93 protein-coding genes, 2 tRNA genes and 1 riboswitch (1 of these 96 running past the window's edge) are annotated in these 115,343 nt (G+C 41.6%); of the genes, 34 read left to right on the top strand and 61 right to left on the bottom strand.

Annotated features, from left to right (window positions below):
- Positions 1-708: the 3' portion of an aspartate kinase gene (locus WKR92_RS11955; RefSeq protein WP_375558067.1), read on the top strand. The gene continues 561 nt to the left of window position 1, outside the view; only the last 708 of its 1,269 coding nucleotides appear in the window; its start codon lies beyond the left edge, outside the window; its stop codon occupies positions 706-708.
- Positions 705-1,892 carry a class I SAM-dependent methyltransferase gene (locus WKR92_RS11950; protein WP_375558066.1) on the top strand — a complete coding sequence of 396 codons (1,188 nt, stop codon included), beginning with the start codon at positions 705-707 and terminating at the stop codon, positions 1,890-1,892. The genes WKR92_RS11955 and WKR92_RS11950 overlap by 4 nt, the downstream gene beginning before the upstream one ends.
- A gap of 25 nt (positions 1,893-1,917) precedes the next feature.
- Here the strand turns inward: WKR92_RS11950 and WKR92_RS11945 are convergent, their stop codons facing one another.
- Together WKR92_RS11945 and WKR92_RS11940 are read right to left on the bottom strand one after the other, a co-directional pair.
- Positions 1,918-2,514, bottom strand: coding sequence for a DUF502 domain-containing protein (locus WKR92_RS11945; protein ID WP_375558065.1), 597 nt, complete (start codon positions 2,512-2,514; stop codon positions 1,918-1,920).
- Between the two features lie 11 nt (positions 2,515-2,525).
- Positions 2,526-4,982 (bottom strand): bifunctional UDP-N-acetylmuramoyl-tripeptide:D-alanyl-D-alanine ligase/alanine racemase, encoded by a 2,457-nt coding sequence (locus tag WKR92_RS11940; protein WP_375558064.1) that lies wholly within the window; start codon positions 4,980-4,982, stop codon positions 2,526-2,528.
- A 272-nt stretch (positions 4,983-5,254) separates the two neighbouring features.
- Between WKR92_RS11940 and WKR92_RS11935 the strand changes: the two genes are divergently transcribed.
- The 7 genes from WKR92_RS11935 to WKR92_RS11905 all read left to right on the top strand — a co-directional run bounded on the left by WKR92_RS11935 (position 5,255) and on the right by WKR92_RS11905 (position 14,706).
- On the top strand, positions 5,255-6,604 hold the full coding sequence (locus tag WKR92_RS11935; protein WP_375558063.1) for an IPT/TIG domain-containing protein: 1,350 nt from the start codon (positions 5,255-5,257) through the stop codon (positions 6,602-6,604).
- Positions 6,605-6,622: 18 nt separating this feature from the next.
- On the top strand, positions 6,623-9,748 hold the full coding sequence (locus WKR92_RS11930; RefSeq protein WP_375558062.1) for a SusC/RagA family TonB-linked outer membrane protein: 3,126 nt from the start codon (positions 6,623-6,625) through the stop codon (positions 9,746-9,748).
- A gap of 21 nt (positions 9,749-9,769) precedes the next feature.
- Entirely contained in the window at positions 9,770-11,791 is a 2,022-nt protein-coding gene (locus WKR92_RS11925) for a RagB/SusD family nutrient uptake outer membrane protein (RefSeq protein ID WP_375558061.1), read from the top strand.
- Between the two features lie 24 nt (positions 11,792-11,815).
- Positions 11,816-12,712 carry a BT_3044 domain-containing protein gene (locus WKR92_RS11920; RefSeq protein WP_375558060.1) on the top strand — a complete coding sequence of 299 codons (897 nt, stop codon included), beginning with the start codon at positions 11,816-11,818 and terminating at the stop codon, positions 12,710-12,712.
- 145 nt (positions 12,713-12,857) lie between these two features.
- Positions 12,858-13,349, top strand: coding sequence for a regulatory protein RecX (locus tag WKR92_RS11915; protein WP_375558059.1), 492 nt, complete (start codon positions 12,858-12,860; stop codon positions 13,347-13,349).
- Between the two features lie 374 nt (positions 13,350-13,723).
- A complete protein-coding gene (locus WKR92_RS11910; RefSeq protein ID WP_375558058.1) occupies positions 13,724-13,966 on the top strand; it encodes a hypothetical protein in 243 nt (80 codons plus the stop codon).
- A 5-nt stretch (positions 13,967-13,971) separates the two neighbouring features.
- Positions 13,972-14,706, top strand: a complete 735-nt coding sequence (locus tag WKR92_RS11905; RefSeq protein ID WP_375558057.1) for a type I restriction-modification enzyme R subunit C-terminal domain-containing protein — start codon at positions 13,972-13,974, stop codon at positions 14,704-14,706.
- Between the two features lie 15 nt (positions 14,707-14,721).
- On the opposite strand, the gene WKR92_RS11900 is transcribed toward WKR92_RS11905, so the two are convergent.
- Together WKR92_RS11900 and WKR92_RS11895 are read right to left on the bottom strand one after the other, a co-directional pair.
- Positions 14,722-16,125, bottom strand: coding sequence for a patatin-like phospholipase family protein (locus WKR92_RS11900; RefSeq protein WP_375558056.1), 1,404 nt, complete (start codon positions 16,123-16,125; stop codon positions 14,722-14,724).
- On the bottom strand, positions 16,109-19,225 hold the full coding sequence (locus WKR92_RS11895; RefSeq protein WP_375558055.1) for a hypothetical protein: 3,117 nt from the start codon (positions 19,223-19,225) through the stop codon (positions 16,109-16,111). The genes WKR92_RS11900 and WKR92_RS11895 overlap by 17 nt, the downstream gene beginning before the upstream one ends.
- A gap of 349 nt (positions 19,226-19,574) precedes the next feature.
- On the opposite strand from WKR92_RS11895, the gene WKR92_RS11890 reads away from it, so the two are divergent.
- Complete coding sequence (locus tag WKR92_RS11890) at positions 19,575-20,195, top strand: hypothetical protein (RefSeq protein WP_375558054.1); 621 nt, start codon at positions 19,575-19,577, stop codon at positions 20,193-20,195.
- A gap of 138 nt (positions 20,196-20,333) precedes the next feature.
- On the opposite strand, the gene WKR92_RS11885 is transcribed toward WKR92_RS11890, so the two are convergent.
- Positions 20,334-20,419: transfer RNA gene (locus WKR92_RS11885), tRNA-Leu, on the bottom strand.
- A 63-nt stretch (positions 20,420-20,482) separates the two neighbouring features.
- Positions 20,483-20,558: transfer RNA gene (locus WKR92_RS11880), tRNA-Gly, on the bottom strand.
- Between the two features lie 177 nt (positions 20,559-20,735).
- Here WKR92_RS11880 and WKR92_RS11875 point away from each other — a divergent pair.
- The gene (locus WKR92_RS11875) at positions 20,736-21,518 is read left to right on the top strand and encodes an alpha/beta hydrolase (protein ID WP_375558053.1); all 783 of its coding nucleotides are present in this window, start codon (positions 20,736-20,738) and stop codon (positions 21,516-21,518) included.
- A 9-nt stretch (positions 21,519-21,527) separates the two neighbouring features.
- On the opposite strand, the gene WKR92_RS11870 is transcribed toward WKR92_RS11875, so the two are convergent.
- The 4 genes from WKR92_RS11870 to WKR92_RS11855 all read right to left on the bottom strand — a co-directional run bounded on the left by WKR92_RS11870 (position 21,528) and on the right by WKR92_RS11855 (position 27,898).
- A complete protein-coding gene (locus WKR92_RS11870; protein ID WP_375558052.1) occupies positions 21,528-22,166 on the bottom strand; it encodes a DUF6266 family protein in 639 nt (212 codons plus the stop codon).
- A gap of 408 nt (positions 22,167-22,574) precedes the next feature.
- Entirely contained in the window at positions 22,575-23,510 is a 936-nt protein-coding gene (locus WKR92_RS11865; protein ID WP_375558051.1) for a lysylphosphatidylglycerol synthase transmembrane domain-containing protein, read from the bottom strand.
- Between the two features lie 73 nt (positions 23,511-23,583).
- Positions 23,584-24,474 (bottom strand): SDR family oxidoreductase, encoded by an 891-nt coding sequence (locus WKR92_RS11860; protein ID WP_375558050.1) that lies wholly within the window; start codon positions 24,472-24,474, stop codon positions 23,584-23,586.
- Between the two features lie 97 nt (positions 24,475-24,571).
- Entirely contained in the window at positions 24,572-27,898 is a 3,327-nt protein-coding gene (locus WKR92_RS11855; protein ID WP_375558049.1) for a TonB-dependent receptor, read from the bottom strand.
- 243 nt (positions 27,899-28,141) lie between these two features.
- Here WKR92_RS11855 and lpdA point away from each other — a divergent pair, with 243 nt between their 5' ends.
- Complete coding sequence (gene lpdA / locus WKR92_RS11850; RefSeq protein ID WP_375558048.1) at positions 28,142-29,530, top strand: dihydrolipoyl dehydrogenase; 1,389 nt, start codon at positions 28,142-28,144, stop codon at positions 29,528-29,530.
- Positions 29,531-29,603: 73 nt separating this feature from the next.
- Here lpdA and WKR92_RS11845 read toward each other — a convergent pair whose 3' ends face one another.
- Complete coding sequence (locus WKR92_RS11845) at positions 29,604-30,485, bottom strand: TIGR02757 family protein (RefSeq protein WP_375558047.1); 882 nt, start codon at positions 30,483-30,485, stop codon at positions 29,604-29,606.
- Between the two features lie 80 nt (positions 30,486-30,565).
- Here WKR92_RS11845 and WKR92_RS11840 point away from each other — a divergent pair, with 80 nt between their 5' ends.
- Positions 30,566-32,647: a TonB-dependent receptor gene (locus WKR92_RS11840; protein ID WP_375558046.1), complete on the top strand. Its 2,082-nt coding sequence runs from the start codon at positions 30,566-30,568 to the stop codon at positions 32,645-32,647.
- A 4-nt stretch (positions 32,648-32,651) separates the two neighbouring features.
- Here the strand turns inward: WKR92_RS11840 and WKR92_RS11835 are convergent, their stop codons facing one another.
- From WKR92_RS11835 to WKR92_RS11810, 6 genes are all read right to left on the bottom strand, one after another.
- Entirely contained in the window at positions 32,652-33,266 is a 615-nt protein-coding gene (locus tag WKR92_RS11835; RefSeq protein ID WP_375558045.1) for an HAD family hydrolase, read from the bottom strand.
- A gap of 96 nt (positions 33,267-33,362) precedes the next feature.
- On the bottom strand, positions 33,363-34,580 hold the full coding sequence (locus WKR92_RS11830) for an MFS transporter (RefSeq protein WP_375558044.1): 1,218 nt from the start codon (positions 34,578-34,580) through the stop codon (positions 33,363-33,365).
- Between the two features lie 47 nt (positions 34,581-34,627).
- Positions 34,628-35,932: a threonine synthase gene (gene thrC, locus WKR92_RS11825; RefSeq protein ID WP_375558043.1), complete on the bottom strand. Its 1,305-nt coding sequence runs from the start codon at positions 35,930-35,932 to the stop codon at positions 34,628-34,630.
- 15 nt (positions 35,933-35,947) lie between these two features.
- On the bottom strand, positions 35,948-36,895 hold the full coding sequence (locus tag WKR92_RS11820; RefSeq protein WP_375558042.1) for a homoserine kinase: 948 nt from the start codon (positions 36,893-36,895) through the stop codon (positions 35,948-35,950).
- A 16-nt stretch (positions 36,896-36,911) separates the two neighbouring features.
- Positions 36,912-39,365: a bifunctional aspartate kinase/homoserine dehydrogenase I gene (thrA, locus tag WKR92_RS11815; RefSeq protein WP_375558041.1), complete on the bottom strand. Its 2,454-nt coding sequence runs from the start codon at positions 39,363-39,365 to the stop codon at positions 36,912-36,914.
- Between the two features lie 260 nt (positions 39,366-39,625).
- Positions 39,626-40,363 carry a YoaK family protein gene (locus tag WKR92_RS11810; protein ID WP_375558040.1) on the bottom strand — a complete coding sequence of 246 codons (738 nt, stop codon included), beginning with the start codon at positions 40,361-40,363 and terminating at the stop codon, positions 39,626-39,628.
- A gap of 78 nt (positions 40,364-40,441) precedes the next feature.
- Here WKR92_RS11810 and nagA point away from each other — a divergent pair, with 78 nt between their 5' ends.
- Both nagA and WKR92_RS11800 read left to right on the top strand, forming a co-directional pair.
- Complete coding sequence (gene nagA / locus WKR92_RS11805; protein ID WP_375558039.1) at positions 40,442-41,551, top strand: N-acetylglucosamine-6-phosphate deacetylase; 1,110 nt, start codon at positions 40,442-40,444, stop codon at positions 41,549-41,551.
- Positions 41,548-42,858 (top strand): DEAD/DEAH box helicase, encoded by a 1,311-nt coding sequence (locus WKR92_RS11800; protein WP_375558038.1) that lies wholly within the window; start codon positions 41,548-41,550, stop codon positions 42,856-42,858. The genes nagA and WKR92_RS11800 overlap by 4 nt, the downstream gene beginning before the upstream one ends.
- Here WKR92_RS11800 and WKR92_RS11795 read toward each other — a convergent pair.
- On the bottom strand, positions 42,833-43,702 hold the full coding sequence (locus WKR92_RS11795) for a DUF72 domain-containing protein (protein WP_375558037.1): 870 nt from the start codon (positions 43,700-43,702) through the stop codon (positions 42,833-42,835). The genes WKR92_RS11800 and WKR92_RS11795 overlap by 26 nt on opposite strands.
- A gap of 7 nt (positions 43,703-43,709) precedes the next feature.
- Positions 43,710-46,145 (bottom strand): ThuA domain-containing protein, encoded by a 2,436-nt coding sequence (locus tag WKR92_RS11790; protein WP_375558036.1) that lies wholly within the window; start codon positions 46,143-46,145, stop codon positions 43,710-43,712.
- A gap of 168 nt (positions 46,146-46,313) precedes the next feature.
- Here WKR92_RS11790 and WKR92_RS11785 point away from each other — a divergent pair, with 168 nt between their 5' ends.
- On the top strand, positions 46,314-47,153 hold the full coding sequence (locus tag WKR92_RS11785; protein WP_375558035.1) for a UDP-2,3-diacylglucosamine diphosphatase: 840 nt from the start codon (positions 46,314-46,316) through the stop codon (positions 47,151-47,153).
- A gap of 22 nt (positions 47,154-47,175) precedes the next feature.
- Here WKR92_RS11785 and WKR92_RS11780 read toward each other — a convergent pair whose 3' ends face one another.
- Both WKR92_RS11780 and WKR92_RS11775 read right to left on the bottom strand, forming a co-directional pair.
- Positions 47,176-48,141: a 3-keto-disaccharide hydrolase gene (locus tag WKR92_RS11780; RefSeq protein ID WP_375558034.1), complete on the bottom strand. Its 966-nt coding sequence runs from the start codon at positions 48,139-48,141 to the stop codon at positions 47,176-47,178.
- Positions 48,142-48,213: 72 nt separating this feature from the next.
- Positions 48,214-49,008 (bottom strand): 3-keto-disaccharide hydrolase, encoded by a 795-nt coding sequence (locus tag WKR92_RS11775; protein WP_375558033.1) that lies wholly within the window; start codon positions 49,006-49,008, stop codon positions 48,214-48,216.
- 115 nt (positions 49,009-49,123) lie between these two features.
- On the opposite strand from WKR92_RS11775, the gene WKR92_RS11770 reads away from it, so the two are divergent.
- Together WKR92_RS11770 and WKR92_RS11765 are read left to right on the top strand one after the other, a co-directional pair.
- Complete coding sequence (locus WKR92_RS11770) at positions 49,124-49,897, top strand: DUF3575 domain-containing protein (RefSeq protein WP_375558032.1); 774 nt, start codon at positions 49,124-49,126, stop codon at positions 49,895-49,897.
- A gap of 79 nt (positions 49,898-49,976) precedes the next feature.
- Positions 49,977-50,708 carry a GDSL-type esterase/lipase family protein gene (locus tag WKR92_RS11765; protein WP_375558031.1) on the top strand — a complete coding sequence of 244 codons (732 nt, stop codon included), beginning with the start codon at positions 49,977-49,979 and terminating at the stop codon, positions 50,706-50,708.
- Between the two features lie 6 nt (positions 50,709-50,714).
- Here the strand turns inward: WKR92_RS11765 and WKR92_RS11760 are convergent, their stop codons facing one another.
- Complete coding sequence (locus WKR92_RS11760) at positions 50,715-53,399, bottom strand: c-type cytochrome (protein WP_375558030.1); 2,685 nt, start codon at positions 53,397-53,399, stop codon at positions 50,715-50,717.
- A 177-nt stretch (positions 53,400-53,576) separates the two neighbouring features.
- Here WKR92_RS11760 and WKR92_RS11755 point away from each other — a divergent pair, with 177 nt between their 5' ends.
- Positions 53,577-54,122, top strand: a complete 546-nt coding sequence (locus WKR92_RS11755; RefSeq protein ID WP_375558029.1) for a type 1 glutamine amidotransferase domain-containing protein — start codon at positions 53,577-53,579, stop codon at positions 54,120-54,122.
- Positions 54,123-54,186: 64 nt separating this feature from the next.
- Here WKR92_RS11755 and WKR92_RS11750 read toward each other — a convergent pair whose 3' ends face one another.
- The 3 genes from WKR92_RS11750 to WKR92_RS11740 are packed head-to-tail and all read right to left on the bottom strand — an operon-like array spanning position 54,187 to position 59,962.
- The gene (locus tag WKR92_RS11750; RefSeq protein WP_375558028.1) at positions 54,187-55,023 is read right to left on the bottom strand and encodes a hypothetical protein; all 837 of its coding nucleotides are present in this window, start codon (positions 55,021-55,023) and stop codon (positions 54,187-54,189) included.
- Positions 55,024-55,043: 20 nt separating this feature from the next.
- Positions 55,044-56,735 carry a RagB/SusD family nutrient uptake outer membrane protein gene (locus WKR92_RS11745; RefSeq protein WP_375558027.1) on the bottom strand — a complete coding sequence of 564 codons (1,692 nt, stop codon included), beginning with the start codon at positions 56,733-56,735 and terminating at the stop codon, positions 55,044-55,046.
- An 11-nt stretch (positions 56,736-56,746) separates the two neighbouring features.
- Positions 56,747-59,962: a SusC/RagA family TonB-linked outer membrane protein gene (locus tag WKR92_RS11740; RefSeq protein ID WP_375558026.1), complete on the bottom strand. Its 3,216-nt coding sequence runs from the start codon at positions 59,960-59,962 to the stop codon at positions 56,747-56,749.
- Positions 59,963-60,152: 190 nt separating this feature from the next.
- Between WKR92_RS11740 and dinB the strand changes: the two genes are divergently transcribed.
- On the top strand, positions 60,153-61,259 hold the full coding sequence (dinB, locus tag WKR92_RS11735) for a DNA polymerase IV (protein ID WP_375558025.1): 1,107 nt from the start codon (positions 60,153-60,155) through the stop codon (positions 61,257-61,259).
- Positions 61,260-61,296: 37 nt separating this feature from the next.
- Here dinB and WKR92_RS11730 read toward each other — a convergent pair whose 3' ends face one another.
- Positions 61,297-61,752: a ferritin-like domain-containing protein gene (locus WKR92_RS11730; RefSeq protein ID WP_375558024.1), complete on the bottom strand. Its 456-nt coding sequence runs from the start codon at positions 61,750-61,752 to the stop codon at positions 61,297-61,299.
- 168 nt (positions 61,753-61,920) lie between these two features.
- Between WKR92_RS11730 and WKR92_RS11725 the strand changes: the two genes are divergently transcribed.
- The 4 genes from WKR92_RS11725 (at position 61,921) to nhaA (ending at position 65,329) form a co-directional block, all read left to right on the top strand.
- Positions 61,921-62,520: a hypothetical protein gene (locus WKR92_RS11725; protein WP_375558023.1), complete on the top strand. Its 600-nt coding sequence runs from the start codon at positions 61,921-61,923 to the stop codon at positions 62,518-62,520.
- Complete coding sequence (locus WKR92_RS11720; RefSeq protein ID WP_375558022.1) at positions 62,517-62,816, top strand: winged helix-turn-helix domain-containing protein; 300 nt, start codon at positions 62,517-62,519, stop codon at positions 62,814-62,816. Before WKR92_RS11725 ends, WKR92_RS11720 begins: the two co-directional genes overlap by 4 nt.
- A 2-nt stretch (positions 62,817-62,818) precedes the next feature.
- Entirely contained in the window at positions 62,819-64,072 is a 1,254-nt protein-coding gene (locus tag WKR92_RS11715; RefSeq protein WP_375558021.1) for a hypothetical protein, read from the top strand.
- A 78-nt stretch (positions 64,073-64,150) separates the two neighbouring features.
- Positions 64,151-65,329, top strand: coding sequence for a Na+/H+ antiporter NhaA (gene nhaA, locus WKR92_RS11710; RefSeq protein ID WP_375558020.1), 1,179 nt, complete (start codon positions 64,151-64,153; stop codon positions 65,327-65,329).
- Here the strand turns inward: nhaA and WKR92_RS11705 are convergent.
- Both WKR92_RS11705 and WKR92_RS11700 read right to left on the bottom strand, forming a co-directional pair.
- Positions 65,317-65,859 (bottom strand): YceI family protein, encoded by a 543-nt coding sequence (locus tag WKR92_RS11705; RefSeq protein ID WP_375558019.1) that lies wholly within the window; start codon positions 65,857-65,859, stop codon positions 65,317-65,319. The genes nhaA and WKR92_RS11705 overlap by 13 nt on opposite strands.
- A 91-nt stretch (positions 65,860-65,950) precedes the next feature.
- Positions 65,951-66,556, bottom strand: a complete 606-nt coding sequence (locus WKR92_RS11700; RefSeq protein ID WP_375558018.1) for a Crp/Fnr family transcriptional regulator — start codon at positions 66,554-66,556, stop codon at positions 65,951-65,953.
- 164 nt (positions 66,557-66,720) lie between these two features.
- Between WKR92_RS11700 and WKR92_RS11695 the strand changes: the two genes are divergently transcribed.
- Together WKR92_RS11695 and WKR92_RS11690 are read left to right on the top strand one after the other, a co-directional pair.
- Positions 66,721-67,725 carry a DNA topoisomerase IB gene (locus WKR92_RS11695; protein WP_375558017.1) on the top strand — a complete coding sequence of 335 codons (1,005 nt, stop codon included), beginning with the start codon at positions 66,721-66,723 and terminating at the stop codon, positions 67,723-67,725.
- Positions 67,710-67,907: a KTSC domain-containing protein gene (locus WKR92_RS11690; RefSeq protein ID WP_375558016.1), complete on the top strand. Its 198-nt coding sequence runs from the start codon at positions 67,710-67,712 to the stop codon at positions 67,905-67,907. Before WKR92_RS11695 ends, WKR92_RS11690 begins: the two co-directional genes overlap by 16 nt.
- Positions 67,908-67,911: 4 nt before the next feature.
- Here WKR92_RS11690 and WKR92_RS11685 read toward each other — a convergent pair whose 3' ends face one another.
- Genes WKR92_RS11685 through WKR92_RS11675 form a run of 3 tightly spaced genes read right to left on the bottom strand, consistent with a single transcriptional unit; the run spans position 67,912 to position 71,742 of the window.
- Positions 67,912-68,457 (bottom strand): DUF1697 domain-containing protein, encoded by a 546-nt coding sequence (locus WKR92_RS11685; RefSeq protein ID WP_375558015.1) that lies wholly within the window; start codon positions 68,455-68,457, stop codon positions 67,912-67,914.
- A 59-nt stretch (positions 68,458-68,516) separates the two neighbouring features.
- Entirely contained in the window at positions 68,517-71,075 is a 2,559-nt protein-coding gene (locus WKR92_RS11680; protein WP_375558014.1) for an ABC transporter permease, read from the bottom strand.
- Positions 71,065-71,742 carry an ABC transporter ATP-binding protein gene (locus WKR92_RS11675; protein WP_375558013.1) on the bottom strand — a complete coding sequence of 226 codons (678 nt, stop codon included), beginning with the start codon at positions 71,740-71,742 and terminating at the stop codon, positions 71,065-71,067. Before WKR92_RS11675 ends, WKR92_RS11680 begins: the two co-directional genes overlap by 11 nt.
- Positions 71,743-71,835: 93 nt before the next feature.
- Here WKR92_RS11675 and WKR92_RS11670 point away from each other — a divergent pair, with 93 nt between their 5' ends.
- Together WKR92_RS11670 and WKR92_RS11665 are read left to right on the top strand one after the other, a co-directional pair.
- Positions 71,836-72,516: an arylesterase gene (locus WKR92_RS11670; RefSeq protein ID WP_375558012.1), complete on the top strand. Its 681-nt coding sequence runs from the start codon at positions 71,836-71,838 to the stop codon at positions 72,514-72,516.
- A gap of 70 nt (positions 72,517-72,586) precedes the next feature.
- Positions 72,587-73,873: a M23 family metallopeptidase gene (locus tag WKR92_RS11665; protein ID WP_375558011.1), complete on the top strand. Its 1,287-nt coding sequence runs from the start codon at positions 72,587-72,589 to the stop codon at positions 73,871-73,873.
- A gap of 155 nt (positions 73,874-74,028) precedes the next feature.
- On the opposite strand, the gene WKR92_RS11660 is transcribed toward WKR92_RS11665, so the two are convergent.
- From WKR92_RS11660 to WKR92_RS11650, 3 genes are all read right to left on the bottom strand, one after another.
- Positions 74,029-74,238, bottom strand: coding sequence for a helix-turn-helix domain-containing protein (locus tag WKR92_RS11660; RefSeq protein ID WP_375558010.1), 210 nt, complete (start codon positions 74,236-74,238; stop codon positions 74,029-74,031).
- A 2-nt stretch (positions 74,239-74,240) separates the two neighbouring features.
- On the bottom strand, positions 74,241-74,762 hold the full coding sequence (locus WKR92_RS11655; RefSeq protein WP_375558009.1) for a DUF2975 domain-containing protein: 522 nt from the start codon (positions 74,760-74,762) through the stop codon (positions 74,241-74,243).
- Positions 74,763-74,864: 102 nt separating this feature from the next.
- Positions 74,865-75,122 (bottom strand): LytR/AlgR family response regulator transcription factor, encoded by a 258-nt coding sequence (locus WKR92_RS11650; protein WP_375558008.1) that lies wholly within the window; start codon positions 75,120-75,122, stop codon positions 74,865-74,867.
- Positions 75,123-75,264: 142 nt separating this feature from the next.
- Here WKR92_RS11650 and WKR92_RS11645 point away from each other — a divergent pair, with 142 nt between their 5' ends.
- Positions 75,265-76,212, top strand: a complete 948-nt coding sequence (locus tag WKR92_RS11645) for a helix-turn-helix transcriptional regulator (protein WP_375558007.1) — start codon at positions 75,265-75,267, stop codon at positions 76,210-76,212.
- Between the two features lie 66 nt (positions 76,213-76,278).
- Here the strand turns inward: WKR92_RS11645 and WKR92_RS11640 are convergent, their stop codons facing one another.
- From WKR92_RS11640 to susR, 7 genes are all read right to left on the bottom strand, one after another.
- Complete coding sequence (locus WKR92_RS11640) at positions 76,279-76,752, bottom strand: DinB family protein (RefSeq protein ID WP_375558006.1); 474 nt, start codon at positions 76,750-76,752, stop codon at positions 76,279-76,281.
- Between the two features lie 137 nt (positions 76,753-76,889).
- On the bottom strand, positions 76,890-77,642 hold the full coding sequence (locus WKR92_RS11635) for a hypothetical protein (protein WP_375558005.1): 753 nt from the start codon (positions 77,640-77,642) through the stop codon (positions 76,890-76,892).
- A gap of 133 nt (positions 77,643-77,775) precedes the next feature.
- Positions 77,776-79,104: a DUF5125 domain-containing protein gene (locus WKR92_RS11630; RefSeq protein ID WP_375558004.1), complete on the bottom strand. Its 1,329-nt coding sequence runs from the start codon at positions 79,102-79,104 to the stop codon at positions 77,776-77,778.
- 6 nt (positions 79,105-79,110) lie between these two features.
- Positions 79,111-80,616 carry an endo-1,6-beta-glucanase gene (locus WKR92_RS11625; RefSeq protein WP_375558003.1) on the bottom strand — a complete coding sequence of 502 codons (1,506 nt, stop codon included), beginning with the start codon at positions 80,614-80,616 and terminating at the stop codon, positions 79,111-79,113.
- Positions 80,617-80,626: 10 nt separating this feature from the next.
- A complete protein-coding gene (locus tag WKR92_RS11620) occupies positions 80,627-82,141 on the bottom strand; it encodes a RagB/SusD family nutrient uptake outer membrane protein (protein WP_375558002.1) in 1,515 nt (504 codons plus the stop codon).
- A gap of 11 nt (positions 82,142-82,152) precedes the next feature.
- The gene (locus tag WKR92_RS11615; protein ID WP_375558001.1) at positions 82,153-85,131 is read right to left on the bottom strand and encodes a SusC/RagA family TonB-linked outer membrane protein; all 2,979 of its coding nucleotides are present in this window, start codon (positions 85,129-85,131) and stop codon (positions 82,153-82,155) included.
- Between the two features lie 149 nt (positions 85,132-85,280).
- A complete protein-coding gene (gene susR, locus WKR92_RS11610; RefSeq protein WP_375558000.1) occupies positions 85,281-86,984 on the bottom strand; it encodes a SusR family glycan utilization regulator in 1,704 nt (567 codons plus the stop codon).
- Here susR and WKR92_RS11605 point away from each other — a divergent pair.
- Positions 86,983-87,513: a DinB family protein gene (locus WKR92_RS11605; protein ID WP_375557999.1), complete on the top strand. Its 531-nt coding sequence runs from the start codon at positions 86,983-86,985 to the stop codon at positions 87,511-87,513. The genes susR and WKR92_RS11605 overlap by 2 nt on opposite strands.
- A 10-nt stretch (positions 87,514-87,523) precedes the next feature.
- Here WKR92_RS11605 and WKR92_RS11600 read toward each other — a convergent pair whose 3' ends face one another.
- The 15 genes from WKR92_RS11600 to WKR92_RS11530 form a co-directional block, all read right to left on the bottom strand.
- Positions 87,524-88,882 carry a sulfatase family protein gene (locus WKR92_RS11600; protein WP_375557998.1) on the bottom strand — a complete coding sequence of 453 codons (1,359 nt, stop codon included), beginning with the start codon at positions 88,880-88,882 and terminating at the stop codon, positions 87,524-87,526.
- Between the two features lie 96 nt (positions 88,883-88,978).
- Positions 88,979-90,457, bottom strand: a complete 1,479-nt coding sequence (putP, locus tag WKR92_RS11595; protein WP_375557997.1) for a sodium/proline symporter PutP — start codon at positions 90,455-90,457, stop codon at positions 88,979-88,981.
- A gap of 218 nt (positions 90,458-90,675) precedes the next feature.
- Positions 90,676-91,713, bottom strand: coding sequence for a threonine aldolase family protein (locus WKR92_RS11590; protein WP_375557996.1), 1,038 nt, complete (start codon positions 91,711-91,713; stop codon positions 90,676-90,678).
- Positions 91,714-91,800: 87 nt separating this feature from the next.
- Positions 91,801-92,214 carry a DoxX family protein gene (locus WKR92_RS11585; RefSeq protein ID WP_375557995.1) on the bottom strand — a complete coding sequence of 138 codons (414 nt, stop codon included), beginning with the start codon at positions 92,212-92,214 and terminating at the stop codon, positions 91,801-91,803.
- 85 nt (positions 92,215-92,299) lie between these two features.
- Positions 92,300-93,472, bottom strand: a complete 1,173-nt coding sequence (locus WKR92_RS11580; protein WP_375557994.1) for an MFS transporter — start codon at positions 93,470-93,472, stop codon at positions 92,300-92,302.
- Between the two features lie 101 nt (positions 93,473-93,573).
- Complete coding sequence (locus WKR92_RS11575) at positions 93,574-94,680, bottom strand: redoxin domain-containing protein (protein ID WP_375557993.1); 1,107 nt, start codon at positions 94,678-94,680, stop codon at positions 93,574-93,576.
- A gap of 29 nt (positions 94,681-94,709) precedes the next feature.
- Entirely contained in the window at positions 94,710-96,818 is a 2,109-nt protein-coding gene (locus tag WKR92_RS11570) for a protein-disulfide reductase DsbD family protein (RefSeq protein ID WP_375557992.1), read from the bottom strand.
- A 1-nt stretch (position 96,819) separates the two neighbouring features.
- Entirely contained in the window at positions 96,820-97,425 is a 606-nt protein-coding gene (locus tag WKR92_RS11565; protein WP_375557991.1) for a TlpA family protein disulfide reductase, read from the bottom strand.
- 654 nt (positions 97,426-98,079) lie between these two features.
- The gene (locus WKR92_RS11560; RefSeq protein ID WP_375557990.1) at positions 98,080-100,350 is read right to left on the bottom strand and encodes a GH92 family glycosyl hydrolase; all 2,271 of its coding nucleotides are present in this window, start codon (positions 100,348-100,350) and stop codon (positions 98,080-98,082) included.
- Between the two features lie 61 nt (positions 100,351-100,411).
- Positions 100,412-101,281: a DUF808 domain-containing protein gene (locus tag WKR92_RS11555; RefSeq protein WP_375557989.1), complete on the bottom strand. Its 870-nt coding sequence runs from the start codon at positions 101,279-101,281 to the stop codon at positions 100,412-100,414.
- 131 nt (positions 101,282-101,412) lie between these two features.
- Positions 101,413-101,802: a hypothetical protein gene (locus WKR92_RS11550; protein WP_375557988.1), complete on the bottom strand. Its 390-nt coding sequence runs from the start codon at positions 101,800-101,802 to the stop codon at positions 101,413-101,415.
- Positions 101,803-101,850: 48 nt separating this feature from the next.
- Entirely contained in the window at positions 101,851-102,465 is a 615-nt protein-coding gene (locus WKR92_RS11545; RefSeq protein WP_375557987.1) for a DUF3267 domain-containing protein, read from the bottom strand.
- A gap of 118 nt (positions 102,466-102,583) precedes the next feature.
- Positions 102,584-104,266, bottom strand: coding sequence for a WG repeat-containing protein (locus WKR92_RS11540; protein ID WP_375557986.1), 1,683 nt, complete (start codon positions 104,264-104,266; stop codon positions 102,584-102,586).
- Positions 104,253-104,942 carry a hypothetical protein gene (locus WKR92_RS11535; RefSeq protein ID WP_375557985.1) on the bottom strand — a complete coding sequence of 230 codons (690 nt, stop codon included), beginning with the start codon at positions 104,940-104,942 and terminating at the stop codon, positions 104,253-104,255. Before WKR92_RS11535 ends, WKR92_RS11540 begins: the two co-directional genes overlap by 14 nt.
- Positions 104,943-105,039: 97 nt before the next feature.
- The gene (locus WKR92_RS11530) at positions 105,040-105,366 is read right to left on the bottom strand and encodes a DUF4870 domain-containing protein (RefSeq protein WP_375557984.1); all 327 of its coding nucleotides are present in this window, start codon (positions 105,364-105,366) and stop codon (positions 105,040-105,042) included.
- Between the two features lie 215 nt (positions 105,367-105,581).
- Here WKR92_RS11530 and WKR92_RS11525 point away from each other — a divergent pair, with 215 nt between their 5' ends.
- Complete coding sequence (locus WKR92_RS11525; RefSeq protein WP_375557983.1) at positions 105,582-107,414, top strand: transcriptional regulator; 1,833 nt, start codon at positions 105,582-105,584, stop codon at positions 107,412-107,414.
- A 43-nt stretch (positions 107,415-107,457) separates the two neighbouring features.
- Here the strand turns inward: WKR92_RS11525 and WKR92_RS11520 are convergent, their stop codons facing one another.
- Positions 107,458-108,036 carry a YdeI/OmpD-associated family protein gene (locus WKR92_RS11520; protein ID WP_375557982.1) on the bottom strand — a complete coding sequence of 193 codons (579 nt, stop codon included), beginning with the start codon at positions 108,034-108,036 and terminating at the stop codon, positions 107,458-107,460.
- Between the two features lie 246 nt (positions 108,037-108,282).
- Here WKR92_RS11520 and WKR92_RS11515 point away from each other — a divergent pair, with 246 nt between their 5' ends.
- Positions 108,283-108,888, top strand: a complete 606-nt coding sequence (locus WKR92_RS11515) for a hypothetical protein (protein ID WP_375557981.1) — start codon at positions 108,283-108,285, stop codon at positions 108,886-108,888.
- Between the two features lie 58 nt (positions 108,889-108,946).
- Here the strand turns inward: WKR92_RS11515 and WKR92_RS11510 are convergent, their stop codons facing one another.
- From WKR92_RS11510 to WKR92_RS11500, 3 genes are all read right to left on the bottom strand, one after another.
- Positions 108,947-109,585 (bottom strand): carboxypeptidase-like regulatory domain-containing protein, encoded by a 639-nt coding sequence (locus WKR92_RS11510; RefSeq protein ID WP_375557980.1) that lies wholly within the window; start codon positions 109,583-109,585, stop codon positions 108,947-108,949.
- A gap of 19 nt (positions 109,586-109,604) precedes the next feature.
- Complete coding sequence (locus tag WKR92_RS11505) at positions 109,605-110,027, bottom strand: glycosyl-4,4'-diaponeurosporenoate acyltransferase CrtO family protein (RefSeq protein ID WP_375558578.1); 423 nt, start codon at positions 110,025-110,027, stop codon at positions 109,605-109,607.
- A gap of 160 nt (positions 110,028-110,187) precedes the next feature.
- Positions 110,188-110,619: a hypothetical protein gene (locus WKR92_RS11500; protein WP_375557979.1), complete on the bottom strand. Its 432-nt coding sequence runs from the start codon at positions 110,617-110,619 to the stop codon at positions 110,188-110,190.
- A 329-nt stretch (positions 110,620-110,948) separates the two neighbouring features.
- Between WKR92_RS11500 and hflK the strand changes: the two genes are divergently transcribed.
- Together hflK and hflC are read left to right on the top strand one after the other, a co-directional pair.
- Positions 110,949-111,980, top strand: a complete 1,032-nt coding sequence (hflK, locus tag WKR92_RS11495) for an FtsH protease activity modulator HflK (protein ID WP_375557978.1) — start codon at positions 110,949-110,951, stop codon at positions 111,978-111,980.
- The gene (gene hflC / locus WKR92_RS11490) at positions 111,980-112,927 is read left to right on the top strand and encodes a protease modulator HflC (RefSeq protein WP_375557977.1); all 948 of its coding nucleotides are present in this window, start codon (positions 111,980-111,982) and stop codon (positions 112,925-112,927) included. Before hflK ends, hflC begins: the two co-directional genes overlap by 1 nt.
- Positions 112,928-112,946: 19 nt before the next feature.
- Here hflC and WKR92_RS11485 read toward each other — a convergent pair whose 3' ends face one another.
- On the bottom strand, positions 112,947-114,773 hold the full coding sequence (locus tag WKR92_RS11485; RefSeq protein ID WP_375558577.1) for a BCCT family transporter: 1,827 nt from the start codon (positions 114,771-114,773) through the stop codon (positions 112,947-112,949).
- A 319-nt stretch (positions 114,774-115,092) separates the two neighbouring features.
- Positions 115,093-115,191: riboswitch (TPP riboswitch) on the top strand.
- Positions 115,192-115,343: the final 152 nt, after the last annotated feature.

Raw genomic sequence — 115,343 nt, 5'->3', positions numbered from 1 at the left:
GGAGGAACATCAGAAAACTTTACCACCACGCTGGGTCGCGAGGGCTCTGATTACACAGCCGCAATTTTTGCTGCATGTTTAAATGCTGCCGGACTTACCATTTGGAAAGACGTCCCCGGCATCCTCAATGCAGACCCCAAATGGTTTAGTTCTACTGAACTCATTCCTGAATTATCCTATTTAGATGCAATCGAGCTTAGCTACTATGGGGCAAATGTAATCCACCCCAAGACCATAAAACCTCTTGAAAATAAAGAAATAACATTATATGTACGTTCATTTATAGACGCCAACGGACAGGGAACACGCATTCACAAAACCACAGAAAGCCTCTCCGTACCTTCCTTTATTTTCAAGGTAAACCAAGCCATGGTTTCCATTTTACCGAAAGATTTTTCTTTTATCGTTGAAGACAACCTAAGTCACATTTTCAAGGTCTTTCATAAGCATAAAGTAAAGATCAATATGATGCACAACAGCGCCGTAAATTTTTCTGTCAGTGTTGATTACGATGAAAAGCAAGTATCAAAGTTAGTTGAAGAGCTTCAGCAAGATTTTAGCGTGTCTCATTTAGCCGACCTGGAACTTGTAACCATACGCTATTACAACCAGCAGACGATCGATCGCGTTCTCATTGACAAGGAAGTTCTTCTGGAAGTCAAAGACTCTTATACCTGTCAAATGTTGATCCGCAACAAAACATCATGAAATTCAATCCGGACATAATAACTCCTGAAGTTCAGGAGTTTATTCTTCGGAATGAAAACGCTAGTCCTAGTAGTATAGCACTAAAACAAAGCCCGTTTTCCGGTGTAAGTGGCAGTGAACTTGCTCAACAGATTGAATCGCGACGAAAAGCGAAGAAGAAACTTCCTACCTGGTTTCAAGCAAAAGGTATTTACTATCCCAAAGCGCTTTCAATAGAACAATCCTCGTCTGAAATCACGGCCAACTTCAAACAACAACTTATCAAGACTGGCACGTCGCTCATCGACCTTACCGGTGGGTTCGGAGTCGACACACATTACATGTCACTTTCTGCAAAGCAGGTATTGCATTGCGAACTCGATCCCCTCCTTTCCGAAATAGCCAAACATAATGCCCGAATTCTGAAACGACCCAACATTGACTTCAATCAAGGCAATGGAATCGATATCGTGTTAAGTCGCCCGAAAGGTTCATTTGACACGATCTACGTCGACCCCGCACGTCGGGTAAATACCAAAAAAGTCTTCCTATTACAAGATTGCGAGCCCAACATACTCGATCACCACAGCTCACTTTTGGAGCGAGCGAAACAAGTCATCGTCAAATCTTCGCCACTCCTGGATATCAGCCAAACCCTGACGCAACTAACATCCATCCAGGAAATCTACATTCTTAGCATTAAAAACGAATGCAAAGAATTACTGATCGTATTGCAGGAAACTCCTGTTCAGCGGCCAAGAATAACCGTCAAACTCTTAAATCGACACGAAGTTAGTTTCTCGTTCTATCCCGATGAAGAACAACGTGCAAGACCGATCTTCGGTGAACCCGAAACCTATCTTTACGATCCCGATGCCGCTCTTTTGAAGGCCGGATGTTTCAAGCTAATTTCCTCTTACTATCAGATCAAGAAATTACATACAAATACACATTTGTATACTTCTAAAGAACTGATAGACGATTTTGCTGGTCGGGTTTGTCGGATCAAAAAAGTAAGCGACTATAAAGATTTTAAAAAAGAAAAGAATCATAAACCGGCAAGTATTGTCAGTAAAAACTTTCCGATCAAAGCCGAAGCATTACGCAAAAAACACAACATTGAAGAAAGCTCAGATCACTTCCTGTACTTCTGTAAAGACGTCAATGAAAAGCTGCAAGTTGTTTCTGCGGAAAGGTTGACTTAATTAATCTATTCTAGGCCTAATTAATCTATTCTAGTCCGCTCACCCCACCAGAAACCACCAGTTTCATCGCATCCGTCGCACTGATATTCATTTTCTTAACCCGTTCGGCCTTAGCAATAGCCACCTGCCCTGCAAAGGAGTATGCATAAGGAAAGTACACCATAACCTCCCCCTCTAAGCCCAATTTAGATAGATCGCGTTGCGTCAAAAAACCAATACGTTTCAACCCACTATCGTTTACCTCAACAATCACAGGTTCATTAAACTTTTTAGCGTCCCCAACAAATGCCTCTGTAAAGTCCTTCAACGATGTGTATAATGTATTAAAAAGTGGAATCCGATTCAATAGTTTACCAAACCAATTATAGATCGGTGCAGTCACCAAGTTTGTTATCAGAAACCCCACAAAAATCAGAATCAACATCACACTGACGATTCCCAAACCCGGCACATAGAGAGGCCTGCCCTGGTCGTCTTTAAAAAGCCAGCTACTCAGATTCAATGCCGAGTCCAGTCCCGAGAAAAGCCAATAGATCAAAAAAACAGCTCCAGCCAAAGGCAAAACGACAATAGTACCTCTAATCAAATAGTTAAAAATCCGACGAAACCCTTTCTTTATCATACTATTATTTTTTATTCATAAAAATACACCCGTTTTACACGCTGAGAGATCCCCGTCATCAACTCATACGGAATCGTATCAATTGCCTGTGCTAAACTCATCAAGGTCGGAGTCTCTCCAAATACTTCAACCGTATCACCCTCATTAACTTCAAGTCCAGTGACATCCAACATACACATATCCATGCAAATATCTCCGACAGTCGGCACCGGTCGCCCACCCACCATCATACGACCGACCCCGTTTCCAAAACGTCTACTATAGCCATCGGCATAACCAATTTTGACCGTGGCGATCGTCCCTCCTCCGACTAATCTTCCACGTCGGTTATAGCCCACCGTATCCTCGTCACTCACTCGTTTTATCTGTGAAATCGTAGTTTTCAATCGCGCAACCGGCTCCAAAACAGAACCTTCCCCTTGCGGTCCAATTCCATATAAGCCGATACCCAAACGGACCATATCAAAGCTCGCCTCCGGCCAACGATCAATTGCCGCGGTATTCGACAAATGGCGTAAAAACGAATAATTCAATCCCTTCTGCAATCGCCCACTTAAGTTTTCAAAACGACCGATTTGCGAGCGCGTAAAATCGTCGTGTTCCGAACTTCCCGATGCTGCTAAATGTGAAAAAACCGAAGCGATTTGTACGAGATCCGTTGCTTCCAACAACTGTACTAAACGATCCATATCCACCTCATCAAAACCTAAACGATGCATTCCTGTTTCCAATTTTATATGGATAGGATAATGTTTCTCCCCACGACCTTCCAAGAAAGCTAGAAACGCATTCAATTGCCTCAATGAAAAGATCTCCGGCTCCAGCTCATGGTCCACCATGGCATCGAACGAAGACAAATCGACGTTCATCACCATAATCGGAAGTTTAATCCCAGCGTTTCTAAGCGTCACACCTTCATCGGGATACGCTACAGCCAAATAGTCCACCTGATTGAATTGCAGTAAATTAGCTATTTCAAAGCTCCCACTTCCATAGGAGAACGCCTTAACCATCACCATTAACTTGGTAGTTGGCTTTAACTTCGACTTATAATGTTTCAGGTTCCGTTCCAGTGCTTTCAGATTAATTTCCAATGCCGTATCATGCGTCTTTTGGGTGAGTATTTTACTAATCCGCTCAAAAGAAAACACCCTCGCGCCCTTTAACAAAATCGACTCGTCACGAAAATCAATACCCGGTGCTGCAGCTAAAAACTCGTCAGTCGACCGATAAAACAAAGAGCCACGTTCAAAAAGACCATCGAAAGCAGAAATATCCTCTCCAATACCAATAAAGCGATCAATTCGATTACTCTTTATCAGTTGCGCTACCCTTGAATACACAGACTCTTTATCACCTTTAATCTCCGGTATATCAGATAGAATAACGGTTTTTTTCCCATGCTGATTCTGTTGTTGTAAAAAATTCAATGCTATCATCAGCGATGCCACATCACAACTATACGAGTCATCGATAATCGAGCAGTTATTGATTCCATTTTTCAACTCCAGACGCATTTCCACTGGAAATAGAGCCATCATTCGCTGCTTGATTACCTCAGATTCATAACCCAAGGTTAAGAGTACCGACCAACAGGAAACGGCATTTTCTACAGAAGCTTCATCACTCGGCACAATCTGAATATCAATCCTTGAACCCTGATATTCAGCAATAATTTGTGTATAATTACCCCTCCGAACGTCGATAATATGTAAATCGCAGTCATCCCGGTAGCCCCAAGTAACAATAGAGGGCTTCAGGGGAAGCATACCTGAACTCGGAATATACTTGGGCGATACAATCAACTGCTTCGCCTTTTCAAACAAACGCAACTTTTCCTTTAGCTTTTCTTCATCACTCTCAAAACCCTCACTATGCGCCGTTCCTATATTCGTCAACACCCCCAAGGTCGGATGAATCATATCTTGTAAACGTTCCATCTCCCCAGGGCGACTGATTCCCGCTTCAATAATGGCCAAAGTATTATCAGAAGACAATTGCCATAAGGACAAAGCCACACCCAGTTGTGAGTTGTAACTCTTCGGACTCCGAGCAATGTTAAACTCCGGATTCAAGAGCTGAAACAACCATTCTTTAACAATCGTCTTCCCGTTACTTCCGGTAATGGCGATGATCGGTATATCAAATTGCGAGCGATGGTACTTCGCCAGTTGCTGTAAGGCCAACAAGGTGTCATCAACAAATAAAAAATTCGCTTCCGGATAGGCACCTTCATCAACCTTTCCATCAAGAACTACAAAATTCTTCACTCCTAGCGTACAAGCATGCCCAATAAATTCATGCCCATCTTGCCCCCCGCTCAAAGCAAAAAACAACGATCTCCCCCCCTCGTTTATCTTTCGTGTATCATAAACCAAATGAAGAATTTCATCGTCATTCCGGACCATTCGATATCGATCAGCTATAATATCCGCAATGCGGTTTATGGTATAAAGTTGACTATCCATTCTGCAACGAATTTCATCATTTTTTGGGTTAACATGAAAAAAATGTCGATTTAGATGTTATGGCACGTCCGGACCTAAAAATCACCCCCCCCGAATGAGTCGCACTCCTCAAATAAAATCCATACAACATACAGCTAACGGCGTAAAGTAACCCATTAGTAACAATGTATTGATCTTGCATTAATATACGCATTCTATTTTCGCCATAATTAAAAAATGCTTTTATAACGTGTAAAAGCAATCATTTTCAATACTTAAACAAACAATTATTTATGAACGTTTCTACTAGCAGTTGTCGAATCAGACTTTTATCGTTCTGTTCGACTATTCTGATTCTTTCGTTTTTATCATGTAAGGACGAAAGCGGGAAAACCGTACCAAAATCACATGACCCAGCACGCCCGATTGTGTTGACATCTTTTTACCCCGTTGAAGGAGGCGCCCGAGACAAAATTCTTCTCGACGGTGAAAACTTCGGAACGGATGCAAGCAAAATCAAGGTATTTTTTAATCGCGCTGAAGCATCCATAATCTCATCCAGCGGAGATCGAATCTATGCTATCATACCCCGATTACCGGGCAAGGATCCCCGCATATCGGTTGTTATCGGAGAAGATTCAGTTGTTTACGAAAACTCTTTCATCTACCATACACAAGCACAAGTCAGTACGGTAACAGGTAACGGTGAAAAAACGTTCACGCCGGGAACACTTTCCCAAGCAGAAGTATATGGCAAATACCTAGAGTTGGACGCCGAAGGGAATATTTTTATGTCATGGCGAGACGGCGGCTCTTGGGGTGTTGCCCGGATTAATGAACAGCAGAACATCGTCACTCCCTTGATTGAAGCAACCAGCACCGGAGAACGCATACTCTATGCAAACGGTTTGACGGTTGATCGTGCCAACGGTATGCTAACCGCCGCTCATGAATCGGTTAAGGAGGTTTTATTCACCTTCGATCCCCGCGAAGCCTGGTATCCACGCCAGCGAAATGTCAAATTCTCTACAGCAGACCTGAACTCTATCGTCGATGGCGACCGGTATAACAACTTCGTAACATTCAGCCCATATGACGGACACCTCTACACTCGATATCGCGATGGAAAGGTTGCTAAAATAAACCCCGAAACATTAGAAGCAACAATTGTCCACGAAGGGCCCTACGGCTCACAATACGGACAAGCCATTAATCCGAAAAAGCCTTGGCTGCTGTACATGACTCTTCATTCCAACGCTCGTCCAACTGAATTCAGACAGGGTATTTCGGTTCTCGACCTCCGCAATCCTGATCAAGGGTTTAAACGCCTCAATGCTCCTGGTGGAAGTGGCTTCCGCGATGGTCCTCTTGAAGATGCTCTTTTCAACTACCCTAAAGATATCAAGTTTGACAACGATGGAAACATGTTTGTTGCTGACTATGGCAACCATTGTATCCGGATGGTATCGGCCGATAATATCGTTACTACGGTCGCCGGACAACCAGGTACCGCTGGCTATAAAGACGGCGGACCGGTTGAGTCACTTTTCAACCACCCTTGGGGAGTAGCAGTAAATGAACAAGGAGATATTTACATCGCCGACTGGGGTAATGCCAGGATTCGCAAATTAGTTATTGAATAATAAACCTATCTATATATAATGAAAATCATACGTATTTTGTGTCTATTATCGCTCAGCCTGTTGTTTACGACTACATATGCACAGCAAGCGAACGAGTTAACAATTACGGGTACCGTCGTCGATGAAGTTGGCGAACCGTTACCCGGTGTTTCTATTTATATCAAAGACAAATCCGTTTCTGGTACATCAAGTGATAATGATGGAAAATTTAGTATTCAAGTGGAATATGGAGATAAATTGGTCTTTAGTTTTATCGGTTATGAACCAGTAGAACACGTTGCCATTGAATCAACCAGTGATTTAACCGTTCCTTTCACTGAAACTACAGAGGCCCTCGATGAAGTTATCGTGGTAGGACTGGGAAATGTACAACGAAAAATAAGCTCCGTTGGGGCCATCACAACCGTTGATGCCAAAGACCTTCGGACTCCAGCTCCATCCATTGCAAACCTACTAGGCGGAAGAGCTGCCGGTGTTATTTCTCTACAAGGAAGTGGCGAACCGGGACAGAACATCGCTGACTTCTGGGTACGTGGTATCGGTACATTTGGTGCTAACAGTAGCGCACTTGTACTTATCGATGGATTAGAAGGTGACCTAAACACCATAGACCCTGCTGATATCGAAAGTTTCTCTATATTAAAGGACGCCTCCGCCACCGCCGTATATGGGGTAAGAGGAGCTAACGGGGTAGTTTTGGTAACAACCAAGAAAGGACTTGTGGATCGGATTCAGATAACCGCTCGCGCAAATGCAACCTTGTCCCACCTTAGTCGATTACCACAGTATCTGCGTGCTTATGACTATGCACAATTAGCAAACGAAGCACACCTTGTTCGTGGCGAAAGTCCATTGTACGACCAAACGGAGATGGGCATCATTCGAGACGGCCTAGATCCCGACATCTACCCTGATGTAAGCTGGCAAGACGAAATCCTAAACAAAACCTTTTGGCGTCAAAGCTATTATGCTAGTGGCCGTGGGGGAAGTGAAGTAGCTCGCTATTTTTTGAGTATAGGCGGAAAAAGTGAAACAGCGGCCTATAAAGTGGACAAAAACAGTGTATACAGCTCCAATGTAGGCTTTAATACCTATAATTACCGTATCAACCTAGATATCAATCTCACTAAAACAACCAAAATATACCTTGGTTCAGACGGCTTTTTATCCAAATTAGACCAACCGGGAGTCGCCAATACGAACTACATATGGAATGCTCAGTCGACACTATCTCCGCTTGCTATTCCTACTCAATATTCCAATGGCCTGTTACCGGGTCGTGGAGGCGAAGATCGATCATCCCCTTACGTGATGATTAACCGCACAGGTAAAGCTTCCGATCAAGAGTACAAAGGCAAATCCACCCTAGCTCTAAACCAGGACCTTTCCGGTGTTCTAGACGGACTTAAATTTCGCGTTCAAGGAGCATATGACATCAATAGTTATTTCAGTGAGCGCAGACGCATACAACCTGCTCTCTATACAGCCTTAGGAAGAAATTACAACGGATCGCTCGTCATGCAAGAAACGGTTCAGGAACAAAAAGCATCTTACTCTAGATCCACCAGACAATATCGCAAATATCACTTAGAGTCTGTCATTAATTACGATCAGATTTTTGGTGATGATCACCGGACATCCGCATTGATCTATTATTATCTCAGTGACGCCAAAGACACCAAAGATGCTACGAGTAATTTGGAAGCTATACCTTTGCGTTATCAAGGAGTATCCAGCCGGCTGACCTATGGTTACCGGGACACATATCTCTTGGATGTCAACTTTGGGTACACTGGTTCTGAAAACTTCCAGCCCGGCAAACAATATGGTTTTTTCCCTTCCGTTGCAGTTGGTTGGGTACCGACGAGTTATAATTTTATGAAAGATGCCGCTCCTTGGCTTAACTACTTCAAAATCAGAGCATCGTATGGTACCGTAGGAAACGACCGAATCACGAGTATTCGTTTCCCTTACCTAACTAAAGTTAACGTCGGTTCAGGAAATATCTGGGGCGTACCCGGCATAGAGACAATCCACGAAACCCGCATTGGAGCAGACAACCTAGCATGGGAAAGAGCGGTCAAATCCAACTTGGGTATTGAAGGAAGACTATTTAATAACAAAGTGGATTTTGTGATCGACTTTTTCAAAGATCAGCGGAACGGTATTTTCCAACAAAGAGTACAAGTTCCTGAATATGTAGGTGTTGTGTCCAACCCATTTGCCAACGTAGGTCAGATGAAAAGTTCCGGAGCCGACGGCAACATTAGCTACACAAGTGATGTTTCCAACGACTTAGGCTTCACGGTACGAGGTAATTTTACATACTCCAAAAACATCGTACAAAACTGGGAACAAGCTTATCTAGAATATCCTTATTTGGAGTACAATGGATTCCCATATAATTCCATACGAGGCTATCAAGCCATCGGGTTGTTTAAAAACGACGAAGACATCAAGTACAGTCCTAAACAAACCTTTGGAGCGGTTATGCCCGGTGATATCAAATATAAAGACATAAACGGCGATGGCATGGTTGACAAATTGGATATGGTGCCATTAACACACAGCAACTTCCCGTTATTGATGTACGGTATGGGCGCTGAATTCCGCTATAAAAATCTGTCCCTAGGCGTATTATTAAAAGGAACTGGAAAAACCTCATTTTTCTATGTAGGACAGGAGATGAAGGTAAATAATGTAACCAAACCTAACGGAATGGGGTATATGCCTTTCTTTGAAGGTAACATGGGTAATGTATTATCGTTAGTAGCTGACCCGAGCAACCGCTGGATCCCGAAAGAGTATGCCGCGGCGCATGGTATAGATCCTGCCCTAGCAGAGAACCCCGACGCTCGTTTCCCGCGCTTACAATATGGAAACAATAGCAACAATAGTCAGATATCTAGCTTCTGGCAAGGAGATTCGCGCTATCTCCGTTTACAAGAGATCACACTGAACTACCATATTAGTCCGGAATTTCTAAAAAGGCTCGGTATTTCATCAATGGATCTTCAACTTGTAGGCACCAATCTGCACACATGGGATAAAGTAAAAATCTTTGACCCTGAACAAGCCGCTTGGAATGGGCGAAAATACCCGATACCGTCCACATATTCCTTTCAAATGTATATCAATCTTTAAAAATAAGACATAATTAATGACATGAGAACGTCAACCATAAAACAAATAATAAAAGCAGTTATTATCATTCAGCTGCTCGCTCTCGGAACATCTTGCAAGGATTATCTGAATATTGACGACTACTTCGATGATGAATTCAACATCGATTCCGCTTTTTCCAACGCTCGCTACATGGAAGCCTATATGTGGGGTGCAGCAGCAATGTTTTCAGATGAAGCACAAACTATTAGGTTCGGTTATACACCTGGTCCCATGGCCACTGATGAAGGCTTCAATGGACTTACCGGCGGCGGTTCAAACAATGTATATTATGGAATGGATTTCGCTACGGGACGCATTTCGCCAGACTTCTTCGGAGACAGCAACCCAAACCTTAATCAATGGGGGAAATATTACAAAATCATCCGGAAATGTAACAGCATCTTGCAAAACCTAGACCGTCCGGAAGATCTTACTACTGCCGACCGACTACGAATAGAAGGATATACACGATTCATACGTGCTTATGCCTATTATAACATATTAGTGGATTATGGTCCGCCAATTTTATTAGGAGATGAAGTGGTTAACACCAACGAAGCTATCGATTACTACGACCGAACCAGAGCCACCTATGACGAGGCAATGGAATACACCTGTGGTGAGTTTGAAAAAGCAGCTCAACTGCTTCCATCAGAAGTTTCCATCTTAGATTTTGGACGCCCTACTCAAGGAGCAGCCCTTAGTTTAGTAGCTAGATTACGATTAATACATGCTAGTCCATTATTCAATGGCGGTCCTGTAGCTAGCTCATATTTCGGCAACTGGACACGTTCAACAGACGGTGTACACTATGTATCACAACAATATGATGAAAGCCGCTGGGCAGTAGCCGCAGCAGCAGCTAAAAGAGTAATGGACTTGGGGACGTATAAGCTTTATACAGCATTAGCGGATGATGCTACGCCAGCTCTTCCTTCAGGTGTCACCTCAGATCCCAATTTCTATAATACCTATCCTGATGGAGCTGCCGGTATTGATCCTCTTAGATCCTATTCCGATATCTTCACTGGAGAAGCTGTAGCAGCAATCAACCCAGAGCTGATCTGGGGTAGAAATACAGGATACATCAATGAATTTATCAGCAAAGGGTCTTTCCCTCCTTCGCTAGGCGGGTGGGGACGCTTCTCGGTCACTCAAAAAGTGGTGGATGCCTATCTCATGGACGATGGTCGTACCAAGGAAGAGGCTTCTGCTGATGGCTACTATTCAGAAACCGGTTTCACTACTGAACCAAAGTATTTTTCAGGATATCCACTCAATTCGGGCGTATATAATATGTACGCTAACCGTGAAATGCGGTTCTATGCTTCCATAGGGTTCAACGAAGCTGTTTGGCAAGCGCTCTCCAGCACAACGCTCAATAACCACACAGCGAAATATTACTATCAAGACGCCGATGGCCGAGGTGGAGTAACTGCCACTTCTCCTAACTATCCCATTACCGGATATGTAATCAAAAAATTCAATCACCCAATGGATGCATGGACGGGTACCGGTGCTCGTCACATGAATAAAGCTTATCCAATTATCCGTTATGCTGAAATCCTGCTATCATATGCAGAGGCACTCAACAATCTGACCGGTAGCCATACCGTGCAAGTGGGTGATAAACAATATACCGTTTCCAGAGATGTAGAAGAGATTAAAAGTGCTTTTAATAGTATTCGCTATCGGGCGGGTTTACCCGGTCTTACCAACACTCAGCTCGGTGATGCAGCTGAAGTACAAAAACAAATCGAACGCGAACGCATGGTTGAGTTTCTATGGGAAAACAGACGTTTCTACGACGTGCGCAGATGGGGTATCTATGAAGAAACAGAGAGAGAACCTATACGAGGAATGAATCCTGACGGAGCCACTAAAGAAACCTATTACCAACGAGTTATTCCAGGCACCTCCTCTTTTCTTGCACGAGTAGTTGACAAAAAGCTTATCTGGGTACCGATACCACGTGCCGAAATGAGAAGGTTGCCCTCTCTTGACCAGAACCCGGGTTATTAGATTACATTAAAATAAAACGAAAAAATGAAACGAAATTATATAGTAATACTTGTCCTTTCGATGATATTCACGTCCTGCAAAGACAATGAATTGTTCGAACATGAGATGTATAAAAACATGGTCGCTCTAATCAGCAGCGACTATCACAATACCTTTGAAGAAATCGTTCCCTTGACAGGCGAGGAGGTCATTGGTTATATTGCTGCTTCTTCAGGCGGCACACATGCTCCCAATAACGATATAGTTATCGGCTTAGAAGAAGATCAAACTCCGCTAGATCTCTACAACTGGTCGCTTTTTGACGCCGACGAAAACTTGTATGCCAAACTACTCCCCAAAGACAAATATGAGATTGTAGAATACAAAATTCAGATTAAAGCCGGAGAACGTACAGGTCGCACCATGGTTAAGTTGCATCCAGATGGTTTATCGCCAGATTCAACCTATTTTATAGGCTTAAAAGCTACCGACATCTCGGGCGTTGAAATCAATGAAAAGAAAAACACCATTCTCTACCAAGTCCTCATTGAAAATAACTATGCATCCCAGGCAACTAATTCAATTTATGCAATGACTGGCTTAGCCGACGAAATGGTGTCTGCTGGCAATAAAAAACTCTTTCCTCTTACTCAAAACAGTGTACGGGTGATAGCAGGTACCGAAACATTCGAATCAAAAGTCAAAGACATCGAAGAAACGGCCATCATACTGGAAATAAATGATGACAACACGGTATCCATTAAACCATATAAGGATATTAAAGTGACCCAATTAGATGGAGATCCAAACTATCCAAATACGTTTACCGTCGAAGAGTCCTTTGGTCGAACATTCAATGTTTTCCTATTGTCATATGAATACACTCTCGATGGTGTTACGCGTATCATGAAGGAGCGACTCGAGATGCAAGTAAATCAGTAAATTGACATCATAAAAATTACACCTTAATATGGAGCAGTTTGGTAAAACTGCTCCATATTAATTTTATGCAGACCCGCCGTCCCACTCTGCAACAAATCTTTACCCTTTTTTGGCTTAAGATGAAAAATTTGTCAATTTTGATAGCATGACTGATCCGAATCAGAAAAAAGCTAAGCGCCTTACCCCCATGCAAGCAAAGAAGCGTGCTGAAGGTTTTTGTGCCTACCAAGAGCGAGCGCAGCAAGAAGTACGAGACAAACTCTACAATTGGGGCTTACATCAATCGGATGTTGAGAACATTATATCCGAATTAGTTACAGAAAACTTTCTCAATGAAGAACGTTTTGCCTATGCCTACGTTTCCGGCAAATTCAAAATGAAACAATGGGGAAAGATCAAAATCAAAAACGGACTGCAACAAAAAAGGATCTCGCCTCGGTTAGTAAAAGAATCCCTAGCAAGCATTGATCCCAGTGAATATATGAGTGCGCTCGAGCAGGTTATCGAAAAAAAATCAAGATCACTCAAAGAGCATCACCCCTACAAGCGAAAAATGAAACTCGCCCAATACGCGGTTAGCAGAGGCTTTGAACAAAATCTCGTTTTTGACGTGTTAAACGAAGATTATCTCGATTAACCAACCCTCTTCTCCTTAGTAGTTCTAATCGGGACGTAACCGTTTTTATCCGACAAATACTATGCATTTCCAGTACCCAAAACCATTATTGATATGATCAAGATCAAGATGTTTGAAAGGGATATACGATAAACTACATATATCTGCCGATTTTATATTTAGCAGGATATAACAGCAAAAACCGAGATTATTTCGAGGGCACTGAAAGGTTTCACAAGTCTTACCCCGAGTTAACAAACGAACTTTATCCGGCGAGACCAACTAAAATCGAAAGCTCACCCACGTATGTCGCTGAACTCATCCAACAGGATATTGATGCGTCAAAAGAAGATTTAAACCTAGCGAAAGAGTATCTCGACAAACTACATTCTATCGTGGTTAACCTAGACACAAAACGCTATGAAGTAAGAAAACATCTGGCCGCTGTGCATCGGTTTTCCGAAAGAGAAAAATGGCACAGCCTCTCTAAATCAGATGTACTACTGTTAGAAACAGAAATAGCACACCTAGTTCCGTATTCGGATGATACCGACGAAATGGCTAAACGGTTTGATCTGAATAGTTATAAGCTGCAATCAGCCATTCTAAAAAACACAACCAATCAACTAAAATCATAGAAAACATGATTGGCATCGGCAATCGGCTCTTAACAAAACGCAATGTGCCAGTCGTCGCAGCAAAAGAGGCGATAATCCGCGAAGTGGCCAGTTCAGAGTTTTGGAGCAATGCTTCCTTGTCTTCAATTGACCATGTTCGAAAAGAAATTCGTGATCTGATTCATCTACTTCGAGAGGAAAATATTATCAACCCCATATATACCGACCTAGATGACATATTAATCGAAAGCGAAGTCGCGGAGTTTGACATTATACGAACTATCCCTACCCACCAAGCTTATCGAGATCGCGTTGAAGCCTTTATCCGTAAGAACAAAAACCACTTGGTGATCGATAAACTCTACCGTAATCTCCCTATTAATTCTTTTGAATTAAATCAACTAGAAGAGTACTTGATCGAAGAAACCTTAGACAGCAAAGAGAAGTTCGTCCAAGAATATGGAGAACAGCCTTTAGGATCATTTATTCGAAGAATTATCGGCCTCGATCAAGAATCAATTAACCAACACTTCGCTGCCTTCATCAACGAAGGAAATTTATCAGCTAAACAGATTAAATTCTTAGATACCGTGATTCGTTACTTTGTTAAGAATGGTTTCCTTGAAACTTTCAATTTAACTGAACCGCCGTTCACGAGTATCGATGATAGTGGTATTATCGGAATATTTGATGACAACGACACCACGAAGCTTATCAATTTAATACGGGAAGTAAACAACAATGCAGATATAGGTGCATAGAGCGATCATCGATCCCTATCTGAAATACCCAATAACTTGTTCATAAGCACGTTCAATCGGGTCTTTTTTTAATTCTTCATTAGGAGCAAAGTTTAAGGTACTCAGTTCTCCATATGGAATTTGTATAATTTGCTCTCGTTCAACCTCTTGCTGGATTTGTCGCTCATTTGGTTCCCAAAGGACATCAACGATTCCTTTTGTAAAATCTAAAATGGGGAGTTCATCAGTCCAGCTTTTCTCAGCCGACTCTTCTCCCGGCAGATAGGGAACCAGTGATAACGCCAAGGTACCCGGATTTAGGTAATCATAATACGTCTTACCATAGCTATTTAAAAGTTCTTTCTTTTCAATATAGTCAAATGCATGAAGCGGGAGATTAAATACTGTCCCTCCGTCAACCCAAAAACCTTCTAAATTCTCCGCTTCTACATAAACCGGTTTGAACACGATGGGAATATTCATCGATATCGCTGCTGCCTCAGCCACAGGAAAATCCGGAGTATGATCCTTCGAGAAATATTGAGGTTGATTTTTACTTACATTAACTCCCGTAAAAAGTAGATTGCATTTGGTGACCTCATAAAAAGTTTCGAAGCTTATAGTACTCCCATCAATATCCTTATTAAAAAAGTTCTTAAATCGTTCTCCAATAATTTGCCCAAAAAAAGCCCTAACAGAGTAACCTGGAAATAAACCCCTATCAAAAAGTAAGTTAAATATATAACCATAAGGGTCTTCCGTCAGTTTTTGTACAATATCGTTTCTATCTTCAGGCTCAGAATTTGGTAAAATCGCCTGAATGATCTGATAGAATAAAAACTCAAATCCCAGATTCTTAAATCCCGCACCTATCAATTTACCTTTAAACGCATCAGTTCGATGACTAGTATCAGACCCTTTAAGCAACATAAATAGCACTTCATGGGCGGGTTGTTTCAACAAGCTGGTATATTGCGCACTACTTTGTAAAAATCCCAACAGAGAAATAGCCAAGGTTCTCACGATTGGATTTTGAGCATCCATATCGCCAGACTTTTTAATAAATGCTTCAACTGTTTCATTCAGATTAATATGAACCGAACGGTCACTTCTTCCAGGGATATTAAATGAGCTTACAGTTCGGTAAGACCCATTGTCAGGTCCATCAAAGAAACTCATAAACAGTTCGGGCTTAGACAAAAACTTTTTATCTATTTCATCTGCTGTGAAACCTAGTGCAATTAAAAGTGCTGTAATAGCACCTGCCGAAGTACCTGCCACTCCCTTTAATTTTGGAGCATCGCCGTCGCTCTTCTGTTTTATAGGGAGAATCCCTTTCTCCTCCAAGGCCTGGATAGCTCCGAGATAAGCTACCCCTTTTCCTCCTCCCCCTTGAAGAACCAAATATTCTACCTTATCAGGATCATGAATTTTCGCCATCGTTTTCGTTTGTATTTATCGGAGGGATTGCTTCAAGATTATTTTTGTCAGATAGTATAATCAGATTGGTCGGAATTCTTGCTCTCCATGGTGAATCAACTTGTTTAACTTCCGGCGCTTCCTCATCGATGAATTCATTGATTTCCGCTACTAGTTCCGGGTCATCATCATAGGTAATTGAAAGTGGTTCATTATGATTCCAAAGCTCTCCATTCTCCATATAATGCATAAACTGACGCTCATAACCACGTTTAATTGGGATGATTGTTTCCACGGCACCTGACCGCATAAAAGCCTCATAATGCGGGTCTGTGTCCTTAAAGAGTTGGCGCTCCTTCCAGCTTTCATACTGGTGCCAATAATAAGGGAACAATCGGTAGCTCATTTTTTTCCAATCGATAGCGTTCTCAAAAAAATCAATATATTTCGAGAACATCTTCATTTGATCTATCTGAATCTCGTAGTCCTCCTGAGTCGAAGAAAAAAATCCTTCAAAAGTCTGATTAGCATTATTTCTCAATACCGTGATTACCTGCCTTTTAAGTTCCTCATGAATTACCTGTTTGTTCTTTTCTGGATTCTGGCCACTGATCACCCCTAACATTTTATCTTCCTTATCGTTCCGTTCGCTTCGTTTAAATTCCTCCTTTTTCTGTAAGTAAGCCTGATAGAGCTTATCATATACATTTTTTTGCCATCGGTAATGTGCATGGCCCTCGTATCCATTTTCTGCAGATAACTTCACTATCACTGTTGCTTGAAAATAATTATTATTCCGCGTCATCACGGTTATTGGAATTTCTTCCAGTCCGACCGTTTCTGCACCGATAAACACATAGCGAATCATGCCTGCGGTATGAGACTTGTTATGTCCACTAGCAAGAACCACGGCGTTAAGGCCTCCGCCGTGAGTAGTGCGTCTATATCCATCTACTTCCACCGTATCAAACCAAAAGTTCGGAAACTCTTCAGGGTCATCACCGCCTTGCGTACTAGCAACGCCATAGTAGGCCTCTAAAACATTTATATTTAACTGCCGACGGTCTCCCCCTGTCGGGTTTTTCCAAGGACATCGGTACTGAACAAAAACTTCATCCACTTTATAACCTTTATATTCATCGTCGCTCGGTATGATTATGCTATCCTTATTCAGTAAGAAACCCGCACTCAGACTCTCGGTATTCTTATCGTTAAATTCGATCGTCGTTGTTATGTACCTTATCCGCGGAGGTGGTGTATCAAAGTCTACAACACCGTACTTTTTACCCACATCAAGCGCAATTTGGTGATGGGTTATTTCCATTGGCGAGTTCAGCGGAAACTCCTCTAAAGGTTGCTTCATGTCGGCCTCTTTCTTCTGATCAAATAGAAGCTTTGCCGGATCAGGCAAAATAACCTTAGCCATCAAATGCCTTCCATAGCTCAACGTTCGAAACTCTTTAACCTGATCAACCCATTGGTAGATCCCGTTGATATGTCCTTCAGAATTATTTTCAAGTTTATGTTCATTTATGATTTCAACTTCATTGATCGATATTTCCGCCCTTTCTTGTTCAATTTTACGGGTCACCTCAATTCTTGCTTCTTCAGTGATGTCTTCGGCAGTTTTCCTGACAGCATGATCTGACTTCTCCTTCTCATCATCGTAATAGGCCATCACATCGACATGGAACCCCGTACCCTTATAACCGGTCTCAACTTCACCTCCTAGTTTTTGCTTTTGGGCTTTTTCAATTTCAGACTGGAAGTTACTGTTCGAGCTCGTAGCAAGATTCAAAGACTGTTTAACCTGCGTAGATTCACTGGTCGTAAGTCGTCTTTCAATACGATCCAAGGTTCTGTGTGTTCTGCTTCTAGATTCCCCCTGCATAGCTGTTTCAATATGAGCAATACTTGAAGCAACGTACCCTACATTCTTCTCTTCTACCAGGATCAGATCACTAACCAATAGCTTCAATAGAGGCTCCTCATCTGTAGGCAACCTACCTGCCGATGAAATAATCCAATCATTAGGCTTCTCAAGATTTGGGATCAGCGAAGGAATATTATTTGAGTTCAAATCCACTGAAAATTTATTTTTAGCAAGTATCTCTAGCTGGTCTGCCTTACCCTCAAGTCTAACCTTTTCTGCCAAAACCTTATTCAGGCCATTACCAGACTTTATTTCTTCTTCGGTCACCACCAATTCAGGCGCGATTATTTGCAAATTATCCTTTAGACCTTTGCTTTTTGAATCAATGATCGCAGCAATACGAGTTCCGATATTTTTCAATGCCACCTTCCTCGTCGACACCCGTGTCAACTTAGATTGTTGTGATTTTACTGACTTAAATACCGGCGCAAAAAGCTTAGAGTCTGGTAAATCTTTTAAAACGCCAATATCCTCCATCTCTTCCTCGTTAATATTCGCATACCTCTCAATAGCTTTCAAGTCGTCTATCATTTCGTTTAGCTGACTCAAGCTATTTCTGAGCCCTTTATATTTTGTCCTCAGGGTTTCGTAATCTTTCCGAAACTCATCGTTCGTATTCATTCTTTGCGAATCTCTTCTATCAATATGCGGCCAGATATCTTTAATAGATGGAATTACAAATGTTCCCGAAAATACATCTATCCATTTCACCGTATCATACTCCTGTGACGACTCATACATGGTCAACATGCTCCAAGCTTTAAGAAGCTTGATAAAAGCCTCCTTGTGTGTTTCCTTCGTTCGGTTTGACCAGAGCTTGATTGCAAAAAGCATATTTGCATAATCATTTCTCGCATACAATCGCTTTTTGTGATCCCAATTTGATTCGACGCCAAATACATTTTTTACAAAATCACTTGATAGAGTAGTACTATTCGTTTGTGCAACCTCATCCATCAGCGTATCGTAACGATACATAAGGTCTTGAAATTCATAATTTCCAATAACCGCCCCAATACGCTCAATCACTTCAGATATCTCATGCTGTATTTCTTTAGGAGTCTTATTAGCCGTTATTGCTGCAAGAATGCTTGATTCATTGCTGTCTTTAATGAGTATCTCGACAGCCGCTCCCTTTTTAGCGTTTCGGATCGTCGTAAACTTAAACAGTATGTTTCCTGTATCCATAATTTTTCGTTTTAGGTAAATAATAATCGAATGAAATTTAACGATCTCCCTAAATTATTGAATTGAAACATGCAGACCTATAGTGATTTAGTATATGACTAGATTGACCTAGTAAACTGTCCGTTTTATTTAGAATTGTCACTCAATCTACTTTATCGAAAATGGATTTACAGTTTGTCAAAACATTTATCACAATAGCAGCCAATATCACAAAAGCTACCAAATAATCGTTCAAATTAAATAAACCCCATTTAGGGGGTGTTTGGATTCATACTAACACAATACTTTTGGTTTAAATAGGAAAAGAAACTATGAAGCTCTATGAACTAAAAAAAAAATGAAAATAAAAATGAGAACAATCGTAAAATTTACAACCTGGTTAGCATGCGTAACTTTCACGGTTACATCTTGTTCCAAAGAAAAGATATCTGATAAAGAAGGTAACGACCAATGCTGGTACAAAATTACTTTGGAGGGCCAAACAACAAACGCGAATCAATTTGGACAAGACCATTTGCTCTTTTCATCATTATCTGGTCCAGACGGAAAATCGAAATTTATTTTGAGTGTCGGACAAGCTAAACCCGACGGCCAACTGTTCCCTGCATTCGACTTAAGTAGCGAACCGTCAGGGCTATTTAACAGCAATACAGCTGCAGGAACATCATATTCTGTCGATTTTGCCACAGCATTAGATTTTAATCGGCCCGATCTAGGCGAATACGCTTATCGTATGGATAGCACACCGGAAGATGGCGTGCTAACCGTTAACGTATTGGAAAACTCAGAACAGCGAATACGGTTCAAAGTATCGGGGACGATAATGAAAACAGAAGGCGGTGTAGAGAATATGACCCGAGTGAAGCTTGTTCCGATAGATGCTGAATTCACTTTTGACCGTTCTTATTATACCGAAATGACATCGAATGGCGTTTTTGTCGCCAGTGCGAATTGCGAATGCGAAGAATAATATGATACTAGAGACCAACAATATAAGTCTATAAGAAAACCGTTTTGTCTCCCTTCGGGTATGGTGTTGTTTTTGGTGCTGGTTTTTTTGGTTAAATAAAAAAGTGGGCCTACGCTCTGTATTCCCACTTTTTTTCAGTACTGAAGGCGGGAATCGAACCCGCACTCGCTTTAGGGCGAACAGGATTTTAAGTCCTGCGTGTCTACCAGTTCCACCACTTCAGCGTTTAAAAGCGTCATACGACACTGGTTTAAACATAAAATCCCTTACATTAAGGGATTTTTATTTGGAGCGAAAGACGAGGTTCGAACTCGCGACCTCAACCTTGGCAAGGTTGCGCTCTACCAACTGAGCTACTTTCGCGTTTGTTTTGGTGAATGCAAATATAGGCAGTTTTACATTCATGTCAAGCCTTTTTTTAAAAAAATTGACAATAGTTATTAAACTGCCTTATTAAGAGGGGCTTAATTTTAACGGAAGTGAAAAGTTAATGCATTTTACCAAAAAAACTCTATCTTCATACTAACCAAATCTTCTGATATGATGACTCCTACCATTCGAAACATCGGTTCCATCACCATGGTTCTGTTCTTAAGCCTGTTGCTATTGTTGCAAGCACCGAAGGCAAATGCTCAATCTACAGGAAAAACCTATGTCATCGTACATGGCGCTTGGGGCGGTTCATGGGCCTTCAAAAATGCTGACTCTATTCTTACTTCCAAAAGAAACCTAGTCTACCGACCGAGCTTAACCGGACAGGGCGAACGAGTACATTTGGCGACACCTGATGTCGATTTAAACACGCATATCAAAGACGTTGTCAATACCATTCTTTTTGAAGACTTAAATGACATCATCCTTGTAGGGCATAGTTACGGCGGCATGGTCATTACTGGCGTAGCTGATAGTCTTCCGAACCGCATAGAGAAATTAATCTACTTAGACGCCTTTGTTCCGAACAATGGGGAAAGTGCATTCACTGCACAAGGGCAGAATAGCAATCCGGGTATTGAGAAGATGACTAAAAACGGCTTTATTGTCCCGCCTTGGGTAAAGGACGAAGACCCACTCCCGAAAGATGTCCCACAGTCTCTAAAGACTTTTACACAGCCCATTGCTATTAAAGGTCGCGCTAAAAACCTACCGACTGCATACATCCTGACCGTCGACGAGGGCAAAAAGCCGGAAGAAGATGATTTTGCACGTTTTGCTGAACGAGCGAAACAACGCGGATGGCCAGTGGAGATCTTGATTTCCGATCACAATCCGCAATGGAGTAAGGTCGCAGAGTTGTGCGACCTCCTCCAAAAGCTCAGTGAATAACGCTTTTCTTTATTCAACAATGATGGAGCCGAGGTATTTGCTGTCTGAAACTCGCTGCCGATCGTCCGAGATAAATGCGATATGAACAAACAATTCAGTCCCGGGCTTTAACCTCCCGATATCAATGGCATCACTGCCGGCACCACGTGAATTCGCACTGTGGTTACCTGTTGGATCTTCAACTCCCGAAAGCATAATCATCGCCTGATCATTGGAGCTTGCATCCTCTTCTATCTCGGTACTCCATGACACTCGTAATCTATCACCCTCTTGGCTCATATGGATGTCCTTTGGCAGTACTAATTCGCCACGCGAGAATACCACCTTACTGAAGTCGACTTGATAGTCTGGATACTCTCCGCTGATGGAATTCTTTAGATTATAGGACATCGCCGCATTGAACGCCGACATCTTGCTCAACTCCGGAGCTAAAGAAAACCCTTTGCGAATAAAATCAACCCGTTCTTGTAGGTAAGCTTGCATTAAACGCAGTCGCGCGCGACTGGCAAGTTGCTTTTCGGTTGATTGTCCCCTTCTTTTAGATTTTGGTCGACTACGCATAACAAATTTACCGCGCCAACGATAACCGATAACATTTCCAACACGACCTTCAAACGGACCTAAAACCCCTTCTTCATAAATCGCCATACTAAAAAATATTAAGTAAAAATTAAATTTTCAATATCGGCAATCCCCCGATCAAAATCAAGGACCCGAGAGCCAACCGCGGCCGATTTTACACGATTATGATATATAGCAAAGACTTAGCTTAGCCGTATATTAGTCGGATATCAGTCGGATCTACTCGTCTAATATCCGTCCAATGTCCGTCGAATGTCCGTCCAATGTCCGTCTGATCTCAAAGCAATTTTGAGGAAAAAAGAGAGGCATCACCTCATCTTATTCCAAATCCGAAAAATAATTTTAGTGGGTTTCTATGGGAATTTGTCGGCCAGCTGTGAATACAGAGAAACTGATTTATAAGATTACGAACATGAAAATTCTACCGGATGGTTTCGTTAAACGAAAATGTACTTTCGAAATTGCTTTTCGAAGTTAATAATCGATTTCTTCGTTAACCTGGTTCTCGTTAACCTGGTTCTTTTTCCCGATGAATAGAAAGTAAAAGGCTGCGGCGATTCCGATCCATACAATCTGGCGGGCTCTTCTTAGAATGGAAGCTGTGATCCAGACTTCGTCACTGTTAACGCCGACGATGGATAGCATAATCTTGTTGCCGTACTCTTCGAAACCGATCTGCCCGGGGATGAATGCTCCGGCAGTCTTGAAGAAAACTACACCTAGGTCGATTACCAATGCCTGGACAATGGAGATATCAATATTCAGAAATTTAAGGATGAAGTAGAATTCCAAAGCACCGAATATCCAGTGTAGGACCGCAAATAATACGGATAATACCATGTACTTCTTATTCTCTCGAATTAAGGGTGGCACCTCACGGAGAAAGGTTTGCATCTTCAGGCGGAGCGACTTGGATCGGCTGGATAGGAAAGGTAAGATTCCGGCAACATGTGCGTTTGAATCTAACAGTCGCAGTGCCGGCATTTGAAACATCAAGGTGATAAAAGAAGAGATAAACAGCGTTAGCTGGCTAGCCATCATCATCAGTCGCGATAGCAAAACTGAAGCCGCTGCCCGCTTTGTATCGATTCCGGACCTACTAAGGATAACGGCCTTGAGCGAATCTCCGCCCACAACGCTTGCGGGGTTGAAAAGTGTGAACGTCTCTCCGATATGCCGAATTACGTATAGTCTTCCTAAAGAGACTTCTTTCCGCTTATCACCCAGACAGTACTGCCAACTAATTGTAGCAAAAAGATAAGCCAGACCGGTCACAAGAATCAAAACAGCAAAGCGATAACCTACACGAGAAACAGACGATAACACACGATTCATGTCGGTCGCCTGTATAAAAAAGTACAAGGAAATGAGGATACAGATCGTAATGATAATGGTTAGCCACTTCTTCATAACGTGCTTACGTAGCCTTCCAATCGTGTAGGTTTATCATCCTACAAAACTAAGAATATTTTTTTAGGAGCCTTTATCCGTTGATAATTTCACCACCATTCGGATGAATAATCTGTCCGGTCATATAACTTGCGTCATCTGAAGCCAGGAAAACATAGGAAGGTGCGACCTCATTAGGCTGACCCGGTCTGCCCAGTGGCACATCTTTTCCGAACTCCGCCACCTGCTTCTTATCAAAACTTGAAGGAATTAAAGGGGTCCAGATAGGCCCAGGGGCCACACCGTTGACACGAATACCTTTTTTTGCCAAGTTGGTTGCCAGTGATCTCGTGAAACCCACAATCGCGCCCTTGGTGGATGCATAATCAATGAGATGTCCACTACCGCGATATGCGGTAACCGATGTGGTATTGATAATACTAACTCCTTTTTTCATATAGGGTAAAGCCGCTCTGGTCAAATAAAAATAAGAAAGGATATTGGTTTTAAATGTTTTTTCGAGTTGCTCATCGGTAATATCCGTGAGTGCCTTTTGTGGGTATTGGACCGCAGCATTGTTGATCAGAATATCAATTTTCTTAAATTTGTCGATTGCGTTTGAGATAATTTTCTCGCATGCTTTTACTTTCGAAACATCGGCTGATATAAGCAAACATTCTCCGCCGGCCTTTTCAACAAGCTCTTTCGTCTCCCGAGCGTCCTTTTTTTCATCGTAGTAAGCAAGTACGACCGACGCGCCCTCTGCTACAAAAGCTAAAGCGACCGCTCGTCCAATTCCGCTATCACCACCAGAGATTACGGCTACCTTTCCTTCTAAACGTCCAACACGAGGGTCATCGGGTGTGGAATCTGGTTGAGGGTTCATTTTGTATTCATCGCCTGGTTGATCTTTCTGTTTCTGTGCTTTGGGGGCTGTTTTTTTAGCACTCTTTTTTGTAGCTTTTAAATTTGACTCTCTTTTCATCGTGCGCTTTTTAAGTCTCGTTTAAAAAAAAACACAGAATCGTCTATTTTTGTTTAAAAAATAGACGATTCCGTGTTTTAATAAGTTGGTTCGGTACTTAGAACGAGTAACGAAGTCCTAATTGCATTTTCCAAGTTGAATTATAGGAAACAACATCACGGAAAGGACTGGTTGGTAATACAACCTGATTTTCTTCTGAAACAGTCATCATATTGAACGTTGGGTTCGTTGCGCTGACGCTAGCAGGAATCAATAGTCGCTGAGCGTTGTTCAAGGTTTGCTGGACGCCCCATTCTTTGTTTAACAAATTACCGAAATTAAGGATATCTAAACTAATTTCCAGCGAATGTTTACGATTACCCAGAGGTGCCATAATCTCTTGCGCAATGCGGATATCAAAACGATTCAGCCAAGGCATTAGGAAGTTATTTCTCTCCAAATACTCGCCCCTGTATTTTTCCAGATCATTTTCAGCGACATAAATATCAAATGCTTCTGCTTGTTCTGCCGCAGTAAATAATACTCCATCATCATTTGTGATATCAACGAAGGTAATATCGGACGTGTTTTGCGGCAAGAAAATCAGATCTGAAGCTGTACCATCACCGTTGAAATCAGAATTATACTGATACGAGAACCGGCCTTGGTGCGATCCGTTATAGAACACCGAGAAGGTTGTTGCCAGATGATTCAGGTACTCAACCGAGTACGATATATTGGCATTGACACGGTGTGGAAGTGCGTAAGCTGAATGGTATAAGAACTGATCGTTCGGATTGTTGATCGACGGGCTATTTTCCCATGCGGACGAAGCATTGGAACCGGGATTACTGGATACTTCTTTAGAACCCGAATGGGTATAGTAAATACCTCCTGCGAAACCACCGATGCGCTGTGGCAATGTTAGACCGATGGTGGCACTATACGAATGTCCTTTTTCATCGGTATTCGTTAGAATAGTAGCGTTACTAGCTCCGAGATCCTCATTGTATGCTACATTTTCGCTCGTATAAAAATCGCGATCATCGCCGGGAGCATAGTTCATTTTTCCAACGTTTCTTGCCCGGTTTGCGCTAAACTGATACACCGCATTAATATCTCGTGTATATAAAAGATCTGCTATAGCCGTCAATGGGGTATTTGGAATCTGATAATCCACACCGAAACTTGTCCGCCATATTTTTGGCATTTTAAATTCATCATCTACCAGGGCAAAAGAACTTGGGTTACCGCCTGAGGGTGTTTTGATAAACACGTCTTCAGAACCCGGAACCGGATTGTTTAGCCAGTGATAAGGATCTGGATTGAAGCGAATTCCTCCTATCCAATCGGCTACTGCATCATAGCTCCTAGGTTCAACATTGTTCTGAATAACCCCAGCATTGGTAGGCATATTGGTTAACCAAACAAAAGGAACACGACCTGTAAAGATTCCTGTTCCCCCGCGTAATATTAAACTACGGTCACCTTCAACGTCATAATTAAATCCGATACGTGGGGATAGCATGATACGCGATTTTGGCCAATTGCCAGAATCGTAGTTTTTGGGGTTGCCGTCTCTATCTAATAATTCCAGACTGTTAATACCCGGATTGGCAGTTAAGTCGTTCAGATAAATCGGCAATTCTGCTCGCAATCCGACAGTAACGTCCAGACGATCATCGACCGTATAGCGATCTTGGACATACAAAGAAGCCTGACCAAAGTTAACGCGACTATAAGGGTCCATTCCTTCATAAGGATACGTTAGTCCAAACATTATGGGTGCTGCTTCATTTGGCCCGCCGGTAGAAAGAAAATCTTCTACTGATTTGTAGCGATAGTATGAAGTTCCCATCCGTACATAGGCATTACCAAATTTTTGCATTTCAAAGGCTGCCCCTCCCGTGATCGTATGATCACCTGTGACGTAGGTCAGGTTGTTTACGAAGGAGTAGTTATCATTAACCACATCGTTGTTATAGGTAAACAACTCATAACCAAAAGTCATATAGTTGGTTCCGGTGGCACTTCCATCCCAAATATCGACCATCGGGAACACATCACTTTTCGATGTTCTTTTGTCTTGGATTTTACTGTAGGTTGCTAAAAATTGGTTTGAAAGGCTCGGAGTAAAGTTACTTGAAAGTTCAGCAGTGATTGACCGAACCGTATTCTCCATTCCGTAGTTTGAATTCTCAAAAGAAATCGAGTTCGAGCTGACGCGACCTGTACTTGAGCGAGGTGACGGACCGGATGATGCATTGGTCAATGAGTTAGAAACTCCCACCACCTGATTGTAGCGCACGGCCAACTTATGAACATCATTGATATTCCAATCGATACGCGCTAACAACTTCGTACTATGCTGTTTTGCGTCATTGGCATAACCCTCGTAACGCCCCGGATCATAACCCCATTGATTGATCAAATGATCTTTTACAGCCGTCAAATCAGCGATGCTTGTACGTGCAATATTGCGGTCAGGATCAGCAACGCCATTCTCTGAAGCCCGCCATAGGTTAACACCAGAAGCATTGGCACCGGTTTCTTCTACACGCTCAGCATTGACAAAGAAAAATAGTTTGTTTTTGATAATGGGACCTCCTAAACGAAAACCATAGTTCTTAGTCGTGGCCTCTTCACTTTCATCCAGTTCGGTATTATTGATCTTGTTTCCTTGGAAATTTTCGTTGTTATAATATCCGTAAACCGATCCGGTAAAGGTGTTGGTACCGCTGCGGGTAACCGCATTGATCCCAGCACCCGTAAATCCGCTCTGACGGATATCAAAAGGTGCAATATTTACCTGTACTTCTTCGATTGCATCCAACGATATAGGCTGTGAGTTACCACCGGGGAGTGGCGCATCGCTCAAGCCAAAGCCGTTATTGAAGTTCGAGCCATCAATCTGCAAATTATTATAACGTCCATCCCTTCCTGCAAAAGATGTTCCCGAAGATTGAGGCGTTAACCTGGTAAAATCGGTCAAACTGCGGCTAATGGTAGGTAAGGTCTCAAGTGCATCGGTACTAATGTTTGTACTGGCCCCTGTACGGTTCGTATTCAATTTAGAACCACCCTGCCCCATAATAACAACTTCTCCTAATTGAGTTCCCCCCTCGTTCAAAGTTGCGTTGACAATGTAAGGCTGACCTAGCAATAGGATAATATTTTCAAAGGTCGACGTTTGAAAACTTACGTGGCTCATTTCAACGGTATAGGGCCCGCCGACACGCATGTTCGGAATGTTAAACCTTCCCGTTTCATTAACAACGGTTGAGTAAGTTGTACCACTGGGCACGTGGGTAGCCTTTATACTGGTCCCGATCGCGCTTTCTCCGGTAGGTTCCTGAACCGTCCCCGAGAGACTGCTTGTTGTTACCTGCGCATGCAGTACAGCACTGGTGAACAACATTAAGAAAAAAAGTAAAGACTTCTTCATAATTAATGGATTAGTAGTTTTTTTGGCAAAGCTAACCCTTCGTCATTTCCATTACATTAGCTCTCTATTATACTAAGGTTAATAATATTATCTTACCGTTAAACAGGTGGTAAATGGCTCATAAGTAGGCTATAAAACTAGTTGTCGTAACTATTAAATCAAAACTAAAAATTTATGTAAGTTTGTAGCAGAAGAGCGAACCTTCATGATGGTTAAATATTAAGAACGTTAACATTTAAAAATATGAATTACGACATCATTGTTATTGGAAGTGGCCCAGGTGGCTATGTAGCAGCAATCAGAGCATCACAACTAGGTTTCAAAACAGCTGTTATCGAACGCGAAGCTTTAGGTGGTATATGCTTAAATTGGGGCTGTATTCCAACCAAAGCTTTGTTAAAAAGTGCGCAAGTTTTCGAATATTTGAATCATGCGGAAGACTATGGTATTAAGGTAGATGGAGGTAAGGTAGATTTTTCCGCCGTAGTTAAACGCAGTCGCGGTGTTGCTGATGGTATGAGTAAGGGAATCCAATTCTTGATGAAGAAAAACAAGATTGACGTAATTATGGGTACGGCAACCGTCAAAAAGGGAGGAAAAATTTCGGTAAAAGACAAAGATGGTGCTGAAAAAGAATATACAGCTAAACATACGATCTTGGCAACAGGAGCACGTTCTAGAGAACTTCCAAACCTGAAACAAGATGGAAAAAATGTTATTGGATACCGCCAGGCGATGAATCTGGAAAAGCAACCAGAATCGATGGTTGTAGTTGGTTCCGGAGCTATCGGTGTTGAGTTTGCCTATTTCTACAATGCGATTGGCACCAAGGTGACCATCGTTGAGTTTATGGACCGTATTGTTCCGGTTGAAGACGAAGAAGTCTCAAAGCAATTGGAAAGAAGTCTGAAAAAAGCCGGTATTAAAATCATGACTGGTTCGGAAGTTACCGCCGTAAAACAATCGGGTTCTACAAACAAGGTATCGGTTAAAAACTCAAAAGGAACGCAAGAGCTGGAGGCTACCGTGGTACTTTCAGCGGTTGGTATTACACCAAATATCGAGAACCTAGGATTAGAAGCTGTAGGTGTAAAAACCGAAAAAGGTCATGTCGTTGTCGATGAATACTATAAAACCAATGTTGATGGCGTTTATGCTATCGGTGATATTGTAAAGGGACAAGCCCTAGCACACGTTGCATCGGCTGAAGGTATAACCTGTGTTGAAAAAATATCCGGTATGGATGTAGACCCAATTAACTATAACAACATTCCTGGATGTACTTACTGCTCACCGGAAGTAGCATCCGTTGGGCTAACAGAAAAAGCTGCAAAAGAAGCGGGTTATGAGCTGAAGATTGGTAAATTCCCATTCTCGGCTTCGGGTAAAGCAAGTGCAGCTGGCGCAAAAGATGGTTTTGTTAAAATGATCTACGACGCCAAGTATGGAGAACTACTAGGTGCTCATATGATTGGCGCTAATGTTACGGAAATGATTGCAGAAGCAGTAGTTGCGCGCAAACTGGAAACGACAGGTCATGAAATACTGAAAGCTGTTCACCCTCACCCAACAATGAGCGAAGCTATTATGGAAGCGACGGCTGATGCTTATGGTGAAGTAATTCACTTGTAATACAATTTATAAATTTAGACAAGGGGGCGATGATATTTAGATCATCGCCCCTTTTTTTGTTTTCATTTAAAGATCACATCGCCTTCTCTACCCCTAAGCCAAAAAGTGCAAAATCATACTTAACTGGATCTTTCGGATCAAAGGCCTTCAAGTTCTCTGTCAGTTCCAATGCAGTCTTCCAATCGGTTTGTTTACGCTCAATTAAACCAAGCTTTCTAGCGACACGGTCGACATGCACATCACATGGACAAATCAGGGCATCGGGTTTAATTTTATTCCAAAGACCAAAATCCACGCCCTTATCGTCATCACGAACCATCCAACGTAGAAACATATTGAGTCGCTTACAAGTAGAATTCTGTAAAGGTGAACTGACATGCTTTTTGGTACGGGCCGGGGAATCTTCCATGTTAAAGAAATAAGCCTTAAAATGGTTCAGCGCATCCTCGACCGACAGAGGTGGGCGCGTAAGCTTATTCAAAAAGCATGCGGATGAGCTCTCGACTACGATCTCATCACCCGACTGAAACTCAATATACTCATCCCTAAACTCGCCGTCGGGAACACGCGGTATAAAGGCTTCTTCAAGCGAGTTATAGTGCGAATAGTGATGCTTGAAAAATCGGATAAAGTGCAGAAGATCGGTATCATTGAATGTACGGTGCTTAAAACCAAGTAGAACCTTTAGATCGCTCTGCTTATGATTCACAACAAAGTCGTACGGCTTCCCATCCATCCGTGCGATTAAGTCCTGGCATTTAGAGATAATGGTTTTACGCAGCCCCCATGCCAAAACAGCTGCAAAAAAACCCATGATTTCAATATCCTGTTGTAATGAAAACTGATGGGGAATAACAATCGGGTCATCTTCAATAAACTGCGGGCGGTTGTATTGTTCAACCTTATCGTCCAAAAAGGTCTTTATATCATTAAAGTTGCGGAACGGTGTGCTCATCCATCTAAGTTAAGAATAAATTGCAAGCAATAATATGTACCTTTAAGCTTCTAATAGAATTGCTAAAAAACATTGTCGTAGTGAATAAAATAGACACCCTTCCATTCCTCATCCTTACATTCATTTTATCTTTTTGTACACTTTCCAGTTCAGCCCAAGTATATTCAGGCGATAGTACGCAGACATTGAAAGCTGTTTCCGTGCGAGCCTATTTGCAAGAACAACCCTTATTCAGATTAACGACCTCTGTCGGACATATTGATAGCCTGCAATTGAACAGGCACGACCAGACAAGCTTGTTACCAAGCCTTAATACGGTTCCAGGAGTGCGGATGGAAGAACGTTCACCCGGAAGCTTTCGTCTATCCATTCGGGGCAGTTTGTTACGCTCGCCTTTCGGGGTAAGAAATGTAAAAGTGTATTATGATGAGATACCACTTACAGATGCTGGCGGGAACACTTATCTAAACCTGATTGATGCGGCAAGCATTTCTGAAATCAATGTATTGAAAGGGCCTGACGGCAGTCTGTTCGGTGCCAATTCCGGTGGCGTTGTCTTACTATCGCCTTACGGTTCTGGCAAACATAAAGATGAAGTAAAGGCCAGTTTAACAGCTGGATCATATGGTTTATTTCAAGAACAGGTTGATATCCGATATCAGCCAGACGACCGCTACCGCTTCAGCTTTAACCATGCCTATGTATCAGCGGACGGCTATCGTGAAAACAGTGCGATGAGTCGCCATTTTTTGCAAACCGTGCACCGCTACAACTACATTCCAACAAATGAGATCCGCCTACTCGGCTTCTACTCTAACATGCATTACCTGACACCGGGAGGATTAAATAAAGAACAGTATGATGAAGACCCCACATCGGCACGAAAAGCTGCAGGTCCAAATCCGGGCGCTGCAGAACAAAAAGCAGGAATATATAACAAAACCTTATTCGGAGGAATCGTTCATGATGCGAAGATCAGCAATCGGCTAAGTCATGTATTAAGCGTTTTTGGAACGTATACCGATTTCGAAAATCCGTTTATTACCAATTATGAATTTAGGATTGAGAAAAATTACGGATTCAGAACCTATTTCAACTTTCAAAATAAACAGAACCAAGATCTCTCTTGGATACTTAGTGCCGGAATGGAATGGCAAAAAAACCATGCTAGCATCAAGAACTATGATAATAATGGCGGCGTACAGGGCGACGAGCAATCGGGCGACGCCTTTCGCTCGGGTCAGTATTTTTACTTTGCTCGGTTTACAGCCGACTGGAAAAAACGTCTTTATGTAGAACTGGCTAACAGTCTCAATTACTATCATTATTCTTTTAAAGGTCTTTATCCGCAGGCTGAAGCCGACTTTTCAAAGATTGATTTTCAGGGAGAATGGATGCCGAGGATTGCGTTGTCCTACGTATTGAACAAAGAGCTCAGTTGGCGCGCTTCAGCAGGGCGCGGATACTCGCCTCCAACAACGGCCGAGGTTAGACCATCTGACCGTATTATCAACACCGACTTGGTGGCAGAAACAGGCTGGAATTATGAAACAGGGCTGCGGTGGTTTAACCAATGGATTCAAGCGGATGCAGGAATATTCTATTATAAGATGGAAGATGGGCTGGTCCGTCAATCGCGCGAGAACGGAGCCGAATATTTCCTGAATGCAGGCTCGGTGAAGCAACGCGGCCTCGAGCTGTCTGTGCATTCAACTTTATGGGAAGCTGATCAACAGCGCTTTCTAAAAGCAATCCAGCTAGGTTCAAGCCTAACCTTGAGTAAGTTCAACTTTGGTGATTATGTAAATGATGGTAATGATTATTCAGGAAATAAACTCACCGGAGTACCTTCTACGATTGTTGTAAATACAGTTTATGCCAAATTACCTAAGAAACTGAGCTTAAACATACAACATACGTATACTTCTACTATTCCTTTAAACGATGCAAACGACGTATTTGCTGACAGCTTCAATCTGCTGCAAGCAAAAATAGATTATACAACAAGGGTCAGCAAAGTAGGACTAAATTTATTTTTCAGTGCAGATAACATCTTGAACGAGAAATACAGTTTGGGTAATGACATCAATGCTTACGGCGGTCGCTATTTTAATGCATCGCCTTTGGTGAATTTCTCGTTCGGTGCGAAGATCAAGATCTAAGCATCTAGATCTGATCGACACGTATCCAGTCCATTCCGGCAGCTTCAGCAGCTTGAACTCCGGGATCACCGTCTTCGAACACGACGCAACGGCCGGGCTCAACGTCCAATAGTTCTGCTGCACGTAAAAAGGGATCAGGGAAAGGCTTGCCTTTTGGGGTCTCTCCTGCACAAACCAAAAGCTCGATATATGGAAGAATTCCTAAGGTAGTCAGCGTTTTCTCAACCGTGCTGCGACTTCCACCGGAGACAACAGCTATTTTTATCTTGCCGACGTGTGCTTTGAGGTGATCGACTACATAGTCGATCGGCTGCGTTTGAGAAATAAATTCGCTTACATACAAATGCGACTTTTCCTTTCCAAAAGTCACCGGATCCAAATTGGACGCATATCGTCGGTTGATTTCCTCCGCCACCTTGACCGTCGGCCATCCAGCCAACTCGTCGATTAAATTCGGGTCCAATGCAATATCATATTTAGAAGCAGCTTTCACATAGGCTGCTTTATGCAAAGGCATATTGTTCGCCAATGTACCATCGCAGTCATATAAAAATGCATCGTATTTACCTTCAGTCTTCTGAGTCAAGATCGCTAATTTCTCTGCCGATTTTAGTGTCATTTTATGCGTTTTTGAGCTATAGATTTTTTCTATGCTATTTTATAATTTATTATTAATCAGTATTCCTATACTATTTATATCTATTTTTAATTGATATCAATTTTTCACTTTATACTTTTTATGGTTCGGCAAGAAAACGGCAATAAAACCGAGCAAAGGAAGGAACGAACAGATGTGATAAACATAGGATATGCTTGTTGCATCTGCAAGTTGGCCTAGCAAGGCAGAACCGATCCCTCCCATCCCAAAAGCAAAACCAAAGAAAAGACCGGAGACAAGCCCAATCTTTCCCGGGAGTAATTCTTGAGCGTAAACCAGTATCGCGGAAAAGGCCGACGCGATAACGAAACCTATGATGACCGACAAGACGGCTGTCCAGAACAGATTAGCATAAGGCATAAGCAAGGTAAAAGGCGCGGCTCCTAAGATGGATGCCCAGATAACGTACTTACGACCTACCCTATCGCCTACCGGACCTCCGACCATCGTACCTACCGCGACGGCAAAAAGAAACATAAATAAATGAATCTGTGACGACTGAACCGATACACCAAACTTATCGATCAAATAGAACGTAAAGTAGCTTGTAATGCTTGCAAAATAGAAGTATTTGGAAAATATAAGTACCAACAAAATAATAACAGACGACACAATGGTCGCCTTGGGATAAATGGACTTCTCAGCAGGCACCTTTCTCCGCTTTAACACCTGAGCACGAAGTGCTTTGGGCTTGTACCAGGATCCGATTCTAATCAGCACAACAATAGCAATTAGAGCGGCGATGGAGAAGTAAATCACATTAAACTTTCCGAACGGCGCGATGATAATAGCCGCAAGCAAGGGACCGATCGAACTACCCGTATTGCCGCCGACCTGGAAAATCGACTGAGCTAAGCCTCTTCTACCTCCAGAGGCAGCATGAGCCATTCTGGATGCTTCGGGATGAAAAACCGATGAGCCGAGTCCAATAAACGCCACAGAAACCAATACCAAGTGAAAACTGCCGGCAAATGCAAGCATCACCAAACCACATAGACTAAAAGCCATGCCTAGAGGCAGGGCGTATGGAAAAGGTCGGCGATCGGTTACATTCCCCACAATAGGCTGGAAAAGCGATGATGACATCTGAAAAACAAGGGTGATCATCCCGATCTGCGAAAAGCTTAAAGAGAAGTCGTCTTTGATCAATGGGTAAATAGACGGGATTAACGATTGAATAGTATCGTTTAAAAGATGCGAAAAGCTAATGGCAAACAGAATGGGATATACTGTTTGACTAGCACCTTGATAGCCGCTAATGGATTTTGTTTTCATGAAACAGCGCGATAGGTCGCAAAAGTAACTAACTATTGAGCTTTATCCTAATATGCCATGAGAAAGCCTTTAAAATCATCATAACTGTTACTTAATTTGACTTTGCTTTGTTCTTTGCCCATCAAATCGTTGACTACCTCCGGTGTATTGATTTTAGCGCGCATGGGCGCAGGGAACACATCCGGGAATTTACAAGGGTGCGCGGTCGACAAAGACACGATGGCATCATCGCTGGGATGCTCCGAACGATATTGTTGTGCGGCCAACCAAGCGACGGCTGTATGAGGACAGGCGATATAGCCATCCTTCTGGAATATCTGCTCCATCGCAACGTGCGTCGCATCATCATTGAAGGAATATGCTGTAATAAGCTTTTTAAGCCCGTCTGCGTCGTGATCAAACAAATCCAATATGCGACTCCAGTTGCTTGGATTCCCTACGTCCATTGCGTTGGAAATCGTCTGTATCGCTGGTTGCGGATCGTAATCTTGACCTGCAAGAAAACGCGGCACAACATCATTAGCATTAGTCGCAGCCACAAAGTGCTTGACAGGCAATCCCATTTTATAAGCGAGCAGCCCCGCCGTAAGATTACCGAAATTGCCGCTGGGAACGACGAAGACGGGATCATCTATACCGTTAATGGCTAATTGACGGTAGGCATTGAAATAATAAAAACTCTGAGGTATCAAGCGTGAAATATTGATTGAGTTCGCAGATGTCAAAGTCAATCTTTTATTTATATCAGGATCATGAAATGCCTTTTTAACAAGATCTTGGCAATCATCGAATGTACCATCTACCTCGATAGCCTGAATATTAGGCCCGTTGCTACATAGCTGAAGTTCCTGCACAGGACTGACCTTCCCTTTCGGGTACAAGATGGTAACACGCGTATGAGGCACCCCGTCGAATCCTAAGGCTACCGCACCTCCTGTATCGCCCGAAGTAGCTACCAGGACGTCGAGTGTAACCTCGTTCTGCTGGGAGAAGTAGGCCATAACACGACTCATAAAACGAGCACCAAAATCCTTAAAAGCTAAAGACGGACCGTGAAAAAGTTCTAGAACATAGCTATCGTCATCCAGCTTTACAACGGGCGCTTCGAAACTGAGTGTCTCGTCGACTATACGCTTGAGTTCCTGCTCGGGAATATCATCCTCTATGAAGGCCTTAGCCACTTCAAATCCCAGTTCTTGAAAGCTTCGGTTACTAATATTTTCGATAAATTCAGCGTCAAGTTTTGGTATAGATAAAGGCATGTATAAACCTTTGTCTTTGGGAAGACTGTTAAAAACAGCATCCTTAAAGGAGACGGATATATTTTTATTATTGGTACTATAAAATTTCATGTGGATGGATATTAGTTAGAGAACTTTTGGACCTTCGGTGTTAACAGAGGATATGTAGGTGTTACACTCGATCTCATTTTGATTAAGTTGATATTTGATTGCTTCGGCAACTTCTGCCGCCAGCTCTGCGCTTTTGGTAAAGGAGAAAACCGAAGGACCGGAACCCGAGATACCAAAACTAAGCGCGCCAACCTCCATGGCGATTTTGCGCATCTCGTAGAATTCCGGTATAAGGATCGCTCGTGTTGGCTCAATAAGTACATCTTCCATGCTTCGAGAGATAAGATCATAGTCGTTCATAAACAAGCCACTTACAAGACCGGCAATATTGCCCCATTGCTTCACAGCTCCCTTTAGCGGCACATTTTTACGGATCATATCTCGCGCATCCCTGGTCGGAACATCGACATGCGGAAAAACAACGGCGCAATGCAAATCCGGTGGTACCGGCAAATGAATCACATCTAAGGGTTCATAGCTCCGAACGAGCGTAAAGCCTCCAAGTAGTGACGGTGCCACATTGTCCGCATGCGGATACCCGCAGGCCAACTCCTCACCTTTCAAGGCCAGCGGCAACAATTCCTTCCGGGTTAGCTTTTCACCTAACAACTGGTTAATTGCAAACAAGCCAGCAACCGTACTTGCAGCACTCGACCCTAAACCACTGCCAATCGGCATCTGTTTGAACAATTCAATTTCAATACCAAGATCAGGCTGACCAATCTGCTTCAGGTAATTCTGAACAGACGCACTGACCGTATTTTTTTCTGCACGACGAGGCAGCAGGCCATCGTCTCCCTCTATGTTTACAATTTCAACGCCGGGTTCATCTTTTAGTCTCATAATGACTTCATCACCGGGCCTATCTAAAGCAAAGCCTAATATATCATAACCACATATCACGTTGGCAACCGTTGCCGGCGCAAAGACTTTTACTTCTTGTTTAACTCTTACGTTTTTCATGAATTCTATTTGTTCTTTAAGCATTGTGACCTACATTTACAAGTTCAGCAAATACACCCGCAGCTGTGACCTCAGCGCCGGCACCAGGACCCTTAACAACCAAAGGTCGCTGCGAGTACCTTTCAGTAATAAAGGAAATAACATTATCACTACCCGAAAGCGAGTAGAATGGATGGGAGCTATCGACCAGCTCCAATCGGATCTGCACCTGTCCGTCTTCCAATTTTCCAATATACCGTATGGCCTTATTTTCGGCTTCTGCGCGATCTTTCAGAGCCTTAAAATGGCTTTCAGACGCTTCGAGCTCAGCATAGAAGGCTTCGACCGATGGCGCATCGATACAGTTCCGCGGCAATATATTTTCCAGGACAATGTCTTCCGGTTCAAGAGTCAGTCCTGAATCGCGCGCCAGGATGAGAAACTTCCTCATAAAATCAGCGCCTTTCAGATCATCACGAGGATCAGGCTCCGTAAAACCAAGTTCCTGCGCAGTTTTCACGACATCGTAAAAACTGCGATCGCCAACATAATTGTTGAAAATATAAGATATGGTTCCCGATAAAATAGCTTCGATACTGATAATACGGTCTCCACTCGTCATCAGTTCTTTTAATGTTCTAACGATAGGTAAACCTGCCCCAACATTGGTTTCATAAAAGAAGTCGACACCGTGTTTACGAGCACAGTCTTTCAATGAACAATATTGCTTATAAGAACCTGAGTTTGCTAACTTATTACAGGTGACCAGAGAAATATTTGATGAGAAAACTTCTTCATAATATTTGACAGGTTCATGGCTCGCAGTATTATCCAGTAATACACAGTTTGGCAGATTCAGGTTCTTCATCTCTTCTATAAATAGCTTCAAATCTGCTTTCTCACCTTCATTATCTAATGTATCATTCCAGGTAGACAATTCAATGCCGTTTAGATTGAAATGCATTTTACGGCTGTTACTGATACCGACCATTTTTATTTCGATATCGTTATTTTCCTTCAGAAACTCATGCTGCTTACGTATCTGAGAGAGCAACGTGCTGCTGATATTTCCTGTACCGAGACAGAACATATGAAGCGTCGTTTTTAAACTCGAAAAGAATGCATCATGTACGGCATTCAATGCTTTCGAAAGATCGTTATGCGAAATAATTACCGATATATTGTATTCGGAGGAGCCCTGAGCAATAGCACGTACGTTCACACCGTTTCGCCCTAGAGCATAGAAGAGCCTGCCAGACATACCGGGTGTTTTTTTCATATTTTCTCCGACAATAGCTAAAACCGACAAGTTCCCTTCCAGTTCAGGAACATGTAATTTATCGGCGGCTATCTCAAGTTCAAATTCATTTTCAATAAGTCGTTTAGCCTGATGTGCGTCTTCGGGGTGCACGGCAAAAGTTATGCTATGTTCTGACGAAGACTGAGTTATTAAGATTACGTTGATATGGTTCTGAGCCAAGAGGGTAAAAAGTTTACCACTGAAGCCTGCTTTACCGATCATACCGCTCCCGCTCAGGTTCAGTATACTGACCTTGTTGATTGAAGAGATACCTTTGATGGGAAAGGACGAACGACCACTATCTCGCTGAATAATGGTACCTGAAAAGGACGGATTAAAGGAATTTTTGATAACGATGGATATGTTTTTCAAAAAAGCAGGCATCATTGTTGGCGGATAGATCACTTTAGCTCCGAAATAAGAAAGCTCCATCGCCTCCGTATACGATAGTACAGGCAGGGAAAACGCTTTTTTAACCATCCGGGGGTCAGCCGTTAACATACCGTCGACATCGGTCCAGATTTCCACTGTGGAGGCGTTGAGAGCAGAACCAAAGATTGCCGCCGTATAATCGCTCCCTCCTCTGCCGAGTGTCGTAGTTTTCCCGTCGACTGTAGATGCGATAAAGCCAGTGATAAAAAGAAATTTATCTCTTTTCAAATCAACAAATTCTTGAATCAATTTCTCTGATGTTTTCATATCAACTCGTGCATTCCCAAATGTATCATCCGTTTTAATTAAGACAGACGCATCAACGGCTAAGGTATCAGGGAAGTATTGCCCGGCAATATGACTAACTAATAGAACCGAGCACCGCTCTCCGAAGCTCAATATCTTGTCTCTAGTTTGGGGACTTAACTCCTGAAGAGTGAAAACACCCTGTAAAAGGTCTTCTAGTTCATTAAAGTATATCTTCAATTTGGTAAAGACGGGGTTCTGGCTTCGGACAGCCATCAGCTGCTTAACGACTTGAAAGTGTTTTTCCTCCAATTCCTTTAGTCCCTCCTCGAAACTTTCTCCTTGGGAAGCCATCAAGGCCATTTCGCTTAGCAGGTTGGTCACCCCTTGCATAGCAGAAAGAACAACAAGTGGCTTCTGTTCGCCACCTTCCTCATCTTTCAGGATTTTCATAAGTCGATTAATGCTTTCTACGGAACCAACGGAGCTACCTCCAAATTTTAAGATCTTCATTATTATAATTGTGTTTTTTGTGTTAATTCATAAATGTCTGGTAATAAAAAAAGCGCCTTCCTGGATTGGAGGAAGGCGCTTCTGTTTATTTTAATGTAAATCACATCACAGCATTATTGCCTTCCGGTAGAATATCCCCCCGATGGTAATAATAATGGATGTAATAATTGAAATTGCTCTCACGTTTTTCGTTTATGACAGTAAAGTAAACGTTAAATTTTCAATATTGCAAGAAATAATTTAAATATTTAAAATATTCACTATATATGTGATTGAATTCGGCGTTTTATAGAATAGAACTGATATTTTATGCTATCATAAAAGAGCGCATAACTAAGTACCCCTACCGCTAATAGAAGCGCATGAAAAGAAACGAATTTGAATAAGACACCGCCGATAACACAGCCTAAGAAAAAAAATACGATGATTGCCAGACGGAGAAAAATACTTTGTTTAAGCCTTTTTCGTGCTTGAGCCTTCCGATAGAAGATTAACTGTGCCCACTCGATTCCTAAATCGGTAAACAAGCCGGTCAAGTGTGTGGTACGCACAATCGAATTTGACACGAGCGTAACCAGAGCGTTCTGAACACTCATCGCAAATAAAAGGGAGGCAGCTATGATGTGGGTTTTACTGGCAGACCAAACAGTCGTATAGCTATAATACCAAACCAGCGAAATAATCAACATCTCTAGCAAGATCGGCAACAAGACGGGAGACATGCCCTTCTTCTTACGGGCAATAAGTTGCATTAAAAAGCCAGACACAAAAGATCCAAAAAGAAAGCATAGAACGTAGGCTACGTAGATAAAAGCAAGTCCGTAGTTATTCAATACAATTTCTTCTGCAAAGAAAGCGAAATGGCCTGTAACATTCGTTGTAAGCGTTTTAATGTAAAAGACGCCGCTAATATTGACGACACCAGCGACGAATGATAGCAAGGTGGCTAACTGGAGATTATGAGAAAGGGTTCTTCTTTCACCAAAATGACGGAACATAGCTGAATTCTCTTAATTTTGTACTAACAACTCTCAAATATCGCTTTATTTTATAATAAACTTCATAACTCAAAATACATGGTCGTTTTAACGAATGCTACAATTTTATACCAAGATGTATTTCAGAAAGATCTTCAGATCGGCTTGAAAGATCAACACATTGCTTTTATAGATAATGTAGAAAAGGCCATTGAAGAAGAAGTGGAAGTAGTGGATTTAGGAGGTGGATATCTGGTTCCCGGACTAATAGACCTCCAGCTTTACGGAACCGAGGGCAGTTTCTTTGGCGGCAACCCGTCTGTCGAACATCTCAAAGGAATGGAAGATGATCTAATTCAGCAGGGAGTGTCCGGCTTTTTGGCTACAGTGGCTACGAATACCGATGAAATTGTAGAGCAGGCGATCAACGCAGCGACCGCGTTTCGTTCGCAAAGCAAGGGCGCTTTTTTAGGGCTGCATCTTGAAGGCCCCTTTCTGAATCCTCAAAAAAAAGGAGCCCATCCGGATAGCTTGATCAGAAAGGCAACGATTGAAAACATTCAGCGTTGGCTTGATATGGCCCATGGAGAAATAAAGATGATGACCATTGCACCGGAGCTGCAAGACATAGAAGTTCTGAAATTATTGAAGAGTCACGGTGTGACCCTCTCGGTAGGACACAGCAATGCCACGTATGAAGAGTCGCAACAATTTTTGAATAAGGAAGTAAGCACCGCTACGCATTTATTTAATGCGATGCCACCCTTGCATCACAGAGAACCGGGACTTATCCTTTCTATCTTTGAAAAGAAAAGCTTTGCCAGCATCATTCCGGATGGCATTCATGTGAGCTACCCCATGATTAAACTAGCAAAAAGAGAATTAGGCCGAAAGCTCTTCTTGATAACGGATGCCGTAGCATCGTCGAAGGAGGGTGTGTATAAGCACCAGAAAGTCGACGACCACTATGAAACACCCGAAGGTATCCTTTCCGGTTCAGCTATAGAATTACTGGAGGGTGTACGCAACTGTATAGAACATGCTGAAATAGATGCCGCTGAAGCATTTCTTATGGCCACAACAATCCCAGCGCAGGTAATCGGCCTGCAAGACCAATTAGGCTCTATTGAAGTTGGCCGTCGAGCTAATTTGCTTTGGCTCGATAAAGATTTTAATCTGAAGAAAGTTTGGTTTACTTTTGACGAATGATAAAAAAGCAAATCCTCGACAACCTAGGCATCAATGGACTTAATGATATGCAACTCGTCAGTATTGAGGCGGCGAAGGCAAGCGACTTAATGTTGTTGGCGCCAACTGGTTCTGGTAAGACACTCGCTTTTTTATTTCCGATATTAAATGTTCTTAAAAAAGAAAAGGCCGGCGTACAAGCACTTATTTTAACGCCATCACGAGAGCTCGCCATGCAAATAGAACAGGTATGGAAGCAAATGGGTACCGGCTTGAAGGCAACCTGCTGCTATGGTGGGCATTCTACGCGGATCGAAAAAAACAGCCTACTAGAAGCACCCGCGCTGTTGGTAGGTACGCCCGGTCGCATTCATTATCATCTGCGAGACGGTAACTTTGACCCGTCGACCGTTCAGTATCTTGTTCTGGATGAATTTGACAAGTCACTTGAGTTCGGTTTTCACGATGATATGGCAGCAATCATCAGCGAATTACATCGCCTTTCAAAACGGATTCTGACATCGGCAACGACGCTTGATGATATACCGGAATTTGTTGAAATGGAAGCGGATTTTGCATCGGTCAACTTCTTGGATGCAGAAATCCATAAACCCCGTATTACGCTAAAAGCAATATCAACCAGCCCGGAAGAAAAAATAGAAACGCTTCTTTCGCTTATATGTCACATTGGAAATCAAACGACCTTGGTATTTTGCAATCATCGTGAGGTTGTTAACCGTATTAGTAGCATGCTCTATGATAACGACATCAACCATGGCACCTTCCATGGAGGAATGGAGCAAATTGACCGTGAAAAAGCGCTGTTGCAATTTAGGAACGGAACCTATCATTTATTGATTTGTACGGATCTCGCTTCCCGTGGACTGGATATACCGGAAGTAGCGTGCATTGTCCATTATCAACTCGGCAACGAGGATGCATATATCCATCGTAATGGCAGAACCGCTCGTATGCAATCTACCGGCACCGCCTATCTGTTGGTACACGATGAGCAGTTGCCAGACTACATCGATCGAGAAGAGATTGCCTTTGAAACGCTTCCGAAAGAGAATAAACTCCCGCATCCTACGGAATGGGTGACCATTTATGTTGCTGCTGGCAAAAAGGATAAGGTCAATAAAATCGACATCGTCGGCCTGTTCCTAAAGAAAGCAAAGCTTGCCAAAGAGGATGTAGGACGCATTGAAGTTTACGACAAAACATCCTACGTTGCCGTAAAACGAAAAAAGGCAAGACAGTTGTTGAGTCTGCTTGCCAATGAAAAAATAAAGAACAAAAAGGTTAAAATCGGCCTTGAGGAGTCTTAAGATCTAAATCCAACCTTTCATTCAGTTTTTTGATGAAATGAGTAGCCAACAAAGGCGACTCTTTCTCTATATTCTGATGAATAAAAAACGCGAGCGAGTTCAATCCGGCAGCGCGCCATTCTGCTATCCGTTCTACCCACTCGTCAAGCCGATCGTAATCGGAAGGATGATTAGCGCCTACGTATCGCACAAAGGCGGTCGAACTGGTTAAACGCATATGCAACAGGTCTCTCCTGCCCGCAGAATCCACCAAAACGGGAGTAACGCCCTCGCTTTTAAAGAGATCGAAAACCTGGCCCGCAGTCTCCTTAGAAGCAAACCATTCAGCATTCCGCAGCTCAACAGCCAAGGGAACCGCTTTGGGGAAGTCTTTCACAAACGTTTCTAGTCGATCGTAATCCTTCGGTTTATAGTTGTCGTGCAACTGTAAGAAAGTCGTTCCTAATTTATCCTCAAAGTGGACAATAGAATCGCAAAAACCCGTTACAAATTCATCTACATTCTGCAAGCGTCTAAAATGGCTGATGCTATTGCTTAGTTTTGGAAAAAATTTAAATCCTTCCGGTGTTTTATCACGCCAGGTGACTACCTGTTCCTTACTCGGTGTATTGTAGAAGGTCGCATTCAGCTCGATCGAGTTGAACTGCGTTGAATAATACGTCAACTCATCTTTGGTACCCCGTGGATAAAACCCTTTTAAATCGGCTCTATTCCATTTAGCACATCCAACGTAAACCTCAAAAGGCTCGCCGGCACCGACTTTTAACGCGTCAGCTGTATCAGGATGGTCGAGAGGAAGACTGAAATCGATTTCCTCAGGATTATCTACTTGTCCGAATTTCATTTTTCAATTATTCTTGATGACCGGTTGATTCATTTAACGTCATGATCCATTCTGCGATTGCGTTTGCATCTTCCTTTTTTAATGCTGGATGCGCCGGCATAACATTCGCACCCCAAACACCTGTACTACCGTCAATAATTTTTGCGATAAGATAAGGAACAGCATGAGAATCGTCTTTATATTTCTCTGCCACGGCTAGATAAGATGGCCCTACAGACTCCTCAGCTACTTTATGACAGGCTGCACAGTCGAGCGACGCCACCAAAGCCTCTCCCCTTGGTTTATCCGCGGAAGCAGTTGCTGAATCGTCTTTGATGTTTTCGATAGGACCTGAATTATAGTCGATTCGCACCAATCCTGCATCTGGGTTTTTGGCAAACCAACCTTTACCGTACTCTAACATGTATAGTAGTCCGTTTGGCCCAACTTCCATTTCGATGGGAGCGTTAAATCGCGTACCAGCCATAAAAGGTTCCATCTTGTCAAAGTCGCCATTATCTTGCATCGTCACTACTTTGACCCATCCGCGAATCCAGTCATAAATAAAGAGCTTGCCATTATAATACTCAGGATAACGGCTTTCTTCAGGAAAATCGCTTGTATAGTAGACCGGACCAGCCAGTGCATTTCGCCCGCCGGTACCTACGCTCGGAAAATGAATTGACTCGTCGTACGGATACCAAATAAAGGCTGGCTTAGCAGGCGGCAATTCAGTCAAGCCGGTATTATTCGGCGAATTATTAATCGGCTTTGCTGGATCAAAAGCTTCTCCACTCTCTCCGGTCGCATAGTTATAACTTCTGTATGCATAGTTGTCGCCAACGAACAATGGCCAACCAAAGTTCCCCGGCTCCCTTGCTTGATTAATTTCATCATAACCTTTGGGGCCACGGGTATCCAAGCTGTCATTCGCAGCATCCGGACCAACTTCCCCCCAGTACAGGTAATTCGTTTTCTTGTCAATAGAGATCCGATACGGGTTGCGATCGCCCATAACATATATTTCGGGTCTGGTTTTCTCAGATTCTTCAAACAAGTTCCCTTCAGGAATATCATAGGTCGCGTCGTCGTTGATTATAATGCGTAATATTTTACCACGCAGGTCGTTTGTATTTCCAGCAGTTCTCCGTGCATCATATTGCTCATATCCAGGTCGTGGGTCTAGAGGTGCATAACCATGATTAGCATAAGCCTCGTTAGGCTGATCGAACGGCGTAGAGTTATCACCTGTAGACAAATAGAGTTCGTTATTCTCACCGAATGCAAGCGATCCTCCGGTATGACAACAGATACCACGTTGGGAGTAAAACTCAAGAACGGTTTTCTCCGTGGTATGGTCAATGGTGTCATTTTTAAACTCAAAACGCGACAAACGATTTAACGACGTGTCCGCAGGACTATAATACATATATATATAACCATTGTCTTTAAAGTCAGGATCTGCTACGATCCCCATGAGTCCTTCTTCTGCGTTGACACCGGGAACTCCTGATTCATGATATACATCCAGAAAGCCGACTTGCTTCACATCTTTTGTCTCATTGTCGTAACGCATAATCTCGCCCCTTCTTTGAGCAATCAAAATATCGAGGTTCGGCAGAATAGCCATCTCAGTAGGCTCCGTAAAAACTCCCTCAACTAATTGGGTTTTCGTAAAACGTTCTTCTTCCGGTACGTTTTGCGTTTTTACATCCTTATAGTTAAGCTTTTTATTGCCACCAATAACATAGTCTAATGCCCCCAGAAGATGCTGTAAAAACAAAGGATCGTCATAAGACTCCTCAGTATGTCCTAAAGCCGTATAAAATGCACGACCGCCGTCATATTCGTGATACCAAGCCATGGGGTGGCCGTCGGGATTCTGCCCTCCTTCATAAGAATCCTCATCGATTGTCATGATAATATTAATATCGTCACTTATATTCTTAAAATCATACCATTCGTCTTTTCGTTCCCATTCGCTAGGCAGGTGTTTTGTTGCCTCATGGCTAGCGTCAACAACATCAAGTATAGCATCTTGTTGCGCAGGATGGCTTTTAAAATATGCACCTACAAGTCGCCCATACCAACCCCACCCGTATTCGGTGTCCGCAGCTGCGTGTATACCAAGGTACCCACCTCCAGCTTGTATATAACGCTCAAAAGCAGCCTCCTGATAGTGATCAAGGACGTCTCCTGTTGTACTTAAAAAAACCACCGCCGAGTAATTTTTCAGTGAATCGTCGTTAAACCAATTTGAATTTGTTGTCGTGTCAACAATAATTTGATTTTCAGCGCCCAGCTTTTGCAAAGCCGCAACAGCTGTCGGTATAGATTCATGATAGAATGCAGCTGTTTTGCTAAAGACCAAAATTCTAGGATCACCCGAGCGCTTATTACACGAGAAACTCAATAGAATAAAAAACAAACAGATAACACCAAAAAATACTTTCGAGATTTTCATAAATTTTAAGTTAAGGGGTCAAATATATTTACTATTTTTCAATTTAACTTCCACTATCTTAACCTTTCTTAATATCTATTCTCTTAGATCGTTTAAATATTTAACACATCCTTATCATCTAGTTCATATAGGAAACCGATTTTTGCGTCATATATCTTAAGCAGTTACATGGCAAAACGAGAAGTCGACCTGGTTGTCATATCCGATGTTCATTTAGGTACATACGGTTGTCACGCCAAAGAACTCTTAAATTATCTTAAAAGCATTCAAGCAAAAACGCTGATACTAAACGGGGATATAATTGATATCTGGCAATTCAGCAAATCGTATTGGCCGGATTCGCATATGAAAGTCGTGCGCCGAATTATGAAATCGCTCACAGAAGGCACCCAAGTATATTATTTAACCGGTAACCATGATGAGATGTTGCGAAAGTTTAGCGACCTGCAAATCGGCAACTTTTACCTCGCTGATAAGTTAGTCCTGAAACTAGACGGTGCAGAGGCTTGGTTCTTCCACGGTGATGTTTTCGACGTGACCATGCAGCATTCAAAATGGTTGGCAAAACTGGGAGCCATTGGCTACGACACGCTCATATTGATCAATAGCTTCGTCAACTGGTGTTTAACTGTCATGAAACGGGAAAAGATGAGCTTTTCAAAGCGCGTAAAAGCCAGCTTTAAAAATGCCGTTAAATTTATCAATGACTTTGAACAAACCGCGGCGGAATTAGCGGTAGACAAAGGCTATTCCTATGTCGTATGCGGTCATATCCATCAACCAGAGCTCCGAACCATCTGCACCGAAAAAGGTAGTGTCCTTTACCTCAACTCAGGCGACTGGGTTGAAAATTTGAGCGCATTGGAATACCATAACGGGGAATGGTCCGTATACAAATATTCGGCAACCTCTTTCAGGGACGTCGATGGAGATATCGAAACCTATGATTCAGAGGATTTAAATGCCAAACTGGATGTTAACGAAATCCTAAAACAGTTCCGCCAATAAAAAGATCTTCTTAGAACGGTACTTACTTGGCTTCGGTGATCGTAATTTTCCGAAACTCAATCGGTCCATGATCTCCTTGTATATAGATAGGGCCAGGCTCTCCTTCTTTACTATCTAAAGCTCCACCAGTAATACCGGGGATTTCCTGATTAGAAATGACAGTCTTGCCATTGGCGACAACGGTAATCATGCGACCAATTAATGTGATATCGTATGTTTGCCATGTATCCGGCCCCAAAGCTGCAATTTCACTTGGCGGCAAGAAGCCATAGACACCGCTGAACAAATGACTATCCGGATGAGCTGTTTTCGGGCTGTCTTCAATTTGCACTTCATGTCTTCCACGTAGATACACACCACTATTGCTTCCTTTTTGGTACCTGAACTCGACATGCAGCTTAAAATCGGTAAACTTCTGATCGGAAACTAAGTTAGCACCCGATCGAGCGCTTGTTAGGATACCATCAATCACCTCCCATTGATTTTCGCCGAGAGCCTTCCATCCGGTTAGGTCTTCCCCGTTAAACAACTCGGTAGTCTTACCCCATGTTACTTCGCTCGTTCGCTTCAAATAAGGCGCACGCACACCTACAAACGTATATTTTTCACCGTCGCTCATGGTAATGGAGCCTTGGAGTTCATCGTCCTTTAGTTCGCCTTCAACAACAAGGTCTTGATCGCCAGACTCCCACTGTGGTGGAATTTCAAAGTGAAACTTGCCATTATCAAACTCTACTTCGGAAACTGGACGAGCGCTACCAACAATAGCTACAAAGGAACCGATTAACGTCCGGTTTCCTGAAAGTTTCACTTCCAACCAAGAAGGAGCAGGTTTTCCATTCACATCAAGGGTCAGGTCCCAGCGGCCTACGAGTTCTTTCTGGTCGGCTTGACTATAGGTTCCTGTCGACTTAGCAGCAGCCACAGGCTGTAATTTTACGCCAAAGGTTAGCAAACAACAAAGGGCGATGACAACTATTTTTTTCATAATATATTCTGAGTTTAAAATATTAAAGCAATAATGTTAGAACAAGCCAAGGTAGCGGTTTTGAGATAAAATCTAATCCTTCGATAGATCTTTTAATTGAATATTCTTAAAATCAACAGGTTGCCCTTCACTTTGCAGTGCGATGTATCCTGATCGAAGCGGAGTTCCGGGAATATTAATTTTTGGATCAGCTCCGTTCATGGTCCCTCCGCCGATCTGCGGCTTTGAGTATCGTAAAACGGTATCGCCGTTAATAATATGTGTAATGAGTGAATCTCCTAGGACAATTAGTTCGGCGTGCACCCATTGATCACCGTCGTAGGTATCTGAACTTGAATTAATACAGTGAAATCGTGATTTCTCTCCTTGGTAAACCACATCGGTTCCCGGCGAACACATATTTCCGGTAGGCCGTGGTTTGCCATCGCCTAGTCCCCCCAAAAATTGCATCTCAACCGAAATAGGCCAATCTTGCTCCTTTAACATGGTTCGCGGATCTTGTGAATGAAACATAACTCCGCTATTCCGCAGTGTATATGACGGTGCGCCCTTTTGCAGTTCGCCTACAAAACGATAATCGAGTTTCAGATGATAATGAGAATACGGAGTCTTGTAATAAAGATGCCCGAATTGATCATTAAAATCGCCATATTCATCATACCGAACTTGAATAACACCATTTTCTACTCGGAACGTATTCCCAAAATTGACACCCTCTTCATGATGATGAATTTTAACCATCCAATCATTGATATCTTTCCCGTTGAACAAATCAACCCAGCCGCCGTTGCGAGCTTCGTTGGATCGAAGGGCCGTACAAGAAAAGAATAGAAAGAAGATGCTAATTAAAACAATTGTATATTTCATAGGGATGGATTGATTCGATTTCCGTGCTAAATATAAAAAGAAAAAAGAATTTAGCTGTCAGCTAAGGAAACAGTTAGCTAGCAAACTTGTTGATCTTCTAATAGTCCAAGAAATTATGTATAAATTAACCCTCCTCTTTTTCACGGCACTACTCATGCAGACCTCTATAGTTTCTGCACAAGACATAACTAGTTCAGATAACTATGATCCACCCCGACCAAACATCGTGAAATGGAACGTGGCCGGTATACCGATTGGAAATTTCTCGTTTCAATATGAACGCCCCATCACGTCAAACATGACCGTTGCCGCAGGGGTTCGTTTTATGCCAAAGGGCGATCTTCCATTCCAGTCCATTTTTGAAAATATAATCGATAACGATGAGATCTGGTCGCATGTCAGTCAGCTCCAGACCGGCAATGTGGCTTTTACACCTGAATTTAGATTTTACTTTGGTCGCAATCTTTTCGAAGGATTTTATGTTGCCCCTTTTGTACGAATCGCACGTTATTCAGCTGACGTTCCCATCCATATTGAATACAGAGATGCGCAATCAGACTTCTATCTTGAGGAGACCGTCGATATGACAGGCGGAATTTCTACGTTTACCGGCGGCGTATTATTCGGTGCGCAATGGAAATTAGCGGATCAGTGGTATTTAGATTGGTGGATTTTGGGTCCGCAGTACGGCACGTCCAAAGGAGATTTAAGTACATTACGAGATTTATCAGAACAGGAACAAGATGCCTTACGAGAACAGCTCAGCGTACTAGAAGATGTTCCATTGATTGATCTGTCGAGTGAAGTGAACTCGGAAGGGGCAACCATTCATGCTAAGGGGCCGTGGACTGGGCTTAGAACCGGATTGGCTGTAGGTTATAGGTTTTAGAATGTTGTAAGTTATAGTTTTTCGAATAAAATCTTAAGTTTGTCTAGATAAAATTCTAACAAATATCAACACAAGCTTTATGTATACCCTATTTTTACGAATTCTTCTATCGGGCCTTTTTGTCGGTATCATCAGTGTGCAGCCTATTTTGGCACAAAACGAATCGGATGTCCGATCAGCAAAAGTTGAAGTACCTAAACATTTGGATGATAGTTTGTTTTCCACTTACTACCAGCAGCGTGTATCACTTTTTAGAACCCTACCTATTCGACCCAATGCGATTATATTTCTGGGCAATAGCATTACCGATGGCGCAGAGTGGTATGAGCTATTTGGTAACGACAAAATCTTGAACCGTGGCATTAGCGGTGACATCACTACTGGCATCCTCAATCGCTTGGACGAAATAACGATAAGGAAACCCAGTAAAGTGTTCCTTCTGATCGGAACAAATGACCTTGAGCGAAACGTTCCTCAAGACGAAGTAGTCCATAATATCTTTCTTATAGCGCAAATTATCCAGCAAGACAGTCCCGATACCGAATTGTATGTACAAAGCATCTTACCGGTGAGTGATTTTTATAAAAAATTCAACAACCATACAAAAAACGGTGAGGCAATTATCCAAATCAACAAGCTGCTTTCAGAAAATGCGAAGCGCTATAAATACACCTATGTCGACCTACATAGCAAGTTTATTGATTCCGAAGGCAAATTGAAAAAGGAATTCAGCAACGATGGTCTACATTTAAATGGCGAGGCCTATCAACAATGGAAAAAAATCATTTTACCAAGTATTGAGCATAATTAAATTGATTTACTTGTCATATACCTCGCTGCCTTCATCGCCGCCGGCCATTAAATAAGCTATCAAATCCTTTAACTCATCTTCATTGAGAACATTGATTGTTCCTGGTGGCATCACCGATATTTCCGCTAACTTAAAACTGCTGACGTCCTTCTTCGGTATTTCTTTGAGAATATGGGGAGCATAGGGATTTTGGGACACAATATATACATCCTCATCCTCGTCGATTAGTTTAGCTAACATAGATGATCCATCTTTAAATGAAAACACGGTTGATGCATATTGATCTGATATCACATTGTTAGGTTCAATAATGGCCTCAAGCATATCTTTTGCCGTAAAGCGCGAGCCTAACTGTGTCAAGTCGGGTCCAATAGCGCCCCCTTCACCTTGCATGCTATGGCAGGATTTGCAACGAATCGCTGAAAAAAGCATCAATCCTTGTTCGAAATCCCGCTTGCCCGAATCAGCTTCAACAATCTCCAAAGCCTCATCCATTTTCCATGGCCGTCCCGGCCCTTTGGGGCCCTCTTCGCTTGTAAACAAAGCTGTACCTGCTTGGTTCACCAAAGAATCGCCAGAAAGTTTATTGTAGTGATCGAACTCAGAATCGGGCACATGCTCGAGTGCTAAAGTTCTAGCACGATTCACAAAGCCGATATAACTATTACCGCCTTTGTAACCGAAAGCATCATAAAACCATTTGAAGTATCGTTCCCTTGTCTGGTCAGTCCAGCCTTCCTTCGCTTTACTTAAAACGGTGGCAAAGTAAATCTGCTGAGCAGGAGGCGTTTTGGTCAACAAATTGGCAATATCTAATCCATATTGAGGGTTTCTCAGAATCAGGTCGGACGACTTGGTTACAGTCTCCTGATAAGTTGAGTCGTCTTCAGCTACAGCAAGCAAATCCAAGGTCTTTGAAATAGCCTCATCGTCGTTGAGGTGAACCAATACCTTACTTAGTTCCCGGTTTAACGTATTGGTTTCCGCGGGGTACAGTTGCTCAAAATAGCTGATCAAGCGTTCGGCAACTGGCTCCTCAGGCATACCCAGCCTTGAGAGCGTAAGCTCCGCTGCTCGCAGCACGCCTAATTGATTCTCTTCCGTCTGTGCAGGCAAGTCGATCGTCATCAACTTTCTTAATATAGACGATTGCAAGTCCGCATCCTCTCCTACCCGCGCCATCGCAATCATCGACTGTATAGTTGCTTGCACGCTTCGTTCCTGAAAGGCGCGATCTTTCCATCCGTCGAGCGCTTGATTCTCCAACGCAATCCTTGCGGCATAACGAATATGTCGATCTTTATTCCGCAAATACGGCCAGATAAAATCGATAGCCTTCGGATCGGATTTCGTGTGATATTCCTCTATTTTACGTCGAACACGCTGATAGGCATTGACTCCGTCCGAGTCGGTCTCAGCGTCATGAGCAATTTCCTGATAGTCTTTATAATAAACTCGATATAGATCGGATTCAAGCTCTCTTCCTCCTGTCAGGAAATATAGTGCACCGTCAGGACCGATTTCCCCATCTGTCAAAGGCAACGGCGATCCAGCAATAAACTCTTCAGCATTAGCTGTATACGTAGCTCCGTCCTCTTCTAAGCTAACTGCATATACAATACCAAAACTCCAATCGAAAGCGAAAAGGCTATTACGGTACTTATCCGGAAACAGGCTCTTTGTTCCATATATTAAATTGGTAGGTGACCCTTGTCCGATGTTAATCATCGCAGGCAAATTATCGGGATAATACGGCGCCCATTTACCGTTACCTGTACGCCAACCAAACTCGCTACCGCTGGTAACGTGTAAGATTCTAGTGGGCCGGTACCAGCTCATTCCAAAATCCCACTCCATATCAGAATCATAGGCAAATAATTCCCCTTCGGGATTAAATGCTATATCAAATGTGTTTCTAAAACCTGCAGCAAATAATTCCCATGTTGAACCCACGGAATCCGTTATCGCAATCCATCCCCCAGGAGCTGTTCTGTCGGTCGCATGCCCTTGTGGATCTTTAATCTGCTGTAGTAAATTATCCTCCTGCCAATTGGCGGGCAGTCGATAAGAATCCATCTCCGGAATATCCGTATGGTTACCCGCAACGATATAGATCGATTCCCCGTCGGGTCCTAAAACAACACTATGCGGTCCATGCTCGCCTTCACCCTCCATTTTCAAGAGTTGCGTGATTTTATCAAACTCATCATCGTTATTCGTGTCCTGTAGTCGATACAGCCCGCTCCCTTTTCTTAAGATCTCGTCGCCGCGATGATTAACCATCACGTAAAGACTATTATGGGCCCAGAGTAATCCCTGTGCGAAACCCATGCCCACTTTTCTTTTAGAAGTATCTGTTAAAGCTTCTCCTTCTAACGGGAAATGCAAACTATCGATGACCAACGGAATGCTATCATTACCTATTTCTGGAATTGTGAGACGATACAATCCGCCAAATTGGTCGGAAGCAATCATCCGTCCTCGATCGTCAAATGTCATCGAGACCCATGAGCCTCGCTCTTCATCGGAAGGGCTATAAATATGTTCGATTACAAAACCCTCTGGTAGCGTGAACTTTTCGACTTTGGGGTCTATGGGCTCTTCAACTTCCGCTTCTTTCTGACATCCATGAAAAAGAACGACCGCACACAGGGCGGCCAGCACAAATAAAGGTTTTAGTTTAGCTAGCATATGCTTTCAAATGATTTTGTGACTTCGTTAAGGTTTCGGGAATTGAAAGTAAGAATTTATATAAGAGAATGCAACCTTACGATTATATTAATTTAAAAATACATTCTCCCTAAACAATTTCGAGAATGCACGTGTTACTCCTTGACATTAGATTTAATACACAAAAACATATCAGTTATGTCGAAATTAACAAATAGAAAAGTAATCATATTATCAGAAGATGGATTTGAAGAGTCAGAATTAGTAAGCCCGAAAACGAGGTTAGAAGATGAGGGTGCGAAAATTGATATCGTCTCGTCACAAAAAGAAAAAATACGTAGTTGGGATAAAGAAAACTGGGGAATCACGCTGGGTGTCGACAAAAACATAAGCGACGTGACGGTAGACGACTACGATGCACTACTACTGCCCGGTGGTGTTATGAATCCTGATAAACTACGAGAAAATCAGGATACGGTGGCTTTCGTAAGGGATTTCGTGAAAAGCGGAAAACCAATAGCAGCTATATGTCACGGGCCCCAAACTTTGATAGAAACCGGCTTGTTGAAAAATCGACAGATGACTTCTTATCCGTCTATCAAAACCGACCTTATCAATGCGGGTGTTAATTGGGTAGATAAAGAGGTGGTAGTCGACAACGGATTAGTAACTAGTCGTTCGCCAAAAGATTTGGATGCCTTTAATAATAAAATGGTCGAAGAGTTCGCAGAAGGAAAACATTGAGCTGCATAATAAAAAAGGCTACCTCGGTGCGAGGTAGCCTAACCAACCATTAATTATACCTAACCTAATTACTGGCTTTGAATTTCCAGAACCAAGCTGTACCCCAAGGGTCCACCCCCGGTTCTGGGTAGCTTAATACCAGTTCTTCATCGTTTATAAGAAGAATATCGTATTCATAAACGGGTGCTCCGCCCTCATTGGGTGATATTCCGCATAAGACCGTTGTTCCTTTTAAAGTCAATTTACCTTCCGCCCAAACTGAGCCATCATCCAACGTAGTCTTCTTACCCATGTCAAACGTGAAAGTGCCGGTCTCTGTAGTTCCATCCGATTTTACTTTGGTGAAGGTTGCTCCGCTTAATGAGAATGTCATTTTAGCTCCAGCCCCTTCGCCCGGAGCTTGTCCGTCGATGTCCGCCAAATTAACAATCCACCAGGCTGGCTCGACATTCCCCATATATCCACCATTCCCCCATACACCACCATCTGAATCGTCCCATACCCAGTCCTTTTCAGAACCACCCGTAAGGATGCCCCATTCGGCGGGAACATCGAAATAAAGCTCATCAACATTGACGGTCAAGGTTTTTGTAATTTCCGACCCATCGGGGTTCCTCCCTGTAAAGATAATCTCGTTTGCACCTTCCACTACCAATAGAACGGTATCGGTTTTCTTTTGAGTTACACCCACACCGAAATTCCAAGAAGAAAGAACCGGGCTTTTATTATCTAAAACCACCTTGTTAGTATTCTTTCCGTCAATTACGACCGGAGTAGCCGATATATCAAGCTGCTCTGCGCTAATAAACCCACCCATATCCAGTCGGTCTTCTATTGACTCACAACTCGTTATGCTGAGTGTAGTCACTAGTACCATTATGTATGTTATCAGTTTTTTCATGATCTTAAATTCTTTTATCCCTACCATCCTGTGAATTCTGCAGCCGGCGTTCCCCAGCCTTCATTTTGAGTCAAGAGTCCATCCGACAGTTGGATTTGCGACTCAGGGATAGCCCAAAAGCCCCCAGTAGCCTCGTAGCGAGCCCGATAGCCCCCACCAAACGCTTTCATCTCCGTGTCAATCCCCTTATTTTTTATCGCAACACCTTCTTGTGCAGCCAAAGCATCAGCAGCATCGCCCCATCGCATTAAATCAAAATAACGAAGTCCCTCAAATGCCAATTCCCAGCGACGTTCCTTTTTCAGGGCATCAAGTGAGTAGGATACCGCAGGAAGATCAACCCGTGCGCGAACTTTATTCATTCCGGTCGCATCTTCCTTCAACTCAGATTGCATCAATAACACATCGGCAAAACGGATCAATACGAGATCCTGTGTGTGAGAGATCTGCATATCCGCCGGTGCGTTAAACTTGATGATAGCATAGGAAGGAACCAATGATCCATCTTCATCGTAAGCTGTGATCGGTATATACTTTTTCTGCCAGAATCCGGTCTCTTCCATCTGACTGTCGGCACCGTAAATATAGCCCTCAACATCATCGTCAGCATCCATTATCGAAGCTGTACGTCTAATATCATCAGGCTCTGCAAGTCTCCAATTATTCCACAAGGTTGAATTTACAGGTCCAGCGCCCCAGCCCTGTCCGAAGGGAAAAGTGTCCGCCAGTCCATTATTCGAGCGCAAGCCAAAATGCAAAACATATTGATTAGAATAGCCCAACTGGAAATTGTCGCCCCAATCTACCGATGTACCAAATTTCACAGCAAACACAACTTCCTTATTACCGTCGCCTACCCAGTTCGGACCATCATAATCCTCATAGTCTTTACCGGTTACATCATTTGAATACGGCCATAAACTGCGAAAATCGTCTACTAAACCATGTCCGCTATTCGCCACACAATCATCAATCCATGTGATCACTTGACTCTTCGAGATTGTTCCGCCATCATTCGCTACCGGCAATTCAGTTTTGCCATAATAACCTGTGTAAAATAAAAATACACGAGCCATTAACGCTTGCGCGGCCCATTTAGTAGCATGGCCGGAAACAACTGAATTATAAGGAGTAGAGGGCATCAAATTGATCGCTTGTTGCAGGTCATATGCTATCTGGGCATAGGTTTCATCAGCAGGCGCTTTCGGAAGATTCTCCGCTGCCGTAGTGACAACCAGGGGAACTTCGCCAAACATTTGCGAAAGTTCAAAATAGAACAAGGCACGTAAAAAATGTGCTTCTCCCAGCATTTGATTTCTCTGCGCATCACTTTCCCATCCCTCAACCAAGTCTAGAGTAGCGATTGCAGTATTTGCACGTGCAATCCCTTGATAGCGTGCTGCCCAGAACGGTTCAAAGCGGCTCGTCTTTGTGTTCATCAAGTGGTCAAGACCCTGCATATCTTTATCATTCTCACCACCACCGCCAAAGCGATCGTCCGAGGCAAGCTCGGCCATATAAAAATGAGTATGCTGAGGGTTCGATATGGCCTGACTTAATGTCGAATATATTCCGGTCAGCATCTGATTTGCATCGGTGACCGTGGCCGGAAAGTTCGAGGTGTTCTTTTTATCGTAGCTCTGTGAGTCGAGTATCTTCTCACATGAGAGAAAAACCGTTGACAGCACTAATATACTTATAATTTTTTTCATCTTTTTTCGTATTAAAATGTAAGATTTAAACCAACCAAGAAGGTACGTGGACTAGGATAAAAACCCAGATCGATACCTGATACCCATGAAGCATCATTGCCGTAACCAATTTCAGGATCCATACCCGAGTAGCCTGTAATCGTGAATAGGTTTTGGCCGGTCACATACAATCTAGCACCAGAGAACGGTAACTTCGGCAAAACTGATTTGATATCATAACCAAAAGTCACGTTTTGAATTTTAACAAAATCTCCGTCTTCGATATAAATATCTGAAATGTATTGACTATTGGTGTGGCTACCCATCGTTAAGCGTGGGTATCTATTGGAAGTGCCCTCTCCATGCCAACGCTGAAACACTTCTGTTGTATAGTTTTGTAAAGGACTGTCAGCAAATGACCGGTACGATTTCGCAATCTGATGTCCAAAAGCACCGGTAGCGGTCACCGAAAGGTCAAAACCCTTATAGCCAAAATTCACATTCAATCCGCCAGTAAAGTCTGGATGCGGGTTACCAATCAGTTTTTTATCCGCATCGGTAATGCCCCCATCGCCATTATTATCAACGAAAATAACGTCTCCCGGCTGTGCGTTGTCCAATACGCCCACGCCGCTGTTTCGGTATTCGTTGATTTGCTCTTGCGTTTGGAAAATACCCGCTGTTTCATACCCATAGAAATAACCGATTGGAAAACCTACTTGGACACGATACATTTCGGTGGTACCTTGACTTAGCACATGTTCGGGTCCATGAATGATACCTTCCCGGTTCGCGATCTTCGTAACCTCGTTCTTGTTATAGGCTCCGTTCAAACGAATACCGTAACTGAATTCATTAATCGTTTCATCCCAGGTCAGACCAAGTTCAATACCTCGATTCTCAACATTACCGCCATTGATGTAAGGAGCATTCGTTCCATAAATAAGTAAAATCGGTGCTCTTACCAACCAGTCCTTGGTTGTTTTATTGTACCAGTCGAAGTTTACACCCAAACGATTGTGTGCAAATCGGGCATCAAAACCAATGTTCAATTGTTCTGAAGTCTCCCAAGTGATATCTTCGTTCGGCAAAATATCTCCATAAGCGCCGGTAACCAAATCGTTCTTATTATCGCCAAAATAATATCCATTTCTACTATCAAAAGCAATGGTAGCTAAATACTGAAAAGGATCGATACTGGCATTTCCGTTCTGTCCCCAGCTCGCTCTCAATTTGAAAAAGTCGAGCCAACTTGTTGTTTCCGACATAAAGGATTCATTGGAAAGAACCCAACCGGCAGCTACGGAAGGGAAATAACCCCAGCGGTGCCCTTTGGCAAAATTAGAAGAACCATCAGCCCGCATAATCAAGGTAGCCATATAGGTTTCATCATAGTTATAGTTCAGACGTCCGAAGAACGAAGCCAAACCACCTTCAGGATACCTCATACCGCCGATCACAGTTGTTGTTCCGATAGTACGTGCATTTCCGATATAAGCATGATCCCAAGATCCAGGGAACAAGGAAACTGAATTCGATGTATTCAGATCTTCACCAAAGCCCCATTTTTCCATTGAAGCACCCAAGAGTCCGTCTACGTTGTGCAAGCCAAAGCTTTTGGCGTACGAAAGCGTATTTTCGAAGGAGTAGCTATAGCCCATACCTGAGCTTTGCGACACATCATCTTCCGGATTTTTAAGCGTTGTAGATAAATCAAAAACAGGTGTGTACTGTCTATACGAGTAAGCGCTCATCTTATATCCAAAGCTGCTTCTAAACTTCAAGTCTTGAATCGGCTGGACCTCCAGATATGCGTTGGCTTGAAGACCATGATTTTTACTTTCATTAAGTCCGCGTTGGTAAACCATACCGGCTAAGGGATTTGATGTTGCACCATCAAAGTTCCATCCGTCGGCAACTTTACTAGGCTGGTCATAATATTCACCATTTTCATTGTATGCCGGTAATAGTGGATTACCAATCAACATGTTGTGAACATCATTCCAGTAAATGTTGCCAATACCAATCCCTCCTTTTTTACTAAAGGAATAAGTAATGTTCTCGCCGAGAGTAATCACATCAAAGTCGTCGTTCTTTAAGAGGACATGATGGGAATTAATTCTAAAGTTATGTCTTGAAAAATCAGGCTCTACAGGTTTACCGAAGATACCTTCTTGATCCGAAAACGAATAGCTTATTGAGAAACGCGACTGATCCGTACCGCCATTTAAGTTAAACGCGTGGTTCTGAGTCAACGCATCGTCATTGTGAATTTCTTTTAGCCAGTTAGTTCCATTCCATGTACCGTCTTGGATTTGTTGATATTGTTTCGGGATTAATGTTGCCCAGTCATACGGCGCCTGTCCTTCATTAAAGCGAACCTCATTCATGATAGCCATATACTCTTTCGCATTTAATAAGGATGGCATTTTGTAGGCATTCTGCCAACCTACATAAGCGTCATATGAAAACGTGAGTTTCCCGGGCTTACCCTGTTTGGTTGTCACAAGTACGACACCGTTGGCTGCACGCGAACCATAAATAGCTGCTGATGCAGCGTCTTTTAAGACATCGACAGATTGTATATCAGAAGGATTCAACATATTAATATCACCACCGGGAACACCATCAATCACATATAATGGTGACGAGTTTCCGATCGTACCTAGTCCTCTGATTGTAACCTTGAATGCCTCTCCCGGCATCCCGGAACTTTGAGTGATCTGAACACCGGGCGATTGACTTTGAAGAGCACCCAGTACACTAGAAGTACTAAGCTTTTGTAAGTCCTCGCCGTCGACTTGAATAGTTGCGCCGGTTACCAGCTTTTTCTTTTGGGTACCGTAACCCACAACGACAAGTTCTTCAAGCACATTCACATCTTCAGCTAATGTGATGTTGATGGTACTTTGGTTTGCGACAACCACGGTCTGACTTTGGAAGCCGACATAAGAAAACACCAATGTAGCGTCCGAACTAGTAAGGCTCAGCGAATATTGCCCGGCAGCATCGGTCGTCGTGCCGTTTGTAGTGCCCTGTTCATGTACAGTTACCGCTTGTAAGGCGCTCCCGTCACTGTCCGTGACAGTTCCAGAGACGGTTTGTTGAACTGTCTCGACAGTATGCTTCGTAAACGCACGAGCATACGATTCGGAGGAGAAAAACACAAGCAGCGATAGAACTAGCATGTATGCTAGCGCTGGATACGATTTACTCCCACCTTTTCTTTTGTAGAAATTAAACTCCATGTAAAACAAATTAGGGTTATTAAAAAATGGTTAATGTTTAAATTGATAAGCAAAAGTAACGCAAACGTTTGAATTAAGATAATATATTTTTAACAGGGTACAACACTATCTTAACATTCAAAGCCCCGAACGGGTAGAAAGCAATCTTTATTTCTGCGAATTCCTTATATTTGGATAATGCCTGAGGCCCATGGACAGCAGACGAAAAATAATACATATTGACATGGATGCCTTTTATGCATCGGTCGATCAGCGCGACTTTCCGGAACTACGGGGCAAAGCGTTGGCGGTTGGCGGTTCGCCCGACGGACGGGGTGTGGTGGCTACGGCAAGTTATGAAGCCAGAAAGTTTGGCGTCCGTTCTGCTATGCCATCAAGGCAGGCACTTCAGCTGTGTCCCCATCTTATTTTTACACGTCCGCGTTTTGATGTTTATAAAGAGGTGTCACATCAGATCCGTGAAATTTTCAGACGATATACCGACCTAATCGAACCCCTATCCATGGATGAGGCCTATTTAGATGTATCAACTGACAAACAGGGTATTGGTTCCGCACTTGAGATTGCCAGTGCAATAAAAAAAGCCATCCGGGAGGAGCTGAACCTTACCGCTTCCGCCGGTGTATCGATCAATAAATTTGTCGCGAAAATTGCTTCGGATCAGGATAAACCTAATGGTCTTACCTTTATCGGGCCATCAAAAATAAAATCTTTTTTAGAAGCGCTACCGATAGAACGCTTTTTTGGAGTCGGAAAGGTTACGGCTGCTAAAATGAGACAGCTAAATATTCACACCGGAGGTGATCTAAAAAAACTGGATGAAAGTACCTTAATACATATTTTTGGTAAAACAGGGCGGCATTTTTACAATATGGCTAGAGGAATCGACAACCGTGAAGTTCAGCCCAACCGAGAGGTCAAGTCAATTAGTGTAGAGGACACTTTTGCAAAAGATTTAATTAAAAGATCGGAGGTTACGGACGAACTATATGTACTTGCTGCCAAACTGAGCAAGCGACTTCAAATACGGACACTCTCCGGAAAAACGTTAACATTGAAAATCAAGTTCCACGATTTTGTACAGATAACCAGAAGCCAGTCGTTTACAGAAATACTTTCCGGCAAGGATACTATCTATCGTTTCGCTTGTAATCTGCTAGATCGAGCAGGTGCGGAGAATCGGAAAATCAGATTATTAGGACTTACAATGTCTAACTTTACAATGCATGAAGAAGAGGCCAGCGACTATGCAAGGCAATTAAGTCTGTTTGATGATGACGAGATGTCGACACGTTAATTAATGTAGCAGAGAAAATGGAATAAGGCTTGGTGCCTTATTCCATACTATCGCGAAGTGTTTTTACACGATCGTGTGACGATTTCAAATCCAACTTTTGTTTGCTAATCAAAATTTTGGTATTTGGCGCAATATCAGGTTCTTCCTCCGCCATACGATAGGCTTTTTGTGCTGCGTCTTCACCGAACTCACAGCTTTGCAAAACAGCTTTACGTGTGTCGCCCGAAAATGCTGCTTTTACATCCATCCACGCCCTATATATAGAGCCCGAAGCCGTGCTGCCATCCGCTGTCTCTTCTCCGAGTTCCATAACATTTTGCTCTAATTCTCTTTTAAGACCCTCGCTTTGGGAACAGAATTCGCGAAACAAACTTTGCAAGTCTGTGTCTTCTGTGTCGAGTTCTTTGATGGCCTTTTCATAACCTTCAATTCGGTCATTATTGATTTTAATCAGGTCGTTCAGGGTTTCTGAAGTTTTGCTTGCTATTGACATTTTAATTTAATTTAGTGATTCATTCAGTTCGTTACAAGACTAACCCAAAGCAGAACCCTTAGTTTATATTATTTGCGTTACACATAATCTTTTAACCTGAAAAAAAAATTAAAAAGAAAATTGGAATTTACTTTTTTTATCTAACTTTGAATTACAAAGTACTTTTAAATGAAAGAGGAAAAAGATTATATACAGAAACTGGCTGAGATCCGTTCGATGATGGAGCAGTCTTCCAAGTTCCTGTCGCTTTCCGGCTGGGCAGGCATTATGGCAGGGATCTATGCATTGGTAGGGGCTTGTATAGCCTACAATTTTCTGGGCTTCAAGACCGGAGAAATTCCCGAAGAAAGCTCTTCGAGTATCTACCTGTTGGCCATCGTGATTTTAGGATTCGCGCTGATAAGCGCTATCTTCTTTTCACGTAGGAGAGCCATAAAGAATAAACAACCGTTGTGGAACTTCACAACGAGGCGACTTATTATCGATATGGCGATCCCAGTTGCTACCGGTGCTATGTTGATTCTTATACTTATTAGCATGGACCTTGAGAGACTGATCGTTCCCCTGTCATTAATATTTTACGGCTTAGCGCTCTACAATGCTAGTAAATTCACCTTGAATGAAGTGAAGATTCTTGGGATCGTTCAATTAGTTATAGGGCTGCTGTCTCTGTATTTCTCAGAATATAGTTTGTTATGGTGGTCGCTAGGTTTCGGCTTGGCACATATTGTTTACGGCATCTATATGCATTATAAATACGAAAGGTGAAAATATCAATAAACGGTTTACACAAAGCTTTTGAAAGCAGAATTAGACTGGGCATCATGTCGGCTTTAGCTGTTAATGATCACCTGGATTTTAATTCCCTGAAAGATCTGCTTGACGTAACCGATGGGAACTTAGCCAGTCACCTGAAGGGATTAGAAAAGGAGGGCTTTGTAGGGGTGAAGAAAAGATTTATTGGCCGTAAGCCGAATACAAAGTATGTAATAACCGAGAATGGCAGAGAGGCGTTCGACGACCATTTAAGCACATTGGAAAAACTAATTAACTCGCAAAAATAATTATGGAAACGAATTTAAGAGATGACATCCTTGTCCATCTAAATAACCCCGCAGAAGTTGAAAAACTCTACCGCAAAGATAAACTAGCATTCAAACAAGCCTTTGACGGCTTATACCCTAGCATAACGAACAGCACATTAGCTGCTTTCTGGCATGAACGTTTGAATTTCACTAATGAAAGAAAAGCTAACGGTACTCAGGTTAATATCATGTTTATTGCGGTGATGTGTCTCGTAGCGGCCATCATCGTTAAGCTGCCCGCACTATTTTCCATCAACGAAGGCTACTTTTATACTCGCAATGTCGGTTTTGTCATCTTCCCTGCCCTATCAGCGTATTTCGTGTGGAAGAATAAACTGGCATTGAAGGAAATCATTCTTATCAGCAGTGCCGTTCTTTTTAGCGTTTTCTTTATTAATTTCCTTCCAAATGAAGAAAGTGACACCCTCGTTTTATCCTGTATTCACTTGGTTCTTTTCCTCTGGTGTATCTTAGGTTTTTCATTTTCAGGAGGAATAAAACATCAACCGGAAAGCCGACTCAACTATCTCCGTTATAATGGCGATTTGATCGTCGTGACGACATTGATATTAATAGCTGGTGGAATTTTAACAGGGATTACCATCGGCCTGTTTTCATTAATCGAACTCGATATTGAGGAATTTTATTTTAATAATATTGCCATAATCGGTCTCGTTTCAGCACCGATATTAGGTACCTATCTTACACAAAGCAATCCGCAGCTCGTAAACAAAGTTTCCCCCGTAATCGCTAAAATATTCAGCCCCTTAGTATTGGTTATGTTGGTTACCTATCTGATTGCCATCATAGCATCGGGCAAAGATCTTTACAATGATCGCGAATTCTTGTTGCTCTTCAATCTGCTTCTGATCGGAGTCATGGCTATTATCTTCTTTTCCATTGCAGAGGGGGCTCGTAGCAATGTCACTCGCATCGGCCTGTGGATCCTATTACTCCTTTCGCTGATGACGGTCCTTGTCAACGGTCTAGCTCTATCAGCTATCCTATTTCGAATCACCGAATGGGGGGTTACGCCCAACCGCAGCGCAGTACTTGGTAGCAATGTGCTCATGTTGGTCAACCTAATACTGGTAATTGTACAATTCTACCGCGTACTGTTTAAGAAAGCAGAAGTAGACCATATTGGCAAAGTAATTAGCGCCTATCTTCCGGTGTATCTTATCTGGATTATAATCGTGTGCTTTATCTTTCCCTTCGTCTTCAATTTCAGATGATTTTTCATCCATAGCGATAATTTTTGATTTAATTGGAACGATACGCCCAATTTATTACGATTTTAATATATTTGCCAAATGAGTAACCGTATCAACCTTAAAGCTCTCCCTAACTTCTTAAAAAACGGATCCGCTGGCGGCATTATTTTATTATTTTGTGTAATTATATCATTAATTGTAGCCAACTCACCCCTTGGTGAAGGCTTCGACGATTTTCTTGGAACCCAGATCGGATTTAACACAGAAAATATTCATCTACGCTACCCCATCTTATTATGGATCAACGACGGTCTGATGGCTATCTTTTTTTTATTGGTTGGACTAGAAATAAAACGGGAGCTGGTCGAAGGAGAACTCGCTTCTCCAAAAAAGGCAGCATTACCCATATTATGCGCTATCGGTGGAGCATTGGTTCCCGCCTTTATTTATTTACTCTTTAATAAGGGAACCTTAACCGAACATGGGTGGGGCATTCCGATGGCAACTGATATTGCTTTTGCATTAGCCGCTGTTACTGCATTGGGAAAAAGAGTACCTGCTTCATTAAAAATCTTCTTGGCAGCATTGGCCATCGTTGATGATTTACTCGCTATTCTAGTAATCGCGATTTTCTATTCTTCTGAATTAAATTACGCTAATCTTGGCTATGCAGGCGCCATTTTCCTACTGTTAATTTTATTTAATCGTTTCGGGGTAAAGAATATTATTTTTTATTTAATTCCCGGTGTATTTATATGGTATTTCATCCATCATTCAGGCATACATGCTACCATTGCGGGGGTTTTGACGGCACTAACATTGCCTACAACACCAGACGAGAAGGAATCACCATTAGAAAAACTAGAACATATGCTGACCAAACCGGTCAACTTCCTTATTATCCCAATATTTGCTTTAGCCAATACAAATATTACGTTTGAAGACGGAATGGTCGAAGGTCTATTTTCCAATCTAGGTTTAGGTATTGTCCTTGGGCTTGTATTAGGAAAGCCAATTGGTATCCTATTCGTATCCTGGCTTTCGGTAAAAAGCAAGGTTGGTTTACTACCTAGGGATGCCAATTGGCTTCATATGATTGGCGTAGGGCTTTTAGCAGGTATCGGTTTTACAATGTCGATCTTCATTGCCCTACTCTCATTTGCAGAACCGCATTTTGTTGCAGAAGCTAAATTTTCGATATTAACCGGTTCGGTTCTTTCTGCAATTTTGGGATCTATTCTGCTGGCATTCAGCGGAAAGAAATCTTACGATTCTTGAACAAACTGAATTTCAGCGTTTATTCTAACTTCGTCGCTCACCATAACACCACCGGCTTCTAAGGCTGCGTTCCAGTTTAGGCCCCAATCCTTACGGTTTAATTTACCGCTAACGGAAAAACCTGCTTTATGGTTTCCATAAGGGTCTTTGGCGAAACCACCGAACTCAACATCAAGAATAAGTTCCTTTTCAATGCCATGCAAATCCAAGATACCTTTTAACTGATAGTTGTCGTCATCTAATTTATTTAGCTCTGTACTGTTAAACGTAATTTTTGGGTATTTTTCTGCATCAAAAAAATCAGCGCTTCGCAAGTGTGCATCGCGATCTGTGTTATTCGTAAAAATAGAGTCGGTATCGATCACTGCAGATACTTTAGCATCGCTAAAATCATTTCCCTTGCTTTCTATGCTTACGTTAAACTTCTGGAACTCACCTTTAACGTTCGTGATCATCAAGTGTTTAATCTTAAAAAGAAGTTCACTGTGCGTTGGATCTGAAATCCATTTTGATGTTTCTGTAGTATTCATAATTTTCTTTTTTTTAATTTATTTATTTTCAACACCACAAAGATCCCTCAAATAACAAGCAATTTCATTCACCTATGTTAAGAAAGAAAACCTAATCATCTTTGGAAAATATTTCTCTTCGAATACGACTCAATGACTGAGGCTTAATACCAAGATAGGAAGCGATCAAGAATTGAGGGATACGTTGGATAAAATGCGGAAATAGTTGGGCAAACTCTCTATATCGATGCTCTGCATCTTCACTATTCGTTTTTGCAATACGGTAATAGAGGGTTGACATCGCATTCTGAAGTAGAATCCTATAGTATCGGTCAAATATCGGATGTCGTTTGCAGAGTATATCCAGATTTTCCTTGCTTAGCAACAATGCCCTTACAGGCTCTAAAGTCTCGATGGTTGATACGGCTGATTTATTAGTGAAGAAACTTGAGGAGTCCGTTATCCAATGATTTTCGATAGCCAGTTGAATAGCACTCTTATCACCCTTCTCATTAACGTAATAGGAGTAACATGAACCCTCCAAAATAAAATACTGATAATTACACGCGCGCCCGGGTTCAACAAAATACTGCTTTTTATCGAACGACTTCTCAAAGGTCAGCTCACAAAAAGATTGGAAACTTTCGTCGGAGATCGCTTCATCCAGCGTTCTCTCTATATGTTGTCTAAGTAAAAGTTCAGGCATATCTGTGATCATTAGTAAGGATTAAAAATAGCAATATTTTCTCATAGTAATAATGGAAAACACGTATGGAAACTGCCCTCAGAAGAATTAAGAAACCATTATCTGAAAAATGCTGTTACTTACAGAGCGGCTCGGGTGTATAATAAACACCAGACGGACATCAATAAATTAGTAAAATGCCCAAAATACGATATGTATCAGATTCAGACCCGGGATACGAACGGATTCGTAAAGGCAAGGGTTTTGCCTATTATGCAAATGGTTCGCTCGTAAAAGACCAAGTCATCCTCGATAGATTTAAAGCCTTAGTTATTCCGCCAGCTTGGCGCAACGTGTGGATTTGCACGAAGGAAAACGGACATCTACAGGTTACCGGGACAGACGATCGTGGTCGAAAACAATATTTATATCACCCAGAATGGACTCGTTTACAACAAGAGAATAAATTCAACAAGATTATTGATTTTGGAAAGGCATTGCCGTCTATTCGGAAAAAAATTAAAAAAGACTCGCAGAAAAGAAAGCTGACAAAAGACAAAGTCCTTGCGCTTGTACTTCAAGTGATGGAAGAAACACTTATTCGTACAGGCAATGCACATTATCGAGATGAAAACAAAAGCTACGGCTTAACGACGCTCACGACTAAGCACATTCGCATTGACGGTGCCGAGATCTGCTTTCAATTTAGAGGAAAAAAGGGTGTTCAACAAAACATAAAAGTTCAGGATAGAAGGCTTGCAAAACGACTGCAAGATGTTAAAGAAATTCCGGGTCAGCATTTATTTCAATATATAGACGACCAGAATGAGGTGTGCCCAATAGACTCGGCCGATGTTAATCAATATATACAGGCATGTTCACAGGAAGATTTTAGCTCAAAAGATTTTAGAACTTGGTTTGGTACGGTATGGGCTTTTATTAAGCTCGCCGAACTTCCCCCTTTCCAAAATCAAACTGAACTTAAACGTAACCTAATAGAGATGTATGATTTCGTCGCCGTGAAACTGGGAAACACTCGCACGGTATGCAAGAAGTACTATGTATCACATTCGCTGATAACCGCATACGAGAAAGGCTTGACACAACCCTATTTTAAAACATTAAGCAGCAAGCGGACGGGGTCTACAATTGAAAACGCTGAAAAACAACTATTGAAACTCTTAAAATGCCATCCTCTGTAATTGACACGATATCATACGATCAATCAAACGCTATATTGAAAATTCGTTTTCAGTCGGGAAGCGTCTATGAATATATGGATGTTAAAAAAGAAACCTACGATGCCATGAGAGCAGCATTTTCAAAGGGAACTTTTTTTAATCGCCATATAAAAGATAAGTATGAGTTCTCGCGAATTGAATAAAAACTTAAGTATCGGCTAATTGTAAAAGCTTATTTGTTGTTTTCCAGTTTCTAGTAGTTGCCTTCAATTTAAGCTTCCGCTCGAGAAATGTATTAGAAAGTTTTGTTCTTCCATAACCACCCGGACAGAACAAATATACCACATTTGATCCAAAATGAATCGCTTCTCCGTTCTGTAATACACTCTCAATAGCTGACTGGTCAAATTCACCTAAAGATCCGTCCAAAAACGTAACATATAAAGCTGAAAGATCCCTTTCTGCGTTTCTAGCAAAGGGATTTTCATCTATGATTTTCTGAAGTTCTTCTTTGGTCATAACAAGAACTGGAACTTGGAATCCGAAGTCTCGTTCGACTTGCGAGGATATTTTTTCGGCTAATGAATCGGCTTTAACCGTCTCCGAGGAAAAGATGATATTCCCGCTTTGTACATAGTGCTTTACATTTGTAAAACCCAGCGACTCGTACATCCTTTTTAGAGCATCCATTTTTATCAGCTTTTGCCCACTCACGTTGATCCCTCGTAAAATTGAAATGTAGATTTCCATCATAATATAGGTAGTTGGATCATCAAATTTACGAAGAAAAATGAAAAAGCCTCATTTGCGCCTTACCTTCTAAGTACCTCTAAAGGTGGCTTACGCAAGATCCCATTGACATTGAATATGCCGATTACAACCGTTAATAAGGTAACACAGACAAAAATCACGAAGATGACCAAAGGATCTGGCCGGAATGGAATCTCAAAGTTAAATGCAGCCAATGCCCATGCAGAAACAAGCGCGATTAAGATACCTGCAATTGACGATAATGCGCCCAAAAAGAAATACTCCAACGCTGTTATCGCGAAAACCTGCTTCTTGCTCGCACCCAATGTACGAAGCAATACGCTTTCCTGAATTCGCTGAAACTTACTAATTAGGATGGACGATAAAAGCACGATCAAACCAGTAATAATGCTCAAAGCTGCCATGAACTGAATAACAAAGCTCACCTTGGATATGATTTCATCCAGCACCGTTAGTATCAATTTCAGATCAATAATCGAGATGTTCGGAAAGCGTTTCACCAGCTTCAATTGAAAGTCCGCTGATACCTGCTCGTTAGGTGTCCTTGTCATAATCACATGAAACTGCGGTGCTTCATCAATCACACCTTTCGGAAAAACAACTCGGAAATTAGTTTGCACCCGATCCCAGTCTACTTCACGCAAACTTCCAACCTTTGTTGGTATCAACAAACCTTGAACATTGCAGATAATCTCATCCCCTACTTTCACACCTATACGCTCTGCATAGCCTTGGTCGAGCGATATTAAAGCCGTATCACCTTCTGCAACATTTCCTTCCCAACGACCCTCAGTAAGCTTTTCAGATGAAATCAGACTATCGCGAAAAGTAACACGCAGCTCTCTAGCAAAAGCTCTTGTAGAAATATCCAAAGTACTATCCTTCTCAACATCTACTTGCCGATATCCATTAATCGACTGAATTTGTATCGTCACAATAGGGACCTCTTGAATAACAGGTAGCCCAGCTGACCTTACAAGATCGGCAACCTCCTCCTTCTGAGCAGATTGAATATCAAAAAGAACCATATTAGGCTGTTCGCCTCGGGTTGAAAAAGTAACCTGTTCAATCAGCAGCGATTTTACAAAAAACAAGGTGCCGATGAAAGCCGTTCCCAAACCAATTGCCATTACCAAAATAACGGTTTGATTATTAGGCCGGTATAGATTCGACAGCCCCTGTCTCCAAACATAAGCCCAAGAATGAGGAAAATACTTTCTCACCAATTTAATCATAGCGACTGCCAGTCCGCATAGAACCAGGTAACCGAAAATAACGGCAGCTGTAAATATGCCGGTTTCGATCCAATTGTCCAATTGCGTCCTAGCGAAAACGCCGATAAACAGAACGATGAGTCCAAATACAAAACCGCGTTGTTTGTTGCTATTGGTGGTATCAGACTGAAAAGAGGCCCGCAAGGTGTTTAGTGGTGATATCTTTTGTACAGAAAGTAGCGGTAATAACGCAAAAAGCACGGAAATAAGAACACCAAGCACAATCCCCATCGCTATCGATGTCCACGATATAGCTAAGGTTACCTCGACCGGAAGCAGCTCCTGCAAGACAATCGGGATCAACTGTTGCAAGAACACGCCCAGTCCAGCACCGATGACGGAACCGATCAACCCAATTCCAATAACCTGAATGATAAAAATAAGAAATGCTTGAAAACCGCTGACGCCCAAACATCTAAGTATAGCGATGCTGTTGATTTTTTCCCGGATATATATTTGAACCGCACTTGACACGCCAATACAGCCTAATAACAGAGCAATGAACCCAACCAAAGAAAGGAATTTCGCTAGATCACCAAAAGCCCGGCCCGTACGTTCTTTTCGCATCTGAACACTTTCAGCATCCAGACCCTCATTTTCCAATCGCTCGTCCAGCTCTTCTGCAAGCTCATGGCTGTCTATGTTGTTCCCAAATTGATAGTAGTATAGGTAGTTAACGCGACTTCCCTTTTGCAAGAGGCCGGTCGCCCCCAAGCTGGTCAATGGCATAAAAACCGCTGGCGCAACAGCGGATGATAAGCCTGTTTGCCCAGGCGCCTGGATCGATTCTCCCGAAATTCTAAACCTAGAATTCCCAATGCGAACCGTGTCACCTACTTCAGCACCATACTGAAGCATCAATGTTTTATCCACCAATACACCATTTTCATCCTGATAGGCGTCTGCAGCATTCGCAGGCAAGGTTTCTATTTTACCGTAGAAAGGATATCCACCTGATATTCCGCGGATTTGGACGAGGCGACTTCCTTCGCTCTTCTCAAAATAGACCATCGACACGAAATTCTTCTCTTCCGCATATCCAACACTCAATCCTTTTAGGGAATCGACTAGTTGCATAGAACTATCCGATAAGGCCTTGCGGCTGTCGATTACTAGATCGGCTCCAATGAGCGAAGCGGCCTGCCGGTCGATGTCCGTTGTTAAATTCTCCCGAAATGAGGAAATTGCTACCATCGCAGCGATACCCAAAATAATGGAAGAAATGAAAAGGAATAATCGTGATTTATTTCTGCGACTATCGCGCAAGGCCATCTTCAATAACCAAGGGAAATTCAATTGTTTATTTTTAGCGCTCCTATCCCTCATTCTCTAACAACTTGCCGCCTTTCATATGAATGATCCGCTGCGTCTTTGATGCTAACTCAAGGTCGTGGGTTACCAAAATAAGGGTTGTGCCGGCCTCTTGATTCAAATCGAATAAAAGTTTTTCGACCCGCGCACCAGTTTCTGCATCCAAATTACCGGTCGGCTCATCGGCAAACAGAATCTTCGGCGCATTAGAAAAGGCTCGTGCCAATGAAACACGCTGTTGTTCACCTCCAGAAAGTTGCATAGGATAATGTGATGCGCGTTCCGAGAGCCCGACCTTCTCAAGTAAATCCATCGCTCTTTTTTTGACATTGCTTGCTTGCTGAAGTTCCAAAGGAACCATCACATTTTCTAAGGCCGTTAGTGTAGGCAAAAGTTGAAAATTTTGAAAAATAAAACCCACATACTGGTTTCTTAGTAAAGAGCGTTCATCTTCGTTCAATTCGTTTAGATTCTGTTGGTTTAAAACAATACTGCCTCCACTTGCACGATCCAAGCCTGCGCATAACCCTAAAAGAGTCGTTTTTCCACTGCCTGACGGCCCGACAATGGCCGTGGTGGAGCCTTCTTCAACATCAAAATTTATATCTCGTAAAACCGCTAAGCTCCCGTGTCCACTTTGGTAAGTCTTACTTAAATTACGTACACTTAAAATATTTGTCAAAACAATGATAATTTTCAAAAGTTAAAAATATACGGATTATTTCAGTAATTTGTCGTTTGGATATCCTATTTAAACAAAAGCATTACATTCATCATGAATTTTAATTCCATTTCTGTACTCTTAGCCGTCATTTGTTTAGTCGCTTGCGCCAATCCCAACAGTCAGGAACAAGCCCAAAATACCAGCGACAGCACGAAGAGCGGACATGATGACAAGACGAACATGAAAAGAATTCTATTTTTTGGAAATAGCCTAACGGCCGGTTATGGTTTAGAAAATACTGATAACGCTTTCCCTGGTTTGATTCAAAATAAAATTGACTCCCTAAACCTTCCTTACCAAACAGTGAACGCCGGACTGAGTGGAGAAACTACATCAGGTGGAAATGAGCGGGTCGATTGGTTATTAAATCAAAAAATCGACATTTTCGTACTGGAGCTGGGCGCCAACGATGGCTTACGCGGTTTACCGGTCGACGAAACTTATACTAATCTACAATCCATTATCGATAAAGTGAAAGCAGCATGGCCCGAATGCAAAATTGTGCTGACCGGCATGCTCGTTCCGCCCAGTATGGGGCAAGAATACGCTGAAAGTTTCCGACAAATATTTCCACAACTTGCTGAAGAAAACGACTTGGCCTTCGTTTCATTTTTACTCGAAAATGTTGCCGGCGAAGTAGAACTCAACCAAGACGACGGCATCCACCCTACAAAGGAGGGACAGCGTATTATGGCCGAGAATGTTTGGGAAGTTTTGTACCCTTTATTGTAAATGTTTACTTATCTGATCATCAATCTTTAAGACGACATCAACATTTTAGAGCTTCCTGTGTTGCTCCTATATGAGAAACAAAAAACTCTATTTTATAATCCTTTTCTTTTCTGTTTTTATCATTGCCTGCAGCGATCGAATTACCGGAGACCTTTTTAAAGGTCAGACACCTCACGAACGCTACATCGAACAACTTGAAAACGCGGGACTAGCCGAAAGCTTATTGTATGATCGCTGGCTCGCTGCTTCTGACCGAAGCCTCCAATCGCCTATAGCAATCAGTGTCCCTTATCAGGAAAAAGCATATTTCGGTGCAAATGAACCCAATGCAACCGGATATGCCTTTGACGCGAGGGACGGCGAACAACTGCAAATCAAAGTCGTAGCACAAAGCACAGACAGCGTCATCCTCTTTATGGATCTGTTTGCCGTCGCGCAAGACACTACGGAAAGCCACTTGCATTTGATTTCCGCTGAGGTCGATAGCACATCATTGTCCTATACGGTGAAAAGAAACGGACAATATATCTTACGGGTACAGCCAGAATTACTTAGCGATGTTTCATATGATTTACAGATTACAGCCGAACCGTCTTTAGCAAATCCCGTTGCAGAAGACGCCGAACAACATATTGGTTCTTTTTTTGGTGTTGACCGAGAAGGGGGACGGAGATCTCATGAAGGGATTGATATTTTTGCAGATCGGCTCACACCAGCAGTCGCTGCTGCAAACGGTGTCATCAGTCGCGTCGGCACCAATAATCTCGGCGGGAAAATCGTATTCTTGCGTCCTGAAAATCGGTCGATTAACTTATATTATGCACATTTGGATAGTCAAACGGTAACATCCGGCAAAAGGGTGAGCGTAGGTGACACCGTCGGCCTTATTGGTAATACCGGAAATGCAAGGACCACACCTCCCCATCTACACTTCGGAATCTATACATCGACGGGGGCGGTCGACCCCCTCCCCTTCGTCAGACCGGGAAAGTCGACTCCACCTTCAATCAGATCCGACATAGAGCGGATCGGAGATACACTTAGAATGAGATCAACAGACCAAAATATATCGATCCACTCGCCTTTGATAATCGAGGCTGCTGCACTTAATGGCTATCGTGGTATTCTACCAGATAAACGTAAAGTGTTTGTTTCCCGCAATCAAGTAACCGATGCTTCTAAGCCACTTAGAACGATAAGGCTCGAACGCAGCCAGTCCATACACCGAGAACCCAATCCCTTAGCGGCTGTCTTGACGAGTTATCCGGCCGGAGAACAAGTAAGAGTTCTCGCTGAAATTGACAATTTCTATTTGATCGAGAAAGATTTCATCAAAGGGTGGATACAAAGCAACTGATTTTAGAAATGGTTTATTAGTAGCTTGTTTTACATATCTATCTATTGACTTTCAATTGACTCCCTATCGCACTCCTACATACGGTAGGAAACAGAAACATATTAGCGTAGCTATGACCGTTGACTACCCTAGGAAGTAAAGCGAGTCTAATCGGATTACTCATCATCCGTGAACTCTAAGATATCGCCGGGCTGGCAGTCGAGTGCTCTACAGATAGCATCCAAAGTTGTGAATCGAATCGCTTTCGCCTTCCCTGTTTTTAAAATTGACAAATTCGATAAGGTCAGATCTACCTTTTCGGAAAGTTCATTTAGCGAGATCTTCCGTTTAGCCATCACTACATCTAAATTCACAATGATCGCCATAATTATACAGTTAACTCGTTTTCGGATTGAATCTCAATGCCCTTCTTGAAAATATGAGCAACAATAAATAGAATACCGGCCAGAAGAAGGAACTCGGCATCCCCTCCGTCATAACTGAAATTAAGACCCTTCTCCGTTAATGAATGGCTATAACTTGTTGATATCAATACCAAAACGCCAATTTGCAGGGCGATATTACTCATAGCCATAAGCCATTTTACCACCTCTTGACTAAACGGGTGGACAATATTAATCTTTGAAAAAATCTTAATTACCCAATAGAGTAAGTATGCTTTTAGAGCCGCGATAAGAATGATAAAAATACCCATTGAAATATAATGCAGCTGACTATATTGATATATGTCATGTAGATCTAATCCAAGATACAAGTCCTTCGACGCGTCTGGATTGATAAGCAAACTAATCGAAAAAGAGACAAGCATAGCTCCTGCTTTTATCGCAAAGCCGACAAAGATAATCCAAGACGCGATCTTGAGGAGTGTTAAAACCTGATTTGTATTCATATTGATTTATTTAAGTTCACAAATCAAATATCAATAATAATTTATTGAAAAACAATAAATATTTACTTTTTGTCGAAATATTATTAATTCAGCATCAAACTCTCACTTGCTCAATAACTCACCTAAAAATAAATCGCGGTAGTGATTCCCAATACCGATCTCATAGTTTTTAATAAATACATCGTTGTTACTGAAAGAGTCGATATTGTCCTTATTGACGACGTACGAGCGATTTACTCTTAAGAAAATTCTCTGCGGGAGCAATTGATGAATAGCTTTCAGGTTCAAATGTGTAATCAGCCGCTGATCTACAGTTTGAATGATTACGTAATCTTTGAGACCTTCATGATAACCAAGCATGAAAATAGTAAGATTGTCACTCGACGATCGTGATAATAGACAGACCTACTTAATTTATATACGAACAAGTAGATTAAATAGATGAATGAATTTTCTTTAACTTTATGATCTTCGATTTAATGACTACGCAACTAAACTGCCGATGGATATAACGAAAAGGTTTAATAGGGTCGTCGCCATCTATTTTCAACTTCAAGCCAAGCCAATTGTAAAGGCTCAAGATCTCGCCGCGCAATTTGATGTGAGCAAACGAACGATCTATCGAGACATCCGCTCGCTCGAGCAAGCTGGTATACCCATTTATGGAGAGGCAGGTTCGGGTTATGCTTTAGTAGATGGCTACAAACTATCACCTACCCGCTTCACTCAAGAAGAAATAATGACCTTGGCAGCTGCTGAGAAGCTAATGAACAAATTTGTTGATCCACACTTAGCCAAGCACTTCGGATCAGCCATTAACAAAATTAAAGCGTACCTACGATCCGATGAAAAATCCGACATATCGATACTCGAGGAGAATATGATGATGAGTGTTATGGAAAATCGGTTTAATAAAAACGTACCGTCGGCTTTATCCCAACTATTTGAAAGTGTAGCGCAACAAAAGATCGTAAATATGCACTATCAAAGTAGTAGCGCCAACGAGGTCACACAGCGCGAAATCGAACCTGTAGGTTTATTCCACCAGGGAAGCTTTTGGTATTTTATGGCCTATTGTCATTTAAGAGAAGATTATCGGCAATTCCGAATCGATAGAGTCCAACAATTAGATTTGACGAACAGAGGATTTACTAGGAAACATAAAAAACTTTCATATTACTTAAACAAGGATGAGGCTCCGCCTACAACGCAAATACGACTGTCAATTGCACGTGATTTTGCAAGATATATACAATGGGAGCGTTCGTACTATGGATTTGTATCGGAAACGGTAAAGGGCGATGAGGTCGAGATGACCTTCGAATCGAAAAATGCGGAAGAAGAGTTCGCACGTTGGTACCTGATGTTTGCTGATCAAGCTACAATTTTAGAACCACTCTCACTAAGAACAACTGTAAGGGATTTATTAACCCGTATAAAAGTCGAATAGCTCGTGCGCCAGCTTATTAAAAATTAGCCTTTAGCGACGCACGAGCTATTGGACCCATGTTATAATTTAATCTCTCTCCCAAAAGAATGGAGGTTCGATTCCGAGTATTCGTAAATATACGAAGCCCTGACCACGATGATGGATTTCATTGTCCACAAAATAAAGAAGGTTACTGTAAATCGGAAAATTGTATTCACCAAACAGGTTATGAGTCTTATGAAAATCCTCTTCCGGAATTTGATTATACAGTTCAATAATCTTCGGTGTATCTGCATCCCATTGAGCCAGTAATTCAGCTTTGGTGTTTAGATTTAACGCGTGATCGTAGGGTTCAGTGGCTCTCTCGACAATTCCGCGCAAGCCAGGCTCTGCAATAGACAAGAGTTCCTTAACCAAGTTGGCGAATGTTCTCATCCCACCTATTGAAAATTCAAATAATTCTTTTTCAGGAAACTTCTCGATCGTATTTCGGGTTAAATTACGGTGACCTAACCAATGTTGCAGGAATTCTTCTTTTGTTAATATTGCTGTCGATTTCATAGCGTTAAATTTTAATGTTTAAAAAAATAAAATGTTTACGTTTAGCGCGCTACTTAACATACCTCAAAGGTAGAAGGTTCCTGTGACAGCCTTTTGTCAGTAGTCTTTTTGAACATTAAAATATTTTCTCCTAAACTCTAATCATCCTGCAATCGGTAAATTAAACCAATGGTAATCCAAGATGGGTCTTGGGGAAATTCTTGGTTGGTGAGGTTTAGACTTCCGCCCGTTTGGGCTTCCAATTTTAAGAATTCAAGTCCCCCTCTGATTGTTAACGCGGGTTCGAACAGGAAGTTGCTCTTATTATCTTCCAGATATTCTTGTTGACTGCCAACTGCGTCCTGATCTTCATTCTGCATCATTAGACTTCCACGGATATTCGAGTAATTAACCATACCTGTCCGAAAACTAATAGCAGCCTCAAAATATTTAGACTTGAAACCAAAGGAAGGTTGTAAAGCCAAACTCAGAACATTAGCTTTGATTTCGCCAGTCGTTTCGGGATAATCTTGTACGGTTAATGGAAAGCGATTATTCATTCCACCGAAACCGATAAGTCCGTAAGTTTCAAAAACGAGCTTATCGGAAACCTCCGTAAAATAACCGGCACCGGCTTCAAGGTGCCCTCCGCTACCTGTTGATGAATTATCTTTGGAATCACCCGCTAGAAAAATACTCCCATTGGCCATCAATGCCCAATTTGAATCAAATGCATAAGCACTATTGATTGTAGCGCCATCCGCCGAACTGCTCCCACTGTAGCCGCCGGCGACGGTGAACTCTTCCTCTTCGGTCAATAAAGGCACGTGCTGGGTAGAAGGCGCATAATAAACCGGACTACATGCTGCTAAGATCACAACAACGGTCGACAATAACACTAGCTTTTTCATAACGATATTTTAGGTTTAACGTTAAGTACTTACTTGACACTAAGTTACAAAAAAACAGGAGCTAAAAAATTAGCTCCTGTTTTAGTCGATCAGCTCCTGTTTCTGTTAATCGTATCTTTTAATCTAAATCATGCTATAGTTTTTCAACCGACAAAACAGCATGATCGTTTCCAGCACTTAAATCGAGCGTAAGCACGTAGGTAGCACCTTCTTCGAGCGACTGCCCCTCTACAATACCCAGGTTACCCGGATCTCTGCCATTATCACCGGTCCCGATGAATATCAGATCGCTCGTCGTGGTTATCTGAGTTGTAAACTCTCCACCCCAGCCTTTTTGATGGAAGAACTTAAAGTTAATATCATCCGTTTTAACATTCGTTCCGGCCACTACGGTAACTTGGTATTTCTTATTGCCGATTGGAGATAGACACAATGCTTTATCAGTATTCCAACCTACCATATTGGTGGCAAAAGACGGTTTGCCAATTCCGTCACCGATAATCCATACCGCACCTGTCCCATCGTCCCGCAAGCTGGCCGGCTCGCCATTATGAAGAGCTTCAACGGCAAAGTACTTTAACGAAAAGTCGGCCGTAATCCGATAGTTACCACTTTGCGGAACGAAGAAAAATTTACCTTGATCGTCTTTCTTGATAAAATCAGGATCGATCCACCAATTGTCTAGATCTTCGATTCCATCAATAATCAGTTCTTCGTCTTGAGCATAGCTAGCATCCAGTCTAAAATGCTCATCGTCCACCCGTTGCATAACCGTACCATTAATAGCGTAGGCAATAATAAACGGCGAAGCATGATAATCAAAGGTATTAAATGTAATAGCATACTGGCCTGAAGATGAATTAGAGAAAGGTATGTTATTAGTCGATCCTTCGACAATCGCATCATCTTCCCATCCGAACGTCAACTCATTTCCTTGGTCACCAACCGCAGGGGCTTTCAGATAACCACTAACCTTAGCAGGCAGTTGTTCGTCTAATGTATATTCATATAGATCAGTACGTTCTAAACGATATTCTTTGTCACTTGCAACAAGTGTTAGATATGGAAAATCAGGTCTTGTCAAGGCTAAATCGTATTGTTCTTCTGTTATCGTTTGCGAAATATTTTGTAACACAAGTTTCAATGTAGCTGTACCATTAGGAATATTGGCATAGTAAGGCACATAAATCTTACCCGAATAATCACCATTCGTCTTGGTACGGATCACGGTTTCAGAAACCATTTCCTCACTGAAAAACAATTGCGCTTTTACAGTCGACAGCGGAACCTCTGCATCCGATACGTTGACTGTAAATTCTAGACTATCACCGAAGTGGGCACTGGTGAATTCCGTTTTGGACTCAATCACCGGGTTCCCTACCTTTTTGACTTCGTCTTTTTCGCAGGAAGCGAGTATCAGCACTCCTGCAAGCAATACCATGGGATATAAAAATCTTTTCATCATCATTTATTTATTGGGCCAACGATAAGAAACCACTGATTTAGAAGGAACATCGTAACTAAAATAGTTATCCCCGTCGTCGATTGTAATTTTCTTGGCTTCATTTGTATTATTTTGTAAAACAACGGCATAGGTACCGTCCGTATTTTCAAAAGCAGCATAGATCACACCCGCAGCTTTATAACCTTTGGTACCTATTCGGGTAGCGCCGGGTTTAACAACGGAGGATAAATGGCCGATAATATAATAGTGTGAGTTCTTCGTTATTGTCTTGTAATCATTTTTGTTAATATCAACCGCACCATAGCAGGTTTGACAGCCACCCTCCCGATTAGGTCCTTTTTCGCTATCCAACATTAAGTTCCATACAATGACGCCGCGAGCCCAGTTGTTTACCGTTCCTAATGCTACTTCTTCCATATCTTCCATCAATCGGGTCGTCAGGTTTTGTCCGTCATTCCATGTACCAATCGACGTCTCTGTAAATACCAACTCCTTATCGGGGCGACGATTGTGAATATCCAGCAATTCATCCTTGTTCCCGCCATAATTATGATAAGCAGCACCGGTAATATAGGCTGCCGCCGATGGATCGTCATAGATTTTTAATGGATAGTCATTTTGATCAGCCATATTATCATAATTATAATTGTGATCAAATGCATAAATTTTAGGACTAAGTCCTGCGGCCTCTAATTGCGGCCCTAAAGCATCACGGATGAAAGCTTGCTGTTCTTTCCAGCCCATAAACATCGACATGGAATTACCTCGATTTAAAGGTTCATTTTGAGGGGTTATTGAGTAGATCTCAATTCCCTCATTTTTAAACGCTTCAATCCATTTGACAAAATAGGACGCATATTCCTGATAGTAAGCTGGGTTCAAGTGACCGCTCGTCCATGAATTATACGGTTGGAGATCAGTTAAATTATTCACTTTCATCCAACGAGGAGCTGACCATGGCGATCCCATAATTTTTACAGATGGGTTAATAGCCAATATCTCTTTCAGAATAGGAATTACATATTTCTTTTCTTCCTCCTGCAAGGCAAAGTTCCCTTCCCCGGGGGTATCCCACAGCGTATATTCACTAAGTGAGAAATCAGAACCACCAATTGAAATCCGTATATAACTTTGCCCCATACCTTTTTCAACTGAGAAAGTCTCTTCTAAAAACTTTTTGCGGTCTGCCGGTGTCATCTGCATCAAATTATAGCTTGTAGAACCGGTTACCGCTGCTCCAAAGCCGTCGATGGTTTGATAGCGCGTCGTCGGGTCTAGACTAATGGTGGAAGGCGACAAGTTGGATCCAGATCCGTAGGCTACAGATTCCTTTTCAAAGTCCTTAGACCGGTTATTGGTTGTAACAAATAGAGTTACGTCTTTATTTTCCACCGGAGGAGTGGGTTCATCGGGCTTCGCCGTTTCGCCCTTATCGGCACTACATGCAGATAAAGCCAGGAAACAACATAAGGTAACAAAGGTCTTTTTCATATTTTTATTGAATCTCATAATCATCATATTAATAACCAGGATTTTGAACTAAATTCGGGTTTTGATCAATTACCGCTTGTGGTATTGGCAAACGGTATGAATTTGAATTAAATGGATAAGCCAAAGGTTTTCTACCTGAATCTTTGGCAAAAACTGCATTCATGACTTCTTCTACTTTATCTAAACGAACAAGATCAAACCATCGTTGGCCTTCAAATGCCAGTTCAAGTCGACGTTCTTTCAATAATGCATCGATCATCGCATCTTGGCTAGCCTTGGTCGAATTACTTAAGCCGTCTAATCCCGCACGCAACCTTACCTGGTCAATAATATTAGCAGCTTCATTCAAATCGCCTTCCATAATCAAGGCTTCCGCTTTCAATAATAATATATCTGCAAAACGATACTTGATAATGCTGCTATTAGCCGATCTTAACTTATACATAAATGGATAGTGAGACGAGGGATAATAGTTACTCCAAGTTGTTTCATAATATACAATCGACTCGTTATAACGCTCCTCATCACCTTCAGATTCAAATGCTCTGATCAGATCCCGAGACGGTGTAACCCATTTTGCCCAGGTAAAGTTACTATCCCAATTAACTAAATCTCGGCCAAACATCCAGGTAGCCCAATTGCCGCTTCCCGGATAAAAATGAGCTTCTAAAATTGCCTCTTTTGTATTTCTTGCTTTAGCATCCGTCCCAGTTTCGTTCATTCCAAACAAATCGTTAAAATCTTCAACAAGACCAAAGCCGTCTGCGGCGACTTCATTACAATATTGGATTACCTTAGCATAATCACGTAGTGGCTTTTCAGCGTATATTTTCGCTAAAAGAGTGCGGGCTACCGATTTCGAAAAACGGGTTTTGTCTGTCGGATCGTTTTCCGGCGCATCCGGCAGCGCCTCTAATAAGTCCTTCTCGATTTGCTTGTACACCTCTATTTCAGGACTCTGTTCTGGAAAATAATCGTCGTACACGTCTTCGATTGTCTCTGATGTAATATCACCTGCCTCAGTGATAATAATGGGAATGTCTCCCCACAGGCGCACCATATCAAAATACACCATCGCACGGAATATTTTAGCTTCCGCTTTATATCGCGCACGCTCTTGTGTAGTTAGAGACGCATCTTCTACTGAATCGATATTGACAATCAGTTTGTTTGCACGGGCAATATCTTCCATGTATCGGTTCCAGTCGCGGTCGACAACCGAATTCGAGCCCTCTATTGCGTTGTTTTCGAAGGGTACCACCTCAGCACCTGTTGTTCCTGCATATGCATTATCCGCATGAGCTTCGGCAATTAACAATAAGTCGAGATACCAATGCTCCTGACGATCTCTCATCTGATCATATATGGTTGTCAAATGGCTTTGTACGGCAGCTTTGTCTTTGAATGCTACTTCGTCATTCTCTTCGTCCACCCCTTCGGTGATATCGGAATACGTGTCGACCGGCTCATAGGTTAATGAACACGAATTTAGCGTCAAGAAGAGGCCTAAACACGCATATAATAATATATCTTTTGCTTTCATCTCTTTAAGTTTTAAAATTCCAGATTAACACCAATCACAAACGAACGGCTGTGAGGGTATGTACCCCAATCGATTCCTTGTACGGCACCACTGTTACCCCACTGGTTCACTTCCGGATCCATACCGGTATAGTTTGTCCAGGTTAGCAGATTACTAGCAGAAATATAAGGTTGCAATCTACTAATACCCATTTGCTTTAATTTTGCACCCGTTACATTATAAGACAGCGATACGTTTTTCACGCGTAGGTAACTTCCATCTTCAATAAAATAACTTGAGTTTTTGATGTTGAATCCTGCTTTCGGAACATCGGTTATCTGGCCTGGTATTTTCCATCTGTCCAAAACACGTGTTGATTGATTTTTCCCGTCGTACATCCCTTCAGTCTCTATTCGGGATGCATTGAATATATCATTGCCATAAGAACCTTGTAAAAACACGCTCAGGTTAAAGTTTTTCCAAGAAAAATTATTGGTCAAACCGAACGTAAATGAAGGGTTAGGATCTCCAATATAGGTTCTGTCTGACGAAGAAATTTTACCATCGGCATTCAAGTCGCGATACATCAATTCACCAGTTTCGGGGTCTACACCATCGCTAATATAACCGTAGAAGCCACTTAACGGTCGTCCTGGTTCATTCCGTACCACAGTTTCATTAACCACATCGGAAGTAACCGCAGTATTATAAATTTTCTGCATTTCCAGACTTTCCAGGGTATTTTTGTTAAAGGAAATATTAAAGTTGGTTTCCCAACCCAAACTTTCATCATAGCCCATTACGTTTCGACTCGTTACAAATAGCTCAACACCGCGGTTTGTCATTTCTCCTTCGTTACGCACAATATTATTTGCTTGTGCAGCACCTGCGGGTAAAGAAACATACATCAGCATATCTGTTGTACGTTTATAGTAATAATCCAAGTTGACCGTCAATCGGCTATTCAATGCAGTTAGGTCCAAGCCGACATTCGTTTGCGTTGTTGTCTCCCACTGCAAGTCTTTCGTTCTTAAATTAGCTTGAGAGATGGTCGGCACAGCATTCTCCTGACCTTCTTCAAACCACTCGATCCGGTTGATATTATATCGTTGCAGATAAGCGTAATCACCAATTCCCGACTGGTTACCGGTCTGCCCCCAACCACCACGAATTTTCAAATCATCTAACCAATCAGCTCCGTCCATAAACGACTCAGACGAAATTCTCCATGCAGCCGACACGGAAGGGAATGTTCCCCAACGGTGGTCCGGATGAAGTTTTGATGAACCATCCATACGCACGTTCGCTGTTACCAGATATTTGCTGTCGTAATTATACGCTACCCGACCAAAATAGGACATGATGCCCCATTCTGACGCGCCGGATCCGGTACCGGTCCATGAAATTTTATTCGCCGCATTCAGCGTTTGAATCGACCCATTTCTATAATGAGAGCCGTTAATCCAATTGTTCGTATAATCTGAACTTGTCCATGAAGTTCCTCCCATCGCTTCTATGCCATGTTTGTCATAGTTCTCTGTATAAGTGAGGACGTTATCGAACACCAATACGGTATTCATATTTCTAGAATCTGACCCTTCACCAAACTGATTTCTTCCCCAGGCTGTTGAGATGGGATCAAGGAAAGATGTTATAATGGCATTTCGGCGATCGAGCGTAAACGCAGATTTGTAAACCAACTGAGGAATAAAGGTCATTTCTGCACTAGCAGAAGCCAACAATCGGTTTTCTCGCGATTTATTATTCGCGTTCCTCGCCATATTTTCCAATGGATGGGTAATGTTATTTATACCGTAAAAATTGTTGTAATATTGGTCAGGATTCTCCGGGTTCCATATCGGCGCATAGGTAGGTGTGTTGATAACCGACAGTATAACGCCACCTCGATTTGCGCCCAATCCAGTTGTTATACCATTATTTGAATAGTCAGAATAGGTTATGTTAGCGTTCATTTTCAACCAACTTCTTACCTGATTTTCGACATTGGCCCTAAAATTATAACGCTTGTAAAAAGCGGTACTTAGAATACCTTTTTCGTCGAGATAACTACCAGAAAGGAGGTATTTAGTTTTGTCTGTACCACCCGATATCGATAATTGATGGCTATGAAGATTGCCTGTAGAATAGGTTTCATCAAACCAGTCGGTCTCATCCTGAAGGTCATCTGGCAGTGAAATTAAGCCGATTTCGTCTTGTAACTCTTTATACTGAGCAACATTTAAGGGCGTAATTTCATTTGATACACGATTTTGCGTGTACTGACTGTGAACTGAGATCTTAGCTTCTCCGGCTTTTCCGGTTTTCGTGGTAATCAAAACAACCCCATTGGCTGCCCGTGATCCGTAGATGGATGCTGATGAAGCATCCTTCAGAATCTGCATATCTTGAATCTCATTTGGGGATAGGAAGTTAATATTATCAACCGGCACACCGTCAACCACATAAAGCGGGTCATTACTTCCATTAAAGGAAGTCGTACCACGTATACGGATAGAAGTTTCACCGCCTGGCGCACCGTTCGGCTGAATAACAGAAACTCCGGCGGCCTTCCCTTGAATAGCCTGTGCCGCAGAAACAATTGGACGTTCCTCCAAGTCCTTCAAGGAAACACTAGAGATTGCCGTAGTTACATCCTTTCGTTTGACTGAGCCATAGCCGATTACCACCACATCTTCCATCATGTTGTTAGCTGGGCTCAATTGAACATCGAGTTTTTCGTTAGTGATTTCGATCTCCTGGCTTGTATAGCCGATATAGGAAACGGTTAAAACGGCGGAACTCGGCAGATTAGATAATAAATAATGACCATTCTCGTCGGTCATCGTCCCTAAGGAAGTACCTTTGACGCCAATCGACACGCCGTATAGCGCCTCTCCAGTACTTGCGTCTGTCACATAACCTTCCACCCTCGCTGCGTTCTGGGCGAAAGTTAGTACAGGGATTGTTAGCGTTAAGAACAAGCATAGCGCTCGCCAATAACTTCTCTTCATTGTAAAAAGATCCATATGTATTGAATTAGTTTATATCAGATATAACAAATATACTCAGCCCCTGTCCGGGTAGCAATGAAACCAGAATGGTTAGGCGGAATAGGTCGTGATAGAAAAACACAACCTATTAATTAACAATAAATTAACGATTATTTATCCCCGAAAAAAGTACCTATTTTTTGTACCTTTTGTTCCAGTTCATCACGAGAATCGGCGGCTTTGTTACGTATTTTGGTTCGGTAATTATATACGGTCCGCAACGAATAACGCAAAAATGTCGAAATCTTAACGCTGTCGGTTATCCCCAACCGGATCAATGCAAAAATGCGCAACTCGGTATTGAGTAACTCACCCTGTTTCGGCAACACCGCTTCGTCGGGTGCAAGCAGCTTATTAAACTCTTCTACAAACTCTGGATAAAGACTCAAGAATATTTCATCAAAGTTTTTATAAAGTTCTTCAAGCTCCGTTTGTGCCAAGTTTGTTGACTTCAAATCTTTAATTAATGCGTCATGCTGATTGGTAATGGCCTTTTTATATAATGTATTCCTGAAACTTTCGATTTTTTCAATATAAGATGAACAAACATAAAAGAAGTGTGCTATATATTCCTGTTTGATATGGTTAGCCTCTCCGAGCATATGATTGGTGTTCTTTAAGTCTTCATTTAAGTCAACCAACTGCTTATTGGTCGAAGCTAATTCCTTACGGATGTTTGACAATCGCTTCATCTGCTGATAGATATAGGCAATGCCTACCATCAGAATCAAAGAAAGAACGCTAATCAGTATAAGATACTTCCGTAAAGTCGACTTCTTATAGTTCTCCTTTTCCTGAAAAGAGGCATTGATAATCGGATAAAAAGATGAGTTTTCAACCGTTCGGTAACGTACGCCACAAAATATCGCGTCGTTTATCGCTGCCTCCATAAACAGATAGGCTTTATCTATATTTCCTTGTTCGTAATAACAGAGTGCTAATGCCTGCAGGGAGGCATTGTCTTTTATCGAGTGCTTGATATCCGTGATGGCCGAAAGCGCTAGAAACTTTTCTTGTAATTCGGGATCGCCTTCTTCCTTATAGATGATCCCCAGAAAATAGGCTATAGTAGCATATTCTGGATTCTTTGGATCCACCTCTTCCAGTAGGGATAAGAAACGAGCCTTGGCTTCATCTGATTGCCCGCCATACAGCATTTTCGTGGCCGATGATATCCTATACAGCATACTATTTTTAGGCATTACGGCCAAGACTGAATCGCGGTACAACTCACTACGATGGAAAAAGCTGGTCGTCTTACTACTCTGACCATAATGACTATAAAATGCACTATATGCGCGATAATATTGACCTCTTAATGTATCGTCTAGGCTTGCGGAGTTAATATCATCCAAGAGCCCTTTCGACTCAATATAAAGTCCCATCGTGGAGTATGCAGTAGCTAATTGGATGGACGCTGCATTGGTTAACATGATGTTATTCATTTTTTCCGCGAGTTCGGCACTCTTTAAAATATAGCGAACAGCAGAATCCAGAATGTATTTACTGTAGGCATTTCCTATCTTTTTACTGATTTCATACTGATCAGCGAGGGAAAGATTTGGTTTCGCTGCTTCTTTCTTCAGGTTAAATAATTGCCGTTCTTTCTGACGTTCATAGTTCTCTCTATTGTCCATAGCCACCGCCAATTGTTCGACAATATCGTCTGCGACAAGCTGAGCAGATGAGTTAAACGAACAAAACAGCAGGAAAACAATAAAAAGAACAGCCTTCATAAAGACAAAGATAGAAAACACCGGTGTAATAGTCTCGCCAAATAAATGTACTTTTACATTAACAAATTCAATGACCATGAAAACACTTAAATCAGTATTAACCGCACTTATTGTTTGCTGTGTATTCTTTTCGGCACAAGCACAAACTCAAATTGATGAAATTGTGAAAGACTGGGAAAGAGCAAAGGCGTATACGCAAGAATATCTTGAAGCAATGCCTGAATCGGGGTATGATTTGAAACCAACCGAAGAGATACGATCATTTGCAGAGCAAATGTTACACATTAATGATGCTAACTATGCTTTCGTATCAGCAGCAAGCGGTCAGCCTGTACCCGAAGGTTTGGGGCAGTCAGAAAAGACTGATGACAAATCTAAAGAGAATGTCACTCAGTTGGTTTTAGCAGGCTATGATTATGCTATTAATAGCATAAAGAAAATGAGCCCTGCGGAATTAAAGGAAAACACAACGCTGTTCGGTCGTTTTGAAATGACAAAAGAAGCGGCCATCAAGAAGGCTTTTGAACATCAAACCCATCACCGTGGACAAACAACGATATACTTACGATTGGCTGATGTAAAACCGCCTGCTGAAAAACTATTTTAAGACGATGTATCTATTGTCGGTGTACATCAGCAGCCCATTCGTCGTAGAGAGCACTTAGCTCGGCTACGCGCTGCGGATATTGATGAGCGAGGTTTTTGGTCTCACCTAGATCTTCTTTAAGGTTGACAAGAAAAAAGTCTTGTTCATCCAGTTCTTCCTTCGCTGCAAAGGTAGGATATCTCAATAGTTTCCAATCGCCTTGACGAACTGCCCATTTAGGTTTTTCTTTTGTTCCGCCACTACGCCAAAAGAATACATCATGTTTAGTAACTGCACCCGCATCCTCAATAATAGAAACGAGGCTCTTTCCGTCTAATCGACGATCAGGCAGGTCAATATTACAGAGCTCAGCTAAAGTGGGATACCAATCGATATTGGCTGCAAATTGATTACGTACCTGGTTTGCTTCGATCTTTTTTGGCCAACTAATAATGGCAGGGACACGGGTCCCTCCTTCGAACAGACTAAATTTTGAGCCGCGCAATCCATGGGCGGAACCACCACCTCCAAAGCCGCGTTCTTCTTCCGAGAAACCATGATCAGATTGAAAAACAATGATGGTGTTATCGTACAACCCTAAGTCTTTCAGTTGACGAACAACCTCTCCTATTTTCTCATCCATCGTGGTTACAAATGCTGCGTACATATCCCTTGGTGAAGCTAGACCTTTATCTTTATAATAATCTAACCACTTCTTTTCACCCTGTAATGGATAATGGGGCATATTAATAGCAAAGTATATAAAGAATGGATTATTTTGATTTTCCTCTATAAAGTTGTTTGTTTCACGTACCATTAGATCCGGGAAGTACGTTCCGTCTTCATAAATTTCTTTTCCATTGCACCATAGGTCGTGTCGATTTGGCCCATCCCAATAGAAAAAATGTGAGTAATTATCAATACAACCACCCATAAACCCGTATGAATAATCAAAACCCTGACCATTGGGCATGGTCTCCGGCGTAAAACCAACATGCCATTTGCCTATATGAGCCGTTTTATAACCCGCGTCTCGAAAAAGTTCGCCCATGGTATACTGATCAGACGGCATCCCGTCCACCCCCTTATGAGACGATGCATTGCCCGCTAAACCCGCCCGTTGTGGATAGCGTCCGGTTAATAAAGATGCGCGCGATGGGGAACAAACAGGAGCAGCTGCATAGAACTGAGTAAAACGAATACCATCTGCACCTAAGCTATCTAACACCGGTGTGTAAAGATCTTTCCCTCCAAAAGAATTAATATCGGTCCATCCCTGATCGTCAGAATAAATAACAATGACATTGGGGCGACCTTCAGATTGCGCATACAAGCAGGGGGTCACAAAAAAACAAAGTAAGCCAAGGAGGAAAAAAGATATGGTTTTCATAAGGTTCGTTTTCACAAACTTACTAATTTTTAGATTACGATGCCTTTCCCCAATTGGGCTCCTCGCCTACGATTGATTATCTACGATCAAAGATAACTAATAGTCGTCTCTATATACTTGCTGAACCTCTTCAAACTCTTTCTCGATCGCTTTGCTTGGGCGTTTATCTATTTTGGAAACGATAAAAATAGCTAAAGAAGACAAAGCAAACCCCGGAATCATGGAATACATATCACTAAACGGATGCTCCCAGTACGTCCAAAGTAGTACAACCAATCCACCAAGCACCATACCCGCTATTGCACCATTTCGAGTAGTACCTTTCCAGAGTAAAGAAAATAGGATTACCGGCCCAAAGGCAGAACCAAAGCCAGCCCATGCGTGTCCTACCAGCTCGAGAATCGTATCTTCAGGGTTTAGAGACAATGCTAAAGCTACAATCGCAACCAAAAGTACAGACAAGCGGCTCACTAGCAATAGTTCTTTCCCAGAAGCCTCGCGACGAAAGAAACTTTTATAGAAGTCTTCCGTTACTGAACTTGAAGACACCAACAATTGCGAAGAAATCGTACTCATGACCGCAGCCAAGATGGCGGAAAGTAAAAACCCTCCTATAAACGGATGGAAAAGTTCACTAGAAAAAAAGATGAAAATAGTCTCCGGGTCTGCAATTGATTGTCCTGTTTTTTCCAGATAGGCGATACCAACTAAACCTACTGACAACGCGCCACATACTGTTATGATCATCCAACTAATGCCAATTTTTTTCGCTGTACGTACTTGCTTCACAGTATCAATGGCCATGAAACGAGCCAAAATATGTGGTTGGCCACAATAACCCAACCCCCATGCTAACAACGAGATAATACCAACCCATGTTGTTCCATGAAACATATTTAAGTGACCGGGATTTATAGTCTCTATGGCATCAAAAGTAGCAGACACGCCTCCTAGTTCAAGAAACACAACGACGGGTACCGCAATTATCGCGATCATCATAATCGTCCCCTGAACAAAATCAGTTAAACTAACCGCAAGAAAACCACCCATGAAGGTATACAATATAACTACTGAGCTAGTAATCCATAGTCCCATAGAATAATCGGTATTGAAAGCAGATTCAAACAACTTGCCGCCCGCAACCATACCGGCAGATGTATAGAGTGTAAAGAATACTAGAATCACTAGGCCTGAGATTAACCGTAGCAAATGTCTATGATCGTGAAAACGATTTTCGAAATAATCGGGAATCGTAAGCGCATTACCGGCCTTTTCCGTATAGATTCGAAATTTAGGAGCGACCAGGACGTAGTTGAGATAAGCTCCCGTAGTCAAACCAATTGCAATCCAGCTAGCCGACAATCCGGAAACAAACATTGCGCCTGGCATCCCCATCAGCAGCCATCCGCTCATATCAGAAGCTCCTGCCGACAACGCAGTTACCGCAGGTCCCATTTTTCGACCACCCAGTAAAAACTCATCCACATTACTTGTTGATTTACGATAAGAATACCAGCCGATTCCGATCATCAACATTAAATACGCACTTATAGAAATGATTTGATAGATATCCATTTAGATTTGGTTTTTTTGGATTCGAAAAACGGCAAAACTATAAAAAATATAATGAACCGCAACAGAAATAGACCATTTCTTTCGATCTTCGCATTACAAACCGATAAGAATACTTCTAATTATGATCGATTTTCAGCTTTATGACACGTTTTATATCTTCACATATGAAGATTTAGCTTTCCTATGCATTATTTTTGCGACTCTGATCGTCTTTCCCTTTATATTTTATCGGAAAAGGAGGAAAAATCGGCAATAAATACATCAACAGCCTCTTCTTTAGTTGCCCATGATGTAATAAGTCGCACAGCAGAGTGTTGATCATCTATCGCTGCCCACTCGTAAAATAGATATTTTTGACTTAAGCTATCGATTAACAATCTTGGCAATATGGGGAATATTTGATTCGTGGTAGATTCCGTCAGAAACGAATAACCTTTCTCACGAAGAGCAACAGAAATTTTCATTGCCATGTTATTAGCATGATTTCCTAATTTGAAATACAAATCATCTCTGAACAGCTCAAGGAATTGGATACCCAGAACCCTGCCCTTCGCTAATAAAGCACCTTTTTGCTTTAAGAGATAATCAAACTCCGGTGCTACCTGAGGTTGATTAAATATAACTGCCTCTCCTAACAAGGCTCCATTCTTTGTTCCTCCAATGTAAAATACATCTGTGAGTCGAGCTATATCTGCGAGACTCAAATCATTATCTTCCGCAGTCAATGCTTGCCCTAATCTTGCTCCATCCATAAACAACCACAGATTATTTAGCTTGCAAAACTGCGATAGCTCTTCCAATTCATTTTTATGATAAATGGTCCCAATTTCCGTGGAATTAGATATATATACCATCTTAGGCTTTACCACATGGGGTCGTAACGAATATTCATTTAAGATGTTTGAGATATCATGAGGTCTTAACTTCCCGTCATCCGTATCGACGGTGATGATCCGGTGACCAGTTGCCTCAATGGCACCGGTTTCATGTGAATAAATATGTCCGGTGGTCGCACTGATAACCGCCTCGTGAGCTTTTAACAGAATAGATATAACCAAAAGATTCGTTTGTGTTCCACCTGACACAAAATAGACAGATGCTTCGGGATTGTTTAGTTTTTGTTTAATTAAATTCTTTGCCTCTGCGGAGTACTCGTCTTCACCATAGCCGTCCTGTTGAACCTCATTCGTCTCCAATAGTTTTTTTAGGATAGCCGGGTGAGCTCCTTCGGAATAGTCGTTTTTAAAATTGTACATACTTTTGCGCGCCGATCAACTTATGCCACAGCGGTAACGCTAAAAGTAATAAATTTTCGCAGTTAGATCTATAGAAAACATGCAAAACTAAAGCCTAGCTTCAATCATTCTATCCAATGAATACTTCCCACTTCCCGTGATCAAGAGCACCAAGTAGACAAGCAGATAGTGTAATCCCATTTCTTGTTTTATAAAGGGATCATTCGCATGGAAAACAAAAACAGCCACGACCATAGCAATGATCAAGGGGATAACTGCGATTCTAGTTCCTAACCCGAACAGAATCAAGACTGAACATCCAATTTCAGCGAAAATTGCCAATGCTAAAGTCAATTCAGCACCTAAACCCATAAAGTCCATAAATTGAACTGGCTGCTCGTTAAACAGAGCTATTTTAGATAGACCGTGCGTTAACATTAATAAAGAAATAGCTACGCGAGCTATCAATATGGCGATATCGATGCTTTGAGTAGAGCGATTGATACTAAAAATTGTTTTCATTAGTGGTATTTTAAATTAATAAACTTACCTGCAAATTTCCAAAAACAACTTTCTTTTGTCGTTCACATAAGTTAAGAAAGACCAATTATCGTAAGCGATGTCGTTCATAGATCTTTCTCGAACTAAACACATATAAAAGAAGACCGATAAGACATAATAGAGCTGTAACGAGATACATGTTTTCAAAACCCCATTCGGAAGCAAGGCTAGCGCCGACTAGCATGCCAATACCAATACCCAGATCAAAGCCTGTTAAATAGGTAGAATTCGCCGTCCCCCGTTTAGAGGCCGGTGCCATATCAATATAGATCGTTTGTAATGCAGGCAACAAGGTCCCATAGCCGACACCTATAAAGAATGCAGAAATATTAAAAGCATAAACCGTATGAATCAAGGCGAACGATACGAAGGATAGGGTTACCACGGCCACGGCAAAAATAATCACCCGATGAATATGCCCTTTATCAACTAATTTGCCAGAAGCGACTCTAGAAACAATGATTCCAGCAGCCAAGAACAGAAAAAAGAGACCAGCATTTTGCAATCCAGACTCGATGCCATATAAAACTGCATAAGCTGCCAATGTACCCCAACCGAATGTGATGAATATCTGGTTGAATAAAATAGGAATACCTTTAACAAGTAAAAAACGGTCTAAAGAAATCGGCTGCTTCTTTTCTACAAGAATTCGTTTTGGAACCTTAATAAAAAGAACAACCAAAATAGCCAGAGCACCCAATAGCAGTGCTACCGAAATCAGATATGAAAAACCTCGCTCTTCATAGATCTCTATAGCAAAAAAAGGTGCGATAGCCATTGCCAAATTCATATTGACCCCAAAATATCCGATCCCCTCAGCTCTTCGTTTAGGTGGAATAATGTCAATAGCGACTGTATTAGAAGAAACGGTCGCCAGCCCCCAGAACAGACCATGGACAAACCGTAAAACAATAAAGAAACCAACAGTTATAGCAAAGTAATACCCGAAGAAAATAGCCATAAAGCATGTTATACCAACTAGATATAACATCTTCCGAGGATATAGATCAACCAAAAAGCCCGAAAATGGCCTTATCAACAATAGCGCGAACGCATAAGAAGATAAGATAATACCCATTTTCGAGCTTTCGATATGCAACACCTCTGTCAAGTACAACGGAATGGTAGGCATTAATAAATTAAATGAACATGCCGTCAGAAAGTTCGCGATACAGGCGATAATAAAGTTCTTATTCCATAAAACTTCCTTTTGTTCCATAAAAAATGTAGATGCGATTATTCGTAATGAGTTTACAAGTTACGATATAATATTGTTTAACCCAGAACGTACTACAATAATAGCAACTCCACCGTCGTCAATTACAGATTTTTCTCTAAAAACTGTTTCAGTGCGGGGCCTCGAAGATTTTTACCGACAATCTTCCCATCCGGATCAATCATAAACGATGCAGGTATCGCAGTGATATTATACAGTTGTCCCGCTTCACTATCCCACATTTTCAGATCAGAAATCTGAGTCCAATCCAATTTGTCATCTTCGATAGCTTTGAGCCACGCATCGCGGTCACGATCTAATGAAACTCCTAACACCGTAAACCCTTTGTCCTTAAAACGATGGTACTGTTCCACAATATTAGGGTTTTCTTGGCGACATGGTCCGCACCAAGCTGCCCAGAAATCTAAGAGTACATACTGACCTCTCAAATCACTTAACTTGACTTCCTCTCCATCGGGTGTCAACGAACCAAAGTCGGGTGCCATCTGACCAATGCTTAGTGGTTTGATCTGTTCCATGTGTGTGACAAAAGACTGCACAGCTTCGTTGTTCGGGAAAAGATCCTTCGCTTCTTCAGCATAAGCTACCAAAGCTTGTTCTTGGCCTGTCGGGTCAACGGTATACAGAATCAACATTCCATAGAATCCCGCTAGGTTATCTTTATTGTCTATGGAAAACTGAACAACTTGCCCAGACAAATCAGCAATAAATTGTTCACTTTTCGCCATCAAATCACTTTGAACGACAGCAGCCTCTTCACCACTGTTCATCCGCTGCTCAAACTCCTCACCCAAAGCGGTCTGTTGCTGCTGAAACGTTTCTCGCACAGCGTCTAGCTCCTTCAGCTTTGCGGAAATTTTCGACCCGCTAATCTCATAGTCACTTGGCTTTTTCAAATCTACTTCAAATTTCACAGCCTCTCCGTTTTCCAAAACCAACATATACGGTCGTTCACCAATCAACAGTGTATACAAACCCGGATCTGGCGTGGTGCCTTCAAAATAAAAGTCATTATTAGCATCCAGGGCTACATTCTCAAGCTGAGTCTCACCTTCATATAGAACGATGTTGCTTACATCTCCGGCATTTTCAACATGACCTGCTATTGTGAATTTCGTATCATCAACGGCATTACATGATGTAAGGAAAATAAGAACAAAGATTTTCGTTAATATCAATCCGATTTTCATAGTATTTCAAATTTAATTTCTAATAATTATTATTTTCTTTCATTAAAAGCCTCTGTTCCCTTCCTCAGGAACTCAGCATATTTTTGTATACTCAAATCAAATGCAGTGGGCGGTATAAGCTGCTGACCATTCCCATCCACAATCACATAAAAGGGCTGCGAGTTTGTTCCATAAACGGATGCCTGCATATCACTCCATTTTTGCCCAATACGAGTAATTTTCTTACCGCTGAACTCCGATGTGTATTTTTCAGATTCTTCTAATTCCGTTTTGTCATCGACGTATAAGGAGATCAATACATAGTCCGATTTAAGTTGACTCAGTACGGATGGGTCTGGCCAAACCGACGCCTCCATTTTACGACAGTTCACGCAACTCCAACCGGTAAAGTCGATCAAGGCCGGCTTATTTACTTGCCTCGCATAAGCAAGTCCTTCTTCATAATCGTAAAATGCATCCAGTCCGTGTGGAGCATGGAATAGATCTGCGTATTTCCTACCTGCAGATCCCGTTTCTTCGCTAACCGAGCCAAAGTTTCCGTAAGTAAGTTTATTTAAATCGAAATCCTGTGTCGGTTGCGGCGGCAGCCAAGCAGAAATCCCTTTCAGCGGGGCACCCCATAAGCCTGGAACCATATAAACGGTAAAAGAGAAAATTAAGATTGCGAAAAATAGACGTGGTAAGGAGACAATTTGAGCTTTATCCGCTTCTGACAGTCGCAACTTACCGAGAAGGTAAAAACCAAATAGTGCAAAAATGACAATCCAAATGGCCAAAAATACTTCTCGATCCAGTATACCCCAATGATAAGCTAGGTCGACATTCGACAGGAATTTAAATGCTAAAGCCAATTCAAGAAAACCGAGAGATACCTTCACTGTATTTAGCCAACCTCCCGACTTTGGCATCTCTTTTAGAAAAGATGGAAAGAGAGCGAAAAGAATAAAGGGTATAGCCAGCGCAACAGAGAAGCCCAACATCCCGATAGCCGGCCCTAAGAGCGAGCCTTTGGAGACTGCCTCGACTAATAAGTAGCCGATAATAGGTCCAGTACATGAAAAGGACACCAAAGCCAAGGTGAAAGCCATGAAGAATATACCGATCAGTCCTCCACGATTTGATTTTGCATCCACCTTATTTACAAAGCGCGATGGTAATGTAATTTCGAAAGCACCCAAGAAGGAGATTGCAAAAACGATGATTATCGCAAAAAAGAGTAAGTTAAAAAGTGCGCTACTGGCCGCTTCATTTAAGGCTGATGCACCGAACAGCAAGGTAATAATCATTCCCAACCCAACGTAAATAACGATTATCGAAATACCATATATAATCGCATTCCAGATCCCTTTCTTTCGGCTTCCGCTTTGCTTAGTAAAAAAAGAAGTTGTTAAAGGAACCATGGGGTAGATACATGGCATCAGAAAAGCTGCAAAACCACCTATTAAACCGGCAATAAAAATTCCCCAGAGTGAAGTACTCTCGGAAGAGTTATCTGCCGCAGAGGCACTTACTGTCTGCGCATTATCTGCTTGAACGATTTCATTCGGAAGCGAATCAGTTTCGCTTTTTAAGGAGTCTTGAACTGTTGTCGTTCCATCACTTTCTCGGTCATTGGAAATAGCCGACGCTGAATTCTGCGTCAGTTGTGGTTCCGGTGTTTCTTTATCGGTTGTCGTTGTAAACCCTGGGCTTTCAACGGAAACCTCAAAAGGAACCTCTTCCGGCGGGAGACAGTTTGTATCATTACATACCATAAATTCCAGAACTCCCGCAACCTTGACTTTCGGGCCAGATAGTTTTATTTTCTGCGAAAACCTGACCATCTCTTTATGCCATGCAATCTGCATATTAAAGTTCGGATCGAATGCAGAAACTGCTTCTGGACTTTCGGTCACTGAGCCAATCAGCGAATAGCCATTCTCGTCGAACTTAAAACTAGTCGGAATCGGCCCACCTTCATCAATAAACTGCGAGTAAACGTGCCATCCGCGTTCTATGGAGGCAGTAATCACTACCGTTGCCTCATCCCCACGGACATCTTCTATCGTCGTTTCCCAGTCGACTGGGTCATAAATTTGCGCATTCGCCTGCATAGCTCCTACTATTGTTAATAAGAGCATCCATATTATTTTCTTCATATCATTCAGCTGTTAACTTCGTCAAAAACTCCTTAAATTCGTTGTTTGAAAAGTCACCCATGCCCTCATGCTTGAAGACAACTTTGCCATACTTATTCAAAACCAGTGTAGTAGGAATGGCGCCGCTCATATAGGAAGACGGGATCGAACTTGCGGGTGTATACACCGGCAAATCAAAATCTCGTTTTTCCATAAACTTTTCCGATTTGCCACGGTTATTATCAACATCAACCATCATAAATACGACTTTGTCGTTATCTTTCAACTCGGAATAGAGCTTATTAATGGATGGCATCTCTGCAATACAAGGCGGACACCAGGTTGCCCAAAAATTAATAAAAACGACCTTGCCTTTTTGATCGGATAACTCAATCACATAGCCGGCGGGGTCTTTAAATAGAATTTCTTCGTTGTTCTCATTTGCACTAATACCCGCAGCCATTTCTTCTGAAGAACCATTAGGAACATCCGGTTGAAACAAGCCCACCTTCATCAGGTTTTGGGTAACCAAGCCCTTAAAATCAGGGCTAAACAACATAGCAAGTACAAAAATCACTAAGACTCCTGTAAAAATATTAGAAAGAGATATTTTATCTTTCAACTTCATTATTGTATTCATTATATAAATAGGGTTTGTTACGATATCTTAAGGATATCGGTCACTCGCATTTAATTATTTATCGATAAAAAATCAATGGAAACGTCGAGTGATCATATAATGATCGAGCGGTTTTTCAGAAAAAGTGGAACATCTCCATTTAGAAGACGTTTTCGCTCCGTTTTGAAGGGTGTCAAATGTAAACTCAACACCGATAAAGAAAGGTATAAGCTAATAACGGTTAACAGCGGAAGAAAAAGCAAATTCTTACCTGATTTTGAAAAATCTAAAAGGGCTGCCTTTGTTACTTTCCCATCAGCACAACGAAGGTCACCATACACAAATGACTTTGAACTCTTTGACTCTTGGCCCCCTATACTTGATTCAACCGGAGGATTTAGTACACTAGCTAAAAGACTACGAACTGGGCAAGTATTGATCATCATAAAAAACACGCACAGCATCAATGCTGAGGCTTTAAGTTTTAAAATAATGGATGAATTACCCTTCATATGATTTTGTTCCTTCGCTCACAAAAATAGAAAATTAAGTCCTTATATCCAAGATACTAGTTTATCGCCCATTAAACCCAGAACTAGCATTTTGATTGCAAGTAGAAATGCGGAGACCTTAGAAAGAGTGCGCAGCCTTTTGGGTATTTATTTATTCGGTACTAAAAGAATAAGGAACAGCATCTTCCGAAATGCCACGTTCTTTGTTTGGGCTCACCGCCATTTCAAACTTGATTTTTGCTCCATCCATCAGATCCGTATATTGGATATAGTTTCTGTCATAAACCTTACCATTCAGTTTCATTTGTTGCACATACGGCCCATCCAATCCTTGGTCGTCCGTAAGCAACTCTACCTTGTTTCCATTCTCTAGATGCAGAGTCACTTTGTCGAAAATTGGCGACCCAATCACATATTGGCCGGTCCCTGGTGCTACCGAATAAAAGCCCAATGCCGAAAATACATACCATGCAGAAGTTTGACCATTATCTTCATCGCCACAGTAACCATCTGGAGTCGGTTGATATAACTTATCCATGATTTTCCGAACCCAAAACTGACTCTTCCAGGGTTGTCCAGCGTAGTTGTATAGATAAGGCATATGCTGTATAGGCTGATTTCCGTGCGCATATTGCCCCATATTCATAACTTGCATTTCCCGCATTTCGTGAATCATGCTTCTGCTTTTCATCCCTTCATAACTGGGTATAACAAAAACGGTATCCAGCATCTGGACAAATTCCTTCTTCCCTCCCATCAAATCGATCAGACCTTGGGGGTCATGGAACACACAGAAGCTCCAGTGCCAAGAATTCCCCTCTGTATAATCCTTTGACCATGCACTGGGATCAAAGTCTGGTCTAAAATTGCCTTCTGTATCCTTTGGTCGCATGAGTTTGGTTTCCGGGTCAAACAAATTCCTGTAGTTCAAGGCCCGTTGTTTATAAACTTGAAGCTCTGACTCCGGACGCCCAATTGCTTTACCGTATTGATAAATACTCCAATCGTTAAAAGCGTACTCCAATGTCCTTGCCACATTTTGGTTAACACCTTCCCCATAGGGTATATAGCCCAGTTCGTTGTAAAGTTGATATCCTGTCCGGCCAGTAGCTGAAATATCAGGATGAACACTATTTGCTCCACTTTCCAGGGCCTCCCATAATAAGGCTTTGTCATAACCTTCCCGTCCGGTAATTAGTGCGTCTGCAACTACAGAGGCAGAGTTATTCCCAATCATCGATTCGCGATGTCCCGGACTTGCCCATTCAGGCAGAAAGCCGCTTTCCTTGTATGCATTAACCAAGCCCTCTTGCATTTGGTCGTTCATCGACGGATAGAGAAGGTTCAGAAGTGGGAAAAGACTTCGGAAAGTATCCCAGAATCCAGTATCGGTGAACATCGCTCCTGGCAACACCTTTCCGTTGTAAGGTGAATAGTGGTACCGCTTGCCTTCAGCATCAAACTCAGTGAAGTCGCGAGGAAACAGAGTCGATCGATAAAGTGCGGAATAAAATGTGCGAACTCGATCCAAATTATCGTCTTCAACCTCCACTCTCCCGAGCACTTCATTCCAGCGGTCACGTCCTTCTTGTTTAATTTCCTCAAAACTCTTCTCTAAAACCTCTTTCAAATTCAGTTCGGCCTGTTCAAAGCTAATGAAAGATGAGGCTACTCGTGCAGTAACAACCTCTCCTCGCGCAGTCCGAAAACCAACCATTGCGCCAGCGTGATCATCTTCAATCTCCCTTTCATCTTCCACTAATTCACCATTTCTGACCCCTCGATAGAATTCAACAGGCTTATCAAAAACGATGACAAAGTAATTCTTAAAGTTATCTGGCACACCACCTGAATTTCGAGTCGAATAACCTATTACCTTATTCTCCTCTGGAATAAACTTCACATATGATCCCTTGTCAAATGCGTCAATGACAAAAACGGCCGAATCGGTCTGAGGGTAAGTAATTCTGAATATATTGGCCCGTTCAGTCGGCGCAAATTCTGTTGTTATATCATAATCCGCCAGATAAACACTATAATAGTACGGTTTAGCGATTTCAGCTTTATGAGAAAACCAGCTAGCACGTTTTTCTTGATCAAACTCCAAATTATTAATCATCGGCATGATAGAGAACTGACCATAGTCGTTGTTCCAAGGACTAGGTTGATGAGTCTGCTTAAATCCTTTAATTTTATCAGCAGTATAGGTGTATACCCAACCGTCTCCCATATTCCCTGTCTGCGGCGTCCAGAAATTCATCCCCCAAGGGCGGGCGATAGCAGGATATGTATTCCCGTTAGAAAGTTCATATTTTGACTGTGTCCCAATCAATGGGTTGACATAGTCCACAGGCGAAAACTCCTGAGCCGAAACATATAATAAACCTATGGCAAAAAAGAAAGAAAGTAACGTTCGTTTCATAACTGATTATTTTGTATCCAAGGCAAGATAATAAAAATATGCTAAATGGAATTAGCAGGGCTTATCCTTTCTTCAATGCGGTTGTTACGATTTTAATAAGCGACATCAATCCCACTGCAATTGAACCTATGATAATTCCGAGAATCATGTCCTTTAATGTAGATGGAATAGCCGTCATAAAATCATGGAAGAATGGGACATTGTGAGAGAAAATACCTCCAGAAACTAGAAGCAAAGCAATCGTTCCAACAACACTCAAAAGCCGTATGACCATGGGTAGCGACTTAACTAACGATTCGCCAACGGTGTTTAAAAACCCTTTGTTCTCTGATTTTTTAATTAGCCTATAACCGGCATCATCCATTCGTACAATGAGAGCAACAATACCGTAAACACCAACTGTAGCCAGAAGAGCAACAATGCAGACGGTAAAAATCTGCACCTCTAACGGAGCTTCGAGTACAGAACCCAATGCTAGAAAGACTATTTCAATTGAAAGAATAAAATCCGTCGTAATAGCCGATTTGATCTTTAATTTCTCTTCAACTTGATTGTCACGATTATTCTCCTTTATAACCTCTGCCCCTTTTTTATTTCTGTGAAATATATACTCAACTATTTTCTCCATCCCTTCGTAAGCCAAATAAACACCACCAATAACCAGAATAAATTTGATAGCTACAGGAAGGAAAAAGTTTAGCAAAAATGCAACTGGGACAATAATAACTTTATTTAGGAGTGACCCTTTCGAGATGGCCCACAGAACAGGTAACTCGCGAGAAGAGAGAAAGCCGGTTGCTTTTTCTGCATTAACTGCCAAATCATCGCCTAAGATTGCTGCTGTCTTTCTAGTAGCAACTTTACTAGCCACAGCAACATCATCCATCAACGCCGCAATATCGTCCAAAACGGTAAAAACTCCAGAAGCCATATATTAATTTTTGTGGTAAATTTAGAGATTTCAAAAAAACCTTTACTATTAACTAAGGTTTTTTTTGGATTTCACTACCAAATAACATAACATCATAAAGATTTATCCTGTTAGTCGTAATATCCGCAACATCATTTTTTAACCTGCTTAGGACTAGTAAATAAAACAAAGCTAAATAGCAAGGCAAATATTAAATATATGACGGTCAATACCCAAAGATATTTTATCGTTGAATTGTTTATTACTGCTCTCACAAGCGCAAGACCAGCAATTACAAAATGAGAAAAGTTACCAATACAAAGCGGCCTCGCATATATCCCACCAATTAAAACAGTTTTAGCCATCCAGTTCATTACCGCAAAACCAAGATATAATGCTCCAGTGATTTGCACAAATAATCTTAAGATATCCGTTGGAGTCTGTTCAAAGGATCGTAAAATTTCATCTGGAAAAAAAGACGCAATAACTCCGAGTCCTCCCATTATTAGCGAGCTTGCTATCATTATTAATTTAGTATTCATTTTAAATTGATTTATCATTTATCCGTTGTGCACAACAGATGAACCCTGTCAGGAAACCGTTTCATCCTTGAAATAAAAATAGGTTTCCCCTTTCTCTCTCGAATCATAAGTGTGAATTTTCTTCAAATCATGCTTCGCAATAAAGTTCGCCGCGGCGAAATCGCCTCCACAAAACAACGTGTGAACAAATAATACCGCCAGACCAAATGGAATATATTCAGAGTATAGGAGCAACATCAACAAACTAACTCCTGTTATAATAACAAATGGAAAAAGAGCGACAAATCGGTAGCGGGTCCCATTAAACTCTTCCTGATCGGAACCGGCATAAAACAAGAATTTTGAAAATATAGCACCGAAATAAACATTCTTGGCGCCTGATAATTTATAAGCGAGACCATGCAGCAATTCATGTAAAATAATTAGAATTGTAAAGCAAAATAAAACCCCAGTGGTCACCTGAATTATAACGGTAAATTCTTGAGCTAAAAACATAAGACTGACTCCGTAACCGACAGCTACCGCGAAGAGGAAACCAAAACCAATCAAAAATGCTACATATGTATTTCTATAAAGCCCCTTGTCAGCCATTTGTTCCTTTGCAAACTCCTTGAACTTATTGTGAGCTACCTTTTTAATTAAATTGTTATGATTCCAGTTCATATAAGTGTTTGTTATAGATTCATTTGAAAGAGTCTCGATTAGCACCTCGTCCGATCTAGCTTCCAGCCAAAATTAATAAACTTGTTAGTGCTTCGTGCTTATTTCAAAAACAAATTCTTCATTCACTCCTAAACTGACGGTAGGGTACCATGCCTGTTTTCCTATCCAATGCCCATATAAAAATCAGATTTGCCAAAAATCTATTGGTCACCGTATATGAATTATCAGACACCTTAAGAACAACATAGTCTTTTCTCTTATTCATTGATATTTTTTTCACTTGAAGGGAATTGCTTTTTACTGCCAGGTACAGATTATCGACTTCCTGAAAGGGTTTAATCTCTGAATATACGCCTAGAGGAATCACAACCTCTCCTTTTTCAGTGAACAAACCCATATGCTCTATTACCCCATCATCAACTATTACCTCCTGCTTTACAATCAGTTGACCGGTTCTCAAGACGTCGATTTCCTTATATACAGACGGCAATATCACTTCTCCCTTCCAATTGATTAAGCCGTATTGATTAGGCGACCCTTCAACCGAATTAATATATTTAAATCCAACCTGGGTAATATCAGAAAGTGCCATTCTCATTTTTTCAAGAGTCAGAATTTTTTTCCCGCTCAAGGTATACACGTGTCCTTTTTCACGATCGCCCGCTGCAACACAAAACAAATCAAAAACATCATCTCCCTGAGCCCTATAAGTACCAGCGTAGTTTTCTTGCAAGTAAGAGATATCCGCTGTTATTGGAGCACTAATGGCACCATTCAGTAATCTAAAAAAAATATTTTCGGCGGGAATAATTATACTTGGTCCTTTTTTCAATCCTATTTTCCCCTCCTCATTGGTAAACAGATGGTAACCCAATCCTGCCAAATGATCCTCAATTTCATCGTGATTCATTACACCATACTGAAGACTTTCGTTATTCGAACCTAAGTCTTCCCGATTGTCCAACTCTTGGTTGTATAATATGCTTGCTACCTTCTTGACTTTTTGTGCAGCAACTAAATCAATGTTTTCGTCCAGAAAACTATCGATCCTGACGAGCTCCTTATGCGAGAAACCATCCGTATAGTTAGTTGAATTTCGAGACGCTAGTTTGTCGAACTTCTGATCATATATATCGTGTCTACCTTTTTCAGGCGAGAACTGATACGAATCTTCTTTAAATTGTTCGAAGAAGCTACCTTTATCGGCATCAATATCTTGATAAACAGTATAAAACGGGATGTTTTTATAAAATCTCTGTTGACCTAAATTAGGTTGATAAGTAATAATATAAGTGTAGCGGTGTGGAAGAATCTCTCTACCAGCACTATCAATGATCCCTTGAAAAAAAGTGCTATCTCGAGAAATATAATACCGATCGCCTTCTAATTCGTATGGCATTAGATCATAGTAACATGGTGGAATTACAAATTCCGCTTCTTTGTTGATGACACCGTAAAGTTCTCCTGTAGCTACCACCGCCCTTCCGCTTTTGAAACTATTAGCATAATCAAACTGAAAATCAATGACCACGTTGTTGTTTACATCGATATAGCCCCATCGTCCACCCTTTTCTACTGCAGCAAGCCCTTCTGAAAAACCACTCGCTGAACAATACATCGCCGATATACTTTTGGTACTGTCATATACGTTTATGAAGCCCCACGCTTCTTCAGAACACAGACCGAAGGAATCAATATCCTGAGCTTTTGACGGTAAAAACGCTATAAGTAAAACCAGCAAGACTGTGCCACGTTTGAGCGGTCGCCTACTTGTTTGTTGTGAGCACTTATCTTTTTTCATTCAAATTAAATTCCAACAAACCATCTTCTGAAACAAATTGCTTCGTATAGGCTTCTAGTTCCTTTGCTTTTACCGCACTTGTCTCCTCCTCAAAATCTGTACTATTCATCTGTTCCTTTGGCTTTGCATTCTTACTTATTTCGTTGCTTTTTGCGATATAGTATGTATCATTCTCGATTTTAACTACCTTAAACCAGCCAAATCCGCCCTGACTTCCCAAAACGTTGCCTTCTTCTTTGTACATCCTGTAACTCCCAAAGTAAATATCGCCCTCGGCAACTTGAGCTTTTTCCGTCATTCGTTGCTGATAAGCCTCCTTCTTGGCAGGCTCTTGCATACCTTCATATGCTAGGTAACCCAACAAACCAAAAGCAAATACAAAAAACAACCAACCGACAACTGTGAGTTTAAACGAACCTTTTTTAGGCGGCGTTTTGACTAATTCTACCTCAGCAAATTCATTCATCTCAGCCGACCATTTTCGCTTTGGAATACTTGTTCCGCCAGGTACTTGAAGATACTCTGTCAGGATCTTTTTGTGGGTCGACACAAAAAAAGCCATTCTACTTTCCTGCTGATACAAACTCAACATCATAGGGTTGTCAGCATTTTTTGGGTTCTCCAAATGCGACGCATCTACCTGTCTTACGTTTATTTTTGATATTCTAATCCACATTTTTATTAAGTTTTATGCTCTATTAAAAAAATTTCGAGATCACTTTGTTTAGTGACGAACTCGCTATTTTAAAGAAGAAAGTTTCCATTTATTATTCCTAAAAATTAAACATTCCTTCGAAGAGCTTCCCGATGATCGGAACCGGTTTCCGGGCTTCATTAGCTGCCGTTATAATCCCAAAAACAAGGAACACTATCGGCAGCAGCCCTACCAGAGCAAGAATGCTTCCCAGCGAAGGAACGACGGATATAACGATCGTAAGGAGAATGTTTAAAACAACTGCAAAGATAAATACGCCAAGTCCCTGACTCAGGTGATAAGAGGCCAGTTCGTTCTTTTGCTTACGCTGTTTATATTGTAAATAAGCTATCACCCATCCAATGATGGTGATATACGCTACGATTGAAATAGTTTTTGCTTTCATGCGAGTATCTTAAATTTGGATAAAAAAGTCTAGGACAAATTTATGGGTGCATTTTTCCTTAAGCAACTTTCCGACGCCTATGTAGCGACTACTAACTCTTAAACAAACATCTACAAAGCGTCTACAAAATCTGTATCTTTAATCAAGACAGGCCGTAATTATTCTATTTTTACCACATGAGATATTCCACGTTCGTATGCTCCTTACTTTTTTTGATGGCTCTATTTTCCTCGGTAGGTGGACGAGCACAATCTATAATTACCGATTCTTTGCATCTCGTTATAGATAGGTCCAGCACTTCAAACGGAGAACGTATAGAAGCTATGGCTCAATTATCCAAGATTATAGCTGCTCAAAATAAACTGCCAGAGGCATTGAAATTAGCTACAAAAGCACAGCAACTAAGTCACAGAGAAAAAGACGGACGATATGGTGTCTTGATTCAATCTACCTTGAGTTACCTGCATGTGCAACAAGACAGTTTAAAACTTGCCTTTCAGGCAATCGACAGTGCCGAACAATATCTTTCTCGTACATCTGATAAGATCATACAGGGACGCGTTCATTTTCGTAAGGGTTGGTTGGAGCACATTGTGGAAAATACCGATAAGGCTTATCAAGAAATGTTAGAAGCACTTCGCTTACTTGAAGGCGAAGATACAGATCTCTACAAGAGTAATATTTACCATTATCTCGCCGCTATACACGCTTATTGGGGAAACACTGATAAACAACTGCATTATACCAGGCTTTGTCGTGATGCGGCACGTAGAAGCGGCAATCCAGATGCTATTGCCAATGCTTATTTGAGTATGGGCACTAGTTACCTCTACCGTTTCCGTAAGGATAATAGCCAACGACAATTGTTAGATTCCGCAACTTATTTCTATCAGTCGGTATTAAGGTTAACTGATTCTCTAAAAAGTCGTATTACGCTGCCGAGCACAAGAGGTATTGCTGCTCTTAATATGGCTAACCTTTATTTTGAATTTTACCCGATATTCTATCAAGATAGCGCTGAAGTATACCTCAACGAGGCGCTTACTACCGGAAAGAAAATCAATAACGTCGAAATTATTGCCAACAGCTATGGAATTCTAAGCGAATTTGCACTAAAAGAAAACGACTATACCCGCGCCGAAGCACTCTTACAAATGGCGCTGACCGAAACCATTAACAGGCCAGGCGGCACTCGGTCAAAAGGTCGAATTACCAATGCTTTGGCTCGGGTGGCCGAGGAAAGTGGCAATCTTGGTAAGGCTTTAGACTATTACAAACAATACATGGAATACGACAAGGATTTGTTTGATAAGGAAAAACTATCCATCACTCAGCGGCTCGAAGCCCAATATCAATCTGAAAAGAAAGAACTTGCATTAGCAGCAACTAAACAAGAGGCTCTCTTCACTAAAAAGCTAAACCACTATTACCTAATTACGATCATTGCTGGCTTAATAGCGTTATTCTTTTTGTTTAGATCTTATCATTTCAAACTAAAATCCTCACAGCAAAAGCAACTATTGCTTACCGGAGAGAAAAATAAAGCTGAGCTTCAGACCAACCTCAAAATCGAAGAAACTGCTCGGCTGCAAGCTGAACGCGAACTTATGCAGGAAAGACTTAACCAACTGGAAAAAGAACTCCTCGCAGGCACCCTACAAGTCGCTGAAAAGAATACGCTTATGCAGGATCTAAAGGACAAATTAAGTCTCTTAGATCGCAATGACCCATTGTATCGACAAATTGACCGGCTGATTTCCAAAAATCATGATATGGACAAAGGTTATGACAACATCAGAACCGAGCTATCTGAGATAAGTCCCGACTTTATTGCCGGTCTTCAGCAAAAGGCAGAAAACAAACTAACGCGTCTCGACTTAAAATACTGTTCATATATCCTGATGGGACTTACCAATAAGGAAATAGCTCTTAAGCTGAATGTCGACCCGAAAAGTATCAGAATGGCACGCTACCGAATCAAACAAAAGTTGAATTTACAAAAAGAGGAAAGTCTCGATCACTTTATCAGTAAGTTAGGCATTAATTAGGTAATGATGATCCTACTACTTTATTATAAATATCTTTTCTTCGTCAAAACTGCTTAGGCTTCTTATTTTGTCCAGCACATTCAGCTACCTCATCAATACGTTTTTGGCGAGTTTCCGGTCGTTTAGCAAGTACAATCCATTGTAACATCATTTTCCTCACCGACTTACTCAGACTTATAAAATAGTCTTTCGAGCCCGTATAACTTTCAAATGCTTTCTCCAAGTCTGGTGGGATTATCAGCTCTTCAACTTCGTCCAAGATCGTCCACGAGCCATTCAGTTTCGCGTTCTTAATGCTTCCGTAGCCCGACTCTGTCATGAGGCCGTTATCAATTAACTCTTGTACTTTTTCTTTGTTGACTTTCGACCATGTACTTTTACGCTTACGTTTACTGAACAATTGCTTAAAAGAAAACTCGTCGATCGTTTTTCTTGTACTGTCAATCCAACCAAAGCAAAGCGCTTCTTCAACTAATTCACCCCACGGAATGACAGGTAAATTAGATTTTTGGTTATTACACACGAGCCATACAGATTGCTTGGATTGATGATTCTGTGCTAACCATTGTCGCCATTCAGCTCTTGTATTTACATGGATTACTTCCCTATCTTCTGCGTGCATTTAGATTTATTTTTTAGTTTCTACAAAACTACATCGCATCTATGACAACCGTATGTCAAGAGTATCGTGTGAAAGCATGGTAGAATGCTGATGCCATCCGCTGGGGTGCCTGTACTAAGCACTACTTTTAAAATCGATATATTTATTTATTTTTATGCTCCAAAAATTTGCAGGCATCAACACTTGTTTAAAGTTAACAGTAAAAAATTAAAGGAATAACAATCAATTAAACCCAAATCAAAACACATGAAAAAAATATCAAGAATAGCCCTTGGCTTTTATGCAGGATTAGTAACTGTGGCTTTTTTAATTCTATCCTATTCTTTCAGATCCTTAAACCAATCTTTTGAAGAAATTACAGTTAAACGAATTAACATTGTCGATGAGAACGGCGTCAACAGAATGGTATTATCTAATCAGGAACGAATGGAGCCACCAATCATTGCCGGCAAAAAATACAAACGAGTACTAAGCCCTGCCGGAATTATTTTTTATAACGAAAAAGGTGACGAAGCCGGAGGCATCGCACTTTCTAAAAACCCAGAAACCAGTATATATGCTTTGGCTTTGGATTATGATAATGCAGATGCCATCGGGATACTAACCCAACAGAACAACGATGATAGTTATCGGTCAGGTTTGATAATCAATGACAAAGACATATCAGGCAAAGTTGGAAGCAACATCAACAGGATAAATTTAATGTCCGACAATGGAAATTCTAGCTTAGTTATTAATGGGCCGGATGAAAAGCCAAGAATAATCATCTCAGTCGATAGCATTGGGAACCCTTTATTTAAGATAATGAACAAGGAAGGTGAAATTATTAAGGAGATTAACACCAACGGTTAAAAGCAGAAACGCCTTAGAAGCTAAATAGTGCTAACTTTTAATAATCAACTCCTTGATATTATTTTTTTTGAATAAACATCGGTTTAATCCAATAAAACAACCAAAATAGTATAGCAGCTACAGGAACTACCACCTTTATGGTAAAAGGATAATAATTATGATGCAATAGAAAAAAAGGGCCATGGATAAAATCAAAACCAACTGAACCATCAATATATACGATGTTAAACACACAGCTCATGAAGACAAGCCCCAAAAACCATAGATACTTATATCGAATACGATTAAATAAAACGAAAATAATAGTTACAAGATTTAGTAATGAAATCCCCAAATTAATGAAGTAGAAAAGCGTGACGCCTTCCGAAGGAAACTGAACGGCTTTCTCTCCCCGCTCCAGAGAAATGCTTGTCCGGCTCTTGCTACCCGGATCACCGAAGTTGACATACTGACTTTTAAAACCGTCCTTTTCAATTATTATTTCTACATCAGAAAAAACATGACCACCTGTAAGATGCTTATCAAACACGAAAGTTCCTGATGAGTCCGTCACAACGGTATCGATAGTCTTTAAAAATACCTTAGCTTGCCCTAGTGGTTCTCCGGTTGAGCTGTCGTTAACAACGCCTTCAATATAGTAACCTGTATGACAGCTACACAGAATTAAACAAATCGATATGTACAGAAGAAATCGCATTATCAATCATTCGTTGAAATCAATTGGTGCCACAGTAGGATTTATTGCAATCCACTGCTTCCATCAGCCTATCAATCCGTCGTTTGTGTTCCTGTTGTAATAGAGACGGGTATAAATTCATTAAAACATTCACAATCATAATTACAAACCCATGCCAATAGCTATCGGAAATACTTTTGTATAAGGCAAAAAACACCACAAATATAAAGGCAATTAAATGGCTAATTTCAGCAATAGTCATTTCCTTGCGTACCTCAGTCAAATCTGTGTTTTTATTATTCAACTTAATTTTTTGATTGAAGACTTTAAAAAAAGTGTTCTTCACGATCCATCTGAAATACCCGAGACCAATATTTTTATTTAGCATTTTACTTTTAATAAAATTCAGATTGGACAGCTTGTTGTAAAATTCAGTTTTCACGAGAATACTATTAAGTAACATGCCCACAATCCACGAAATAAACGACATCGATATTCCGGATATAATATATTTAATCAACATTTGTTAAAACTTGTAATGGTTTAAAAACTTGGCAAACGCACTCAAAAGCAATGCTTAGCTGCTAAGTTAATAAAAAAATCGATCGTGACCCTTAGACACCTCACTGTTTTTTATTGGACAATAATGCCCCCGTTTCCATTTCCTTAATTGATCGAAAAGTCCTGTTCGGGACGTTAAAAAAAACACCAAAGGCCGTCCCTCCAACCAGGTAGCAAATAACGTCCCTATAATCCGCTGTAAATAAAGAGCTCCAAACCGGGAATAATAACTCAACTAAAACAGACACCGAAACGACTACACCAAATATATGATACCAAGATAAAACATATTGCGAACCCTTTCCGAACACAAAGCGCCGTTCAAGAAGGATTAATTGGAGCAAAATCGGCAAAAATAAAAGAGGGTCGAGATACGAATCTACAATCGGCACGTGGACACCTAGGATTTTTTGTAGAATCTGATGTATGAGCGCTAGTCCCACCGCTCCCAAAAACCATGGTCGCAACAACATCGCTCCTATTTCGTCACTCATAACGCAATCAAGAAAATGAGTAACAGCACAACAATTAAAATGGGCGAGCATAAAATCAATAGCAATACCAACGGTAGCTTCGCAATACTTTTAAGAATCTGCAAAAGCCAATGATCATTAGGATTCGGCTTTAGCCACCTCCAGAAATCATTAACCAAATCTTTTATCTTCGAAACAATTACCCCAATAAGGGACTGCTTTTCACCATTGCTCATTTAATACAAAATTAACTTTAATTCACTAATCGTATAGCAGTATCCTGTTTAATATTTGTACATTTGCGCATCACGACCAAGATAAACTTTCTATTCAAGATTAAAAAACTATAAATGTACAACAATGAAGATCCCGGATATGAAATTCCGGAGACTGCAAGAAGAATTAAAGATATAATTAGCCGTTATTTAAGGATCATTGTAATTGGAGTATTCGTACTCATTTTAGCTTTTGCGTCCTTATTTCAAATTGAACCCGAAGAAGTAGGTGTAATCACCCGTTTTGGGAAATACATACGAACCGTAGATCCGGGTCTGAATTTAAAAATACCCTTTGCAGAAACTCTCTACAAGGTCCCGGTAGAAAGACAACAGAAATTGGAGTTTGGCTTTCGGACGACCGATACACGTTCCCAAAAAACCAGTTATAGTAAAGGCAGTGCAGCAGAAGAATCCCAAATGCTTACTGGAGATCTCAATCTGGCTGATGTAGAATGGGTAGTCCAATACCGAATTGATAATCCCTACAATTATTTATTTAACGTAAAAAACCCGGAAACTACCTTGCGGTATATGTCTGAAGCGGCCATGCGCCTGGTAGTGGGTGACCGGACCGTAAATGAGGTGCTAACCGTTGGAAGAACAGAAGTCGCCAACGAAGTTCTTCTACTTGTTCAGGAGTTAAGCAATGAGTATTCCATGGGACTAAAGATTGATCAAGTAGTCTTGCAGGACGTAAATCCTCCGGATGCTGTTAAGGCAGCATTCAACGCCGTAAACCAAGCGCAACAAGAAAGATCAACATTGATTAACGAAGCTGAATCTGAATACAATAAGGTAATCCCAAAAGCAAAAGGACAAGCAAAGGAGACCATCCAGAAAGCAGAAGGTTATGCAGCAGAACGGCTAAATAATGCACGAGGAGAAGTTTCCAGGTTCAATGACCTTTACAAAGAGTATGTCAAGGCTCCTGAGGTCACTAAAAGAAGACTCTACCTTGAAACAATGAACAGAGTGCTCCCTAAACTAGGAAATAAAATCATTACAGACGGCAAGGGGAATAATGTACTTCCACTTTTACAGATGCAAATGCAAAATCAAAGCATCCCAGCAAGTCAAACTCAGGATACGCAAAAACAAAATTAATGATGTCAAGAAACAAACTTATCATATCCGGTATCGCATTAATAGTTCTACTTGTCGGCCTTCTATCAAGCACCTATATAGTCAATGAAAAAGAGCAGGTTGTCATTACCCAATTTGGCCGGCCCATAGGCAGTGCAGTCACTACTCCGGGAATAAACTTTAAAATCCCATTTATTCAGGATGTCAATGTTTTTGATAAACGTTATCTCGAATGGGATGGCGATCCCAATCAAATCCCTACAAAAGACAAGAAGTTTATTTTTATAGATACTTATGCGCGTTGGCAGATCACTGATCCTCTACAGTTTTATAAAAGATTGACCAATGAAAGAGGAGCCAAATCTAGGCTAAATGATATCTTGGACGGCGAAGTTCGAGATTATATAGCCAACCACGACTTAGTTGAAGCCGTGCGAAATAGTAATAGGGAATCAAAAGTAACGGATACACTCACGGAGCCGTCCACGGACACCTTGATCAACATTAAGATTGGTCGAGAGAAAATAGAGAAAATGATTTTAAAAACAGCGAACAAAAGAGCTTCGGATTTGGGCATTGTTATTCTGGACTTCAAGATTAAACGATTAAACTATGTAGACGAAGTGCGCGAAAATGTATTTCAAAGAATGAATAGTGAGCGCTTCCGGATAGCGGATAAATTTCGTTCTGAGGGACAAGGAGAAGCCTCTCGAATTAATGGTGAAAAAGTAAAAGACTTGAAAACCATACAATCCAAGGCCTTTGAACAGTCGGAAAAGATAAAAGGTAAAGCAGACGCTGAGGCTGCGGGCATTTATGCCAATGCATACAACCAGTCGTCTCAAGCAAAAAGTCTCTATGCATTTTTGAAATCAATGGAAACCTTCGAAAAAACCTTTGATAAACATACGTCTATTATTATCTCCACAGATAGTGAAGTATATAAATACCTGAAAACTATGCAGTAACATCTTCAATCAAACAACTTTATTTTTTATTACTATTACTACTGATAAACATCTCATTGCGCTCTTCCGAAACAATGGTTAAAAATCGTTCGTAATGTTTTAGCACATCCGAAATCAACTCATTCTTTGTAAAGTATTGAATATCGTAACCTTCTCTTGAATCTCCAAAATAAGCCATCGGTATATATCTTTTATTCTCATCGACATCTGGAAGGTTATCTTCATTCACTAAGTATTCAGATACCGATTTCGATTGGCTCCTTACACCGTAAATAAAATTGTTAACTATATCGTACTGGATTTCAATCTCAACTTTCATTGGATTTTTGGATGAATTAATTCTAGCTTCAATTCCATTATCAGAAAACTCTTTTTGAAGTTCTACGAAAGCATTCCGCACCGTCGTTTCGATAAACTCATCAACGGAACGTCGATCCCTTAAAGAAACGATACGCTTCAAGCGCTCTTTCCAACGTTCACCCGACCAAGGCATAGCCGACATTGAAAAACTCCGCTCGTAGTAATCCCTGTCAATAATAACTGCTTTCATTAAACTAACGATAAATAGGAGCATAATGATAGAAAAAGGCAGCGCAGTAATAAGAGTCATACTTTGGAGTGCATCCAAACCGCCAGCATTTAACAACAATAACGCTAACATTGCGAGCGATATCCCCCAAAACACAACCTGCCATTTCGGAGATTTCTTAGCATTTTTTGTTGCTATATTATTCATCACAAAGATCCCAGAATCAGCAGACGTTACAAAGAAAATTATGATGATTGCAATAACAACGAAACTGACTATAGAAGAAAGTGGCAGGTATTCCAAAAACCTGAACATCAACGCGTCTGGATTAGATGCTAACTCACTCAGCTTACCCATAGCTACATTTCGATCGAACCAGACAGCACTGTTTCCAAAAATAGTCATCCAGAAAAAGTTGAATACGCTCGGTATGATTAATACAGCCCCAACAAACTCGCGTATTGTTCTGCCTTTAGAGATCTTAGCAATAAATAACCCGACATACGGAGACCATGAAATCCACCATGCCCAATAAAGAATAGTCCAGTCATAGAACCATGGCAGAGTTTCCTCTTCATAGACATGCGTGCTAAAAGTAAGATTGAAAAAGTTGGTTATATAGGTACCTAATCCCTCTGTGAAACTTCCAATAAGATAAACAGTTGGTCCGGCAAACAACACGAATAACAAAAGACAAATAACACTGACAATATTAATATTACTTAATATTCTTATCCCTTTGTCTACGCCGGAGACTGCCGATGTAATAGAAAGAGAAACCAATACTCCAACAATTAAAACCTGATAAACAAAGCTAGTGTCAGGGACAATGCCAAGCACCTCTAAACCGGAATTCACCTGAACCACGCCAAAACCCAGCGTTGTCGTAATACCAAAAAAAGTACTACAGAGTGCGAAAACATCTATTGCATCGCCCCATTTCCCATAGATCTTTTCTTTTAATAATGGATAAAACCCACTTCGTAAAGAAAGCGGGAGACGATAACGATAAGCGAAATATGATAATGAGAGCCCGATGATAGCATAGATTGCCCATGCATGTATACCCCAATGAAAAAAAGTGTAAAGTTGCGCGTTTTTCTCCCGATTGATATAATCATTTGAAGCAAACACATCGGAAGAATAATGCTGCATGGGTTCCGCAACTCCAAAATACATCAGCCCAATCCCCATTCCAGCAGCAAACAACATCGAAATCCACGAGAAAAAAGAATATTCAGGTTTACTATCATTGCGTCCGAGCCGTATTTTCCCAAACTTGCTGAACATGAGGTAAATTAGAAAAACAACAAATATTGTTACTGCCTAAACATACACCCAGTTCAAATTGACGAAAATAAAGCTCTGGATACTACTCAATAGCCCTTTCGTCACTTCTGGAAAAAAAACAGATATTAACGAGATCGCCGATATAAAAACAATACTGGGTAAGAATATACCTCGTTTTAATGAAGTTTTCAGCATATAACAAACTTAGTTCTTTTTTCTTACATCCCCCGCCATGCGTTAAGGCTATAGTGCATTAATGGTGCTGATAAAACTAACAATATTTTTGTGGGATTTACATTTTTTTTTATTTTACAAAAACCCTTTTATTTCACGATTGTAAATACTCATATACATGCAAGGGGTGCTCGATTTAATTTGAGCTGAGAAAATACCCTCAGAACCTGAACTGGTTAATACTAGCGTAGGAAGCGTGTTTTGTAATATTCATATATTACGGTGTAAATCGTCAGCAAAAAGTGGACATGATAATTTAGAATCTTAAGGAGTGTTTTCATCAAAAAAGATTAGATTTAATTATGGGAACACCGAAGAAAAAGAGTACGGAATCATTTGTCAAGGACATTCGCAGGCAGACGC

The organism is Albibacterium profundi (assembly GCF_042159835.1).
GTDB classification, from domain to species: Bacteria; Bacteroidota; Bacteroidia; order Sphingobacteriales; family Sphingobacteriaceae; genus Albibacterium; species Albibacterium profundi.
This window is presented reverse-complemented; position numbering and strand designations above follow the sequence as displayed.

Excerpts from the sequence above, each read along its gene's own strand:
- WKR92_RS11950 (WP_375558066.1), top strand. The coding sequence starts at position 705 with ATGAAATTCAATCCGGACATAATAACTCCTGAAGTTCAGGAGTTTATT.
- WKR92_RS11945 (WP_375558065.1), bottom strand. The coding sequence starts at position 2,514 with ATGATAAAGAAAGGGTTTCGTCGGATTTTTAACTATTTGATTAGAGGT.
- WKR92_RS11940 (WP_375558064.1), bottom strand. The coding sequence starts at position 4,982 with ATGGATAGTCAACTTTATACCATAAACCGCATTGCGGATATTATAGCT.
- WKR92_RS11935 (WP_375558063.1), top strand. The coding sequence starts at position 5,255 with ATGAACGTTTCTACTAGCAGTTGTCGAATCAGACTTTTATCGTTCTGT.
- WKR92_RS11930 (WP_375558062.1), top strand. The coding sequence starts at position 6,623 with ATGAAAATCATACGTATTTTGTGTCTATTATCGCTCAGCCTGTTGTTT.
- WKR92_RS11925 (WP_375558061.1), top strand. The coding sequence starts at position 9,770 with ATGAGAACGTCAACCATAAAACAAATAATAAAAGCAGTTATTATCATT.
- WKR92_RS11920 (WP_375558060.1), top strand. The coding sequence starts at position 11,816 with ATGAAACGAAATTATATAGTAATACTTGTCCTTTCGATGATATTCACG.
- WKR92_RS11915 (WP_375558059.1), top strand. The coding sequence starts at position 12,858 with ATGACTGATCCGAATCAGAAAAAAGCTAAGCGCCTTACCCCCATGCAA.
- WKR92_RS11905 (WP_375558057.1), top strand. The coding sequence starts at position 13,972 with ATGATTGGCATCGGCAATCGGCTCTTAACAAAACGCAATGTGCCAGTC.
- WKR92_RS11900 (WP_375558056.1), bottom strand. The coding sequence starts at position 16,125 with ATGGCGAAAATTCATGATCCTGATAAGGTAGAATATTTGGTTCTTCAA.
- WKR92_RS11895 (WP_375558055.1), bottom strand. The coding sequence starts at position 19,225 with ATGGATACAGGAAACATACTGTTTAAGTTTACGACGATCCGAAACGCT.
- WKR92_RS11890 (WP_375558054.1), top strand. The coding sequence starts at position 19,575 with ATGAGAACAATCGTAAAATTTACAACCTGGTTAGCATGCGTAACTTTC.
- WKR92_RS11875 (WP_375558053.1), top strand. The coding sequence starts at position 20,736 with ATGATGACTCCTACCATTCGAAACATCGGTTCCATCACCATGGTTCTG.
- WKR92_RS11870 (WP_375558052.1), bottom strand. The coding sequence starts at position 22,166 with ATGGCGATTTATGAAGAAGGGGTTTTAGGTCCGTTTGAAGGTCGTGTT.
- WKR92_RS11865 (WP_375558051.1), bottom strand. The coding sequence starts at position 23,510 with ATGAAGAAGTGGCTAACCATTATCATTACGATCTGTATCCTCATTTCC.
- WKR92_RS11860 (WP_375558050.1), bottom strand. The coding sequence starts at position 24,474 with ATGAAAAGAGAGTCAAATTTAAAAGCTACAAAAAAGAGTGCTAAAAAA.
- WKR92_RS11855 (WP_375558049.1), bottom strand. The coding sequence starts at position 27,898 with ATGAAGAAGTCTTTACTTTTTTTCTTAATGTTGTTCACCAGTGCTGTA.
- lpdA (WP_375558048.1), top strand. The coding sequence starts at position 28,142 with ATGAATTACGACATCATTGTTATTGGAAGTGGCCCAGGTGGCTATGTA.
- WKR92_RS11845 (WP_375558047.1), bottom strand. The coding sequence starts at position 30,485 with ATGAGCACACCGTTCCGCAACTTTAATGATATAAAGACCTTTTTGGAC.
- WKR92_RS11835 (WP_375558045.1), bottom strand. The coding sequence starts at position 33,266 with ATGACACTAAAATCGGCAGAGAAATTAGCGATCTTGACTCAGAAGACT.
- WKR92_RS11830 (WP_375558044.1), bottom strand. The coding sequence starts at position 34,580 with ATGAAAACAAAATCCATTAGCGGCTATCAAGGTGCTAGTCAAACAGTA.
- thrC (WP_375558043.1), bottom strand. The coding sequence starts at position 35,932 with ATGAAATTTTATAGTACCAATAATAAAAATATATCCGTCTCCTTTAAG.
- WKR92_RS11820 (WP_375558042.1), bottom strand. The coding sequence starts at position 36,895 with ATGAAAAACGTAAGAGTTAAACAAGAAGTAAAAGTCTTTGCGCCGGCA.
- thrA (WP_375558041.1), bottom strand. The coding sequence starts at position 39,365 with ATGAAGATCTTAAAATTTGGAGGTAGCTCCGTTGGTTCCGTAGAAAGC.
- WKR92_RS11810 (WP_375558040.1), bottom strand. The coding sequence starts at position 40,363 with ATGTTCCGTCATTTTGGTGAAAGAAGAACCCTTTCTCATAATCTCCAG.
- nagA (WP_375558039.1), top strand. The coding sequence starts at position 40,442 with ATGGTCGTTTTAACGAATGCTACAATTTTATACCAAGATGTATTTCAG.
- WKR92_RS11800 (WP_375558038.1), top strand. The coding sequence starts at position 41,548 with ATGATAAAAAAGCAAATCCTCGACAACCTAGGCATCAATGGACTTAAT.
- WKR92_RS11795 (WP_375558037.1), bottom strand. The coding sequence starts at position 43,702 with ATGAAATTCGGACAAGTAGATAATCCTGAGGAAATCGATTTCAGTCTT.
- WKR92_RS11790 (WP_375558036.1), bottom strand. The coding sequence starts at position 46,145 with ATGAAAATCTCGAAAGTATTTTTTGGTGTTATCTGTTTGTTTTTTATT.
- WKR92_RS11785 (WP_375558035.1), top strand. The coding sequence starts at position 46,314 with ATGGCAAAACGAGAAGTCGACCTGGTTGTCATATCCGATGTTCATTTA.
- WKR92_RS11780 (WP_375558034.1), bottom strand. The coding sequence starts at position 48,141 with ATGAAAAAAATAGTTGTCATCGCCCTTTGTTGTTTGCTAACCTTTGGC.
- WKR92_RS11775 (WP_375558033.1), bottom strand. The coding sequence starts at position 49,008 with ATGAAATATACAATTGTTTTAATTAGCATCTTCTTTCTATTCTTTTCT.
- WKR92_RS11770 (WP_375558032.1), top strand. The coding sequence starts at position 49,124 with ATGTATAAATTAACCCTCCTCTTTTTCACGGCACTACTCATGCAGACC.
- WKR92_RS11765 (WP_375558031.1), top strand. The coding sequence starts at position 49,977 with ATGTATACCCTATTTTTACGAATTCTTCTATCGGGCCTTTTTGTCGGT.
- WKR92_RS11760 (WP_375558030.1), bottom strand. The coding sequence starts at position 53,399 with ATGCTAGCTAAACTAAAACCTTTATTTGTGCTGGCCGCCCTGTGTGCG.
- WKR92_RS11755 (WP_375558029.1), top strand. The coding sequence starts at position 53,577 with ATGTCGAAATTAACAAATAGAAAAGTAATCATATTATCAGAAGATGGA.
- WKR92_RS11750 (WP_375558028.1), bottom strand. The coding sequence starts at position 55,023 with ATGAAAAAACTGATAACATACATAATGGTACTAGTGACTACACTCAGC.
- WKR92_RS11745 (WP_375558027.1), bottom strand. The coding sequence starts at position 56,735 with ATGAAAAAAATTATAAGTATATTAGTGCTGTCAACGGTTTTTCTCTCA.
- WKR92_RS11740 (WP_375558026.1), bottom strand. The coding sequence starts at position 59,962 with ATGGAGTTTAATTTCTACAAAAGAAAAGGTGGGAGTAAATCGTATCCA.
- dinB (WP_375558025.1), top strand. The coding sequence starts at position 60,153 with ATGGACAGCAGACGAAAAATAATACATATTGACATGGATGCCTTTTAT.
- WKR92_RS11730 (WP_375558024.1), bottom strand. The coding sequence starts at position 61,752 with ATGTCAATAGCAAGCAAAACTTCAGAAACCCTGAACGACCTGATTAAA.
- WKR92_RS11725 (WP_375558023.1), top strand. The coding sequence starts at position 61,921 with ATGAAAGAGGAAAAAGATTATATACAGAAACTGGCTGAGATCCGTTCG.
- WKR92_RS11715 (WP_375558021.1), top strand. The coding sequence starts at position 62,819 with ATGGAAACGAATTTAAGAGATGACATCCTTGTCCATCTAAATAACCCC.
- nhaA (WP_375558020.1), top strand. The coding sequence starts at position 64,151 with ATGAGTAACCGTATCAACCTTAAAGCTCTCCCTAACTTCTTAAAAAAC.
- WKR92_RS11705 (WP_375558019.1), bottom strand. The coding sequence starts at position 65,859 with ATGAATACTACAGAAACATCAAAATGGATTTCAGATCCAACGCACAGT.
- WKR92_RS11700 (WP_375558018.1), bottom strand. The coding sequence starts at position 66,556 with ATGATCACAGATATGCCTGAACTTTTACTTAGACAACATATAGAGAGA.
- WKR92_RS11695 (WP_375558017.1), top strand. The coding sequence starts at position 66,721 with ATGCCCAAAATACGATATGTATCAGATTCAGACCCGGGATACGAACGG.
- WKR92_RS11690 (WP_375558016.1), top strand. The coding sequence starts at position 67,710 with ATGCCATCCTCTGTAATTGACACGATATCATACGATCAATCAAACGCT.
- WKR92_RS11685 (WP_375558015.1), bottom strand. The coding sequence starts at position 68,457 with ATGATGGAAATCTACATTTCAATTTTACGAGGGATCAACGTGAGTGGG.
- WKR92_RS11680 (WP_375558014.1), bottom strand. The coding sequence starts at position 71,075 with ATGAGGGATAGGAGCGCTAAAAATAAACAATTGAATTTCCCTTGGTTA.
- WKR92_RS11670 (WP_375558012.1), top strand. The coding sequence starts at position 71,836 with ATGAATTTTAATTCCATTTCTGTACTCTTAGCCGTCATTTGTTTAGTC.
- WKR92_RS11665 (WP_375558011.1), top strand. The coding sequence starts at position 72,587 with ATGAGAAACAAAAAACTCTATTTTATAATCCTTTTCTTTTCTGTTTTT.
- WKR92_RS11660 (WP_375558010.1), bottom strand. The coding sequence starts at position 74,238 with ATGGCGATCATTGTGAATTTAGATGTAGTGATGGCTAAACGGAAGATC.
- WKR92_RS11655 (WP_375558009.1), bottom strand. The coding sequence starts at position 74,762 with ATGAATACAAATCAGGTTTTAACACTCCTCAAGATCGCGTCTTGGATT.
- WKR92_RS11650 (WP_375558008.1), bottom strand. The coding sequence starts at position 75,122 with ATGCTTGGTTATCATGAAGGTCTCAAAGATTACGTAATCATTCAAACT.
- WKR92_RS11645 (WP_375558007.1), top strand. The coding sequence starts at position 75,265 with ATGGATATAACGAAAAGGTTTAATAGGGTCGTCGCCATCTATTTTCAA.
- WKR92_RS11640 (WP_375558006.1), bottom strand. The coding sequence starts at position 76,752 with ATGAAATCGACAGCAATATTAACAAAAGAAGAATTCCTGCAACATTGG.
- WKR92_RS11635 (WP_375558005.1), bottom strand. The coding sequence starts at position 77,642 with ATGAAAAAGCTAGTGTTATTGTCGACCGTTGTTGTGATCTTAGCAGCA.
- WKR92_RS11630 (WP_375558004.1), bottom strand. The coding sequence starts at position 79,104 with ATGAAAAGATTTTTATATCCCATGGTATTGCTTGCAGGAGTGCTGATA.
- WKR92_RS11625 (WP_375558003.1), bottom strand. The coding sequence starts at position 80,616 with ATGAGATTCAATAAAAATATGAAAAAGACCTTTGTTACCTTATGTTGT.
- WKR92_RS11620 (WP_375558002.1), bottom strand. The coding sequence starts at position 82,141 with ATGAAAGCAAAAGATATATTATTATATGCGTGTTTAGGCCTCTTCTTG.
- WKR92_RS11615 (WP_375558001.1), bottom strand. The coding sequence starts at position 85,131 with ATGAAGAGAAGTTATTGGCGAGCGCTATGCTTGTTCTTAACGCTAACA.
- WKR92_RS11605 (WP_375557999.1), top strand. The coding sequence starts at position 86,983 with ATGAAAACACTTAAATCAGTATTAACCGCACTTATTGTTTGCTGTGTA.
- susR (WP_375558000.1), bottom strand. The coding sequence starts at position 86,984 with ATGGTCATTGAATTTGTTAATGTAAAAGTACATTTATTTGGCGAGACT.
- WKR92_RS11600 (WP_375557998.1), bottom strand. The coding sequence starts at position 88,882 with ATGAAAACCATATCTTTTTTCCTCCTTGGCTTACTTTGTTTTTTTGTG.
- putP (WP_375557997.1), bottom strand. The coding sequence starts at position 90,457 with ATGGATATCTATCAAATCATTTCTATAAGTGCGTATTTAATGTTGATG.
- WKR92_RS11590 (WP_375557996.1), bottom strand. The coding sequence starts at position 91,713 with ATGTACAATTTTAAAAACGACTATTCCGAAGGAGCTCACCCGGCTATC.
- WKR92_RS11585 (WP_375557995.1), bottom strand. The coding sequence starts at position 92,214 with ATGAAAACAATTTTTAGTATCAATCGCTCTACTCAAAGCATCGATATC.
- WKR92_RS11580 (WP_375557994.1), bottom strand. The coding sequence starts at position 93,472 with ATGGAACAAAAGGAAGTTTTATGGAATAAGAACTTTATTATCGCCTGT.
- WKR92_RS11575 (WP_375557993.1), bottom strand. The coding sequence starts at position 94,680 with ATGAAAATCGGATTGATATTAACGAAAATCTTTGTTCTTATTTTCCTT.
- WKR92_RS11570 (WP_375557992.1), bottom strand. The coding sequence starts at position 96,818 with ATGAAGAAAATAATATGGATGCTCTTATTAACAATAGTAGGAGCTATG.
- WKR92_RS11565 (WP_375557991.1), bottom strand. The coding sequence starts at position 97,425 with ATGAAGTTGAAAGATAAAATATCTCTTTCTAATATTTTTACAGGAGTC.
- WKR92_RS11560 (WP_375557990.1), bottom strand. The coding sequence starts at position 100,350 with ATGAAACGAACGTTACTTTCTTTCTTTTTTGCCATAGGTTTATTATAT.
- WKR92_RS11555 (WP_375557989.1), bottom strand. The coding sequence starts at position 101,281 with ATGGCTTCTGGAGTTTTTACCGTTTTGGACGATATTGCGGCGTTGATG.
- WKR92_RS11550 (WP_375557988.1), bottom strand. The coding sequence starts at position 101,802 with ATGAATACTAAATTAATAATGATAGCAAGCTCGCTAATAATGGGAGGA.
- WKR92_RS11545 (WP_375557987.1), bottom strand. The coding sequence starts at position 102,465 with ATGAACTGGAATCATAACAATTTAATTAAAAAGGTAGCTCACAATAAG.
- WKR92_RS11540 (WP_375557986.1), bottom strand. The coding sequence starts at position 104,266 with ATGAAAAAAGATAAGTGCTCACAACAAACAAGTAGGCGACCGCTCAAA.
- WKR92_RS11535 (WP_375557985.1), bottom strand. The coding sequence starts at position 104,942 with ATGTGGATTAGAATATCAAAAATAAACGTAAGACAGGTAGATGCGTCG.
- WKR92_RS11530 (WP_375557984.1), bottom strand. The coding sequence starts at position 105,366 with ATGAAAGCAAAAACTATTTCAATCGTAGCGTATATCACCATCATTGGA.
- WKR92_RS11525 (WP_375557983.1), top strand. The coding sequence starts at position 105,582 with ATGGCTCTATTTTCCTCGGTAGGTGGACGAGCACAATCTATAATTACC.
- WKR92_RS11520 (WP_375557982.1), bottom strand. The coding sequence starts at position 108,036 with ATGCACGCAGAAGATAGGGAAGTAATCCATGTAAATACAAGAGCTGAA.
- WKR92_RS11515 (WP_375557981.1), top strand. The coding sequence starts at position 108,283 with ATGAAAAAAATATCAAGAATAGCCCTTGGCTTTTATGCAGGATTAGTA.
- WKR92_RS11510 (WP_375557980.1), bottom strand. The coding sequence starts at position 109,585 with ATGCGATTTCTTCTGTACATATCGATTTGTTTAATTCTGTGTAGCTGT.
- WKR92_RS11505 (WP_375558578.1), bottom strand. The coding sequence starts at position 110,027 with ATGTTACTTAATAGTATTCTCGTGAAAACTGAATTTTACAACAAGCTG.
- WKR92_RS11500 (WP_375557979.1), bottom strand. The coding sequence starts at position 110,619 with ATGAGTGACGAAATAGGAGCGATGTTGTTGCGACCATGGTTTTTGGGA.
- hflK (WP_375557978.1), top strand. The coding sequence starts at position 110,949 with ATGTACAACAATGAAGATCCCGGATATGAAATTCCGGAGACTGCAAGA.
- hflC (WP_375557977.1), top strand. The coding sequence starts at position 111,980 with ATGATGTCAAGAAACAAACTTATCATATCCGGTATCGCATTAATAGTT.